Annotated in this window: 110 protein-coding genes and 1 CRISPR repeat array (1 of these 111 running past the window's edge); of the genes, 47 read left to right on the plus strand and 63 right to left on the minus strand. The window is 67.7% G+C overall.

Annotated elements, in window-relative coordinates:
- Positions 1–51: 51 nt before the first annotated feature.
- Together ACOQFL_RS14560 and ACOQFL_RS14565 are read right to left on the minus strand one after the other, a co-directional pair.
- Positions 52–1,155, minus strand: a complete 1,104-nt coding sequence (locus tag ACOQFL_RS14560) for an inositol-3-phosphate synthase (RefSeq protein ID WP_435544701.1) — start codon at positions 1,153–1,155, stop codon at positions 52–54.
- Between the two features lie 21 nt (positions 1,156–1,176).
- Entirely contained in the window at positions 1,177–1,764 is a 588-nt protein-coding gene (locus ACOQFL_RS14565; protein WP_435544702.1) for a PadR family transcriptional regulator, read from the minus strand.
- Positions 1,765–2,085: 321 nt separating this feature from the next.
- Between ACOQFL_RS14565 and ACOQFL_RS14570 the strand changes: the two genes are divergently transcribed.
- Positions 2,086–2,490, plus strand: coding sequence for a DUF5318 family protein (locus tag ACOQFL_RS14570; protein WP_435544703.1), 405 nt, complete (start codon positions 2,086–2,088; stop codon positions 2,488–2,490).
- Between the two features lie 17 nt (positions 2,491–2,507).
- Here ACOQFL_RS14570 and ACOQFL_RS14575 read toward each other — a convergent pair whose 3' ends face one another.
- Together ACOQFL_RS14575 and ACOQFL_RS14580 are read right to left on the minus strand one after the other, a co-directional pair.
- Positions 2,508–2,984, minus strand: coding sequence for a hypothetical protein (locus ACOQFL_RS14575; RefSeq protein WP_435544704.1), 477 nt, complete (start codon positions 2,982–2,984; stop codon positions 2,508–2,510).
- Positions 2,985–3,242, minus strand: coding sequence for a hypothetical protein (locus ACOQFL_RS14580; protein ID WP_435544705.1), 258 nt, complete (start codon positions 3,240–3,242; stop codon positions 2,985–2,987).
- A gap of 6 nt (positions 3,243–3,248) precedes the next feature.
- Between ACOQFL_RS14580 and ACOQFL_RS14585 the strand changes: the two genes are divergently transcribed.
- Together ACOQFL_RS14585 and ACOQFL_RS14590 are read left to right on the plus strand one after the other, a co-directional pair.
- Positions 3,249–6,245, plus strand: a complete 2,997-nt coding sequence (locus tag ACOQFL_RS14585; RefSeq protein WP_435544706.1) for a transglycosylase domain-containing protein — start codon at positions 3,249–3,251, stop codon at positions 6,243–6,245.
- A 97-nt stretch (positions 6,246–6,342) separates the two neighbouring features.
- Positions 6,343–8,049 carry a glycosyltransferase family 87 protein gene (locus ACOQFL_RS14590; protein ID WP_435544707.1) on the plus strand — a complete coding sequence of 569 codons (1,707 nt, stop codon included), beginning with the start codon at positions 6,343–6,345 and terminating at the stop codon, positions 8,047–8,049.
- On the opposite strand, the gene ACOQFL_RS14595 is transcribed toward ACOQFL_RS14590, so the two are convergent.
- Together ACOQFL_RS14595 and ACOQFL_RS14600 are read right to left on the minus strand one after the other, a co-directional pair.
- Positions 7,979–9,319 (minus strand): glycosyltransferase family protein, encoded by a 1,341-nt coding sequence (locus ACOQFL_RS14595; protein WP_435544963.1) that lies wholly within the window; start codon positions 9,317–9,319, stop codon positions 7,979–7,981. The two genes, ACOQFL_RS14590 and ACOQFL_RS14595, sit on opposite strands and share 71 nt — an antisense overlap.
- 191 nt (positions 9,320–9,510) lie before the next feature.
- Entirely contained in the window at positions 9,511–10,269 is a 759-nt protein-coding gene (locus ACOQFL_RS14600; RefSeq protein WP_435544708.1) for a deoxyribonuclease IV, read from the minus strand.
- A 391-nt stretch (positions 10,270–10,660) separates the two neighbouring features.
- On the opposite strand from ACOQFL_RS14600, the gene ACOQFL_RS14605 reads away from it, so the two are divergent.
- The 6 genes from ACOQFL_RS14605 (at position 10,661) to dnaB (ending at position 17,666) form a co-directional block, all read left to right on the plus strand.
- Entirely contained in the window at positions 10,661–11,665 is a 1,005-nt protein-coding gene (locus ACOQFL_RS14605) for a hypothetical protein (protein WP_435544709.1), read from the plus strand.
- A 236-nt stretch (positions 11,666–11,901) separates the two neighbouring features.
- Positions 11,902–12,264, plus strand: coding sequence for a 30S ribosomal protein S6 (gene rpsF, locus ACOQFL_RS14610; RefSeq protein ID WP_435544710.1), 363 nt, complete (start codon positions 11,902–11,904; stop codon positions 12,262–12,264).
- 60 nt (positions 12,265–12,324) lie between these two features.
- Positions 12,325–12,792, plus strand: a complete 468-nt coding sequence (locus ACOQFL_RS14615; protein ID WP_435544711.1) for a single-stranded DNA-binding protein — start codon at positions 12,325–12,327, stop codon at positions 12,790–12,792.
- Between the two features lie 183 nt (positions 12,793–12,975).
- A complete protein-coding gene (rpsR, locus tag ACOQFL_RS14620) occupies positions 12,976–13,215 on the plus strand; it encodes a 30S ribosomal protein S18 (protein WP_092626633.1) in 240 nt (79 codons plus the stop codon).
- Between the two features lie 191 nt (positions 13,216–13,406).
- Positions 13,407–13,859: a 50S ribosomal protein L9 gene (rplI, locus tag ACOQFL_RS14625; protein ID WP_092626635.1), complete on the plus strand. Its 453-nt coding sequence runs from the start codon at positions 13,407–13,409 to the stop codon at positions 13,857–13,859.
- A 543-nt stretch (positions 13,860–14,402) separates the two neighbouring features.
- On the plus strand, positions 14,403–17,666 hold the full coding sequence (gene dnaB, locus ACOQFL_RS14630; RefSeq protein ID WP_435544712.1) for a replicative DNA helicase: 3,264 nt from the start codon (positions 14,403–14,405) through the stop codon (positions 17,664–17,666).
- A gap of 34 nt (positions 17,667–17,700) precedes the next feature.
- Here dnaB and ACOQFL_RS14635 read toward each other — a convergent pair whose 3' ends face one another.
- The 4 genes from ACOQFL_RS14635 to ACOQFL_RS14650 form a co-directional block, all read right to left on the minus strand.
- Positions 17,701–18,849 (minus strand): RNA polymerase sigma factor, encoded by a 1,149-nt coding sequence (locus tag ACOQFL_RS14635; RefSeq protein WP_435544713.1) that lies wholly within the window; start codon positions 18,847–18,849, stop codon positions 17,701–17,703.
- The gene (locus ACOQFL_RS14640) at positions 18,846–19,253 is read right to left on the minus strand and encodes a YciI family protein (RefSeq protein WP_435544714.1); all 408 of its coding nucleotides are present in this window, start codon (positions 19,251–19,253) and stop codon (positions 18,846–18,848) included. The genes ACOQFL_RS14635 and ACOQFL_RS14640 overlap by 4 nt, the downstream gene beginning before the upstream one ends.
- Before the next feature lie 134 nt (positions 19,254–19,387).
- Positions 19,388–19,891 carry a GNAT family N-acetyltransferase gene (locus ACOQFL_RS14645; protein ID WP_435544715.1) on the minus strand — a complete coding sequence of 168 codons (504 nt, stop codon included), beginning with the start codon at positions 19,889–19,891 and terminating at the stop codon, positions 19,388–19,390.
- A 62-nt stretch (positions 19,892–19,953) separates the two neighbouring features.
- Positions 19,954–20,604 carry an HAD family hydrolase gene (locus tag ACOQFL_RS14650; RefSeq protein WP_435544964.1) on the minus strand — a complete coding sequence of 217 codons (651 nt, stop codon included), beginning with the start codon at positions 20,602–20,604 and terminating at the stop codon, positions 19,954–19,956.
- Between the two features lie 153 nt (positions 20,605–20,757).
- On the opposite strand from ACOQFL_RS14650, the gene ACOQFL_RS14655 reads away from it, so the two are divergent.
- The 3 genes from ACOQFL_RS14655 to ACOQFL_RS14665 all read left to right on the plus strand — a co-directional run bounded on the left by ACOQFL_RS14655 (position 20,758) and on the right by ACOQFL_RS14665 (position 25,286).
- Positions 20,758–21,981, plus strand: coding sequence for an MFS transporter (locus tag ACOQFL_RS14655; RefSeq protein ID WP_435544716.1), 1,224 nt, complete (start codon positions 20,758–20,760; stop codon positions 21,979–21,981).
- A 343-nt stretch (positions 21,982–22,324) separates the two neighbouring features.
- On the plus strand, positions 22,325–24,427 hold the full coding sequence (locus ACOQFL_RS14660) for a PhoX family protein (RefSeq protein WP_435544717.1): 2,103 nt from the start codon (positions 22,325–22,327) through the stop codon (positions 24,425–24,427).
- Between the two features lie 172 nt (positions 24,428–24,599).
- Positions 24,600–25,286 carry an SDR family oxidoreductase gene (locus tag ACOQFL_RS14665; protein WP_435544718.1) on the plus strand — a complete coding sequence of 229 codons (687 nt, stop codon included), beginning with the start codon at positions 24,600–24,602 and terminating at the stop codon, positions 25,284–25,286.
- A gap of 136 nt (positions 25,287–25,422) precedes the next feature.
- Here the strand turns inward: ACOQFL_RS14665 and ACOQFL_RS14670 are convergent, their stop codons facing one another.
- The 12 genes from ACOQFL_RS14670 to ACOQFL_RS14725 all read right to left on the minus strand — a co-directional run bounded on the left by ACOQFL_RS14670 (position 25,423) and on the right by ACOQFL_RS14725 (position 39,463).
- Positions 25,423–26,754, minus strand: coding sequence for an amidohydrolase family protein (locus tag ACOQFL_RS14670; protein ID WP_435544719.1), 1,332 nt, complete (start codon positions 26,752–26,754; stop codon positions 25,423–25,425).
- Positions 26,755–26,902: 148 nt separating this feature from the next.
- The gene (locus ACOQFL_RS14675) at positions 26,903–27,277 is read right to left on the minus strand and encodes a hypothetical protein (RefSeq protein WP_435544720.1); all 375 of its coding nucleotides are present in this window, start codon (positions 27,275–27,277) and stop codon (positions 26,903–26,905) included.
- A 195-nt stretch (positions 27,278–27,472) separates the two neighbouring features.
- Entirely contained in the window at positions 27,473–28,132 is a 660-nt protein-coding gene (locus ACOQFL_RS14680; protein ID WP_435544721.1) for a response regulator, read from the minus strand.
- Positions 28,129–29,853 carry a sensor histidine kinase gene (locus tag ACOQFL_RS14685; RefSeq protein ID WP_435544722.1) on the minus strand — a complete coding sequence of 575 codons (1,725 nt, stop codon included), beginning with the start codon at positions 29,851–29,853 and terminating at the stop codon, positions 28,129–28,131. Before ACOQFL_RS14685 ends, ACOQFL_RS14680 begins: the two co-directional genes overlap by 4 nt.
- A 762-nt stretch (positions 29,854–30,615) precedes the next feature.
- On the minus strand, positions 30,616–31,329 hold the full coding sequence (trmB, locus tag ACOQFL_RS14690; RefSeq protein WP_435544723.1) for a tRNA (guanosine(46)-N7)-methyltransferase TrmB: 714 nt from the start codon (positions 31,327–31,329) through the stop codon (positions 30,616–30,618).
- Positions 31,330–31,465: 136 nt separating this feature from the next.
- A complete protein-coding gene (locus tag ACOQFL_RS14695; RefSeq protein ID WP_435544724.1) occupies positions 31,466–32,074 on the minus strand; it encodes a hypothetical protein in 609 nt (202 codons plus the stop codon).
- A 793-nt stretch (positions 32,075–32,867) separates the two neighbouring features.
- Positions 32,868–33,620, minus strand: coding sequence for a hypothetical protein (locus ACOQFL_RS14700; protein WP_435544725.1), 753 nt, complete (start codon positions 33,618–33,620; stop codon positions 32,868–32,870).
- 287 nt (positions 33,621–33,907) lie between these two features.
- On the minus strand, positions 33,908–34,879 hold the full coding sequence (locus tag ACOQFL_RS14705; protein ID WP_435544726.1) for an ABC transporter ATP-binding protein: 972 nt from the start codon (positions 34,877–34,879) through the stop codon (positions 33,908–33,910).
- 239 nt (positions 34,880–35,118) lie between these two features.
- Positions 35,119–35,928 carry an HAD family hydrolase gene (locus ACOQFL_RS14710; protein WP_435544727.1) on the minus strand — a complete coding sequence of 270 codons (810 nt, stop codon included), beginning with the start codon at positions 35,926–35,928 and terminating at the stop codon, positions 35,119–35,121.
- Positions 35,929–36,035: 107 nt separating this feature from the next.
- Positions 36,036–37,286, minus strand: coding sequence for an NAD(P)/FAD-dependent oxidoreductase (locus ACOQFL_RS14715; protein WP_435544728.1), 1,251 nt, complete (start codon positions 37,284–37,286; stop codon positions 36,036–36,038).
- Between the two features lie 155 nt (positions 37,287–37,441).
- Complete coding sequence (locus ACOQFL_RS14720; RefSeq protein ID WP_435544729.1) at positions 37,442–38,098, minus strand: response regulator; 657 nt, start codon at positions 38,096–38,098, stop codon at positions 37,442–37,444.
- A gap of 165 nt (positions 38,099–38,263) precedes the next feature.
- Positions 38,264–39,463: a sensor histidine kinase gene (locus tag ACOQFL_RS14725; RefSeq protein ID WP_435544730.1), complete on the minus strand. Its 1,200-nt coding sequence runs from the start codon at positions 39,461–39,463 to the stop codon at positions 38,264–38,266.
- A 110-nt stretch (positions 39,464–39,573) separates the two neighbouring features.
- On the opposite strand from ACOQFL_RS14725, the gene ACOQFL_RS14730 reads away from it, so the two are divergent.
- The 11 genes from ACOQFL_RS14730 to ACOQFL_RS14780 all read left to right on the plus strand — a co-directional run bounded on the left by ACOQFL_RS14730 (position 39,574) and on the right by ACOQFL_RS14780 (position 53,038).
- Positions 39,574–41,187, plus strand: a complete 1,614-nt coding sequence (locus ACOQFL_RS14730; protein ID WP_435544731.1) for a dynamin family protein — start codon at positions 39,574–39,576, stop codon at positions 41,185–41,187.
- A gap of 247 nt (positions 41,188–41,434) precedes the next feature.
- Complete coding sequence (gene grpE, locus ACOQFL_RS14735; RefSeq protein ID WP_435544732.1) at positions 41,435–41,818, plus strand: nucleotide exchange factor GrpE; 384 nt, start codon at positions 41,435–41,437, stop codon at positions 41,816–41,818.
- The gene (locus ACOQFL_RS14740) at positions 41,815–43,695 is read left to right on the plus strand and encodes a dynamin family protein (RefSeq protein ID WP_435544733.1); all 1,881 of its coding nucleotides are present in this window, start codon (positions 41,815–41,817) and stop codon (positions 43,693–43,695) included. The genes grpE and ACOQFL_RS14740 overlap by 4 nt, the downstream gene beginning before the upstream one ends.
- Before the next feature lie 657 nt (positions 43,696–44,352).
- Positions 44,353–45,918, plus strand: coding sequence for a pyridoxal phosphate-dependent decarboxylase family protein (locus ACOQFL_RS14745; protein WP_435544734.1), 1,566 nt, complete (start codon positions 44,353–44,355; stop codon positions 45,916–45,918).
- Positions 45,919–45,967: 49 nt separating this feature from the next.
- Positions 45,968–47,305 carry a lysine N(6)-hydroxylase/L-ornithine N(5)-oxygenase family protein gene (locus tag ACOQFL_RS14750; RefSeq protein ID WP_435544735.1) on the plus strand — a complete coding sequence of 446 codons (1,338 nt, stop codon included), beginning with the start codon at positions 45,968–45,970 and terminating at the stop codon, positions 47,303–47,305.
- Entirely contained in the window at positions 47,302–47,892 is a 591-nt protein-coding gene (locus ACOQFL_RS14755; protein ID WP_435544736.1) for a GNAT family N-acetyltransferase, read from the plus strand. The genes ACOQFL_RS14750 and ACOQFL_RS14755 overlap by 4 nt, the downstream gene beginning before the upstream one ends.
- Positions 47,889–49,688, plus strand: a complete 1,800-nt coding sequence (locus ACOQFL_RS14760; RefSeq protein WP_435544737.1) for an IucA/IucC family protein — start codon at positions 47,889–47,891, stop codon at positions 49,686–49,688. The genes ACOQFL_RS14755 and ACOQFL_RS14760 overlap by 4 nt, the downstream gene beginning before the upstream one ends.
- A gap of 869 nt (positions 49,689–50,557) precedes the next feature.
- On the plus strand, positions 50,558–51,034 hold the full coding sequence (locus tag ACOQFL_RS14765; protein ID WP_435544738.1) for a hypothetical protein: 477 nt from the start codon (positions 50,558–50,560) through the stop codon (positions 51,032–51,034).
- A gap of 58 nt (positions 51,035–51,092) precedes the next feature.
- Positions 51,093–52,223: a NucA/NucB deoxyribonuclease domain-containing protein gene (locus tag ACOQFL_RS14770; protein ID WP_435544739.1), complete on the plus strand. Its 1,131-nt coding sequence runs from the start codon at positions 51,093–51,095 to the stop codon at positions 52,221–52,223.
- A 66-nt stretch (positions 52,224–52,289) separates the two neighbouring features.
- The gene (locus ACOQFL_RS14775; protein ID WP_435544740.1) at positions 52,290–52,799 is read left to right on the plus strand and encodes a hypothetical protein; all 510 of its coding nucleotides are present in this window, start codon (positions 52,290–52,292) and stop codon (positions 52,797–52,799) included.
- Entirely contained in the window at positions 52,796–53,038 is a 243-nt protein-coding gene (locus ACOQFL_RS14780; protein ID WP_435544741.1) for a hypothetical protein, read from the plus strand. The genes ACOQFL_RS14775 and ACOQFL_RS14780 overlap by 4 nt, the downstream gene beginning before the upstream one ends.
- A gap of 160 nt (positions 53,039–53,198) precedes the next feature.
- On the opposite strand, the gene ACOQFL_RS14785 is transcribed toward ACOQFL_RS14780, so the two are convergent.
- Positions 53,199–54,239 carry a baeRF2 domain-containing protein gene (locus ACOQFL_RS14785; protein ID WP_435544742.1) on the minus strand — a complete coding sequence of 347 codons (1,041 nt, stop codon included), beginning with the start codon at positions 54,237–54,239 and terminating at the stop codon, positions 53,199–53,201.
- Between the two features lie 263 nt (positions 54,240–54,502).
- Here ACOQFL_RS14785 and ACOQFL_RS14790 point away from each other — a divergent pair, with 263 nt between their 5' ends.
- A complete protein-coding gene (locus ACOQFL_RS14790; RefSeq protein ID WP_435544743.1) occupies positions 54,503–54,898 on the plus strand; it encodes a DUF2267 domain-containing protein in 396 nt (131 codons plus the stop codon).
- 213 nt (positions 54,899–55,111) lie between these two features.
- Here ACOQFL_RS14790 and ACOQFL_RS14795 read toward each other — a convergent pair whose 3' ends face one another.
- The 8 genes from ACOQFL_RS14795 to ACOQFL_RS14830 form a co-directional block, all read right to left on the minus strand.
- Positions 55,112–55,702, minus strand: coding sequence for a hypothetical protein (locus tag ACOQFL_RS14795; RefSeq protein WP_435544744.1), 591 nt, complete (start codon positions 55,700–55,702; stop codon positions 55,112–55,114).
- Positions 55,703–55,794: 92 nt separating this feature from the next.
- Positions 55,795–56,466 (minus strand): hypothetical protein, encoded by a 672-nt coding sequence (locus ACOQFL_RS14800; RefSeq protein ID WP_435544745.1) that lies wholly within the window; start codon positions 56,464–56,466, stop codon positions 55,795–55,797.
- On the minus strand, positions 56,463–57,089 hold the full coding sequence (locus ACOQFL_RS14805) for a hypothetical protein (protein ID WP_435544746.1): 627 nt from the start codon (positions 57,087–57,089) through the stop codon (positions 56,463–56,465). The genes ACOQFL_RS14800 and ACOQFL_RS14805 overlap by 4 nt, the downstream gene beginning before the upstream one ends.
- Positions 57,090–57,098: 9 nt before the next feature.
- Positions 57,099–58,421, minus strand: coding sequence for a WXG100 family type VII secretion target (locus tag ACOQFL_RS14810; protein ID WP_435544747.1), 1,323 nt, complete (start codon positions 58,419–58,421; stop codon positions 57,099–57,101).
- An 83-nt stretch (positions 58,422–58,504) separates the two neighbouring features.
- A complete protein-coding gene (locus ACOQFL_RS14815; protein ID WP_435544748.1) occupies positions 58,505–58,891 on the minus strand; it encodes a DUF6317 family protein in 387 nt (128 codons plus the stop codon).
- A 173-nt stretch (positions 58,892–59,064) separates the two neighbouring features.
- On the minus strand, positions 59,065–59,628 hold the full coding sequence (locus ACOQFL_RS14820; RefSeq protein WP_435544749.1) for a VanZ family protein: 564 nt from the start codon (positions 59,626–59,628) through the stop codon (positions 59,065–59,067).
- Positions 59,629–59,906: 278 nt separating this feature from the next.
- On the minus strand, positions 59,907–60,314 hold the full coding sequence (locus ACOQFL_RS14825; protein ID WP_435544750.1) for a hypothetical protein: 408 nt from the start codon (positions 60,312–60,314) through the stop codon (positions 59,907–59,909).
- A complete protein-coding gene (locus tag ACOQFL_RS14830; protein ID WP_435544751.1) occupies positions 60,311–60,559 on the minus strand; it encodes a hypothetical protein in 249 nt (82 codons plus the stop codon). Before ACOQFL_RS14830 ends, ACOQFL_RS14825 begins: the two co-directional genes overlap by 4 nt.
- A gap of 336 nt (positions 60,560–60,895) precedes the next feature.
- On the opposite strand from ACOQFL_RS14830, the gene ACOQFL_RS14835 reads away from it, so the two are divergent.
- Both ACOQFL_RS14835 and ACOQFL_RS14840 read left to right on the plus strand, forming a co-directional pair.
- Complete coding sequence (locus tag ACOQFL_RS14835; RefSeq protein ID WP_435544752.1) at positions 60,896–61,750, plus strand: helix-turn-helix domain-containing protein; 855 nt, start codon at positions 60,896–60,898, stop codon at positions 61,748–61,750.
- The gene (locus tag ACOQFL_RS14840) at positions 61,747–61,935 is read left to right on the plus strand and encodes a DUF397 domain-containing protein (protein ID WP_435544753.1); all 189 of its coding nucleotides are present in this window, start codon (positions 61,747–61,749) and stop codon (positions 61,933–61,935) included. The genes ACOQFL_RS14835 and ACOQFL_RS14840 overlap by 4 nt, the downstream gene beginning before the upstream one ends.
- Before the next feature lie 51 nt (positions 61,936–61,986).
- A CRISPR array of direct repeats spans positions 61,987–62,381; the repeat unit is 28 nt; unit sequence GGTCTATCCCCGCGTGCGCGGGGCCTAC.
- Between the two features lie 89 nt (positions 62,382–62,470).
- Here ACOQFL_RS14840 and ACOQFL_RS14845 read toward each other — a convergent pair.
- Complete coding sequence (locus ACOQFL_RS14845; RefSeq protein WP_143012994.1) at positions 62,471–62,701, minus strand: hypothetical protein; 231 nt, start codon at positions 62,699–62,701, stop codon at positions 62,471–62,473.
- 557 nt (positions 62,702–63,258) lie between these two features.
- Here ACOQFL_RS14845 and ACOQFL_RS14850 point away from each other — a divergent pair.
- Entirely contained in the window at positions 63,259–63,423 is a 165-nt protein-coding gene (locus ACOQFL_RS14850; RefSeq protein WP_435544754.1) for a hypothetical protein, read from the plus strand.
- Between the two features lie 82 nt (positions 63,424–63,505).
- On the plus strand, positions 63,506–63,700 hold the full coding sequence (locus ACOQFL_RS14855; protein ID WP_435544755.1) for a DUF397 domain-containing protein: 195 nt from the start codon (positions 63,506–63,508) through the stop codon (positions 63,698–63,700).
- Positions 63,701–64,266: 566 nt separating this feature from the next.
- On the opposite strand, the gene ACOQFL_RS14860 is transcribed toward ACOQFL_RS14855, so the two are convergent.
- The gene (locus ACOQFL_RS14860; RefSeq protein ID WP_435544756.1) at positions 64,267–65,292 is read right to left on the minus strand and encodes a siderophore-interacting protein; all 1,026 of its coding nucleotides are present in this window, start codon (positions 65,290–65,292) and stop codon (positions 64,267–64,269) included.
- A 283-nt stretch (positions 65,293–65,575) separates the two neighbouring features.
- On the opposite strand from ACOQFL_RS14860, the gene ACOQFL_RS14865 reads away from it, so the two are divergent.
- The 3 genes from ACOQFL_RS14865 to ACOQFL_RS14875 all read left to right on the plus strand — a co-directional run bounded on the left by ACOQFL_RS14865 (position 65,576) and on the right by ACOQFL_RS14875 (position 69,224).
- Positions 65,576–66,274, plus strand: coding sequence for a DUF6802 family protein (locus ACOQFL_RS14865; RefSeq protein ID WP_435544757.1), 699 nt, complete (start codon positions 65,576–65,578; stop codon positions 66,272–66,274).
- A 431-nt stretch (positions 66,275–66,705) separates the two neighbouring features.
- Positions 66,706–68,535, plus strand: a complete 1,830-nt coding sequence (locus ACOQFL_RS14870) for a phosphoenolpyruvate carboxykinase (GTP) (protein ID WP_435544758.1) — start codon at positions 66,706–66,708, stop codon at positions 68,533–68,535.
- A gap of 404 nt (positions 68,536–68,939) precedes the next feature.
- Positions 68,940–69,224 carry a hypothetical protein gene (locus tag ACOQFL_RS14875; protein WP_435544759.1) on the plus strand — a complete coding sequence of 95 codons (285 nt, stop codon included), beginning with the start codon at positions 68,940–68,942 and terminating at the stop codon, positions 69,222–69,224.
- Positions 69,225–69,304: 80 nt separating this feature from the next.
- Here the strand turns inward: ACOQFL_RS14875 and ACOQFL_RS14880 are convergent, their stop codons facing one another.
- The 6 genes from ACOQFL_RS14880 to ACOQFL_RS14905 form a co-directional block, all read right to left on the minus strand.
- A complete protein-coding gene (locus ACOQFL_RS14880) occupies positions 69,305–70,090 on the minus strand; it encodes an amino acid ABC transporter ATP-binding protein (protein WP_435544760.1) in 786 nt (261 codons plus the stop codon).
- A gap of 21 nt (positions 70,091–70,111) precedes the next feature.
- On the minus strand, positions 70,112–70,897 hold the full coding sequence (locus tag ACOQFL_RS14885; RefSeq protein ID WP_435544965.1) for an amino acid ABC transporter permease: 786 nt from the start codon (positions 70,895–70,897) through the stop codon (positions 70,112–70,114).
- 140 nt (positions 70,898–71,037) lie between these two features.
- Positions 71,038–71,844 carry a transporter substrate-binding domain-containing protein gene (locus tag ACOQFL_RS14890; protein ID WP_435544761.1) on the minus strand — a complete coding sequence of 269 codons (807 nt, stop codon included), beginning with the start codon at positions 71,842–71,844 and terminating at the stop codon, positions 71,038–71,040.
- A 391-nt stretch (positions 71,845–72,235) separates the two neighbouring features.
- The gene (locus ACOQFL_RS14895; protein ID WP_435544966.1) at positions 72,236–73,660 is read right to left on the minus strand and encodes a M20/M25/M40 family metallo-hydrolase; all 1,425 of its coding nucleotides are present in this window, start codon (positions 73,658–73,660) and stop codon (positions 72,236–72,238) included.
- A gap of 73 nt (positions 73,661–73,733) precedes the next feature.
- Positions 73,734–74,435 (minus strand): GOLPH3/VPS74 family protein, encoded by a 702-nt coding sequence (locus ACOQFL_RS14900; protein WP_435544762.1) that lies wholly within the window; start codon positions 74,433–74,435, stop codon positions 73,734–73,736.
- Between the two features lie 213 nt (positions 74,436–74,648).
- The gene (locus ACOQFL_RS14905; RefSeq protein WP_435544763.1) at positions 74,649–75,371 is read right to left on the minus strand and encodes a GOLPH3/VPS74 family protein; all 723 of its coding nucleotides are present in this window, start codon (positions 75,369–75,371) and stop codon (positions 74,649–74,651) included.
- A 512-nt stretch (positions 75,372–75,883) separates the two neighbouring features.
- On the opposite strand from ACOQFL_RS14905, the gene pdhA reads away from it, so the two are divergent.
- Genes pdhA through ACOQFL_RS14920 form a run of 3 tightly spaced genes read left to right on the plus strand, consistent with a single transcriptional unit; the run spans position 75,884 to position 79,738 of the window.
- Positions 75,884–77,140 (plus strand): pyruvate dehydrogenase (acetyl-transferring) E1 component subunit alpha, encoded by a 1,257-nt coding sequence (pdhA, locus tag ACOQFL_RS14910; RefSeq protein WP_435544764.1) that lies wholly within the window; start codon positions 75,884–75,886, stop codon positions 77,138–77,140.
- Positions 77,140–78,159 (plus strand): alpha-ketoacid dehydrogenase subunit beta, encoded by a 1,020-nt coding sequence (locus ACOQFL_RS14915; protein WP_435544765.1) that lies wholly within the window; start codon positions 77,140–77,142, stop codon positions 78,157–78,159. Before pdhA ends, ACOQFL_RS14915 begins: the two co-directional genes overlap by 1 nt.
- A gap of 10 nt (positions 78,160–78,169) precedes the next feature.
- A complete protein-coding gene (locus tag ACOQFL_RS14920; RefSeq protein ID WP_435544766.1) occupies positions 78,170–79,738 on the plus strand; it encodes a dihydrolipoamide acetyltransferase family protein in 1,569 nt (522 codons plus the stop codon).
- Positions 79,739–80,247: 509 nt separating this feature from the next.
- Here ACOQFL_RS14920 and ACOQFL_RS14925 read toward each other — a convergent pair.
- The 4 genes from ACOQFL_RS14925 to ACOQFL_RS14940 form a co-directional block, all read right to left on the minus strand.
- Entirely contained in the window at positions 80,248–80,709 is a 462-nt protein-coding gene (locus ACOQFL_RS14925; RefSeq protein WP_435544767.1) for a pyridoxamine 5'-phosphate oxidase family protein, read from the minus strand.
- A gap of 105 nt (positions 80,710–80,814) precedes the next feature.
- Positions 80,815–81,333 (minus strand): hypothetical protein, encoded by a 519-nt coding sequence (locus ACOQFL_RS14930; protein WP_435544768.1) that lies wholly within the window; start codon positions 81,331–81,333, stop codon positions 80,815–80,817.
- 628 nt (positions 81,334–81,961) lie between these two features.
- Entirely contained in the window at positions 81,962–83,170 is a 1,209-nt protein-coding gene (locus ACOQFL_RS14935) for an acyl-CoA dehydrogenase family protein (RefSeq protein ID WP_435544769.1), read from the minus strand.
- Between the two features lie 200 nt (positions 83,171–83,370).
- A complete protein-coding gene (locus ACOQFL_RS14940) occupies positions 83,371–83,949 on the minus strand; it encodes an SCP2 sterol-binding domain-containing protein (RefSeq protein WP_435544770.1) in 579 nt (192 codons plus the stop codon).
- Between the two features lie 95 nt (positions 83,950–84,044).
- Here ACOQFL_RS14940 and ACOQFL_RS14945 point away from each other — a divergent pair, with 95 nt between their 5' ends.
- Positions 84,045–84,719, plus strand: coding sequence for a TetR/AcrR family transcriptional regulator (locus ACOQFL_RS14945; protein ID WP_435544967.1), 675 nt, complete (start codon positions 84,045–84,047; stop codon positions 84,717–84,719).
- Positions 84,720–84,832: 113 nt separating this feature from the next.
- On the plus strand, positions 84,833–85,468 hold the full coding sequence (locus ACOQFL_RS14950; RefSeq protein ID WP_435544771.1) for an MBL fold metallo-hydrolase: 636 nt from the start codon (positions 84,833–84,835) through the stop codon (positions 85,466–85,468).
- 150 nt (positions 85,469–85,618) lie between these two features.
- On the opposite strand, the gene ACOQFL_RS14955 is transcribed toward ACOQFL_RS14950, so the two are convergent.
- The 7 genes from ACOQFL_RS14955 to ACOQFL_RS14985 all read right to left on the minus strand — a co-directional run bounded on the left by ACOQFL_RS14955 (position 85,619) and on the right by ACOQFL_RS14985 (position 91,821).
- Complete coding sequence (locus tag ACOQFL_RS14955; protein WP_435544772.1) at positions 85,619–86,362, minus strand: DUF2334 domain-containing protein; 744 nt, start codon at positions 86,360–86,362, stop codon at positions 85,619–85,621.
- Between the two features lie 396 nt (positions 86,363–86,758).
- Positions 86,759–87,670, minus strand: a complete 912-nt coding sequence (locus tag ACOQFL_RS14960) for a phosphoribosylaminoimidazolesuccinocarboxamide synthase (protein ID WP_435544773.1) — start codon at positions 87,668–87,670, stop codon at positions 86,759–86,761.
- A 129-nt stretch (positions 87,671–87,799) separates the two neighbouring features.
- Positions 87,800–89,233, minus strand: a complete 1,434-nt coding sequence (gene purB, locus ACOQFL_RS14965; protein WP_435544774.1) for an adenylosuccinate lyase — start codon at positions 89,231–89,233, stop codon at positions 87,800–87,802.
- 183 nt (positions 89,234–89,416) lie between these two features.
- Positions 89,417–90,004: a TetR/AcrR family transcriptional regulator gene (locus ACOQFL_RS14970; protein WP_435544775.1), complete on the minus strand. Its 588-nt coding sequence runs from the start codon at positions 90,002–90,004 to the stop codon at positions 89,417–89,419.
- Between the two features lie 145 nt (positions 90,005–90,149).
- The gene (locus ACOQFL_RS14975; protein ID WP_435544776.1) at positions 90,150–90,473 is read right to left on the minus strand and encodes a DMT family transporter; all 324 of its coding nucleotides are present in this window, start codon (positions 90,471–90,473) and stop codon (positions 90,150–90,152) included.
- Positions 90,474–90,605: 132 nt separating this feature from the next.
- The gene (locus ACOQFL_RS14980; protein WP_435544777.1) at positions 90,606–91,289 is read right to left on the minus strand and encodes a hypothetical protein; all 684 of its coding nucleotides are present in this window, start codon (positions 91,287–91,289) and stop codon (positions 90,606–90,608) included.
- A gap of 13 nt (positions 91,290–91,302) precedes the next feature.
- Positions 91,303–91,821 (minus strand): SigE family RNA polymerase sigma factor, encoded by a 519-nt coding sequence (locus tag ACOQFL_RS14985; protein ID WP_435544778.1) that lies wholly within the window; start codon positions 91,819–91,821, stop codon positions 91,303–91,305.
- A 168-nt stretch (positions 91,822–91,989) separates the two neighbouring features.
- Between ACOQFL_RS14985 and ACOQFL_RS14990 the strand changes: the two genes are divergently transcribed.
- Both ACOQFL_RS14990 and ACOQFL_RS14995 read left to right on the plus strand, forming a co-directional pair.
- Positions 91,990–93,009 carry a threonine aldolase family protein gene (locus ACOQFL_RS14990; RefSeq protein WP_435544779.1) on the plus strand — a complete coding sequence of 340 codons (1,020 nt, stop codon included), beginning with the start codon at positions 91,990–91,992 and terminating at the stop codon, positions 93,007–93,009.
- Positions 93,010–93,374: 365 nt separating this feature from the next.
- Positions 93,375–93,677 carry an HAD-IA family hydrolase gene (locus ACOQFL_RS14995; RefSeq protein WP_435544968.1) on the plus strand — a complete coding sequence of 101 codons (303 nt, stop codon included), beginning with the start codon at positions 93,375–93,377 and terminating at the stop codon, positions 93,675–93,677.
- A gap of 84 nt (positions 93,678–93,761) precedes the next feature.
- On the opposite strand, the gene ACOQFL_RS15000 is transcribed toward ACOQFL_RS14995, so the two are convergent.
- Together ACOQFL_RS15000 and purD are read right to left on the minus strand one after the other, a co-directional pair.
- A complete protein-coding gene (locus ACOQFL_RS15000; RefSeq protein WP_435544780.1) occupies positions 93,762–93,965 on the minus strand; it encodes a hypothetical protein in 204 nt (67 codons plus the stop codon).
- 392 nt (positions 93,966–94,357) lie between these two features.
- The gene (gene purD, locus ACOQFL_RS15005; RefSeq protein ID WP_435544781.1) at positions 94,358–95,641 is read right to left on the minus strand and encodes a phosphoribosylamine--glycine ligase; all 1,284 of its coding nucleotides are present in this window, start codon (positions 95,639–95,641) and stop codon (positions 94,358–94,360) included.
- A gap of 197 nt (positions 95,642–95,838) precedes the next feature.
- Here purD and ACOQFL_RS15010 point away from each other — a divergent pair, with 197 nt between their 5' ends.
- A complete protein-coding gene (locus ACOQFL_RS15010; RefSeq protein ID WP_435544969.1) occupies positions 95,839–96,951 on the plus strand; it encodes a glycerophosphodiester phosphodiesterase in 1,113 nt (370 codons plus the stop codon).
- A gap of 375 nt (positions 96,952–97,326) precedes the next feature.
- Here the strand turns inward: ACOQFL_RS15010 and ACOQFL_RS15015 are convergent, their stop codons facing one another.
- Positions 97,327–98,613, minus strand: a complete 1,287-nt coding sequence (locus ACOQFL_RS15015) for an adenylosuccinate synthase (RefSeq protein WP_435544782.1) — start codon at positions 98,611–98,613, stop codon at positions 97,327–97,329.
- A 145-nt stretch (positions 98,614–98,758) separates the two neighbouring features.
- On the opposite strand from ACOQFL_RS15015, the gene ACOQFL_RS15020 reads away from it, so the two are divergent.
- Positions 98,759–99,475, plus strand: coding sequence for a hypothetical protein (locus tag ACOQFL_RS15020; RefSeq protein ID WP_435544783.1), 717 nt, complete (start codon positions 98,759–98,761; stop codon positions 99,473–99,475).
- Positions 99,476–99,623: 148 nt separating this feature from the next.
- On the plus strand, positions 99,624–100,280 hold the full coding sequence (locus ACOQFL_RS15025) for an HNH endonuclease family protein (RefSeq protein ID WP_435544784.1): 657 nt from the start codon (positions 99,624–99,626) through the stop codon (positions 100,278–100,280).
- A 157-nt stretch (positions 100,281–100,437) separates the two neighbouring features.
- Here the strand turns inward: ACOQFL_RS15025 and ACOQFL_RS15030 are convergent, their stop codons facing one another.
- The 3 genes from ACOQFL_RS15030 to ACOQFL_RS15040 all read right to left on the minus strand — a co-directional run bounded on the left by ACOQFL_RS15030 (position 100,438) and on the right by ACOQFL_RS15040 (position 102,612).
- The gene (locus ACOQFL_RS15030) at positions 100,438–101,565 is read right to left on the minus strand and encodes an FUSC family protein (protein ID WP_435544785.1); all 1,128 of its coding nucleotides are present in this window, start codon (positions 101,563–101,565) and stop codon (positions 100,438–100,440) included.
- A 229-nt stretch (positions 101,566–101,794) separates the two neighbouring features.
- Positions 101,795–102,205 (minus strand): DUF3151 domain-containing protein, encoded by a 411-nt coding sequence (locus tag ACOQFL_RS15035; RefSeq protein ID WP_435544970.1) that lies wholly within the window; start codon positions 102,203–102,205, stop codon positions 101,795–101,797.
- Between the two features lie 125 nt (positions 102,206–102,330).
- Positions 102,331–102,612, minus strand: a complete 282-nt coding sequence (locus ACOQFL_RS15040) for a YciI family protein (RefSeq protein WP_435544786.1) — start codon at positions 102,610–102,612, stop codon at positions 102,331–102,333.
- A 96-nt stretch (positions 102,613–102,708) separates the two neighbouring features.
- Here ACOQFL_RS15040 and ACOQFL_RS15045 point away from each other — a divergent pair, with 96 nt between their 5' ends.
- The 3 genes from ACOQFL_RS15045 to ACOQFL_RS15055 all read left to right on the plus strand — a co-directional run bounded on the left by ACOQFL_RS15045 (position 102,709) and on the right by ACOQFL_RS15055 (position 105,234).
- Entirely contained in the window at positions 102,709–103,302 is a 594-nt protein-coding gene (locus ACOQFL_RS15045; protein WP_435544787.1) for a SigE family RNA polymerase sigma factor, read from the plus strand.
- A gap of 479 nt (positions 103,303–103,781) precedes the next feature.
- Complete coding sequence (gene nagA, locus ACOQFL_RS15050; RefSeq protein ID WP_435544788.1) at positions 103,782–104,960, plus strand: N-acetylglucosamine-6-phosphate deacetylase; 1,179 nt, start codon at positions 103,782–103,784, stop codon at positions 104,958–104,960.
- 46 nt (positions 104,961–105,006) lie between these two features.
- Positions 105,007–105,234, plus strand: a complete 228-nt coding sequence (locus ACOQFL_RS15055; RefSeq protein WP_435544789.1) for a hypothetical protein — start codon at positions 105,007–105,009, stop codon at positions 105,232–105,234.
- Positions 105,235–105,460: 226 nt separating this feature from the next.
- On the opposite strand, the gene ACOQFL_RS15060 is transcribed toward ACOQFL_RS15055, so the two are convergent.
- The 3 genes from ACOQFL_RS15060 to pyrE form a co-directional block, all read right to left on the minus strand.
- Positions 105,461–106,426 carry a DUF368 domain-containing protein gene (locus ACOQFL_RS15060; protein ID WP_435544790.1) on the minus strand — a complete coding sequence of 322 codons (966 nt, stop codon included), beginning with the start codon at positions 106,424–106,426 and terminating at the stop codon, positions 105,461–105,463.
- Between the two features lie 174 nt (positions 106,427–106,600).
- Positions 106,601–107,200: a TrmH family RNA methyltransferase gene (locus ACOQFL_RS15065; RefSeq protein WP_435544971.1), complete on the minus strand. Its 600-nt coding sequence runs from the start codon at positions 107,198–107,200 to the stop codon at positions 106,601–106,603.
- A 224-nt stretch (positions 107,201–107,424) separates the two neighbouring features.
- Positions 107,425–108,003, minus strand: a complete 579-nt coding sequence (gene pyrE, locus ACOQFL_RS15070; RefSeq protein ID WP_435544791.1) for an orotate phosphoribosyltransferase — start codon at positions 108,001–108,003, stop codon at positions 107,425–107,427.
- 154 nt (positions 108,004–108,157) lie between these two features.
- Between pyrE and ACOQFL_RS15075 the strand changes: the two genes are divergently transcribed.
- On the plus strand, positions 108,158–108,655 hold the full coding sequence (locus tag ACOQFL_RS15075) for a GNAT family N-acetyltransferase (RefSeq protein WP_435544792.1): 498 nt from the start codon (positions 108,158–108,160) through the stop codon (positions 108,653–108,655).
- 297 nt (positions 108,656–108,952) lie between these two features.
- Here ACOQFL_RS15075 and ACOQFL_RS15080 read toward each other — a convergent pair whose 3' ends face one another.
- The 4 genes from ACOQFL_RS15080 to ACOQFL_RS15095 form a co-directional block, all read right to left on the minus strand.
- Positions 108,953–109,819 (minus strand): SAM-dependent methyltransferase, encoded by an 867-nt coding sequence (locus ACOQFL_RS15080; RefSeq protein WP_435544793.1) that lies wholly within the window; start codon positions 109,817–109,819, stop codon positions 108,953–108,955.
- 316 nt (positions 109,820–110,135) lie between these two features.
- Entirely contained in the window at positions 110,136–110,909 is a 774-nt protein-coding gene (locus tag ACOQFL_RS15085; RefSeq protein WP_435544794.1) for an SDR family NAD(P)-dependent oxidoreductase, read from the minus strand.
- Positions 110,910–111,190: 281 nt separating this feature from the next.
- Positions 111,191–111,913 (minus strand): TtfA family protein, encoded by a 723-nt coding sequence (locus tag ACOQFL_RS15090; RefSeq protein ID WP_435544795.1) that lies wholly within the window; start codon positions 111,911–111,913, stop codon positions 111,191–111,193.
- 120 nt (positions 111,914–112,033) lie between these two features.
- Positions 112,034–112,660, minus strand: coding sequence for a TetR/AcrR family transcriptional regulator (locus tag ACOQFL_RS15095; RefSeq protein ID WP_435544796.1), 627 nt, complete (start codon positions 112,658–112,660; stop codon positions 112,034–112,036).
- 84 nt (positions 112,661–112,744) lie between these two features.
- On the opposite strand from ACOQFL_RS15095, the gene ACOQFL_RS15100 reads away from it, so the two are divergent.
- Positions 112,745–113,974, plus strand: coding sequence for an MFS transporter (locus ACOQFL_RS15100; protein WP_435544797.1), 1,230 nt, complete (start codon positions 112,745–112,747; stop codon positions 113,972–113,974).
- 61 nt (positions 113,975–114,035) lie between these two features.
- Positions 114,036–114,227, plus strand: the 5' portion of a protein-coding gene (locus ACOQFL_RS15105) for an MmcQ/YjbR family DNA-binding protein (RefSeq protein WP_435544798.1). Its footprint extends 153 nt past the window's final position; the window shows 192 of its 345 coding nt (coding positions 1–192); the start codon lies at positions 114,036–114,038; its stop codon lies off the right edge, out of view.

Genomic DNA, 114,227 nt, shown 5'->3' on the forward strand with positions numbered 1-114,227 from the left:
CCCCCCCCCCCCCCCGCGCCCGGGCCGCGGGACCACTCAGGGGCTACGGGATCAGCTCTCCCCCGCGATGAACGACTCCACCGCCTGGTACGCCTCCGAGTCGGAGTACTGCTCCGGCGGTGACTTCATGAAGTAGGAGGAGGCCGACAGCACCGGTCCACCGATCCCGCGGTCCGCGGCGATCTTGGCAGCTCGAATGGCGTCGATGATGATGCCCGCGGAGTTGGGCGAGTCCCAGACCTCCAGTTTGTACTCCAGGTTCACCGGGGCGTCGCCGAAGGCGCGTCCCTCCAACCGGATATAGGCCCACTTTCGGTCGTCCAGCCAGGGGACGTAGTCCGAGGGACCGATGTGCACGTTGCGGTCCCCCATGTCACGCGTCACCTGTGAAGTGACCGAATTGGTCTTGGAGGTCTTCTTGGACTCCAGCCTGCCGAGTTCCTTCATGTTGAGGAAGTCCATGTTGCCGCCGACGTTGAGCTGCATCGTGCGGTCCAGGTGCACGCCACGGTCCTCGAACAGCTTGGTGAGCACCCGGTGGGTGATCGTCGCACCCACCTGGGACTTGATGTCGTCCCCGACGATCGGCACGCCCGCCTCGGTGAACTCGCGTGCCCACTCGGGATCGGAGGCGATGAACACCGGCAGCGCGTTGACGAAAGCCACACCGGCTCGGAGGGCGGCGCGCGCGTAGAACTTGTCGGCTTCCTCCGAGCCCACCGGCAGGTAGGAGACCAGCACATCGGCACGGGACTCGCGCAGCGCCTCGACCATGTCGACCGGCTGTTCCTCGGACTCCTCGATGGTCTCGGAGTAGAACTGCCCCAGCCCGTCCATGGTGTGACCGCGCTGCACCGACACGCCCAGCGGCGGGACGTCGGCGATCTTCATCGTGTTGTTCCGGCTGGCCACCACGGCCTCGGACAGATCGCGGCCGACCTTCTTCGCGTCGACGTCGAACGCCGCGACGAACTCCAGATCACCGACGTGGTAACCACCGAAGTCCACGTGCATCAGGCCCGGGACCCGACCGCTCGGATCCATCTGCCCGTAGTACTGCACACCCTGTACCAGCGACGCGGCGCAGTTGCCCACACCGACGATCGCCACTCGGACCTTGCCGGTCGTCGCCTCGTCGTGACGATCTCCGCCCATGGTCGCCGGCCTCCTTCTCCGTCATGTCCCGTTCGTCGTGTCCCTGTCCAAGCCTCGGTCGAGGCGATCACCCACACCCACGGGCCGCTCGGCTCCCTGCTCGGCCCGCTCGTGCGCGATCAGCTCGTCCAACCAGCGAACTTCCAGTTCGCTATGATCCAGTCCCAGGCGGTGCAGTTGTGCCGTGTAGCGGTCGCACTGCTCGTCGGCTCTGGCCAGGATCGCCCGTTGCCCTTCCCGACGCTGCTCCACGCGCCGACGGCGGCTCTCCAGAATCCGCATCCGGATCGATGGCGGTGTTCGTGCGAAGAAAGCCAGCCGCACGTCGAACGCCTCGTCCTGACACGCTCGTGGCCCGCAGTCCTCGACCAACTCGACGAAGCGCTCCCGCCCCGACTCGGTGAGACGATAGACACGCCGAGCCCGTCGCGACCGCTGCGCCTCCTGCTCTTCCTGGGTTTCCTCGATCAGCCCCGCGCGACTCATCCGGCGCAACGTCGGATAGACCGTTCCGCAGGAGAACGCACGGATCTCCTGGAGCCGCTTGCGCAGCTCGTAACCGTGCATCGGCGCCTCATGCAGCAGTCCGAGCACCGCGAGTTCGAGCACCGGCCCTCCTCTCGCGGACGAAGCCCAGCCGAGCAGCACCCGGCGACGATTATATCGTCCCGATACATCGGAGTACTACAGTCCTCGCCACTGCCGAATCACCGTTCCGGGCAACCGGCGCGGCAGCACCGATCTCGTGACCTTTCTCGCCGCCCGGCATCCCACGGGGCGGGACGAATCGGGGCACGCCCCACCCCGGACCGGTGGTCACGCCTCACTCCGCAGTGGCACGGTCACCGCCGGTGGTTCGGAGCCACCCCACTCCGGGGCTGCCCCGAACGGCCCAATTGAGCCCGGGCACAGGACACGTACGCTGAGGGCGTGCGGACCCAACGGCAAGTGGTGGATTACGCGTTGCGGCGTCGGTCGCTGCTCGCGCGACTCCATGCTGGCCGGGTGGGTGTGAAGGAGGTCTGCGACGCGGGACCGTACCTGCTGCAGGCAGCCAAGTTCCACGGTGAGCCCAGTGACGTGATCTGCCCGGTATGCCGCAAGGAGCGCGTGACCTACGTCTCCTGGGTGTTCGGCGAGCAGCTCAAACACGCCGACAATTCGGCCCGGAGCAACGCGGAACTGGCACGTATGGCCACCATGTTCGAAGAGTTCAATGTGTTCGTCGTCGAGGTTTGCCGTACATGTAACTGGAACCACCTGGTGCAGTCATACGTCCTCGGAACCGGGGGCCATCAAGGCCGCGGTCGGGGACGCAGGACCGTGGCCGAGTGAGCAAGTAGCCTCATCGGTCACGGCCGGTGGCACCCGCCGACGTGAACGCATCGCACGGCGTCCGTGTTGACGCCTGTCCCGGAGGACGACTTCTCGTGAGTGACGAGCGTGACGACCGGTCCGAAGACGGCCGCCGCCACAGGCAGCCAGCTGCCGAGGATCGGGAGCCGGAGCGCGGGCGGCAACCCGGCCGACCGCCCCATACTGATCAACAGGGGGAGCAGGCCGGCCAGCACAACGAGCCCCCGCGGGAGAACCAGCCGCCCCCACCGCCGCCCGAGCGAGGTGGGGGGCAGCCGCCACAGGCACCGCCGCCACCACAAGCACCACAGGCACCACAGGCACACCGTGGACAACAACCACCGCAGCACCGCTGGCCGGGTGGTCAACAGGGCGGACAGCCGGCCGCTCCGCAGGGGGGCCCACCGCCACCGGCACCGCAGCGTCCCGGGCAACAACAGGGCCCCGGCCAGCAGGGCCCCGACGGGGGACACTTACCGCCCGGCTCCGCCTCCGAGCAGCCACCGCCTCCCCCACAGAGCGGACCACCACAAGGTCAGCCACAGCCGCACGCCGGGGGACCCCCGCAGGCCGGCGCCGGACAACAGCCGCCCCAGGGGGGCCACGGGTGGCCCGGCGAGGATGCCACCGCACAGTGGCCAGGCGCGCAACAGCGGGCGGGTGGCCAGCAGCCACCGCCACCGGGTGGTCAACAGCGACCGCCCGCCGACCCGGACGCCACCGTGCAGCATCCGGCCGTGGACAGCTCGGGAACGCCCCGGGACGCCTCGGGCAGGCCGCCCTCCGGCGCACCCGCTCCGCCACCGGGTAACCCCGGCGGGCCCGGCGCGCAGGGCCACGCTCCCGGGCCCCAACAGGGCAGCGCCCCCGGACCCCAGCAGGGCGGCAATCCGGACGAGGTGCCGACCAAGAAGACCGCACCGCCCGGATCTCCGCAGGGCCCGTCCGCTGGGCACCCCGGCCCCGGACAGCATCCGAACGATCCGGGTGAGGCACCGACCCAGCACATAGCTTCCGTGGGTGGGCCGAACTCGGCACCCCGCGGTGGTGAGGAGCCGACCCGGGAGCACCGGACCACCGACGGCAAGGCAGCGGGCGCGGCCGGTGCCGCGGGTGCCGCTGCCGGGGGCATGGCAGGCGCCGCCGCGGGCGCCGCGGCCTCCGCCGGCTCGAACGGACCGGACGGAACCGCCGGAAACTCCCGGGACGCACCGAGGTCCCGCGACACCCCGGGCTCACGCGGGGACTCCGACGCGACGACCTCGGCCCGTTCCGAATCGTCCGAAAACTCCACCGAGTTCGGTGTGACCCGCGCCGAGCAGTCCTCGCCCCCGGACAGCGATCCGGGGCTGATCACGCACCGCGCCTCGCACGGCGGCTACAGCTACTACTCGGACTCGGACCCCTACTCCGACGACGAGTACGACGACTTCGAGGACGGCTTCAACGAGGGGTTCGACGACGAACTCGACTATCCCGACGATCCGGATGACGACGACATGACGGCCCTCGCCCGCAAGAAACGCGGCAGGCGCAGGATCTGGCGCGGCCTCCGGCGTACCTGTTACGTCGCGGCGGCGCTGGGGATCCTGGTGCCCGGCGCGATATTCGCCTGGTGCTACTTCACCTTCGAGGTCACCCCACCGTCGAAGGTCGCCAAGAACTACAGCACCAGCATGGTGGTCAAGTACTCCGACGGCAGCGTGCTGAACAAGTTCTCGCCCGAGAAGGGGCAGGACCGCGTGCTCATCAAGGACCTCAGCGAGGTCTCGCAGGAGATGAGACACGCCACCATGGCCGCCGAGGACGCGGACTTCTACAGCAATCCCGGATTCTCGGTGACCGGCATCGGCCGCGCCGTCTACAACCAGCTCTCCGGTGGGCAGGGCGGCGGCTCGACCATGACGCAGCAGTACATCAAGCTGAGCACGGGTAAGGACGACCACAGCATCACCCGGAAGTTCACCGAGATCGTGCGGGCGTTCAAGCTGACCAACCAGTACGACAAGACCACGATCTTCAAGGCCTACCTCAACACCGCCTACTACGGCAGGGACGCCTACGGCATCGACAACGCGGCCGAGGCCTTCTTCGGCAAGGACCCGAGCGAGCTCAACGCCTCCGAGTCGGCGGTGCTGGCCGGGATGGTGCAGCTGCCCAACGGCAACGATCCCCAGGTGGACGCCGAGCGGGCCAAGGACCGCTGGAAGTACGTCACCCTCCAGATGAAGCAGAACGGCTGGCTCAGCCAGCAGGAATACCAGAACCTGCAGATGCCGCAAACCCGGGAAATGTACGCGTGGCAGCCGGAAACCACCACCGCGCAGATCCACATCCAGCGGCGCATCATCCAGGAGCTGGAGGAGCACGACTACACCAAGGACGAGCTGACCAGCCAGGGCCTGCAGGTGGTCACCACGCTGGACAGCCAGGCCCAGCAGGCCGCCCGCGACGCGGTGCAGCAGGTGATGGCCGACCAGCCCGACGAGATCAATCCGGCCCTGGCGGCCGTGGACCCCAAAACCGGCGCGGTGCGCGCCTACTCACCGGGCAACAAGGGCTACGACTGGGTGAAGGAGCGTCAGCCCGTCGGCTCCTCGTTCAAACCGTTCGTCACCGCGACCGGCCTGAAGGACGGCTACGGGATCGGGGAGACCTACGACGGTTCGGACGACCAGACCATCGCCGGCACCGAGTTCGGCAACGCGGCCGGGGTCACCTGCGGCAGTAATCCGAAACGTTGCGGCGTACGCGAGGCCACCGAGAAGTCGGTCAACACCGCGTTTTTGAACATGGCCAACAAGTTCGGGCCGCAGAGCGTGGCCGAGACGGCCTACCAGGCGGGCATCCCGCGCGAGAAGGTCAACGGGGAAGGCGAGACCGTCCCGGTGCTCGCCGACTCCCGAACCGGGCGTCCGGACCTGGGTATCGCGCTGGGCAGGTTCCCGGTGAGCACGCTGAGCCTGGCCAACGGGTACGGCGGGCTGGCCGACGGAGAACGGGCCGAGCCGTTCCTGGTCAAGAAGCTCGTGACCAACGACGGCGAGGTCAAGGAGGACTTCTCCTCCGAGACCGAGACCGCGTTCTCGGACAGCTCACACAGCAGCGCCAACATCGCCGCCAACGTGACCGAGAGCATGCGGGACGTGGCGAAGGAGTACGGGCTGGACCTGAACGGTGATCGGCCGGTGGCCTCCAAGAGCGGTACCCACCAGCTCCGGAACAGTGGACACAACGCCACCGCCTCGTACGTGGGCTACACCCCGCAGATCTCCACGGCGGTCGTGCTCAACAAGTCCACCACCAAACAGGAACCACTGACCGACGCGTCGGGTGGGGACATCTACGGCGCCGACCAGCCGGGCGAGATCTGGCAGAAGTTCATGAACTCCTACCTGGAGGGCAAGCCGGTCGAGGAGTTCCAGGAGCCGGATCCGATCGGCCAGTTCACCGTGCCTCCGCCGCCGAGTCCGGACCCCCCGGAGGACGAAAAGAACGAGTCGGAGACTCCCCCGAGCGACGAGTCGCCGTCCGACGAAGTCCCCTCCGACGAAACGGGCCCCAGCGATTTCCCGCCGACTGGCGGAGAGAGCTCGGACCGGAACGACGAGTGCCAGGAAAACCCCTGGTTCTCGGACTGCGAGGACGAAAGTGCCACCGGGGGCCCGAGTAGCACCGAGGAAGAGCGGCCGAATCAGCAGGGCAACGAGAACAGCGCCCGGGGCCCTGACTGACCGTCCGACGTGACGTCCCCATGGCCCCGTGGTTCGCGTGAAGAGTGCGGCCGGTTCGGTGAACCGGCCGCACTCTTCATAGTGACGGCTCCGTAACATGCGGACCGTGTCCGAGCCGGAGCAGCCCGAACGAGCGGGAAATGAGCGGGACCCCGGCGAAGGGGTCGGCGAAGAACGCCACGGCACTCCGGACCCGACCGCAGCCGAACCGACCCCAGCCGAACCGGTCGTCACCACCGAGCGGGTGGCGCGGGTGGACAGCGCCTCACTCGACAGGGCGCAACGCGTCGCACCCACCTGGACGGAACCGCTCGCGATCAGGCTGAGCAACCTGTTCGGCGGGCGACTCGGCGTTCATTCCCAGGTGGGCAGGCAGGGGTTCTGGACCCCCCTACGGGTGATCCTGCTGCTGGCGGTGCTGCTGTTGGCGGCGAGCTGGCTCCTCAAGGCACCCTGCGCGCAGACCTACGAAACCACCGACGGCCCTCGGCTGGACTGGCGTGACAACCGGCAGTACGTCGCGCTGTGCTACACCGACCTCATCCCGCGCTACGGAGCCGGGGACCTGGCACCGGACGGGGCGTTCCCCTACAAGACGTCCTGGGTGGACGATCCGGGCACCCCTCGCGAGCAGGTCCGCTACATGATGTACCCGGTGCTCACGGGGCTGTTCCAGTGGGTCAACGCGAAGCTGACCGACGGCTGGATGACGCTGGCGTCCCACGGGGTGCTGCCTGCCACGGCGGAGGGCGCGGTCTACTTCGAGATCAGCGCGTTCTGGCTGGCCGCGGCCTGGCTGGTGACCGTCTGGGCGCTGTACCGGCTGTGCAAATTCCGGGCGTGGGACGCGGCGCTGGCCGCCACCGCCCCGCTGGCGTTCGTGCACGCCTTCACCAACTTCGACGCGCTGGCGACCGCGCTGGCCACCACCGGGCTGCTCGCCTGGGCCCGTAACCGCGTGACGCTCGCGGGGGTGCTGCTGGGGCTGGGGGCGGCGACCAAGCTCTATCCGCTGCTGCTCATCGGCCCGATCCTGGTGCTGTGTTTGCGTTCCGGTCGTATCCGCGAGGGGCTGCGCGCCCTGCTGGCCATGCTGAGCGCGTGGCTGGCGGTGAACCTGCCGATCATGATCATGTTCCCGCGTGGCTGGTGGGAGTTCTTCCGGTTCAACAGCGCCCGACCGGCGGATCCGGACTCGTTGTACAACGTGGTCATGCACTTCGGCGACTGGGCGGGTTTCGACGGTCCGCTGGGGCCGAACGAGACTCCCTCGGTGCTGAACGCGGTGAGCTTCGTGCTGTTGCTGCTGGGTTGCGCGGCGATCGGAGCGCTGGCGCTCTCCGCACCGGTGCGGCCACGGCTGGCGCAGTTGTGCTTCCTCGTGGTGGCGGTGTTCCTGCTGACCAACAAGGTGTGGAGCCCGCAGTACTCGTTGTGGCTGGTGCCGCTGGCCGTGCTCGCCATCCCGCGCTGGCGGCTGCTGGTGACGTGGATGCTGATCGACGCGGCGCTCTGGGCACCGCGGATGTACTACTTCCTCGGCACCTCCAACAAGGGATTGCCCGAGGGGTGGTTCCTGGGCGCGGTCGTGATCCGCGACGCGGTGGTGGTGCTGATCTGTGTGCTGATCGTGCGGGAGATCCTGCGCCCGGAACTGGACAAGGTACGCCGTTTTCCCCGCTCCGATCCGCACGGCGGCTTCCTGGACAACACCCCCGACCGGTTCGTGCTGCCTATTCGGCGAAAGCGGGGCGAGAATCCCGATCGACGGCCGCCCGTGGCGGCGAACTTCCGGGGAACCTGAAGCCGGAGGCCCCGAGAAACGCGACGAACAACCCGACCAGCAGCGCCGCGCGCCCCCACACTCCGATCATCACCGCCTGCGCCGCGAACGACTCGTAGATGGCGAAGGGTTGGTCGGTGTTGATCAGATACATCCAGCGGAAGAACCCGATCCCCATGGCGGCGTCGGCCAGCAGGTAGGCGATCACCCAGCCGGTACGTACCGGCACGAGCACCAGGAACGGCAGCAGCCAGAGCGCGAACTGCGGCGAGTGCACCTTGTGCAGCAGCAGGAATCCGCACAACATCGCCGCCGAGACCGCCACCCACGGGAAGCTCCCGCCACGGGACCAATGGCGCATGCCCAGCGCGCAGGCCAGCGCGAACGACACGAGCACCAGCACCGGGGAAAGCACCCCGACCAGCGCTTCGTACCGGTCCTCCGCCACCAGCGGTCGCAGGCCCCAGTACCAAATCGAGTTGGTGGTCAGGTCCACCGAGCGCTGCAGTTGGAACCGGAAGGAGGCAGCCCATCCCTGGAAACCGATCACCGCGAACGGCAGGTTGATCAGCATGAAAGTTCCCAGTGCGGTGCCGAGCACCCCGAACGCACCACCGATGTCGAACCGGCTGCCGCGCCTGTCGGAATCACCGGCCCCGGCGGAACCACGGGAACCGGCGTCCGCACGGGAACCGGCAGCACCACCGGTGAGCACGTACAGCGCCAACGGCAGCGCGAACATCGCGGGGTAGAGCTTGCAGGCCGCGCCGACCCCCAACAACACCGCCGCCAGCAGGGCGGGACGTCGCAGTCCGGTGGCCCGATGGCGATGGACCGCGTAGATCGCCCCCACCGAGCAGACCACGGCGGCCAGATCCCAGTTGTGGAAGGAGTAGAGCACCAAGGGCGGGCCGAGCGCCCACCACAGTGCCCGCCAGCGACTCAGCCTTCCCAGCCACCAGGCGGTGAGCAGCCCGAACGGGGCGAACAACAGCGCCGAGGCAGCCAGGAAGCCCGCATCGGTCCGCACGAACAGCGACCCCAGCCAGACCAGCACCCCGATCAGCACCGGGTACTCGACGACGCTGCCGTACAGCTCCCCATCGTCGGTGATCCCACCGGTGGCGTAGGGAAAACCCATCTCGTCGAGCTCGCGCGCGTTCCACAGGTACTGCAGGTCCGAGTAGCAGACGTAGCGGGAACCGCGGGACGCGACGTCGGAACGCGAGACGCCGGACTCGTCGAACTCGGGCCCCGTGCAACGGGCCTTGTTGGCGTAGCCCAACAGCATGGTCAACCCGGTCAGCACGCACAGTGCCGCCAGGGCCAGGGCGGAGAGTCCGGTCGTTCGCCGTCCCACCGATCGGTCGCGCACGCTCGCTCCCGGACAAGAATCGAGGTACCGGTCCTCCGGCTGGGGAGACTCGGCCCGCCCGGCGTCAATTTCGCGCGAAATCGCCAGCCTCCCCGGGCCGGGGGGATTCAACCACGGAGGTAGGCGATGTCCTCGGCCTGCCCCTCGGGAGGGGTCTCCACCACGATTGGGGCCCCGGCCGTGGCGCAGACCTCACGCAGCACTTCGGGATCGATGGTGCCGGAACCGACGTTGGCGTGCCGATCACGCCAGGAACCGAACGGATCCCTCGAGTCGTTGAGATGCACCAGATCGAGACGTCCGGTGATGGCGCGGACCCGCTCCACGATGCCGACCAGGTCCTCACCCGCCGCGTACGCGTGGCAGGTGTCCAGGCAGAATCCCGCGCCGAACTCACCGACCGCGTCCCAGAGCCGGGCGAGATCGTCGAACCCGCGCGCCATGGCGTTGGCCCCGCCCGCCGTGTTCTCGATCAGTACCGGCACCTCGAAACCGCCCTCGGCGGCCTGGCGCTCGAAGAGTTTGCGCCAGTTGGCCACTCCCTCGGCCGGATCGTCGTCCTTGGTGACGTGACCGCCGTGCACCACCACTCCCTCTGCCCCGATCCGCGCCGCCGCCGCGGTCTGCGAGAGCACGGACTTGCGGGAGGGGATGCGGATGCGGTTGTTCGGCGAGGCGACGTTGATCACGTAGGGCGAGTGCACGAAAACCCGCAGCTCCGACTCACGGAGTCGCTCCTCCTGCGGATGCGGTTGCGGAGCCTTCCAACCTTGGGGGTCGGAGAGGAAGAACTGCACGACCTCGGCGCCGCGTTCGCTCGCGGCGGTCAGTGGATCGTCGTCACGAACATGGGCACCGATCTGCATACCCCGAGCCTAGGAGTTGCCCACGGAGAAAGTCGCGTGGGTGGTTCCTCGGCGGAACCTCGCCCACGGCTCTCGCCGCGGGTGCCTCGACATCGAGTAACCACTACGCCATGTCGGGACCGTCCTCGCGAGAGCCGCACGCGAGAACCCGCGGCGGTGCCGGTGGTCAGGGTGGTCGGAGTGCGGCCTGCGTCGAAGCGGCGCGGCGATTTCGCGAGAAATTGACGCCGCACGGGAACGGCGGAGGCGATTCGAAACGGTTTCACACTATGGCGTTACCGTGACCGTACTCACGCGTTAACCAGGGTGAGGCTTCGATCTCCGCGAACCGCCCACCCGCGAGCCAACGGCGGGCGTCCCGGAGAGCGCGCACGGAGTGAGGGGTACGTGTATGAGCAGTCAGCGCGATGACCACCCGACCGAGGAATCAACCCTCGACGCTCGGAAACGAGCACCCGCCGCGCTGCGGCGAGCGGCCGCTGCCACGGCGGCGGGCGCCGTGGTCGCGACGAGCGGGTTCCTGGGCGGCGGTGTGGCGGCCGCGGCTGATCCGGTGGTGATCGGCACCTGCACCGAGGACGTGACGAGTGCCGAGTACGGCCAACCGATCGTGGTATCACCCAGTGCGCTGGACTCCCGGGTCAAGGACGCGGCCGGACTGACCTTCCCGCTCGATTTCGACCGGATAGACCGGATCCACCAGCAGTTCCTGCGAACGACGCCGATCCGAATCGGCGAAGTGACAACCGAGAAACAGCACTTCTCCGGTTCAGCACTGGCCGATGCGCTGGCGAATCGCATCGCCGGTCTCGCCGCCGTCGAGGATCGCGGCGAGACGATGAACTTCCACGTGGGCAACCTCGCGGTCACCTGCCTGGGCGGCGTGAACGTGCCGGGCCAGCCGAAACCGGAACCGAGCGAACCGAGCCCCACTCCGGAAGAGCCGACGACCACTCCGCCCACCGAATCCCCCGATCAAGGCTCGTCCGGCGGCGAGAGAACGAATCCCGACACACCCGGTCCCGGCAGCGGCGGTGATCCCACGACGGAACCGACCGACGACCAGCCGCAGCGGCAGGCGGGCGGGCCGGACTCGAACTACTCCCCGGGGTCCGCCGAACAGGTGGCGCCCTCCGAGTACGCTTACGTACCGGGGTCGCTGCCGCCGTGGTCGGACAGCCGGTTCGGCGAGACGGCCGGTGGACAGCCCGCCACGGGTGACCTGCGAACCGGCGATGAGCACAACCAGCAGGACCGGGTACGCGAGGCGGGAAGCGCTCAGGCGTTGCCCACCGGTTCCGGGGAGCGCGTCGCGCTGCCGGTGCTGCTGGCCGCTGTCTCGCTGGCCGGGGTGACCGCCGCGCTCATCAGGACGTGGGTGCTGCGCCGAGCCTGAGACGCCTCGCCTTTCGACCGTTCGGACTCGCACGCGCGGGTGAACGCTCGCGGCGCGGGGTGTGCGCACCACTCGTCACGGACGAAACGGTGCCGGGCAGCCGGGCAGTGCTCGCGATACCCAGGTCACCGGCCGATTCGCCGGATTGCTACGCTGTACCGGATTGCCATGGATATGGCGACCCTCCTGCCGCGGAGAGTCCGCGGCCGTAAGTCCACAGGAGGTGAGTGGTCGTTATGCGTCATTACGAGCTCATGGTCATTCTCGACCCGAGCCTGGACGAGCGGAATGTCGCCTCGTCCCTGGAGAACTACCTCAAGGTCATTCGCAACGACGGCGGCAGCATCGAGAACGTCGATGTCTGGGGTCGCCGCAGGCTGGCCTACGAGATCGACAAGCGCGCCGAGGGCATCTACGTCGTAGTGGATCTGAACTCCGAGTCGGCTTCGGTCAACGAACTCGACCGGCAGCTCAACCTGAGCGAGAACGTGCTGCGCACCAAGATGCTGCGCAAGATCGTGCAGCCGCGCAAGGAGGCCCGTCTGGCCCGCGCCAGCGCCAAGGCCGCCGCCCGCAGCGAGGTCGGCGCTTCGGTCTGATCCCCGCTCTCCCGAGCGGCCCAGCCCCCGACCTCAGCACAGAGACGGAGTCAACAGGCGATGGCCGGTGAAACCGTAACCACAGTGGTCGGCAACCTGACAGCCGATCCGGAACTGCGCTTCACCCCCTCCGGCGCGGCGGTCGCGAACTTCACCGTCGCGTCCACACCGCGGTTCTACGACCGCCAGGCGGGTGAGTGGAAGGACGGCGAAGCCCTCTTCCTGCGTTGCAACATCTGGCGACAGGCAGCCGAGAACGTTGCCGAGACACTCACCCGAGGCATGCGCGTGGTGGTGCAGGGACGGTTGCGCCAACGCTCCTTCGAGACGAAGGAAGGCGAGAAGCGCACCGTGGTCGAGATGGAGGTCGACGAGGTCGGCCCCTCGCTGCGCTACGCCACGGCGAAGGTCAACAAGATCAGCCGCGGCGGCGGTGGCTCCGGTGGCGGCTCCGGCGGAGAGGATCCCTGGAGCTCGGCCCCTCCGGCCGGTTCCGGCGGCGGCTTCAGCGACGAGCCACCTTTCTGATCAGGGCGGGACGAGCACGGTCACCGGGTGACCGGAGCATCCTGTCCCGCTGTGGCCGCGGCGGTTTTCGCGAATGCCCGGGAATCGCCCGGCCGTGGTCGGCGCGCCCCCGTGGTCGTATCCGCCCACGGCCCAACGAAAAGTCCATTACGGAGTTCTCGCTCGCTTCGAAGGAGCAAGCACATGGCCAAGGCGCCCGTGCGCAAGCCGAAGAAGAAGGTCTGCGCCTTCTGTGATGACCAGAACGCACTGAGCATCGATTACAAGGACACCACGCTGCTGCGTAAGTACATCTCGGATCGCGGCAAGATCCGGGCACGGCGTGTGACCGGCAACTGCAGTCAGCACCAGCGGGACGTCGCCATCGCGGTCAAGAACGCCCGCGAGATGGCGCTGCTGCCGTACACCTCGACCGCCCGGTAAAACCGGGATCCTCGCCACCGCCCCGCGCCCCCACGTGTGCACGATTCACGACGGAGGTCCGGATCGTCAGGGCGCGACCCCGCTGCCCGGATTCGGGAACCCGCTCACACCCGGGGAACCGGCTGGCTCGTCGGTGCCGGTCGGCGACGGGGCCGGGGTGACCTCGGTTCGGCTTTGAAAGGAGACACGCCGTGAAGATCATTCTGACCTCGGACGTGAGCGGTCTCGGCGCCTCGGGTGACGTTGTCGAGGTACGTGACGGCTACGCCCGCAACTACCTGCTGCCGCAGAACATGGCCATCCTGGCCACCAAGGGTGCGCAGAAGCAGGTCGAGACCATCCGTCGCTCGCAGGAGAACCGCAGGGTCCGCAACCTGGAGCACGCCAGGGAGCTGCAGGAACAGCTGCAGAACATGGGCATGGTGCGGCTTTCCAAGAAGGTTTCCAAGAAGGGCAAGCTGTTCGGTTCGATCACCGAGTCCGACGTGGTCTCGGCCGTGCGTCAGGCGGGTGGCCCCAGCCTGGACAAGCGTTCGGTGGAACTGAAGGGCAACGTCAAGTCGCTGGGCAAGATGGCCGTCGGTGTGCGGTTGCACCCCGACGTCTACGCCTCGATGCACGTCGAGGTCACCCCGGGCGGCTGAATCATTCACCGCGGTTCCGCGCGGAGGTGGCGAACACCGGCCGCGCGGAACCGGCTCGGTTCCGTTCCCCCACCGTGTTTCCGCACCGGTAGCACACCGGTTGGGGACGGGCATTTCTCATCCGTCACGGACCGGCAAGCTGTCCACAACCTGTCCACAGGGCCTTCGTCACGAAGTGCGCTGCGAAGACAACTACCACGACAGAGTTGTCCCCAGTTTGTCCACAACACGCGCCGTCGAGTGGACACGTGTGTCCCATTCCGTTCGGCACGTTGTCCCCCGACTTGTCCACAGCCCCTTCGCGTCGATCCGGTGCCGAACCGGGTCACGTAAAATGTGGGCACCTTCGAGATCACGGACATGGCAGCACGCACTCGCGACACGCCGGGCCGCGACCAACCGGGCGCTGTCGATGTCTCCGCGATTATTTGCCGCGACGACTCGTGCCCCGGCGACCCCATCGGGTCGGCACGGTGACGCGTGTGTCGGAACTCGGCCCGTGCCTCGGGGCCGGACTCTGCGTCCAGGAGGTGGCAGTAAGCCGTGGCGTTGGCTGACGAGCGCGGAACGGAACCGCCCCCCGACGAGAACGATGGCGAGCACGGAGCGGCCTTCGAACGGCAACCACCGCAGGACGTGGCCGCCGAGCAGTCGGTGCTCGGCGGGATGATGTTGAGCAAGGACGCCATCGCCAACGTCGTCGAGGTACTCCAGCCACAGGACTTCTACCGTCCGGCACACCACGTGATCTACGAGTGCGTGCTCGACCTGTACGGGCGGGGTGAGCCCGCCGACGCGGTCACGGTCTCCGCCGCGCTGGAACGTCGCAACGAGCTCGGCAAGGTCGGCGGTGGGGCGTACATCCACACACTGCTCCGGACGGTCCCCACCGCGGCCAACGCCAACTACTACGCCGAGATCGTCTCGGAGAAGGCGGTACTGCGCAGGCTGGTCGAGGCGGGCACCAGGATCGTGCAGTACGGCTACAACGGCGCCGAGGGTGCCGCGATCGAGGAAGTCGTGGACCGCGCGCAGGCCGCTGTCTACGACGTGACCGAACGGCGCACCAGTGAGGACTACGTCGCGCTCGAAGAGCTGCTGCAGCCGACGATGGACGAGATCGACGCCATCGCCTCGCGCGGCGGCGAGTCCGAGGGGATTCCGACCGGTTTCGTGGATCTGGACGGCGTGACCAACGGGCTACACCCGGGGCAGATGATCATCGTCGCGGCGCGCCCCGGTGTGGGCAAGGCGCTGGCGCTGCACACACCGCTTCCCACGCCCGAGGGCTGGACCACCATGGGGGCGGTTTCCGTCGGCGATCAGCTGCTCGGTGCGGACGGCAGACCGGTCCGGGTGACCGCGGCCACCGAGGTGATGCACGGTCACGTCTGCTACGAGATCGAATTCTCGGACGGCACGCTGGTGGTCGCCGACGAGCAGCACCAGTGGAGCCTGCGGGACGGTACCGTGTGCACCACGGCCGGACTCCGCGACAGGCTCGGTAACCGGATGGACGTGGAGCTGCCCGACCACGGGCCGTTCTCGCTGGCACAGCGGGATCTGCCGATCGCGCCCTACCTGCTGGGAGTGTGGCTGGCTGCGGGCGACAAGGCCGGTGAACTGTCCGGTGTGGCCGAGGACGTACTGGCCAACCTGGAACCGGACGGCCTGGCACACGTGAACGACGGGGTCGTGCTCGACGAGGAAACCGCCGCCGAGTTGGCAGAGCTGGGAATCCGGCACGAGGCCGAAGTACCGGCCGAGTACCTGCGCGGAAGCCAGCAACAGCGGCGTTCGCTGCTGGCCGGACTCGCGGACGCGGCGGGCAGCGTGGGCCAGGACGGCCGTGTGCTGCTGCGAGTGCGTGAATCCCTTTCGGTGCGGGTTCGCGAGCTCGTCCTCACTCTGGGATACCCGTGCACCGCCACCGTGGACCCGGACTCGGGCGACGAGATCACCACTCTCGTGGTCTTCGACAGCGGCGAGGACCAGATCTTCCGACGCACCGAACTCGACGACCAGCACAAGCGAAAGCGCGGCGGCAACCGGCGCGCACGGGGGGTCAGGGCCGTGCGGCGCACCGCCAGCGTCCCGGTGCGGTGCGTGGAGGTCGACTCGCCCGACCGGCTCTACCTCGCGAGCCGATCGATGATCCCGACCCACAACTCCACGCTCGGGCTGGATTTCGCCCGTGCCGCCTCGATCAGGAACGGGCTCGGCAGCGTCATCTTCTCGCTGGAGATGGGCCGCACCGAGATCGTGATGCGCATGCTCTCCGCCGAGGCGCGGATCCGGCTCGGCGACATGCGCGGTGGCCGGATGACCGACGAGGACTGGACCCGCCTCGCACGCCGGATGAGCGAGATCAACGAGGCACCGCTGTTCATCGACGACTCGCCCAACCTGACGATGATGGAGATCCGCGCGAAGGCGCGGCGCCTGAAGCAGCGCAACGACATCGGTCTGATCGTGGTCGACTACATGCAGCTGATGACCTCGGGCAAGCGGGTCGAGTCCCGACAGCAGGAGGTCTCGGAGTTCTCCCGGAGCCTCAAGCTGCTCGCCAAGGAACTGGAGATCCCGGTGGTGGCGATCTCGCAGCTCAACCGTGGTCCGGAGCAGCGCAACGACCGCAAGCCGCAACTGTCCGACCTTCGCGAGTCGGGGTGTCTGACCGGGGGCACGCGGCTGCTGCGGGCCGACGACGGTTCGGAGATCACCTTCGACGAGCTGATGGCCGGTGGGCAGCGCCCGCTGGTGTGGTCGGTGGACGAGCAGCGGCGGATGGTCCCGCGACCGATCACGAACGTGTTCAGCAGCGGCGTCAAGGAGGCGTTCCGCGTCGTGCTGGCCTCCGGCCGCGAGGTCGAGGCCACCGCCAACCACCCGATGCTGACCCCGTGGGGTTGGACCCCGCTCGGCGAGCTGACCGTGGGAGCGCACGTGGCGGTGCCGGGACGGGTTCCGGAGCCGCTCGGCGCCGCACCGGTGGCGGAGTCCGAAGTGGTCTCGCTGGCCCGGTCGGCGCTCGACGGTGGCGAGGTGCCGCACCGGGTTTTCTCGTTGCCGCGCGAGCAGCTGGCCGTCTTCCTGCGCCACGTCTGGGGGATAACCGGTACGGAGCCGCCGGACGGCGACGGCGTCCCGGTCGGGCACGGTGGATGCGTGGTGAACGGCCGCGCGCTGGCCGACGGGCTCCAACTGCTGCTGTCGCGGTTCACCGTCCACTCCCGACTCCGGCGTCCCTCCCCCGAGGCGGAACCGGACCGCTGGGAGGTGCTGCTCGACGGTCTCGACAGTCGGCTGCGCTTCGCACGTGAGATCGCCCTCGCCCAGGGCTCGACCCCGGTGCCGGAAGCGGTGGGGGCACGATCGATCGCGAACTCCGGGGCGGGCATCACCGTCACCGGTGCCATGGCGGTAGCTCCGGTACAGCTCGATCCACCGGAGCGGATGGGTAACACCGGCGACGACGTGCGCGGGTCCGACGACGTGCGCTGGGACGACGACGTGTTCTGGGACGAGATCGTCGAGATCACCTCGATCGGTGAGCGGCCGGTCTACGACGCGACAGTGGCCGACACGCACAACTTCGTGTCCAACTCGGTGGTCATGCACAACAGCCTGGAGCAGGACGCCGACATGGTGATCCTGATCCACCGGCCGGACGCGTTCGAACGGGACGACCCCCGGATGGGCGAGGCCGATCTGATCCTCGCCAAGCACCGCGCCGGTCCCACCGAGACGGTGACCGTGGCGCACCAGTTGCACTACAGCCGGTTCGTGGACATGGCCCAGGAGTAGGTAGTCATCCCTCGCACCCGGGCGTCGCACCCGGTCACGTGTTCCGCCCCTGGTTCCGCACGCGTGCCGCTTCCCGGGTGAGGTGCTCGCGTTCGGCCAGGTTGGTGGCGGCGCGGGCGGCTTCGGCGTACAGCTCGGCGGCGTGGCTGAGAGCGTTCGCCTTTTCGTGGAGGTATGCCGCCACAGCGGTGTACCGGGGCAGGGTGGGATCGAGGTCGGCGAGCGCGGCGAGGCCCGCCCGTGGCCCGTCGGCTTCGCCGACCGCCACGGCACGGTTCAGCCGCACGATCGGGCTGCCGGTGAGGCGCAGCAGTTCGTCGTACCACTCCACGATCTGCACCCAGTCCGTCTCGGACGCGGTGCGGGCGTCGGCGTGCAGTGCGGCGATCGCGGCTTGGGCCTGGTATTCGCCGAGCCGGTCGCGGGCCAACGCGTTCCGCAGCACCGTCACTCCTTCGGCGATCATCTCGGAGTCCCAGAGCGAACGGTCCTGACGAGCCAGCGGTACCAGGCGACCACCGGGATCGGTGCGGGAATCCCGGCGCGCGTGGTGCAGCAGCATGAGCGCGAACAACCCGGCCGCTTCGGGTTCCTCGGAGAGGGCGGCGAGTTGGCGTGCGAGCCTGATCGCCTCGGCGGCCAGGTCGACTTCCCCGCTGTATCCCTCGTTGAACACCAGGTAGAGCACTCGCAACACCGTCGCCTGCTCGCCGGGCTCCTCGAACCCGACACCGGCGATGCGTCGTTTGGCCCGGCTGATCCGCTGGGCCATCGTCGCTTCCGGAACCAGGTACGCCCTCGCGATCTGCCTGGTCGTCAGGCCGCCGACCGCGCGCAGGGTCAGCGCGACAGCCGAACTCGGAGTCAGGTCGGGATGCGCGCACAGGAAGTACAGGCGCAGCGTGTCGTCCGTGCCGGACACCGGGCCGCCGGTCGGTTCGGCATCGACCGCCAACTCCCGCTCGCGCCGGGCCTTCTCGGCCCGGGCGGAGTCGAGGAACTTGCGCCACGCGACCGAGATCAGCCAGGCCTTCGGGTCGCGCGGTTGCTCCTCCGCCGGGGCTTCGAGTGCCCGGACCAGGGCCTCCTGCACGGCGTCCTCGGCCGAGGCGAAGTCAGCTCCGCGCCGGACGAGAACGCCGATCACGGCGGGGACGAGTTCCCGCAGCGGTGTTCCGTTCACTCGGTCACCGCGGGCGACTCGGTGAGGAAGGGCCGTACTTCGAGCCATTCGTGGATCGGCTCGCCGCCGATCCCGGGGGCCGCCGACAGCTCCCCGGCCAGCTCGACCGCGCGATGCCAGGACTCCACGTCGATGACCATCCAGCCCGCGATGAGGTCCTTCGTCTCGGCGAACGGGCCGTCGGTCACCGGCGGTTGTCCGGCCCCGTCGTATCGCACGAAGGTGCCCTCGGGGGCCAGGGCCTGCGAATCCACGAACTCGCCGGTCTCCTCCAGGCGGGCGGCGAACTCGTGCATGTACTTGATGTGCGCGTCGATCTCCTCCGGCTTCCACTGATCCATCGGCGGGTGGCCAGTAACCGATTCCGGGCCACCTCGGTAGTGCTTGAGCAGTAGATACTTCACGATGAGCTCCTTCTCCGTCGGACGACCGGCTGCTCCGATCGTGCCCCGGGGACGGAGCCGACGCGCTGTTCTCGACACCGCCGGGCGTCAATTTCTCGCGAAATCGTCGCGCCCGGAAACCGAGCGAAACCCCGCTAGAGCGCGCGGTGCATGATGTGCAGTCCCACGAACCCCTTCTCGGGGTGTTCGAAGGCCTCCGGCACCGTGGTCAGGATCTCGAACCCCAGGGAGCGCCACAGCGCCACCGCACCGGTGTTGGTCTCCACCACCGCGTTGAACTGCATCGCCGAGTAGCCGTCGGCGCGGGCTTGCTCGACCACGTGCTCTCCCAGCGCACGGCCGTAACCGCGTCCGGCTTGGGCCGGGTCGACCATGAAGCCCGCGTTGGCCACGTGCGCGCCCGGACCGGCGTGGTTGGGGTGGGTCTCGGCGGTTCCGACCACGGTGCCCTCGTCGTCGATGGCCACCACGGTCCGCCCCGGTGGCAGTCGCATCCAGCCCGCGCGAGCGCTCGGTTCGGTGGTGTCCCGTTCCCAGCAGAAGGTCTCGCCCGCCGAGACGATGTCGCGCATGAAACGCCAGATCGCGGGCCAGTCGTCGGTCGTCGCCTCCCTGATACGCACGTCACCAGCATCCATCAACGATCGTCCGGGAGGCAATCGAGGGGCCCGCGGGACGCCGCCGGATCACACGGAAAGGCTCAGCCGGACAGCTCGGCGAGCACGCGGGGCAGCTCGTCGATGCGTTCCAGGCGTCGTTCGGCCAGTCGCAACGCGTCCGCGGCGGGTGGGAAGTGCGGATTCGGCACGGCTACGACGGTCGCACCGGCGGCAGCGGCCGAACGCAGCCCGTTGGAGGAGTCCTCCACGGCCACGCACTCGTGCGCGGCCACCCCCAGCTCCTCGGCCGCACGCAGGTAGACGTCCGGCGCCGGTTTGCCGACTCCCACCTGTTCACTGGAGACGGTGTGGCGCACCAGATCCGTGAGACCACCGGTTTCCAGAAACGCCCCGATGATGCGCGGCGGGGCGGAACTGGCGATGGCGACCGGGTACCGCTCGGCCACGGTCCGAACCGTCTCGACGGCTCCCGGCAGCGTCGGGGGTTCCGCGATGTAGTGCTCGGCCATCCGGTCGATGACCGTCTCGGCCACCTCGTCGGGCGAAAGTCGAACCCCCAGTCCGGTGACGAGGTACTCGGCCCATTCCGGAGTACTCATCCCCATCATGCGTTCACTCGCACCCTCGGCCCACTCACCGCCGTGCTGTTCGGTGACCTCGCGCCGTATGCGATCCCAGAGGTGCTCGGAGTCGACCAGCACACCGTCGAGATCGAACAACACCGCGGTCACGCCATCGTTTCCGTCGCGCACGTCGTCGATGGTATGGCCCGCACCCGCTTCCCGGCTCGCGCGGTGAGCTTGCTCATCCGGGATGGGCAGCCACCCGGAGTGAAAGTTAGTGTTTCTAACGAAATAATTCGTCCACAGGAGGAGCGCGCGCCCATGAGCGGGTCCGAAACCACCCGATTGCGCGAGGTGTTCAAGGGGCAACCCAAGGCCGTCTGGATCACCGCCTTCGCCGCCGTGATCGCCTTCATGGGCATCGGTCTCGTCGATCCGATCCTGCGCTCCATAGCCGAAGCGCTCGACGCCGGCCCGGAACAGGTGACATTGCTGTTCTCGTCCTACCTGGGGGTCCAGGTGGTGGCCATGCTGATCACCGGGGCATTCAGCGCGCGGTTCGGCGCCAAACGAACCGTGGTCACCGGCCTGGTGTTGATCGTGCTCGCCACGCTGGCCTGCGCACTGGCCGGTACGGTCGTACAGCTGGTGGCGCTGCGAGCGGTATGGGGCCTGGGAAACGCCCTGTTCATCGCCACGGCACTCTCGGTGATCGTCGGCGCGGCCAGTGGCGGGCAGCAGGCCGCGATTCTGCTCTACGAGGCCGCGCTCGGTATCGGCCTGTCCACCGGTCCACTGCTCGGCGCGCTGCTCGGGAACATCTCCTGGCGCGGGCCGTTCGCCGGAACCGCCGTGCTGATGGCCATCGCGCTGATCCTGGCCGTGGGCTTCCTGCCCTCCGACACCGGCAAGCGCGGTGAGCCGGTCCGGCTGCTCGACCCGCTGCGCGCCCTGCGGCACGGTGCGCTGCTGCGCACCTCGGTGGGCTCGGCGCTGTACACCGCGGCCTTCTTCACCGTGCTGGCGTGGTCCCCGTTCGTGCTGGAGTACGGCGCGATCGCCGTGGGGCTGGTGTTCTTCGGCTGGGGTGTGTGCGTGGCGTTCGCCGGTGTCACGCTGGCTCCAAAACTCGCCAACAGGTTCGGCGAACTGGGCGGCACGGTGCTGGCCGTGCTGCTGTACGCGGCACTGCTGCTGATCATGACCATCGACAGCAAGGCCGTGCTGATCGCGGGAATCGTGGTCAGCGGTCTGGTGTCGGGGCTGCTCAACACGCTGTTCACGGGTAGCGCCATGAGCGTCAGCAAGGCGCCCCGCCCGGTGGCCAGCGCGGGATACAACTTCTGCCGGTGGCTCGGCGGGGCGCTCGCCGCGACCCTGGTCAGCCACATCGCCACCTGGCTGGAATGGCCCAGGGCACCGTTCGCGGCGGGCACGGTGGCCTGCCTGCTCGCTGCCGGGCTGCTCGCGGTGGGACTGCGCTCGCGCGGTACGGATCCGCGCCGTGTGCCGGAGGAGGCAGCTGTGGTCGGCGAGGAGTTTTGATCAGCCCCGACGGAGCACGCCCCGGCAACGCTCCAATAGGGAACAACGAACGAGAACCGCGAGTCCACAACGGATCTCGGCGCGCCCGAGCGCGGGACGGATCGACAAATCGGCGGTGCCATAAATCACATCGAGCGGTAAAAGTGACGAAAGTGGAAACGCTCGGTCGTGATCGCGCTGTCCGACATCCGATCGTGGGACGACGCTTTCACCGTTGTGCAGCAGCCGGATTCGACTCACTGTCACGAATTTCCCTGCCGTTCACGTTCAGTCAGCTGGGACCTCGCCTGCCGCGCATAGTGTTCGGCACGTCCCACTGACAAAAGCTGTGGAAAGGCAGGAAATGTCCGCCAACTCAGCCGAATCACGCGTGCTCTCGCTACCGCTGCTGGACCACCACACCGCCAGCCGCTCCGCGGTTACCTGCGAGTACCGCTGCGGGAACGCCTGCGCGCACGACGCGCCGAACGAATCGGACAACAGCTACTTCGGCGACCTGGTGCGACGGGTCGTGAACAGACGGGGCGCGCTGCGCGCGGGCGCGGTGCTGTCCGTGGCGGCGGGGGCAACCGCCACGGCCGTCGGCACGGCAACGGCGAACCCGGGCAGGGGTCACGGCCACGGTCATGGCCACGGGAACGACTCGGGCTCCGCTGCCGTCGGCACCGACTTCGACCCGGTGCCGCCGAACACCCAGGACAGGGTGGTCATCCCCGACGGCTACGAGCAGCAGGTCGTCATCCGGTGGGGAGACCCGGTACTGCACTCGGCTCCGGAATTCGACTTCTGGAATCAGACGCCCGAGGCCCAACAGGCCCAGTTCGGTTACAACAACGACTTCGCCGGGCTGATTCCACTGGACCGCGCGGGAATTCACAACCTGCTGGTGGTCAACCACGAGTACACCACCGAAACCCACATGTTCGCCGACTACGACCCGGACAACCCCACCGAGCAGCAGGTGCGGACCGCCTGGGCCGCGCACGGGATGTCCGTGCTGCTGGTCCGGCGCGACCCGGCACGCGGCGGCCTCAGCCCGCTGCCGAGCAGGTACAACAGGCGGATCACACTGCGGACGGAGTTCGAGCTGCGCGGCCCCGCCGCCGGGAGCGAGCTGCTCAAGACCTCCGAGGACCCGAGCGGCACCCGGGTGCTGGGGACCCAGAACAACTGCGCCGGGGGCGTCACCCCGTGGGGAACGGTGCTCTCCGGCGAGGAGAACTTCCACCAGTACTTCGCCAACGCCGACAAGGTGAGCGACCCGGAGACCAGGGAGCGGATGCGCCGCTACGGAGTCGGCACGGGCAGCAGCACCCGCAAGTGGGAGCGTTTCGAGAAGCGCTGGGACGCGAGCAAGGAGCCGAACGAGTCCAACCGGTTCGGCTGGGTGGTCGAGGTCGACCCGCACGATCCGAACTCGACACCGGTCAAGCACACCGCGCTGGGCCGCTTCAAGCACGAGGGTGCCACGATCCGCGCCACGGACGACAGGCGAGTGGTCGCCTACATGGGTGACGACGAGCGGTTCGACTACATTTACAAGTTCGTCTCCAGCGGCAGGATGAAGAACGGCCGCAGCGCCCACGCGCGCAGGCACAACATGTCGCTGCTGGACCACGGAACCCTGTACGTGGCGCGGTTCTCCGGCGACAGCCCCGCCTCGGAGATCGACGGCAGTGGTGAGCTGCCCTCCGACGGCGAGTTCGACGGCTCCGGCGAGTGGCTGCCACTGGCCACGGGTGACACCTCGCACGTTCCCGGCTTCACGGCCGAGGAGGTCTACGTGTTCACCCGCCTCGCCGCCGACAAGGTGGGGGCGACCAAGATGGACCGCCCCGAGGACATCGAGCCGAACCCCTCCAACGGGCGGGTCTACTGCGCGCTGACCAACAACTCCAACCGCGGTGCGGCGGGGCACGCAGCGGTCGACGAGATCAACCCCCGGATCGGCAACAAGCACGGCCACGTGCTGGAGATCCGCGAGAACCATGACGACCCGACCTCGACCGGCATGTCCTGGGGACTGCTGCTGGTCTGCGGCAACCCCGAGGACTCGGGCACCTACTTCGGCGGTTTCGACAAGAACCAGGTGAGCCCGATCTCCTGCCCGGACAACGTGGCGTTCGACCGGCACGGCAACCTGTGGATCTCCACGGACGGCAACGAGCTCGGCTCGCACGACGGGTTGTTCGCCGTGCCGGTGAGCGGATCGGAGCGGGGCCACGTCAAGCAGTTCCTGACGGTGCCCAACGGCGCCGAGACCTGCGGTCCGATCATCACCGACGACGTCGTGACCGTGTGCGTCCAGCACCCGGGCGACAACGGTTCCGGCCCGTCCGACCCCGGCTCGCACTGGCCGGACGGCGGTGATTCCCAGCCGCGTCCCTCGCTGGTCGCCGTGTGGCGCGACCACGGTCACCGCGTGGGCGAGATCGGGCGGCGCTGAACCACGACGTTGATCGCGCCGCCGCTTTTCGGGTCGTGCCGACGCGCTCTCCCATGAGGCGCGAGTCCGGGGACGGAGCGTGGCAAGCGACCGGTCGTGTCGGGGACGAGAAGTCCCCGGCACGGCCGGGGCACGCGGCGTTCACCGTGGTGGCGGCGCTACCGTAATCGGGATGACTTCACGACCGACCGCACTGGTCACGGGCGCTTCACGGGGTGTGGGAGCGGCGGTGGCCCACCGGCTTTCCGAAACCCACGACGTCCTGCTCGGGGGGCGCGACGAGGAAACCCTGCGAAAGCTCGCGGCGGACCTGCCCGGAGCCAGCCCCTGGCCCGCCGAACTCACCGACTACGAGGGGATAGCAGCGGCGGCGGCCGGGATCGAAAACCTCGACGTGCTGGTGCACAGTGCTGGCATGATCGAGCTCGGCTCGGTCTCCGAAACCGGAGTCGACTCGTGGCGCCGCACCTTCGAACTCAACCTGTTCGCCGTCACCGAGCTGACCAGGACACTGCTGCCCGCACTCCGAGCCTCCTCCGGGCACGTGGTGCTGATCAACTCCGGCGCGGGCTTGGCCGCCAAACCGAACTGGGGCTCCTACGCCGCCAGCAAGTTCGCGCTGCGCGCCTACGCGGACGTGCTACGCGGCGAGGAGGCAGCCAACGGAATCCGGGTGACCTCGGTGTTTCCCGGACGGGTAGCCACCGACATGCAGCGCGAGGTACGCGATTCCGAGGGTGGGGCCTTCGAGCCGGAGCGCTATCTGCGGCCGGAGTCGGTCGCCGACACGGTGGTCTCCAGCGTTCGGGCCGGGGAGGACGCGCACATGACGGAGATAGTGCTGCGGCCGGACGGCTGACCGGTTCGAGTTCTCGGGGATTCGGCCGGTGGCAAGCACCGGGACCAGGGAACCGAGGATCACCACCGAGGAGCGCCGTATCCGGGCGGGAGTCCACCGGGTGAAGCTCAACTGGGTGAAGGTCAACCGGGTGGGCTCAACTCTCGATTCGGCGTGCCGCCGCGCGTGCGGACTTCAGTACCGAGCCCCGCTCCACCCGAGTGGGCTCCCCCTCCCGCAGTACATGTTCACCGGCCACCCAGACATCGCGCACGCAGTCGGCACCGGCCGCCCACACCAGGTTGGACAGGATGCGTTCGTCCGTGGTGTCGGCACCGCGCACGAAAGCCGGAGTGTCCAGGTCCAGCTGGACAACATCGGCCCAGCGGCCGCGTTCCAGCACCCCGATGTCGGTGCGGTGCAGGGCCTGCGCACCTCCCCTGGTGGCGGCGAGCAGCAGTTCCGCCGCGCCGACCGCATTGGCATCGCCCTCCCGCAACCGGGCGAACATACCTGCGAGCTGGATCTCCTCCCGGAGGTCGACGTCGTCGTTGCTGGACGGGCCGTCGGTGCCGAGTCCGAGCGGGACCCCCGCCCGCAGCAGATCGACGAATCGGGCCGTGCCGGAGGCGAGCTTCGCGTTGGAACCGGGGCAGTGGGCCACGCTCGCGCCGTGCTCGGCGAGGGTGGCGATGTCGGTGTCGTCGAGGTGCACCCCGTGAGCGGCCAGGAAACGCCCATCCAGCACACCGAGTTCGGCCAACATGCGCGGCACCGAGCCGTACGAACGTCGCTGCTCGGCGTCCTCGTCGGCGGTTTCGGCAACATGGGTGTGCACCAGCGCGCCGCGTTCGCGTGCCTGCTCACCGATCAGTCGCAGTGCCTCCGGCGGGAGGGTGTAGGCGGAGTGCGGCCCGTAGGCGAGTTCCACGCGCTCGCCCGGCCCGAAGTGCAACCCGTCACTGTCGATCCAGCGGCTGATCCGGTCCACCATGCCCTGCCAACCACCCAGGTCACCGAGATCGGGAGTGTCGATCACGGCGGAGGCGATCACCGCACGCGAGCCCACTTCCAGTACCGCCTCGGCGACGGCTTCCGGCGCGAAGTACATCTCCGCGCTGGTGGTCACTCCCGTGCTGAGCATCTCCAGGCTGCCGAGCCGCATGCCGTCCCGGATGTCCGAGGCTCGCAGCCGGGACTCGGCGGGCCAGACCGCTTCCCGCAACCAGCGGAGCAGCGGCAGGTCGCCACCGATGCCCCGCAACAGCGTCATGGGAGTGTGCGCGTGGGAGTTGACCATTCCAGGCAGCAACAGCCCGGGGCAATCCCGCACAACGGTGTTCGGGTCCGGTTCGGGAGCAGAGACACGCGGACCGCAATAGCCCAACCTGCCCTGCTCGTCGATGTCCACGACAGCGTCGCGCGTGACCGAACAGGTCTCGTCGCAGGGAAGCATCAGCGGGGCACGCAGACGTCGAGCGATCGGCATGACCGCATTGTCCAACCGGCGCCCGGCGGGCCGGAAGCTGCCCGGCACGCATTCGGACGGGGCGCCGCGAACACCGAAACGCTATTCGCGGGCACCGAGCGGTACCTCAATTCCTCGCGGTACAGCGGGAGACCGTAGTAGCGCTCCTTCACGGTCCCAGCGAGTTCATGATGTGAAACATCACCAACCCGGCGGCGAGCATGCCGCACGACAGTGCCGCACAGATCAGTCCCTCACGGAGTCTTCGCGCCGTGGCAGAGAACTCACGGACCCGCGCTCCCGGAACGGCATCCTGGTGCCGGGAACGTCCCGACAGGCGGGGGTGTGCGCCTTCGCGGGACGGATCGCGCGATCGCGGTGGGAGCAGTGGGAGCAGCGGTCGCAGCAGAGCTCGGGACCGCAGCAGGGCTCGGGACCGCAGCAGGGCGCGGGACCGCAGCAGGGCGCGGGGTGGCAGCAGGGCGCGGGGTGGCAGCAGGGCTTTGGGCTGTAGCAGGGCTCTGGGTTGCATGTGTCGCGTCATGTCTCCAGCATGCGCACGGCTCGGGGGCGTTCACCTCGGCAGTTCGGCCAGATCGGGTCCCCCGAACGGTCGGTGTTCGGGGGCCGCCCGTACGATTCCGCTTCCACTCCTTCGGTGGAGCGAACCGGCAGCCCCCGCTCCCCGACCACGTTCCCCGACCACGTTCCCCGGCCCCGTTCCCCGGCCACGGCCGGATCAGGCGTTCATCAACCCGGTGCGCCACGCCCAGGCCGCGATCTCCACCCGGTTGCGCGCCCCGATCTTGCCCTGCACCGAGGCCAGATGGGACTTCACGGTGGAAAGCGACATGTAGAGTTCGCCGCTCACCTCGGTGTTGGTCAGCCCGCGCGCCACCGCGCGGACCACGTCGTGTTCCCTGCCGGTCAGCTGCTCCCCGGGCACGTCCTCCGCACGGTTACGGTGCGCGCCGGACTCGTGGAAGTGCCGGAGCAACCGCACGGTGATCTGCGGCGACACCAGGGCATCACCGCGTGTGGCGGCGTGCACCGCTTCCACCAGCAGAGCCGGTCCCGCGTCCTTGAGCAGGAAGCCGCTGGCACCGTTGTTGAGCGCGGTGGCGACGTACTCGTCGAGGTCGAAGGTGGTCACCACGACGACCTTGATGGGGTCGGTGGCCTCCTCTCCCGCGAGCAGCCCGGTAGCCTCCAGACCGTCGATGCCCGGCATTCGGATGTCCATGAGGCAGACGTCCGGACGCAGTTCGCGTGCGAGCCGCACGGCCTCGTGACCATTGCCCGCGTCGCCGACCACCTGGATGTCGTCCTCGCTGTCCAGGATCATCCGGAATCCGGCTCGGACCATTTCCTGGTCGTCGGCGATCAGTACCCGGATCATGCCCGCTTCTCCTCCGTTTCCGCCAGCGGAAGCCGCGCCTCGACTCGCCAGCCACATCCTCGACCCGGTCCCGCGCTCAACCGACCGCCGAGCAGTTCGATTCGCTCCCGCATTCCGACCAAACCGTATCCACCGGAACCACCCGGCGGCTGCCCGCTGGGAGCTGTTCCGTCATCGGTGATCTCCACCAGTAGCTGCTCGTTCTCGGTGTTGACCGAAATCGTGACGAGGTCGGCGTCCAGCGCGTGCTTCTCGGCGTTGGTGAGCGCCTCCTGGACGAGTCGCAGTGCCGAACGCCCCACCTCCTGCGGCACGTCCTTCGTCAACCGCACGTCCAGCTCGATTCGCTTCCCCGAAGCCTCGCGCGTGCTGTGCTCGACCAGCTTCCGCAGGTCGGCCTCCAGGTCGACGGTGGGCTCCGTCTCCAGCGCGGAGAACGAGTCGTTCTCGGGGTCGCGCATGCTGCCGACGAGCCGTCGCATGGCCGTGAGTGCCTCGGTGCCACTGGACGAGATCCGCTCCAACGCCTCTCCCGCGGCTCTCGGGTTCTTCTCGGCGACCTTGAGCGCGGCCTGTGCCTGCACCACGATCCCGGTGACGTGATGCGCGACCACGTCGTGCAGTTCACGGGCCAACGCCATCCGCTCGTCCTGCTGCGCCCCCTTGACCGCCGCACGAACCGCCCGGGCCCGGTCCTCATCGCGGGCACGGAAGTACATCCCGGTGCCGACCGCCAGCACCAGGAGGACAGCTCCCAGGAAGAGCACGCCGAGGAGCTGGGACAGCGACTCGCTGTACCTCGTCTGCGGAATGAGAACCGCGCCGAACACGGCCGAGGCCACGAGGGCACCGGTGGCCGCGGTGGCCTCCCGCGAGGACGCCAGCCGGACCGCGAAGGCCACGAGCAGCATTCCTGCCACGACGATCGGCGCCGGGAGCGCACCCATGCCCGGGATGCCGGTTATGACGACCTCTCCTCCCATCGCGTCGAACAGCCAACCCAACACCGTGGTGAACACGACGGTGACGGCGCCGAACAGCGCGGCCTGCACCGGACGGAGTGGGGCGAACACCGCGAGCACCGACATGAGCACGCAACTGACCAGCAGCAGCATGCCGCCCCACGGCATCCGGAGGAAGTCGATGTTGATCGCCTGCACGAACAGCAGTACGGACAACACGGCGGTGATCGGCCACTGTTCGCGCAACAGCTCGACGATCGGAGTCCGGGCGACCCGTTGTTCACGGGTGTCCCGCAGATACATGCCGGTGCCCACCGCGAGCACCAGCTGCAGGAATCCGAGTTCCAGACTTCGATTCCTCGAGACGAACACCGGGGAGAAGTCCCGCAGGAACACGGCTGCCAGGCAGGAGACCACCAGGACGGCCGTGACCGCGGCGGCCCTGCTCCGGGGCAGCCCGCGGAACGCGTAAACCACCAACAGCAGGCCCGCGACGTTCTCGGTGATCGAGACGTGCGCGAGCACTCCGGGGCCCGGTTCAAACCCCGGCGCGTGGGAGAGCACCACCCCGAGCAGCAGCGTGCCAGCGCCGAGCAGGCCGCAACCGACCGGGTACCACCGCGCGGCCAGCGCGAGCAGCACCATCACCGTGATCAGCGGGATTCGCCCCAGTTCCGGAAAACCGGCATCCAACGTGTGGGCCAGTTCGCCGAGCCAGGTCAGCAGCAACAGGGCCGCGAAGATCCACTGTTCCCGCAACGCACTCACCGTGCGCTGTAACAGCGTCCGGCCGGACCCCCCTCCCGGTTGCTCGGGACTGGGCCTAGTGATGGATGAGCGACCGGACCGAGGCAACACATCCGAACCCTAACCGGCACGAGCGCCCGCGCCCCTTGGCCGATCGGTCGGCACGAAATAACCACATGGCCGATACAACACGTGACGAACAACGATCACGCTCGGTGACGCAATGCAGTAACCGGCGGCCTCCCGCCCCGAATCGCGTGCCGTTACCGGCACGAGCACGCCACTACCGGCTCGAATTCGGCACGGGACACGACCGGCGGTACGAAAGGAGCGACACCGTGCTCACCACGTTATCCGTCATCGGGACGGTACTGGCACTGGCCGTACTGGTGCTGATGGCACTCAGCGCGACGCTGCCCGATCTCTGGGAGGTGTTCCACCACGGACGCTGACCGGTGATCCGTTGTGACCGCCGAACGACAGGTCAAATTCTCATCCGGCGCGGTCGAAGACGACGAGGGACGCAGGTGTGAAAGGCACGCGTCCGGGCTCATACGCCCGGGCTCGGGTGAATCGCCCACCGTCGCCACGACTGTCGAAACGGGATCGCGCCGGACAACCTCGAACACCGCTCAACCTCGAACACCGTGCCGACGTCGTGCGGGTAACTACCCCGTTTTCTCCGCGCCCGGGGCATGCATCCGCCTCCGCAGCCAGGCCCGGCGGGAGCTTCCGCCGAGTGAGCAACCCGGTAACCCGACCGGAAAACTTCGATCAGACACGCTCGAAGATCAGATCGTGCACTTCACGCCCCTCGGAATGAGCCCGGTTCTCGAACTTGGTCACCGGCCGCCACTCCGGACGAGGCGCCCATCCTCCGGGAAAGTCCCCCCAGCGGTTCCGCAGGCTCGGTTCCGCGGTACAGACCTCCATCATCTGCTCGGCGTAGCTCTCCCAGTCGGTAGCCAGGTGCAACACCCCACCGGGACGTAACCGCGAGGCGACCAGCGACACGAAACCGGGTTGGACCAACCGTCGTTTGTGGTGCCGCTTCTTGGGCCACGGGTCCGGAAAGAAGACCCGCACCTCGCTCAACGTGTCCACCGAGAAGTGTTCCCGCAGCAGTACCGTCGCATCGCCGCGCAGCAACCGGAGATTGTCGATGTCGAGAGTCTCAGCACGTGCCAGCAACTGGGCCAGCCCGGGCTTGTAGACCTCGACGGCCAAGTGGTCGTGCTCCGGCTCGGCCGCGGCGAGCTGTGCCGTCGTCTCCCCCATACCGGAACCGACCTCCAGCATCAGTGGGGCGGTTCGACCGAACCAACCAGTGGTGTCGAGCGGGCCCTCGGGCAGTTCGGAGATGTCGTGGCCGAACTCGTGCCAGTACCGATCCCACGCGCGCTGCTGCCCGGTCGTCATGCGCTCACCGCGCTGCACGTAACTGACGACCGTGCGGTGATGGGGAATCTGCTGGTCGGAAGCACTCACGTCGAGCCAGTATCGCAAACCCGGTTCCGGGGTCGAGGTGGACCACCGATTACCCGGGTCATCCGAACGGGGCGGGGTATCTAGGCGCCATACCCGGTGGCCGGAGAGCTGATCCGGTCACCGGGCGGCGCATGTGTTACCAGGCCTCGATTCGAGGCAGGATCGCGGCCAGCTCGCTGACGCCCGGTGCGGGCACCCGGGGCGTCGGCGAACCGTCCGTCTGAGCGGGCACGATGTTGATCCACCCCGGATGCTGGTCGGTCAGCGTCACCGTGGTCGGTACCGACATCGGTGGGCGATCGGAAGGACCGTACTCCCAGTAACCGATCTCACCCGCGGTGGACCAGGGCACGAAGACCCAGCCGGTCCGAGCGATCAGCAGCGCGTGGAGGTCGTCCTCGAACCGGAACGCCTCGGCGCGAGTGCCGACCTCTCCCCGGTGCAACGCGTGCAACCACCAGGGAGCGGGCAGGCGCCCCTCGGGGCCGCCGAGTCTGCGGAACAGATCCAGCACCTGATCCTGCGGAGCGGTGTGCACCCATCCGGTACGCATCGACTCGGGCGAACCCGCCTCTCCCTCGGGCTGGTTCGACTCGGTTGCCAGGGACCACTCCAACCTGGGAGTGGGAATCAGTCGTACGTCCTCGGCTTCTTCCGTGACTTCCGCGTCCTCTGCTACTTCGGTTTCCTCGATGGCCTTGGCGGATTTTTGATTGAGCGACGAAAACTCACTCGACAGAACCACAGCTTCACCCTCCTCCGCGTGAGCCGCGAGGGGATTCGGGTAGGCGACTCGCGGCCTTACCCCCAGGGATGCGCCCCGGAGAAATCGATCCCCGGAGCTACATCTCTTACCTTACGGGTTACCACAGCCACGGTGGGTGTATGCAACATTGCGAAGAATGTGCGCCCCCTCACACTGTCCAGCGAGAAAGCACGCAGCACAGCGCAATCAGACGTTCAACCGAGCGAAACAACACGAACGGATTATGTGATCATGGTCACCTGATCGGCCACTGTGGGCCGTCAGCGGTCGGATCCGTCGCGATGGGATACCACCCCGATCGCACGGGTTCTTCCGCGTCGCGCTCTCGCGAGGGCCGCCTGACGCCGTGTAGTGCCTGCCCGATGTCGCAGCCACCCGGAGCGAGAGCCATCGGGAGGTTCCGTCGAGCGAGCAGCTCGCCAACCCGACCGGAAAACGTCAATGACGAGCGAAAATACAGGGCCGGGGAAAGTAGAGAACCGGGAAAAATACAGGGCCAGGGCCGTCCCCCGAATGACAGCCCTGGCCCTCCCCCGTCCCGACCACAGGCACCCCCGAGCGCCCGTTCAGTCGGTTTCCGGCTGTGCGCGACCGGTCCGGGATTGCCACAACGGACACCCGGCGGCCCGCTCGATCTCACAACCAGCGGTAAGTTCGATTTCTCTTGATCTTATCGGTAGGGGTGAGCAGTATCTCCCACGGGCTCGATAACGCCGTGCGGCACCGCACAGCCGTTATCGAGCGAACACGGCCTCCCGCTCGACCGCCTGCCTCAGGCGTCGCGCTTGCGAACCGTGATCAGCGCGACGACCAGCAGCGCCACCCCGACGGCGAAGAAGTAGACCAACGAGGCCCACGGTCCGATCGGTGGTTCGGGCATCTGGGGAGCCATCGGCGTCTGGGGGCCACCGCCCTGCAGGAACCGGTTGGCGGCGGCGAAGGGCATCCAGTCGAAGATGTCGTCGCCGACCCTCGGCAGCAGCTGGACCAGCGACTCGACCAGCAGTGCCCACACGATCACCAGCGAGATCGCTCCGGCGCTCTGCCGCACCAGCATGCCAACCGCGAGGGCGTACAGCGCGGCACCGGCGTAGACCAGGCCGAGTCCGGCCACGTTGCGCCACTCGTGCCCCGCGTCCAGTGCGAGCGCCTCGCCACCCGTGATCAGATAGCTCACTCCCCAGGCCAGGAAGGCCGAGATCTCACCGATCACGAAGGCCAGTGCCGCCACCACGCCGCTCTTGGCCAGCATGACCGCCGTCCGGTTCGGCACGGCCTGGAAAGTCGCCTTGATGGTGCCGAAGCGGTACTCGGTGGTCACGGCCAGCGCGGCCAGCACCATGACCACCATCATGCCCAGCTGGCCACCCGACTGGGTGGCGCCGACGTTGACCGTGATCTCTTCCGGAGCGGTGGCCGCGAACAGCGCACCGAACCCCACGGTCAGCATCAGGGCGGCGAACATGCACCACCACGGGGAACGGGTGGTGAACAGCTTCATGCGTTCGATTGCCAGCAATGTCATTTCGAATATCCCGATGCTCGTGACCGGCGACGCCGCTCCGCGCGGCGTCGCCGAATGCTCGTGGCTGTCTGTCGTCTCGAACGGGGCGCTAGAACACGACTCCGCCGGATGTCCGGGAGATTTCGGACGGCCCGGGAAGCCGGGCCGGATCGAGGTCCCACGCTGCGGGACCGCGTGCTCCCCCAGTACCGGGACTCCCACGGGGCAGCGTTCTCGACACCCACCGAGGGGCTGCCGGAAACGACTGCCGTGTCGCTTCCCGTTCGATGCCTACTGGTCGTGCGGGGTCACTTCTCCGTCGCCGCGACCGGTGCCTCTTCCGGCGAGCCGGAAGCCCTCTCGCCGGACTGCCCGGTGCTGAACTCCACTTCCTGCCCGGTGATCTGTATGAACGCCTCTTCGAGCGAGGCACGCTGCACGGTGAGTTCGTGCAGTACGCACTCGTACTTGGCGGCGAGCTCACCGATCTGCTCAGTCTCGCCGTCGGGCACCAGCAGGGTGTCCCGCTCCTGCTGGTTCTCGCGGGTGACGGAGAACCCGTTCGAGGTGAGGACCTCGCCGAGCTGATCGGCCTGCGGGCTGCGGACTTTCACCGAGGTGCTGCTGGAGCTCTCCACGAACTCCTGGGTGCTGCACTGCGCGATGAGCTTGCCGCGTCCCACGACGACCAGCTCCTCGGCGGTTTGGGCCATCTCGGAAAGCAGGTGGCTGGAGACCAGCACAGTGCGCCCCTCGGCGGCCAGTCGCTGCATGAACCGCCTGATCCAGTGGATGCCCTCCGGGTCGAGCCCGTTGACCGGCTCGTCGAACATCAGGATCTTGGGATCGCCGAGCAGCGCGGTGGCGATACCCAGCCGCTGGGACATGCCGAGCGAGAAACCGCCCGCCCTGCGTCGAGCCACCTCCGAGAGCCCGACGATGTCGAGCACCTCGTCCACCCGCTTGGTGGGGATGCCGTTGGACCTGGCCATCCACTTGAGGTGCGCGTAGGCGGAACGGTTCGGGTGAACCCACTTGGCGTCGACCAGCGCCCCCAGCGTGCGCAGCGGGTTCTTGAGTTCGGTGTAGTGCTTGCCGTCGATGAGGACCTTGCCAGCGGTGGGGCGGTCCAGGCCGAGCATCATGCGCATCGTGGTGGACTTGCCCGCCCCGTTCGGCCCGAGAAACCCAGTGACCTTGCCGGGCTTGACGGTGAACGAGAGATCGTCGACCGCCAGTTTGGAGCCGTAGCGTTTGGTGAGGCCCACAGCCTCGATCATCGTCACTCCTGTGGATTCCGGTGACCGGCCGGAAATGTGATCCGGCCTCATGTCACCCACCAGCCTGCCCGACGAGCGGTCCTTGCCGCGTCCACCCGGGGTATAGAACCGAATCCGCTTCAGGTCGTAGTGTTCCCGGATCCCCCTGAGACCCTCAGCCCGGAGCTCGTCCTCCGGGGTGGGATCGCTCACTCGACCGGGAGGACGACGGTACGAACCCGCCCCTGCCACGGAGGCGCTCAGCCGGGGAAGAACCAGCGTTCGAGAGCGGGAACCAGCCCGTTCTCGGTAACCGGACTCGTCACCTCGGCGGCGGTGAGCCGCACGGTGGCGGGCGCCTGCCCCATCGCCACCGAGTGGTGGGCCCATTCGAGCATCTGGAGATCGTTGTCACCGTCCCCGGCCGCGAAGGTCCCCTCCTGGGAAACCCCGAGTTCCAACCGGAGTTTCTCCAGTGCCGCCGCCTTGCTGACCCCTGCGGGGACCACCGTCACCCACGGGTCGTAGTGGTCGATCGTGAAGGTGCACCCCGGCAGCTCGACACCTTCGAGGCGTCCCCAGACCTCCGCGGGATCGCGGTTCGCCCAGTTCACGATGAAGCGGGGCACCGGCTGCCCGAGTAGTTCGGCCAGCCCGGTGTGCCACTGCGGCCCGTGCAGCTCCTCCGGCGTGAACGGGGCGGTCACCATGCTGCCGACACCGACCCGTTCGGCGGCGAACAGCGACCCGGGCAGCAGCGGGGAGAGCCGAGTGTGCACGGGCTGCGGATCGAAGGTCTCCACCGAGACGGCCTCCCTGGTGGCCACATCGACCCGGACGGCTCCGTTGGAGCACAGCGCCACCCCGTCGGTGACGCCGAGCTCGTCGAGCACCGGCAACGTACCGAGCATGCTCCGACCGGTGGCGATGACCAGGTGGCTTCCCGAGGAGGCGACATGCCGCACCGCCCGGCGCACCGGCTCGGACAGCGACTGCGTCTCGGGATCCACCATCGTCCCGTCCACGTCGAGGGCGACAAGACTCGGTTTCCAGCTGGATCTCGTGGTCACAACAGCAGCCTATCCGTTCGGCCCGGTGACGGGGGTCGGTCGCGAGTCGAATAACACTACGGGAGGGCTACTCGGGGCGAAACCCCTGTTCCGCACTGCCGACGCTGTCACGCACTGCCGACCGGACGTTTTCGCAGCGCTTCGACATCGTCCAACGAGTAGGCGGTGTCGGCCAACCGCTCGGGAACCACCGAGGCACCGGAGTGGATCAGGCCGCGGATCGATTCGGCCATCCCGAAAACATTGACGTTCATGGCGGCGAGTACCCGGTCCGAGCTGTCGAGCCAACAGGCGACGAACCGCCGGTCCTCCGTCGAGCCACGCACCACCACTCGCTCCTCGACTCCGGCGGGTACGAATCCGTGGTACTCCATCCCGAGGTCGTACTGGTCGGTGAAGAAGTAGGGCAGCTCGGTGTAGGAAGCCGAGTGCCCCAGCATGGTCGCCGCCGCCACGGCGGGTTGTTTCAGCGCGTTGGCCCAGTGCTCCACCCGGAGCCCGCCGAGGGAAGGATGCCGCACCTCGGCGATGTCACCCACCGCGAGGATGTCCGGATCGCTGGTGGTCAGCCCGGTGTCGACCAGCACTCCGTTGTCGATGTCCAGCCCCGCGCCCTCGGCCAGGGTGAGTTCCGGTCGGGCCCCCACCGCGAGCAGCACGGCATCCGCGGGGAGTTCGGATCCGTCGGTGAGCCGCACTCCGGTGACCCCGGAAGGGGTCATGATCTCGGAGACGTGTGCGGAAAGGTGCAGCGTGACCCCGTGCTCGCGGTGCAGGCCGGCGAAGAACTCGCCCATCCGCGGCCCGAGCGAGACCAGCAGGGGCTGCGGCGCCGCTTCGACGAGGTGAACCTCCACCCCGTAGCCCCGGGCCACGGCGGCCACCTCCAGACCGATCCAGCCCGCACCCACGATCACCAGCCGCTCCACGCGTCGCAGCGTGGCGGCAAGCCGATCGGCGTCGCCCAGTCTGCGCAGGTAGTGCACCCCACGGGAATCCGCTCCGGGCAGCGGCAATCGGCGGGGTCGGGAGCCGGTGGCGAGCACGAGCTTGTCGTACCCCAGCCGGGTGGAGTCGGCCAGTTCGATCTCGTGGCTGCCCGGATGCAGCCCGGTCGCCCGGGTACCCAGCCGCAGCTCCACGTCGTTCCGGGCGTACCACTCCCTGGGATGAACGGTGAAGTCGGCCACCTCGGTCCTGCCCGCCAGGTAGTCCTTGGACAGTGGCGGACGCTCGTAGGGCGGCGCCTCCTCTTCACAGACCAACTCGATACGACCGGGGAACTCCCGTTCCCGCAACGCCTCCACGGTCTTCGCGCCCGCGAGGCCGCCACCGACCACGACGAATGTCTCGGACATGAGAACTCCCTCCCACCAGGGCGGTTAGGGGGAGGGTAGGCACTGGAAGTCGAGCTCGCTCACCGAAGAACCGGTACGGCACGGATCCGGTGTGTACGGATGGTGAACAGCGAGCGGCGTCACCCCGGACGTCCTCGGTGCGGAGACGAGACGCCTCACTCCGCACCGGGGCGGATCAGTCCCGTCTCGTAGGCGAGCACCACGGCTTGCACCCGGTCGCGCAGTTCGAGTTTGGCCAGGATACGACCGATGTGGGTCTTGACGGTGGCCTCGGACAGGTAGAGGCTTTCGGCGATCTCACCGTTGGACAGGCCCCGTGCCATGTTGATCAGTACTTCGCGCTCGCGCCCGGTCAGCGATTCCAGTACGGAGTCGTCACGCAGCTTCGTCTCGCTCGTTCCGATGAAACGATCGAGCAGCCTGCGCGTCACGCTCGGCGAGACGACCGCGTCACCCTCGTCGACCGAGTGCACCGCGGAGATCAGATCCGCCGGAGGCGTGTCCTTGAGCAGGAACCCGCTGGCTCCGGCCCGGAGCGCGGACAGCGCGTAGTCGTCCAGGTCGAAGGTGGTCATCACGAGCACCTTGGCGAGCTCCTCGCCCACGATGAGCTCGGTGGCGCGCACCCCGTCCATGCCGGGCATACGGACGTCCATCAGCACCACGTCGGGAGCGAGTTCCCGTGCTCGTTCGAGCGCCGCGGCACCGTCGTCGGCCTCGCCCACCACCTCCACGTCGTCCTGGGCGTCCAGCACCATGCGCAGCCCCACCCGCATGAGTTCCTGGTCGTCGACGAGCACCACCCGAACCATGCGGATCAGCCTATAGCAGAATTCTCCGGCTCGGTTCCCGTAGGACCGGATCGGCGGCCCCCGCCACGGTGCCCGAGCGCGGGAGTGGTCGTTCGTCACTCGCCGCTACGGGGCCCGCGATTTCGCGAGAAATTGACGCCGCCAGCGCGGAAGCGGCACCCCGAGTCAGCTCGCGGTCGCGGCCTCCCCAGCCAGCGAGAGCTCCGCGCGCACCCGCCAACCGCCCTCCTCCGCCGGTCCCGCCTCCAGGCTCCCGCCGTAGATGGCCGCGCGTTCGCGCATCCCGATGACACCGTTGCCGCCCGGCACCGCCTCCGGCGCGAGCACTCCCCTGGCCCCGTTGTCGGTCACCTCGATCCGCACCCGCTCGCCGTCGTTGCGCAGCAGCACGGCGGCCGTGGCATGCCATCCCGCGTGCTTGAGCACGTTGGTCAGCGACTCCTGCACGATGCGATAGATCCCCAGCCCCTGTCCGGTGGGAATCCGATCGAGATCACCCTCGACCCGGAAGGTCACCGGCAGTCCCAGCCCACGCACCCGCTCCACCAGTTCGTACACTCCGCCGACGCCGGGCTGCGGGTCGCGTCGGGCGCTGTCGTCGGCCTCGGTCCGGTTCCGCAGCACGTGCAGCAGGCTGCGCAACTCGACGAGTGCCTCCCTACCGGTGTCCCCGATCGTGTGCAGCGCCCGCACCGCGTTGTCCGGGGCGTCGCGGACGATGTACGCCGCGCCGTCGGCATGGGTGACCATCACGTTCACCGAGTGGGCCAGCACGTCGTGCAGCTCCCTGGCGATGCGGTTGCGTTCCTCGGCCACCGCGATCCTGGCCTGCTGGTCGCGCTCGAACTCCAGACCGCGCAGCCGGCTCTCCATCGCCTCCTGGTAGGCCCGTCGCGCCCCGAAGTACTCGCCGAGCACCCAGCAGAATCCGAGCACGAGCACCAGTTGCACGGCGAACAGCGCCCACGGGGGCGTGACACCTGGCGTCGGATAGCTCGACAGCAACCAGACCGCGAGCACCGCGCCCACGTAACCGCCTCCCGCCCTCCTGCCGACATAGGCGACGAGGGTATAGACCATGATCAGCACTGCCAGGAAACCCGGCCGCAAGAGGGGTGGGTGCGGACCGAACAGCTGGAAGAGCAGACCGAGCAGCACGGCACAGGCCGTCACGCCGGGCAGGTTCCGCCGGAACGCGAGCGGGAGCACCAGCAGCGCGCCCGCCAGGACGCTCCAGAACCCGATCAGATGCTCGGCACCCCCGGTTATCACCAAACCGGCGACCTCGGCCAACAGCAGCAATACCATGATCGAGACATCGCCCACGCTCGGATGCGCACGCATCCACAGACTGAGTCGCCGCACGTCCGCCGATGCTATGCCAGGTGAGTCGGCGATCGCCTCATTCCGAGGTCGAAATCGAGGTCATACTTGAGAGGCAGACAGCCGACCACGCGCCGCACGGAAGGAGTCCGTTGACTACGCAACGAACCCGCGGGCCGTTGTCGGACGCGGTGGCGCGGCTGTGCGCCGACCTGCGCGGCAGGGTCGGGGCGGAGACCGCGAACGGGTTGCACGAGGTGCTGCTCCGGCTGGGGGAACCGTTGCAGCTGGCGGTGGTGGGCAGGATCAAGTCCGGCAAGTCCACGCTGGTCAACGCCCTGATCGGACGTAACGTGGCCCCGACCGACGTCGGCGAGTGCACGCGGGTGGTGACCCGCTTCCGGTACGGCACGGTGGACCGGGTCGAGGTGATCCTGCGCGACGGTGGCAAACGGTCCCTGCCGTTCACCTCCGACGGGGCGATCCCTGCTGATCTGGGAGTGGAGCGGGAGCGCGTCTCGCATCTGGAGGCCTACCTGACCAACGAGGTGCTGCGCGATCTGACGGTGATCGACACCCCCGGACTGGGCTCGACTGACGACTCCTCGGTCGCCCGCACCGAGGCTGTGCTGGGCAACGCGGCAGTGCCGGGCGAATCCGGGGTGACGGGGTCCGGAGTGACGGGGTCCGGAGTGACGGGCACCGAGGCGGCGGAACCGGACGAACGTGCCGAGGGACTGGACCCGGTGTCGCGGAGCGCGGTGGCGGGGGCGGAGGCCGTGCTCTACGTCGTCACGCAGTCGGTGCGGGCCGACGACCGGCGGGCGCTGAGCTCGTTCGGCGCCGCGACCGGCAATCGCCCCGCGGGTCCGGCGAACGCGCTGGCCGTGCTGAACAAGGCGGACACGGTGGAGCCGGAATCGGTGCGCGAGAGCGACGGCAGCGTGTGGCACGCGGCGAGTCTGCTGGCCGGCGGGCAGGCCCGGCAGCTCGGACCGCGGGTGACCGACGTGCTCCCGGTGGTCGGGTTGCTCGCGGAGACCGCCGAGACCGGGGTGTTCACCGCTTCCGATGCCGAGGCGCTGCACCGGCTGGCCGGGCTGGACGAGGCCACCAGGGAAACCCTGCTGCTCTCCGCGGATCTGTTCACCGGTTGGGAGTGCGAGGTCGCGGCGGGTACCCGAGCCCGCCTGCTGGAACTGCTCGATCTGTACGGCATCAGATGCGCCCTGGAGGCCATAGCCGCCGACCCCGACATCACGGCGGGCGGGCTGCGCCGGGTGCTGCACGAGTCCTCCGGCCTGTCCGAGGTCTCACGCGGGTTGAACTCGGTCTTCCGCGCCCGGGCCGACGGGATCAAGGCGGCGGCGGGGCTGGCGTCGATGACGGCGGTGGCGCAGCGGAGTCGGGACCCGGCGGAACGCGGACGGATACAGGACGGGATCGAAGCCCTGCTGGCACGGCCCGACGCGCACCAGCTGCGGCTGTTGGAGGTGTTGACGCTGATCTCCTCGGGGGAGATCACGCTGCCGAGCGATTTGCTCGACGAGGTGCTGCGGCTGGGAGCATCGAACAATCCGTCCGAGCGGCTGGGGATGCTCGGGGGGAACCCGGATCGGATGATCGAGTACGCGATGGAACGCGCCAACTGGTGGCGCTCGTTCGCATCGCTGGGCTCCACCCCGGCGCAGAGCAGGGTGGCCCACGTGGTGCACCGTGCCTACTTCCTGCTGTGGCAGCAGCTGCGCAGCGGAAAACGCGGGTGAACGACCCCTTCGCAGGGACTGACACTGCTCGGTTACCCGTCCTGCTCCGCCCGGGCCGCCACCCCTTCCCCAGCCCGACGGGACAGCGTTGCCCCAGCCCTGCCGGAGAGCCGAGGCGAAATTACTCGCGAAAATGGAACCGAAAGCCTCGCCGCCGCGTCCAATGCGGCGGCAGCAGGGGCCTCGTATCGCGCCCCTCGGCCGAGACCTGGGGTTGGGCAAGCCACGACGGAGTTCGGAAACGCTGATGGCCATTTTGAGCAACGAATCGCTCGTCGACCCGCTGGACCAGGCGCTGGCGGAACGGGAAAAGCTGATCGAACTGTGCATGTACGCCTTCGATCGGACGCGCAGCACGGGCATCACCGAACGGCTGACGGAGGGAATGAGCACTGTCGGGGTAACCGCGTTACGTCCCGACGGTGAACGGTTCGATCCGACCAGGCACGAGGCCGGGGGCACGATCGCCACCGGCGATCACTCGCTGGACGGGGTCATCGCGGAGACCGAGGTGGTCGGGTTCGCCGATCGGGGACGGATGCTGCGGGCTCCCGTCGTGGTGGTCTACCGGCTGAACACCGAGAAGTCCGGCGCGGAGTCGATGTCCTCCGGTGAGTCCACCGCGTCATGAGCACGAACTCTCCGCTCTCGAACCTGCCGGGTGCCGACGCGGCGGCGGCCTCGCAACTGCCCACCCAGGTGAAGCAGACCCGGGAGAATCTGACCGCGCTGGTGCGGGAGGTCGACGCCGAGGCGGCCGAGTGGATCGAGCGCATCAGGAACTCGCGCACCGCCGTTCCGGGTGTGGTGGCGGTCGGTGAGACGAATCGCGGAAAGAGTTCACTGGTCAACGCCCTGCTGGGCAGCCACGACCTGTCCCCTGTGGATGCCGACGTGGCCACATCCACCTATCTGTGGTTCCAGCACGGCCCGGAGTGGGCCGGTTACGCGTGCTACCCCGGCGAGCAGGAACCGGTACGGTTCGACATCGACGAGCTGGGCGCCTGGTCCTCGGGAGCGGGCGAGCTCCCCGCGGGTGAGCTGCCACCGAGATACATCCGGGTCGATGCCCCGCTGGAACCGCTGCGAGAACTCACGCTGGTGGACACGCCGGGAGTGGGCGGGCTGCAGGCGGTGCACGGCGAGCTCGCTGCCGAAGCCGCCGCTTCCGCGACCGCGCTGCTGTTCGTGGCGGACGCCTCGGCTCCGTTCGGTCGCGGCGAGCTGGACTTCCTGCACAGCGTGAGCAACCGCGTGGAAACCGTGCTGTTCGTGCTGACCAAGACGGACCGGCATCGGGGTTGGCGCAGGGTGCTGGAGGAGAACCGGCAGCTGCTGGCCACGCACGCACCGCGATTCGCCGAGGTGCCGATATACCCGGTCTCGGCGCGGATGGCCGAACTCGCCGCACGTTCCTCCGATCAGGCGAGCGCGGCGATGCTGCGAGAACGCTCCGGTGTGGACGAGCTGCGTTCCGCATTGGGGCAACTTGTCGCGGGCCACTCCGCGATGCTCGGCGAGGCCAACACCATGCGTGGCATGTCCACGGTGCTCACCGAACTCATCACCGGGCTGGAGAACGAGAAACGGGCGCTCACCGCCGGGGAGAAGGAAGTGGAGTCGCTGCGCGCCCGGCGGGAGGAGCTGGCCACGGCACGCCGGTCCTCCACCCGGGGTTGGCAGGTCAAACTGCGCGGACGGATCCAGCGCACCCGCGTGGAAACCAGTCACGAGGTAACCGACCGGGTGCGTGAGGTGCAGAACTGGTTCCGCCGCGAGATCGATACCGCCGACCGGGACAAGCTGGCCCTGCTGCCCGGCCAGGTCGACTCGGCGCTGCAGCTGGTCTCCACGCGAGTGGCCAACCTGCTGTCGGGTCGGCTGGACGAGGTGGCCCGCGACTCGCTGGCCGAACTGTTCGGCGAGGCGGAGCTGAACGTGATCCGTGCCCAGTTCGCGCGCGGCAACCGCTCCCCGGTAGCGCTGCGCCCGCCGGAGAGCAGGCCACCCACCGCCGAGGACAAACTGCTGGTCTTCATGGGCGTTTCCGGTGGGCTCGGAGTCGGTCGCGCCGCGGCGATGCCGCTGTCGGGGATCGGGGTCGGAGCGCTCAATCCCGTGGTGCTGCCGGTGACGATCGTGCTGGGGCTCGGTGCGGGCTGGTGGATGGCCCGCACCCGCAAGCACGCGGCCGACAAGCAGCACATGAAGCAGTGGCTCAGCGACGCGATCTCGGAAGCGCGCTCGGCGCTGGACCAACTTGTCTCCGAACAGCTCATCGAGGCGGAACAGCAGTTGTCGCTCGCACTCGACGAAGCGCTGAGCAAGCGGATGGAGTCGATCGAGAGCGAACTCCGCGAGATCGACCAGGCGCTGAAGCTGGACTCCGCGGAACGCAACCGGCAGTTGCAGCTGGTCAACCGCAGGTTGGAGGAGGCGGTTTCCGGCAGGGACAACGTGGAGCGGCTGTTGGAACGGATACGCGGATTGCGCGACCGCTCCGGGTGAAGGATCGGGGCTGCCCGGCCGGGTTATGGGGTGGTCGCTTGGCGGAACCTCTGGCACGGCTCTCGCTCCGGGAGGCCCGACCTCGGGTAGCCACCTACACAACGTCGGGCCTTCCTCGCGAGAGCCGCACCGGAGAACCCGCGGCGGTGCCGACCGCGTGAGTGGTCGGGGTTCGGCCTGTGTAGGTGGTGGGAGTTCGGCCTGCGTCGAAGTGGCCCGACGATTTCTTGGGAAATTGACGCCCAACCAGCCGCGCCACCCCCGACTGCGCGGCGATTTCTTGGGAAATTGACGCTGCCGGGACGGCGGTTCGAGGACGGCCGAACGGCCACAGGGGACCCGGCGCACGGCTCCTCTTCCCACTCTCCGAGAGTGCGACCGGCCGTCTCGGGTATTCCTTCCGGTCATTCACTGCCGCCCCGCGTCGCGACGACGACACCGCCACTCGACCGAGCGTCCGACGTGAACGGACTCACGCCACAGCGAGCGCGATATAGGTTAGCCTAAGTTCAAGGAAAATTAGGCTAACCTAATTCCACACGGTCGCGACGCGCCGAACACGGTGGCTGACCTCGCAACGAGGAACTCGAAGCCGCGATGCGGCGCACGACCCCAAGCCATCCGGCAGCGCACACCCAGCACCGAGGAGGACGGTTCGTGAGTTTCCTCGTACCACCGGCCGAGCAGACCGCTTCCGCATCGGCACAGTCCGTCGACCCCAAGTCGTACCTGCTGGACGAACACAACACCGAGCAGTACCGCGATTCGGTGACCGAAGGGGTACAGCGGGTGATCGGCGAACTCCTGGACCCGGATCACCAGCCCACCACCGGAGTGACCCCGGAACAGCTCGGACCGGTCATCGGCGGAATCGACCTGGACGAACCGTTGCCGGACACCAAGAGCGCGCTCGACGAGCTGGAACGGGTCTACCTGCACGATGCCGTCTACTTCCAGCACCCGCGCTACCTGGCCCACCTCAACTGCCCGATCGTCATCCCGGCCCTGCTGGGCGAAGCCATCGGATCGGCGATCAACTCCTCACTGGACACCTGGGACCAGAGCGCGGGCGGCACGCTCATCGAGCGTCGGCTGATCGACTGGACCACGGCCCGCATCGGCTTCGGAGCGACCGCCGACGGGATATTCACCAGCGGTGGCACCCAGTCCAACCTGCAGGGACTCTTCGTCGCCCGGGAACAGGCGCTGCAACGGCACGCGGCGGAGCACGGAACCGGCGATCCGGAGGCCGACCGCCCCGAACAGCTCTCGCGGCTGCGTGTCATCGCCTCGTCCGACAGCCACTTCAGCGTCGTTAAAGCGGCGAAACTACTGGGCATGGGCGCTGATTCGGTGCTGACCGTACCCACCGACGAGCACCGGCGCATGCGGAGCGACGAGCTGCACGAGCTGCTGCGGAGCTGCCACGAGGCCGGGCTGACCACGATGGCCGTGGTGGCCACCGCGGGCACCACCGACTTCGGCAGCATCGACCCGCTCTCCGAGATCGCCGCGTTGTGCGAACGGTTCGGGGTGTGGCTGCACGTGGACGCGGCCTACGGCTGTGGCCTGCTGGTCTCCCGGGAGAGCGCCCGACTGGACGGGATCGAGCGCGCCGACTCGGTGATCGTGGACTACCACAAGTCGTTCTTCCAGCCGGTGAGTTCCAGCGCGGTGCTCGTGCGGGACGGCTCCGTGCTGCGGCACGCCACGTACCACGCGGACTACCTGAACCCGGAGCGCCACGTGGCCGAGCGGGTTCCGAACCAGGTGGACAAGAGCATCCAGACCACCAGGCGGTTCGACGCGCTCAAACTGTGGCTGACGCTGCGGATCATGGGCCCGGACGCGCTCGGACGGCTCTTCGACGACGTGCTGGACCTGGCCGAACGCACTTGGGAGATGCTGCGGGCCGATCCGCGCTTCGAAGTGGTCAACCGCCCCGAGCTGAGCGCCCTGGTCTTCCGCTACGTACCCACCGACGTCGCGGACGGACAACTCTGCGACCGGGTCAACCTGCACGCGCGCGACGCGCTGTACCGCTCGGGTGCCGCGATGGTGGCCGAGACGGTCGTCGACGGGGACACCTACCTGAAGTTCACCCTGCTCAACCCACGCACCACGCTGCGGGACATCGCGGAGGTGTGCGAACTCATCGTCGAACACGGCAACCGTTACCTGACCGGTGCGCCCGAGGCGGAGTCCGAACGCCGTGCGAGCTGACCGACCACACGACCACCGCCATGGATTCCGTGCCCCCGAAAGGAAGACTGTGCCCCACACGTACGACTTCGTAGCCGTCGGGGTCGGTCCGTTCAACCTCGGCCTGGCCTGCCTGACCGAACCCATCGACGAACTCGACGGGCTGTTCCTGGACGAGAAGCCGGACTTCGAATGGCACGGCGGGATGATGCTGCAGGACACGACCCTGCAGACCCCGTTCCTCGCCGACCTGGTGAGCCTGGCCGATCCGACCTCGCCGCTGTCCTTCCTGAACTACCTCAAGGAAGTCGGCAGGCTCTACTCGTTCTACATCCGGGCGGACTGGTTCCCGCCACGTTTGGAGTACAACGAGTACTGCCGCTGGGCGGCGCGCAAGCTCGACAGCGTCCGGTTCGGCCACCGGGTCGACCGCATCGACCACGACCCGAGCGAGGACGTCTACCTGGTGCACGCTACCGAGGTCGCCACCGGGCGGACCGAGACGCACCGGGCGCGCAGGCTGGTGCTGGGCACCGGAACCCCGCCACACCTCCCCGAACCGTGCCGCGACCTGGGCGGCGACGCGATTCACGCCTCGCGGTACCTGCACAACCGCGACTCGCTGGTCCGCAAGCCGAGCATCACGATCGTCGGGAGCGGACAGAGCGCCGCCGAGATATACCGGGATCTGCTGAGCGAGATCGACGTACACGGCTACACCCTCAATTGGGTGACGCGCTCGGCCAGGTTCTTCCCGCTGGAGTACAGCAAGCTGACCCTGGAGATGACCTCGCCGGAGTACGTGGACTACTTCTACTCGCTGCCCGGTGAAACCCGGGAGTCGCTGCTGGCCCAGCAGCACGGCCTCTACAAGGGCATCAGCGCGGAACTGGTCGACGAGATCTTCGACCTGCTCTACCTGAAGCGGGTGGTGGGACCGTGTCCGACCAGGCTGCTGACCAACACCGAGGTGACCTCGGCCGAACACCACCCTGTCGAGGGCGGCTACACGCTGGGACTGCGGCAGTGGGAGCAGCGGGAGGACTTCACCCTCCGCACCGACGGGCTCGTGCTCGCCACCGGCTACCGGTACCGCACGCCCGAGTTCCTCCAGCCGATCACCCATCGGATCAGCTGGGACGAGTCGGGCAGGTTCGACGTCGGCCGTGGCTACACCGTGGACCCGACCGGCGAGGAGATCTACGTGCAGAACGCCGAGCTGCACACGCACGGCTTCGTCACCCCCGACCTCGGGATGGCCGCTTACCGGAACTCGAACATCATCCGGGGAATGCTCGGCAAGGAGTACTACCCCGTCGAACGTTCGATCGCCTTCCAGGACTTCGGCGCTCCTGACGACCTCGGGCCGGCGCGGACCGAACCGCCACGAGAGGAGTCGGTGGCATGACCGAGATCGTGTTCCGGCGCACGGACGAGCGGCTGGGCGAGTTCGCGGTGCGCCCGGTGTCGGCCGACGAGGACACCCAGCTGCTGCACGGCTGGCTCACCCACCCGAAGTCGGCGTTCTGGCTGATGCTCGACGCCCAACCGGCCGAGGTGCGCGAGCAGTTCAGCACCATCGAGGCGACCCCGGGCAACGACGCGTTCGTCGGCCTGCACAACGGGGTTCCCTCCTTCCTGATCGAGCGGTACGACCCGGCCCGTTCCGAACTGGCGGGGCTGTATCCCGTGCGGCCGGGCGACGTGGGGATGCACTTCCTGGCCGCACCCACCGGCATGCCGGTGCACGGCTTCACCCGGGCCGTGCTGACCACGGTGATGGACATGCTGTTCACCGACCCCGCCACCGGGCGGGTGGTCGTGGAACCGGACGTGAACAACACCTCGGTGCACGCGCTGAACGCGGAGGTCGGCTTCGAAGTGATCGACACCGTCTCGCTGCCCGAGAAGAAGGCACTGCTGAGCATCTGCACCCGCGACGACTACCTGGCGAGCAGGAACGCGGGTTCGACCGACGGGGAGGTATCACGGTGAGTTCCGGCAACCCCGGCACGCACGAGCCCGCGGGTCATCTGACTCCGGAGCACTGGCGGCTGGTGAATCGACGGCTGGTGCGCAAGGCGCTGGCCGAGCTCTCGCACGAACGGCTGCTCCACCCCACCCCGACGGGGGAGGGGCGCTACGTGGTCGGCAGTGACGACGGCAGGGTGCGCTACCACTTCCGGGCGAGGATCGGGATCCTGCGGCACTGGTCGATCGACACCGAAAGCATCACCCGACACCGCGACGGCACCGAGCTGCCGCTCGACGCGCTGGAGCTCTTCCTGGAGCTGCGCGACACGCTGGGGCTGCACGACGGGCTGCTGCCGGTCTACCTGGAGGAGATCAGCAGCACGCTGGAAAGCGACGCGTTCAAACTCGCCAAACCCCGGGCGAGCTCGGCAGAGTTGCTGGACGCCGGGTTCCAGGCCATCGAGTCGGGCATGACCGAGGGACATCCGTGCTTTCTGGCCAACAGCGGCCGGATCGGATTCGACGTCGCCGAGTCCGCCAAGTACGCGCCGGAAGCGGGAGTCCCGCTCAAGCTGGTGTGGCTGGCCGCGCACCGCGACCGAGTCGGCTTCAGCGCCTCGGCGGGGCTGGACTACGAGGAACTCGTGCGGTCCGAACTGGACGAATCGACCCGCGACCGCTTCGAGAAGCGGATCCGCGAGTTCGGGCTGCACCCGAAGGACTACCTGTTCGTGCCGGTGCACCCCTGGCAGTGGGACAACAAGCTGCCGGTCACCTTCGCGGCGGAGTTCGCCACCCGCAACCTGATCCACCTCGGCGAGGGGGACGACGACCACCTGCCGCAGCAGTCCATCCGCACCTTCTTCAACTCCGACTCGCCGGAGCGGCACTACGTCAAGACGGCGATCTCGGTGCTGAACATGGGTTTCCTGCGGGGGCTCTCGCCCGAGTACATGCGCGCCACCCCGGCCATCAACGACTGGGTGGGCGAGCTGCTCGCCGGTGACGAGCTGCTGCGCGAGTCCGGTTTCGACATCCTGCGGGAACGCGCGGCGGTGGGATACCACAACGAGTACTACACGGCCGCCGCGAAGGACTCGCCGTACCGCAAGATGCTGGCCGCGCTCTGGCGCGAGAGCCCGGTTCCGAAGCTGCGGGACGGGCAGCGCCTGGCCACCATGGCCGCGCTGCTGCACGTGGACGAGTCCGGCGACTCGCTGGTCGGCACGCTGATCGAGCGTTCGGGGCTGGCACCGGCCGACTGGCTGCGACGCTACCTGGACGCCTACCTGCGCCCGCTGTTGCACTGCTTCTACGCCTACGGCGTGGTGTTCATGCCGCACGGCGAGAACATCATCCTGGTGCTGGAGGACGGCGTGCCCGTGCGGGTGCTGCTCAAGGACATCGGCGAGGAGGTCGCCGTGATCGAGCCGGAGACCGAACTTCCGGCCGAGATCGAGCGGATCCGCTCCGAGGTGCCGGAGAACCTGCGGGCGCTGTCGCTGTTCACCGACGTCTTCGACTGCTTCTTCCGGTTCCTGGGCTCGATCACGCACGAGCACGGACTGCTGGACGAGCGGGAGTTCTGGCGGACGGTGGCCGAGTGCGTGGCGGACTACGAGGCGGCGGCGCCGGAGCTGCGGGACCGGTTCCGCAAGTACGACCTGTTCGCCGAGCGGTACGAGCTGTCCTGCCTCAACCGGCTGCAGCTGGGCAACAACCAGCAGATGGTGAACCTGCAGGACCCGGCTAGCGCGCTGAAGATCGCGGGAACGCTGGACAACCCCATCGCGCCCCACGCTCCCGCGCGAGACTGATCGGAGTTTCCCCGGCGGGTCGGCGGGTCGCTACTCGCCGGGGAACCTCCCGCCCGCACCGGAAGGCCACCCGGACAAGTGGCACCTCGCGACATCGCGGGGCCGCTCGATCGGAACCGCGTCGCGTGTCCCGCGACCTCGCGAGACTCCCGAGACTCACCCCGCCCTCGCGATTTTCCACGGTCGCCGAGAACGTTCGAACCAGAAATGCACCGGGAGCTACCTTCCCGGATTCCCGCTCCACGAGGGCTCCACGAGAAGCTCCCCTTTCTCGGTCAATAATACAAACGCAGTAATTTGTTGACCCGATCACCACGGGTCGGATGAGTCGGCATGCGTAACTTACCCGCACCGCCTGTGGCGAGGACAATAAAACACTTTTGCTTGAAAATTTCCCGTGAAATATTCACATGCACCGAAGCGAAAATTAATCGACAAGGTGTGCGAAAGTGCCCAAGAATAACCTGAAAAGATTCATAGCAGTACTCGCCGTTTGCGGAGCGCTCACAAGCATTAATGCGGGTTCCGCGGCAGCCGTCCCCGCCAGTGTGTGTGATCAGCAGGCACGTTTCGCCACGGCACAGCTCTGCGGTGACCGTAGCGCCGACACGTATGGGTTCTTCGTCACATTCAAATATCCGAATGTTTCCTACGGAGGACCACCACCGTACGGATCTGCCACGTTCAACAACGAAACCGAATTCTTCACGAAAAACGACCTCAGCAAGTCGTTCGCACTCGGGCTCGAAATATCTTACGACGGCACGAATACCCAGTATTAGCCGTACTGGATAGACTACGCCGCCGGCTATGAAAAACATTACATCGGCCAGCCCTCCGGAACCGCCGACGGTGTGAACCACACGTTCATGGCCATCCCATCCTGCGACGGCTGCAAAAAGTGGGACCTTTACTACGATTTCGAGAAGATCGCGACCACAGTCGCTCACCCCAATCCGGATTCTCGGCACCTCACTACCGGATGGACTCTTGTCGACATGTACGGAAAAGTCGCGATCGACGAAACCAGCAACCGTCTGATGTACCTGAACGGGAACAATACTTTTTCCCGGTACAGGATGAGTGAAGTGTCGACCCGCGTCCCGGAGGGGAACTGTGCGCCGGGGGCGGATCCGAACTACTGTTTCCGCTTCGAGAGCAGCATAACCAAGAAATCTGGGTCAGAATACGAATACGCGGTTGCGTGGAAAACCAGCAAGAATATCGTGAGCCCTGGTTCCGCCATGAAAGCGGCACCGTACTCAGCGTCCTCGCGAACCTCCGAAGACGAGTTCCAACGCCTGGTCGCACGAGCGCAAAAAATCGTTGACCAGCAACTGGGTTGAGCATATCGACCATTTGCGAGAGGCCTAACGAGCACTCCTCCCCGAAAGAAAGAGAACCGTGAAAAACACCAAGGCTCGCATGATCTTGTCCACGCTACTGGCCGCGGGGATGAGCTGCACCCTGTTTACACCTGTCGCGGTGGCCGAGAAACCGAAGATTCGCCAGACAGCGGAGCGAACAAGCACGTTCCAGGAACGCGCCGAACAGCTTCTTCAGGAATGCAAGGAACACCCAGAGGCGGCCAAAAGCGATAAGGGGTGGATCAAAAATAGGTTCGAAAGCTGTCACCACAAAAGGTATGATCTCGTTGTCACCACCAAGAAACCCGTGGTGAAAATGGGTACGCTGGATTTCGACAGATGGGTCGTAGGTATCGCTCGAAACGGTTCTCGCCGAATCGATTACCAATCGAGCATAGAGAACATCGAAACCACTACGGCGCCTGGCTACGATTCCAGCAAATGGTCGATAGAACTGAACTTCTCCAGCGTCACCTACGGCAGCGGTAATTTGGTCGCGCCCGAGCGGGAGACTCGTAAGGACCTCCTGACTGAATGGCGGAAAAATCCACGGTGGCATATCACCTACACCTCCCCGGAAGAAGGAGCGACAGAACCGTACAAAACCGTGGAAGCCGGGGTTTTCATCGACATGACCATCGACGCTCCCGAGGCGGAGTCCTGGCAGCCACCGGAGAATTGGCGATCCAAGTTTCGCTTCGACAGCGCCGGTAAGACCCTGGGGAAACCCAAGGGAACCGTCCTCACCGAAGCCCGAGTGGAAATTCCTTTCAGTCTGAGCAGTTCCAAGTTCCCCGAAAGCGCCCGACATTATAGCGATGCGATCAAAAAACCAGTTACCACGTTTCCGTCGATAGTGGGCAAAAACATCCCGGGAATCGAAGAGCCATTGCACCGAACGATGGACAAAGAACAGAAAGAAGCCAACAACAGGGCGGCGATAAGGACTTGCAAGGATGTATGGGGTTCGTACGACGGCCAACTGATGAACTGCGATGAGTATCCTTTCGCGTCAACCGAGGAAGGGGCGGCCAACAGCAACGGAAACTATTCGGCCAGGCTCATCGACGCTGCCGACAATCAAGCGGCCGGACGTTGGCTGAACAAGCACTACCAGCAGAACAGGATCATCGACGGCGACCCATTCTACATAACCATAGTTCCTTAACGTGGTGATCCACACCGCCTCGCGTGGTCCCGTGCCCCACGTGAGGCGGTGTGACACAATATACTCATGGAGACACTGCCGGAAAGCATCGAGGTTTCACCCGATCGGGGAGTTATCGGCTTCTACGGCGACCATATCGATGATTTCGACCTCGATCTTCCCCATGAGCCCAGAAGCGGAGTGCTGGAAAGCAACGGTAACGAGTGTTATCTACACACGAAACAAACCTCAGCCCCGATCACGTTGCTTTTCACTCCATCCGTTCCCGAAGTCGCGAACCACGAACTCCTGGGAGAGACCGTGCTCGACATCCCCACCGGAGGGGTTGTCGTCAGCGAAGTCACGATGGGGGATCACGGGCCGTTCGAGCTGCCCGACGGGCCGGGCAGCTATCGCGTCAGGATTTACGGAGACCCATCACGGGCGCTGCGAGCCGCGGAAGTCGTGGATCGACTGCTCGACGACGACACCGAAGGACCGTTGCGAGCTCGCGAGAACGGCGAGAACCTTGAGCGGTACTACGTACGGCTCGGGCGTCTCGGCGAGGCATCCGAACCGGGAAAGCATCTGGAGTGAGTGGACAAGATCCCCAGGTCACAGGATCACTTCACGTCGAGTGGTCCTGGGACAGACGTGCCAACGCCGCGGTTTTCAAGTTCGGCGAGGAATTTTCGGGCAACTCTGCCGAGACACTGAAGGTGCGCGACAAAAACGGTGAAACGGTCGCGCTTCTCGATTTCTCGCAAAACGGCGAACTGTTGAAACTTGAGCTGCTGAACGCGGAAAAGCACATGCCGCGTTCATGTCGGGATTGAGATCCGGTTCTGCGCGGTAACGGCTCGTCGGGCATGGTGCGCAGCGCCGATCGGGATCGCATCGTGGCGGACACGCGGAGACCCCGGCCTGTTCCGAAGCCAGGGTCGTCCGTGATCATCCGAAGGAGTGCCGCGACCGGCCGGAGGGAAGGCCCACCGCTCAGTTGTCGATCGGGAACCGCAGCAGCGCTCCGACGCCGTCGGCCAGACCGGTGCCGGACTCCACCAGATCGGCGCGGGCGCTGGTCTCGGCACACGTCTTGAGCAGGAACGCCTCGCGCTCGGTTCCGGTGCCGTACTCCAGCAGCAGGGTGTCCACCGCGCCCATCTCGGCGGCCCGGGCCACCGGGTGGTCACCGTGCACGGCCTGCCCGTGCGCCAGTCCGGTGTTGAGCTGCTCGGCGCGCTCCTGCGCGTTGCGGGAGCTCTCCTTCTCGGCCAGCTCGCGCACCTGTTCGGCCAGGGCCTGCTCCGCGGCCTCGTCCTGGTTACCGCCTCGGTCGGCATCCACGCGCAGCTCGGCCAGCCGCTCGGTCAGCTTGTCGCGGATCATGGTGCGGGCCTGCGTCTCACCCGCCAGCACCAGCAGTTGCGGCCGGAATTCGGCCTCGATGGTGCGCAGCCGCGCGACGATGTCCTCGGCGTTGTGCTCGACGGCCTGCTCGGCACGGCGCTGCAAGTGCTTGTGCGCCAGGGCCGCGCCACGCGGTTTGTGCGTGTCGGTCTCGGCACCGCCCTCGACGGTCTCGCTGCCCAGCTCCCGGGGATGGTGCTGCTGCGCCAGGACCTCCTGCCGAGCCACCGCCCCCTGCTCGTCGGCGATGACCACCAGCATGCGCACCGAGCGGCACTCCTCGCGCACGTAGGCGCCCAGTTCCGGCAGTCGCGTCCAGTACTGCGTGTCACCGGCTCCCAGGGCGGCGTCCCACGGCTCGGCGAGCAGCACTCCGTCGTTCTCGGTGGCCACCAGCACCCGCCCGTTGGCCTGTTCCTCGCCGTACTCGACGTCGAGGACGTACGCTTCGAGCGCGTCCAGCACCTCGTCACCGGCGCCCGCGCCGGCCAATTGTTCGCGCAGGCCACGCCACCGCAGTCGCAGCTGATCGGCCGACTCCTCACTCGGGGAGCGTCCCTCCAGGTACACCGTGGCGAACGGTCCCTCGCTCTCGTAGACCGACCGCAGCCGCGTCAAGTCCATCATCGTTCCCCTCTCTCAACTCCAAGGACCGTCCTGCCGATCGACGGGTCGAGCACTCGCGAGGAGCGCTCACTCGTCGATCACAGCCACTGGCATGTGCATGCCCCGCACACATCGCGGCAAACCCACAGAGTGCCACAAAGTGACGTAGATCACGTTTACCGACCACGGCGGCGCGGGCACTGCGATAAGAGCCACACCGAAGAGAACTCAGCGGGCCGGGCCAGGGGTCCGGTGCGCGAGAGGGAACGAGCCGAAGGAGTTCGATGGCAGAGATCTGGCAGAGCGAGCCCATGCGCGACTTCGCCGAGCAGGTACGGCAGCGCGCCGAAATGTCCTCGCTCGACGAGGCGTCCCGTGTCGCTCGCGCCACCCTGACCACGCTGGCCGAGGCCGTCAGCGCCGGACAGGTCGACGAGCTGGCCGAAGGGCTGCCGGACGAGATGCGAAACGAACTCTCCCAGCGCAGCGGGCAGGCCCGTTCGCTGAACAAGCTCGAGTTCCTGGACCGTGTCAGCGGCGAGATCGCCACCACCGACCTGGAGACGACCGAGGACCAGGTCAGGGCGGTACTGACCACCCTGCGCGAGTGGGCGCCCGCCGGCGAGACCTCCGACACCGTCGAGCAGCTGCCCGGCCCCATCGCCGGGCTCTTCCAGTAGCGCCCAGCGAGGCCCCGGGGCTCCCGGGCGAATCTCGGGCTCCTGGGGCTCCCCGGCGAATCTCGAGAGTTCCCAATGATCGCACTCGGCAGCCAGTGACCGCACCCGGTGCCCGAGCGAAGCCGTACCGGCACTCCTGCGCGGCGATTTCGCGAGAAATTGACGCGGGGTTCGGTGGTGCCGTTCGTACATTTCGCGAGAAATTGACGCGCTTCAGGGGGTTCCCTGCTGCTGCCTGACCCGGTCGAGTTCCGCTTGGGCGAGCACGAACTCCACGCGGGACTTGTCCGGCCAGCGCAGTTTCTCCTTGGCGAACTCCAGCTCGGGACGCTGCGCCTCGGAGATCCAGAGCAGTTCGGGAGGTTGCTCACCGCTCGTTCCCAGCAGCGCAACCAAGGAGCGCGACCACGCCAACCACATCTCCCGCTCGGACTCCTTGGCGGCGTCAGCGAAGGAGAGGGCGGCGCAGGACCGCTTGCCGTGAACCGTGAGCTTTCCCAACGGACCTCGCCCGGAAGGACCGGCATCGTTGAAGATCTCGTCCAGCCCACCGAGAACCGCGGCGATCGGCAACGACAGAATCATCAACGAGATCCACATCGTGCCACGAAGTATCCGCATCGTCCTGCTGGATCCGTGTGGCTTACCGTTCTTTCGCCGCTCGGGCACTGCGTACTCCAAGGAACGAACGTGGAATCGGATCACCGAAGTGCGCTCAAATCCGAGCTGGTCGGCGACAATACGCACCTCCTCGCGCCGCCGCTCGGAAACCGGAGTTTCGTCGAACTCCGTTGACTCGACCATTCGAATCCCCCATAGGAAACATCATCGGGTAACCGAAATCAGCAATCGGATTCTCGATTCCCTGCGAACGTCCCGTTCGTCGTGACGTGCTTTCAGGCGGTGTCGTCCTCGTCCGGCAGCCATTCGACCGTTTCGAATATCCCCCGGGCCAGGTCGGCGATGTCGGTCCAGTCCTCGGTGTTGTTGCTCGTGACCGAAACCCCCAGGATGTCCGACACGGCAGGACTGGGGATCCACGCCGTGATCGCGTGATTGGTTATCTCGACGGTCTCCTCGCCAACTTCGAGAGCGCTGGGGGTGGCCGTACGGGTCACGACCGCTTCGCCCACCGGAAGCTCGACCACTTCGACTTCCGTGTCCGCCTGATTGCCGTAGTACTGTTCCAGCGCGGCGACGGCGGTGTGCCGTGAGGTCCGCTCGGTGCCGAACACGAAGCAGCTGACCACCAGCATCAATGGTCGTTGCGCGTCCTGGGCCGACCGGAAAACGGCGGCGGCGTTGTAGTGCGCTCCGCCCGCCTCGGCGGAGGCGCCGAGCGTCATCAGCATCGCCGCGATACCGGCCAGCCCCTGGTCTATCTCGGTGTCCTCGGGCAGGCCGAACCGGACCGCTACGGCCGAAGCGAGCGCGTGCAGCTTCTCCTCGGTCGGCTCTCCGTCGGGAAGTTCGATGAAGCCTTCGGGAAGCACCAGCGAGTAGCGGGGTACTTCCCGAGCAGTGTCCGTTGTATCGGTGGTATCGGTGGTCTCGGTGGTGTCGGTCATCGTGGTTCGTTGTTCCAGGTGGCGTTGACGAAGCGGGTGACGAGCTTGCGTTCCTCGATCGTGGGGCAGAAGAAGGCCCGGCAACCGTCCGGCCAGGCGACCTCGATGCTCCGCTGCGAGGCGTGGTGGAACCGGACCGAGGCGGACTCGTCGCTCTGCCACACCACACGCGGCTGCTTGTCCGGCTTGTTCAGCACCACCACCGCCACCCGCGAGTGGGAAACCACCAACCACAACCGGCGCTGCGTGCGTTTCACCTTGTCGATCAGCGAGGTCGGTCCGGGATTGCTCTTCGAACCGGATACGGAGATGACGCCCGTTTTCTTTTCCTTTTTGGGTTTTTCCTTAACTACTCCGAACACTTCGAGCCACTCACGAATAACTCCGAAAGCAACAATTATCGGACTCAGGACAACAAAGGAAACAGGAGCGAAAACCCTAAACCAGGCGGGCTTTGTGCCAAATTCCTGACGGCCAGAAAAATTTTTCAGATCAAATTTTTCCCATTTGAAGTAGATAGCCTGACAGTGCTCACCCCAAGAGCTTAACCCCCACTCGTCGATAAACTTTCGCACTTGCTCGTGACCAGTAGTTTCGTGGTCAGCATTATTCGCAACCGTCATCGGACAACCTCACCCAAGTTTCCGCTGCACGTAGGACTCAGCCTGACTCGAAGCATGCTGCAATCCTTCGTTGATACCCACTTTCTTGACCGACTCCACACCACTCCCCGCAAGAATCCCCACAGCCGAGAACGGATCTTTTATCTCAACCCCGGGGAACTTGTTCAGCAAATCAACCGACTTAGCATGCGTGAACGTAGCCGCATTTTGGATCGCCTCAGTGGGCTTCGCCATGAGCTCCGCGTTAGTCACAGGAGTTATATCGACTTTCCCTTCGACACCTGTAGCATTCTTAATCACTCTTGAATCTACGGTGACTTTTCCTGCCCCAGTTACGATATCGCCCATTTTACCGAGCTTGCTCGGTATTTTGGACGCCGAGGCGACTCTTCCTGCCTGTGACGCCGCGTTCTTCGCACCGGCGACGAGGCGCCCACCGGGAATGACTCCGATGGCGTCCATACCGATCTTCCCCCAGGAGACATCGGCACCACCGGCCTTGGCCAGCGCGTTGGTTCCCAGCGCGGCGGCGCTGACGGTTATGGCGGCGGCCGAGGTGACCGCGTTGACTCCTGGGATCCAGGAGGTCGCGATCGCGACGACGCCGAGCACGGTGCTCACGGTGCTGAGCACGTCGCCGATCTGTTTCAGGAGTTCGGCGTGGTCCTCGACCCACTGCCACGCCTGGTCCGCGACCTCGCTGATGCTCTCGCCGAGTTCTTCGAGCGCGTCGCCGAGGCGTTCCAGCAGGCCGGGTTTCTCCGGCGCCTCGTCGGTGGCGCGGCGTAACGCGTTCTCCACCTGCTTGGCCAGCTCGTCGTGCTGCCGCAACAGGCGTTCGGCCTGGTCCAGGATCGCTTGCAGCTCGTTGTCAGCCTCACGCAGCGCCGCCTGCGCCGTGTCGAGTCGGCGCTGCGCCTGCTGCAAGGATTCCTGGTCCGGGAATCGCTGGTTGGCCAGGTTCAGATCCGGGTTCGACTCCGCCTCGCGGAGACGTTTCCGCGCGGCAGCGGCCTTGGCCTCGTAGTCCCGCGCCCGCTGCTGGAACGAGCTCAGATCGTGCGACCACTGCGTGAGCGTCCGTGAGGCGTCACCCAGCGAACGGTGCGCCTGCCGCAGGTACTCGGGTAATTCGCCCACGGTGTCCTGGAACGCCTCGGCGGCCTTGCCATGCCACAGACCTTCCTGACTGCTGATCTTCGACAGCGCCTCGTGGGCGCTTCCCATCCTGGTGGCCACCTTGCCGAGGTCGGTGGCCACCGACTCGACCGTGGCGACGGCGCCGGGGGCGGGATCGAAGCCCAGTGCCGGGTATTCGGAGTTTCCGCTCATCGTCGTCCTCGTAAGCACTCGTCCGGGTTGTCGATCACTCACCGATCAACCGAGTGGTGTGTCCACTGTGGCTTCAGCGGTCGTCACTGCCCCGCCATGCGTTGCTCGATGGCCGACATCTCACCCTGCGACTCCTGCGATCCCCCTCCGCCGGAGCCGTCCGAGGAGGACTGCTGCGAGACAGCGGAGGCGAGCAGCGAAACGACCTCCTGTTCGAGCTTGGCGTAGGTCTCGCGTGCGGAGCCCAACGCGTCGCTGGTGGCCTTCGCCCCTTCGGCGATCTTCTCGATGCCGTGCGACCAGCGTTCCCGGAATCCCTCGCTGGCATCGTCGATGCCGGGGCTGCCCAGGTCACGACCTCTGGCATCGCTGAGCGCCCTGTTCGCCGCTGTGATGTCGTCGGCGGCGTGGTCCAGATCGCTGATCAGCCGTGTCAGTTTCTCGATGTCGACGCGATAACCGTCACCCACGAAACCTCCCCGAACGAACGATCGTCGCTTCGGCAACGTAGCAATCACGAGGATCTTTCGGGGGCGGAACGAGATATCCGTATCCGGGAGGAGTCCAGCACCTCCTCGCCGCTTCCCGGTACTGCTCGGCCGCAGCGCGGTCACGAATAGGTACGGGCATCTCGCCCGAAGAATCACGTGGAAGATTGTTCGCCGGAGTAGAGGCTCCTCGGGCGCTCCGATGTGGAACCCCGCTTCCACCATCCTCGCGCGGCCCACGCCCCGAGCAGTGCGCCCGCCGTGTTGAGGATGACGTCATCGGTGCTGCTCACTCTCCCCACTGCCAGGACGTACTGGGTGATCTCCACGGCGAGTGAGGCCGTCAGGGCCACCAAACCGATCCGCGCGAGTGAGCGCGCCCACCGGAATCGCAACGGCAGGACCGCACCGAGCGGCAGCAGTAGCACCGTGTTCGCCACCAACTGCACCACCGCAGCGGTCTCCCCTAGCCGCACACCGTCGAAAGCGGATGCCAGTTCCGCCCCGGGCCGCAAGCTCAGCTGACTCGGTGCGCCATAGGCCGGGCTGAACACCAAATACGCCACTGGTAAGCACGACAGGACCACGGCCACCTCCCCGGCGGCTTGCCACCGATCACGCCGAAATTTGGCCCACGCCCACCAGAGCAACATCGCTACCGGCATCCCGATCAGTGCCACCACGAGAAGATCGCCGAAGGAACGAAGTAGCTGTGTCACACGCTTCATGATCCCGTGGGGTCCCCGCCCGGCCGGGTGGGAGCGGGGAGGGAGGCCCGGCCGGGCGGGGTTTTTGGTGGTGGCGGTTTGTACATTTCGCGCGAAATTGACACCGCTGCGTGGGATGTGCGCGGCGATTTCGTGGGAAATTGACGCCCCGCCACCGGGGCCCGGGGTGTCTCGGCAGTGTCGGGGTTGGCCGAGTACACGGTTCCGGGCCGGTCTTCACGGGGGTGTGGACTGCGGAGGGGCGGGAGAGCGGGAAGGCGCTGGGGTGTCTACAGGCGGTGTAGCCCGTGGAGGACGCGGCGCATCAAGGCCAGCTCGGGATGCTCTGCCACCGACGCGGGATCAGGGGAGACAGCTGAAGCGGCGGGCTGGTTAGTCGGATGCGGCGTTGCCGGTGCAGGTTCCAACGACGGAGCCACCGGGGCCGGTGGGCTGACACCGAACAGGTGCGGATGCTCGTCCGGGTCGCACAGCGGCCAGCCGATCAACTCGGTGGTGGGATGCTCGTCCCGGAAGTACGCTTCCAGCCGCAGTGCGGCCAACCGTCGGGCGGCCGGGCCGCTGCCGCCCGCGTGCCGGTGCCGATAACTCACCCGGTTGCCCCAGCCACCCAGCACGATCGCGGTTGCGGCCAGCACCACGGCGGTGGTCAGCAGCATCGCCGGATGGGTACTCATTCCGCCTCACCCCGCCTACGGAACTCGTCCGGGTCGATCGACCCGGATTCCGGCGGTTGGCCGCCGCCGAAGGCCAGCCCGGCGGCGTAGTCACGGAGTTCATCGGAGAGCCGCTGCAATATTCCGGCCAGTTCGGCGCACTGTCTGGGGGTGGCCTGCCGGGCCGGAATGTCGTAGGAGGCCTGTTCCAGCTTCCACTGCTCATGGGCCAGCCACATGCCCAACCTGCCCGCATAACTGGTCACCGCGACCCACCCCCAGCACGCACCGCAGCGTGCAGCACATCCCGCAACTCAATGGCCTGCTCGACCGTCCACACCGTCCGGTTGAACACCGTGGGCGTCTCGATCCGAATCAACCCCGGCGTCCACCGCGAGATCCACACCCGCAACGACGACGACCAGCCCGACTCATTGCCACACCACACCCGCACCCCCCGGATGACGGACCTCGTAGCTCTCCGACATGGCACAACCACCTTTCTTTCGGTTCCGGAGACATGATCAGTCTCCGGAGACATATGTGGCAATCCCTCGATCAGGTGGCAATGAACGAGATGTTGCGGCAGCTAGGCTTGGTGCATGCCCGGAGACGTGGAGCATCACTCACCGCAGGCTCGATTGCTCGGCGCGGAACTTCGTGAACTGCGCAAAGAAGCCGGTATCCCCGTTCGAGAACTGGCGAAGCGCGTCCAGCTGGGACATGCCGCTGTCTCCCGCTATGAGACAGGAGTTCGTTCGCCCTCCCGCGATCTTCTGGCGCGACTACTGGTGGAGCTTGGCGCTTCCGGCGAGCGCTACGACGAACTCATGGAGCTACAGCGGCGTGCTTCCGAACCGAACTTGATCGGCGACAGTCGTTCGGGCCTGCACAAGCATCTGCTGAACCTGGCGGAGTTCGAACGCACAGCCACTCGGATCGTGCACATCGCACCGCTGGTTATCCCCGGGCCGTTGCAGACACGCTCCTATGCCGAAGAGATCATGGCGAGCTTGTCCGGCGAAGAACGTCACCTCCGAGTCGAACTCCGGATGGCACGCAGTAGCGAGGTGCTCAGCACCCGCAAACTCGACGCGATCATCTGCGAACGCGTGCTGCGCGATGACATCGGCGGACAGGGAGTGCTCGCCGAACAACTACGCCATCTGGCCACCACGGCATCGAACTCGAACGCCACCATCCGGATACTTCCCGAACGGCTACAACGCTGGACACTGGCCCACAACGGTTCGTTCGTGCTGTTCGAGTTCCCGAAGGCATCACCGATCATCCACTTGGAACACTACCGTGGCCCCGCCTTCATCTATGACCAGAAAGACGTTGAGGCATACCGCAAAGCGCTGGATAACCTCACGGACGCCGCCATGAGCCCCAATGAATCACTCCAGCTCATGGACACACTCGCGGAACAAACGGAAGGAAACACCCCAGCATGACGGCACCGACGAACTGGCGGAAATCCAGCCGTTCCAACCCCAACGACTCCTGCGTCGAGGTCGGCCGCACCCATGACGGCGCCGCCGTCCGCGACACCAAGAACCGCGCCGCCGGACACTTCACCACCACCGGCCAGCAGTGGACCACGTTCATCAACGCGGTGAAGAACAACCACTTCGACTGAACCCCAGCGCACAACACAGCGCCTCCGGAGCGTTCCGGAGGCGCTGTTGCTGTCCCATCCCCGCGTGCGCGGGGCCTACGCGACGAGTACGACCCGTGTGACCCTCCGGACAGGTCTATCCCCGCGTGCGCGGGGCCTACCGACGAGACACCGCAGGCGCGTGTCCAGCTCAAGGTCTATCCCCGCGTGCGCGGGGCCTACCGACGAGACACCGCAGGCGCGTGTCCAGCTCAAGGTCTATCCCCGCGTGCGCGGGGCCTACCTGCCAGACTCTACGGACGTTGTGTGCGGCACGTGGTCTATCCCCGCGTGCGCGGGGCCTACAAGGACGGGGCCGGCGTTGGTGCGGTGTCAGGGGGTCTATCCCCGCGTGCGCGGGGCCTACGCCACCAGCGGCGTGGTGTTCAGCGACAACCAGGGTCTATCCCCGCGTGCGCGGGGCCTACACTCACTGCGCTGGGACTCTAGCGCGGCGAAGGCGCTGTGAACACCACTCCGTCACACCTCATCGGACAGATGCCAACTCGCTCTCGGGCTACAAGTCCGGGATATCGTTCAAGTCGGCGCTCACCAGTACCTTCCCGTCCGGCGTTTCGAGCTCATGCGGAGCGAGCTTGGAGACACCGACGCCCTGAAGCAAACCGAAGTTCACCAGGTAGGTATCGCCATCGGAGTCCATAGCGGGCACAACGGCTTTCGACTGCATGAGCTTAAGTACCTTCTCGGTGACTTGCTCCGGAGTTCCCCCGAAGAACTCGATGGTCACCTGAAGTCCCGGGGCACGTACGTAAACGGGCTGGAGTTGTTCCGCTGCCACTGAGTTACGACCTCTCAACTCGGTTCGGTGACCGTAAGCTCCGCCAGCGGTTCCACCAACCGATCGCCACAGCTCAGCGACGAGATACCGCCGGCACGTCTCGGCATACCCTCGGGGGAGCGTCCGCTATGGGACGACACTTGGAGGTCAGCCGAAAGCCATCGACTGGCCCCGGCACGAGACACGTGAACTCCCGGCACGATCATGACGCGGACATCATGCCACGGAAACGAGCCTGTACGGGACGAGCGCGGGCAAAGAAACACGCCAATTCACAACGAAGAAGGGGAGACCACCAAGCGGTACGAGTGGTGTACGGTCCCGGCAACTCGTCACATCGTCACGGATATCGGTAACGAGCCTCGGAGCCCGCACATCCAACCGAGATCGACTCTGGAAGCATTCTCGTCGGCCAGCCAATAAAACGAGACGAGGCTCCTTGCTCGGAGCCTGGCCCGCGAAGGGCCGCGCACGCATTCACTACGAGCATTTCAGGGGCGGCAACCGTGCACGAAACGGGCGATGTCCCGACGGATCAACGCTGGTTCTGGACGCCGGAGTGGCAATCTGGCGAAGCCGAAGCCACTCAACAGATCGCCGATGGCGAGTGCTCCGAAGCCTTCACCAGCGCGGCAGAGCTGTTCGCCGCCATCGACGACGAGTCGACGTGAGACAGCGCGGACAGATCACCGGGACCAACCACCACGAGCGTGGAATTCGTAGCGACATCGCCGAGGAACTGGAGAGAAAATAATGCCACCGCAGCACCCCCAGGGCTGGCGCAAATCGAGCTACAGCGGACAAGACACCAACTGCGTCGAGGTCGGCCGCACCCACGACGGCGCCGCCGTCCGCGATACCAAGGACCGCGCCGCCGGACACTTCACCACCACCGAGCAGCAGTGGGCCACGTTCATCAACGCGGTGAAGAACAACCACTTCGACTGAACCCCAGCGAACAAACACAGCGCCTCCGGAACAGCACTCCGGAGGCGCTTTTGCTGTCCCAGCCCCCGCGTGCGCGGGGCCTACGAGATCGACCGGCTCGGGATCGAACCGCACGAGGGTCCATCCCCGCGTGCGCGGGGCCTACCTATCGGGGCGACGGATCATTGTTCAACACCGAGGTCTATCCCCGCGTGCGCGGGGCCTACGACGGCTGGACGATCGAACTACTGTCCATCGGCGGTCTATCCCCGCGTGCGCGGGGCCTACCACCGGCCGGTGCCCCCACAGCACCAGCCCGTGGGTCTCTCCCCGCGTGCGCGGGGCCTACACTCACTGCGCTGGGATTCTAGCGCGGCGAAGGTGCCGTGAACACCACTCCGGCACACCTCATTGGACTGCCCACCGGGGGTCGTCAATTTCTCGCGAAATCGCCGCGCCGCAGCGCGGAACCCCGGGCACGAAGCCGTGCTTAGGGCGTTCAGCCGGGGCATGGGGTGCCCGGCCGGGCGTCAATTTCCCAAGAAATCGCCGCGCGGGGAGAAGAGAGCGGCGAGTCGGCAACGACCTCAGCAGCGGCCCTGGCGCCAGTAGCCCATGAACGCCACGGAACCGCGCGGCACGCCGTAGCCCTGCACGGTCATCCGGCGCAGCCGCTTGATGACACCGGCCTCACCGGCGAGCCAGCCGTAGAGCTCACCGTTCGCGACGTCGAGACTCTCGTCGTAGGCCGGATCCTGGTGCTTGCTCCCCGGGATCTCCCAGAGCAGGTAGTTGTCGACGTCCACGTCCTCCAGCGCGGCCCTCGCCTCGTTCGCGGCGGGGCAACCGTCCACCTTCGGCCCGGCGCACAGCTCTCCCAACGCGGTTTCGAGTGCCTGCTCCAGCAGCTCACCGTGCTCACTACCGGCGATGTCACGCGGCAGCCACCGGATCTCGACCCCACTCGGAACGTGGTCCCACGCCTGAACATCGGCCTCGCTGGGCACCTCCAGGCAGGCGATCCCACGTGAGTCCTCGGGCAGCGACTCCAGGATGGCCGCCACCGCCGGGATCGCGGTCTCGTCGCCCGCCAGCAACAACCGCCGCGCGGTGGCGGGTGGGCACCACTCGCAGCCCCACATCCTGCCGGATCCAGGACGGTCGGGCCCGAGGATCGCCACCCGGTCACCGATGCGGGCACCACTCGCCCAGGCGGAGGCCGGTCCGCTGGCCTCCTCGCCGGAACCGTGCAGCACGAAGTCGATGTCCATCTCCGCGAGCTCGGGGCGGAACGACCGAACGGTGTAGGTCCGCATGGTCGGCCGGATCTCCTCCGGCATGGCCTGCCAGGTTGGGTACCAGTCATGGCCGTCCGGCACGTCGGCCACCGTTCGGCCGGGCCTGGGCAGCATCAGCTTGATGCGCTGGTCGACACCACCGGCACCGAAGGAGCGCAGCCCCTCGCCCGAGAAGGTGAGCCGCACGAAACTGGGACTCAGCTGCTGCCTACCGGCCACCTCGACGGTGTAGACCCGGGATTCGGGCCTGGCGGTCGCTTCGGATCGCGTGCTCGCGGATGCCGCGGCACGTACCGTCCCGGTAGCAGTGGCCATACCGTTCCTCCCAATCACGAGATACGGTGCTTCGGTGAGGCTAGCCTTCGCTTCTGCAGTAAGGTTAGCCTACGCTCAGCCAATTGACGACAGGTGATCGGGCGTGTCGCACGACACATCTCGAAGGCACCCCCGGAAGCGGAGCGCCCCGAACCAGGTCCGCCCCCGGAAGCGAGCGGAACGCTCCGGAATCGGACAGGGCACCCCGGAACCGGGACGGCACCGGCCGCGTCCCAACCGTCGAAGCCCCACCGACCAGAACCGACCGCACGGGAGCGCCCTGATGTACGTGGAGGACACCGGTTCGGGAGACGGCGACATCCGGATCGACATCGCCGATTCCGAGTACACCGCCGAGGCCAACTACGACCTGAACGACGATGGCGTGGACGAGACCGTCGCCGTGCTGACCGACGACGGCTTCCTCGCCTACACCGACTCGGACTCCGACGGCGAGGCCGACGTGATGCGCGGCATCGACGAGCGGGGCAACGTCGTCGAGCAGGCACGCTACGACGAGTCGACCGGCGAGTGGACCAGCGAGAAACCCGACGAATCCCCGGTCGGGGAACCGAACGGCGGGGACGAGGGCCGATCGATGGTCGTGGACACCCCGCAGGGGGACCGCGAGGTCGGCCCACCCACCGAGGACACCAACAACGACGGCAAAGCCGACACCGCGATCGTCGACACCGAGCACGGCCAGATGATGGTCACCGACGCCGACGGGGACGGCTCCGCCGACCAGATGGTCGAGATCAGCGACTCCGGAGAGGTGACCGTCGCCAAGCACACCGGCGACGGGGAGTGGACCGTGGTCGAGCAGGGCCGGGTCGACGGCCAGGGACAGTACGCGGCGCAGCAACGTTCCTTCGAGGTCAACGGCACCGAGGACTGGCTGTGGAACGGCGAGGAACGGGACGGAACCGACCGCGGTGACGCGGCGGGCACCGATCCGGCCGACGACTCGTTCTGGACCTGAGGCGCACGCCGCGCGGAATACCCCGGATTCCCCGCGCCGAAGCCCGAAGCCGCTAACACGAATAGCGGAAATTCGGATCAAAATGTGCTCCGTAACACATCGGATTTCCGCGGATCCGCTCGTGAATAATCATCCGAACGAGCGGGTCCGCGAGGCTCGACGACGGAAAACATCGGTCCAGCACTCCTCGGAACAGTCGGATTTCCGCGACACCCCGCTATCTGAATCGATTCCCTTATCGTTCTTGTGAGGGAAGTGACAGGACTGATCTCCGCCAACCCCGGCACCTCCGGTTAGCCTCGGTACATCCCCAAATGCAGCTCCGTCCGGATTTCCGGGCGGAGCGAAGCATTTTTGAAAGCTCCGCCGGCCCACGCGTCGGCGAGAGGAGAGAATCCGGGCTGTGGCGCCCAGTCAGGAGACACGACGCGATGACCGCTTTGACCATCCCCGGTCTCGACCAGGCACCCGTGAATCACGAACGCCTGTTGTCCTGGGTACGTGAAGTGGCGGAGCTGACCACGCCCGAGCAAGTCGTATGGTGCGACGGATCGCAGCAGGAATGGGAACGCCTGACCAACCGACTGGTCGAGGCCGGTACCTTCAAGCGTCTGGACGAGTCGAAGAAGCCCGAGTCGTTCTGGACGGCCTCAGATCCCACCGACGTCGCCCGGGTCGAGGAACGAACCTTCATCTGCTCCCGCGAGAAGAAGGACGCCGGGGTCACCAACAACTGGATGGACCCCGACCAGATGAAGGCCACCATGACCGAGCTCTACCGGGGCTGCATGCGTGGCCGCACGATGTACGTGGTGCCCTTCTGCATGGGGCCGGTGGAGGCCGAGCCGCCCAGGCTCGGCGTGGAGATCACCGACTCCGAGTACGTCGTGGTCTCCATGCACATCATGACCCGCATGGGTGACCGCGTGCTGGAGCGGTTCTCCGAGAGCGAGGACGTCGAGTTCGTGCCCGCGCTGCACTCGGTGGGTGCGCCGCTCGAATCCGGCCAGGAGGACTCCGCTTGGCCGTGCAACGAGATCAAGTACATCACGCACTTCCCCGAGGAGCGGCTGATCTGGAGCTTCGGCTCCGGCTACGGCGGCAACGCGCTGCTGGGCAAGAAGTGCTACTCGCTGCGCATCGCCTCCGCGATGGCCCGTGACGAGGGCTGGCTCGCCGAGCACATGCTGATCCTGAAGCTGATCTCGCCCGAGAACAAGGTCTACTACGTGGCGGCCGCGTTCCCCTCGGCGTGCGGCAAGACCAACCTGGCGATGCTGGAGCCCACCATCCCGGGCTGGCGCGTGGAGACCCTCGGCGACGACATCGCCTGGATGCGGTTCGGCGAGGACGGCAGGCTCTACGCGGTCAACCCGGAGGCGGGCTTCTTCGGTGTCGCGCCGGGCACCAACTGGAAGACCAACCCGAACGCGATGCGCACCATCGAGCGGGGCAACTCCATCTTCACCAACGTCGCGCTGACCGACGACGACGACGTGTGGTGGGAGGAGATGGAGGGGCAGCCGCGGCACCTGACCGACTGGAAGCGGCAGGACTGGACGCCCGACTCGGACGAGAAGGCCGCCCACCCGAACTCCCGCTACTGCACACCGATGTCGCAGTGCCCGATCCTGGCTCCCGAGTGGGACGACCCGCAGGGTGTGCCGATCTCGGCGATCCTGTTCGGCGGCAGGCGCAAGACCACGATCCCGCTGGTCAACGAGGCCTTCGACTGGCAGCACGGTGTCTTCATGGGTGCCACGCTGTCCTCGGAGAAGACGGCCGCCGCCGCGGGCAAGGTCGGCGAGGTGCGCCGCGACCCGATGGCGATGCTGCCGTTCATCGGCTACAACGTCGGCGACTACTTCCAGCACTGGGTGAACATGGGCAAGGAGGCCGACGCCTCCAAGATGCCCAGCATCTACTACGTCAACTGGTTCCGCAGGGACCCCTCGGGCAAGAAGATCGTCTGGCCCGGGTTCGGCGAGAACTGCCGGGTGCTGAAGTGGATCGTGGACCGGCTGGAGGGCAACGCCGCAGCCGAGGAGACCGCGATCGGCCGCGTGCCCACCGCGGAGGAGCTCGATCTCAGCGGACTGGAAGCCACTCACGAGGAGATCGAGCAGTCCCTCGAGGTGAGCCTGCCGGAGTGGCGCGAGGAGCTGCCGCTGATCGAGGAGTGGTTCGACACGATCGGCGAGGACCTGCCCACCTCGATGCGCGACGAGCTGGAGGCGCTCAAGCAGCGCATCGGTGAGTGACGCTTCGACGACGTTTCGCGAATCCGAGGGGTGTCGACATTCCGTCTTCCGGAATGTCGGCACCCCTCGGGTTACGCAGCTTGGGTTACGCAGTGCATTGCGCGAATCGAATTCACCCGAAAAGAACCCCCGAAAGGGTGGTTCGACACGCGCCGGTAAATGCACCGAAAACCCACGATCGGGGGTAATCACGGATATTTTCGCGAAATCGCGGCCGCCCGAACGGGCCGGGACCGCCACGAGCGGCACAAACGAGGGCGAGGGATTCCTCGACCCGTTCGCACTGCGTAGGAACACTCAGGGTCACTTGCGTAGGAATTGATTGGCCGGAACCGGACAAACCGGTGCACACTCGGAAACGTCCGAGAAAAACCGGAAAGCCTGCACACCCCGGGAGGTGTGTCATGGTAGATCTGGCGATGATCGCACTGGTCCTGGTCGCGCTGCTGGCCGTTTGGCTGTTCCTGCGGGGGGCCGACAACGCGGGCAGCCGCCGAAGCGCCGGGTTCGCCCGTTACCACCGTCGCGTCGTTCCCCCGACCCCGAGTCACCAGAGCACCACCGAGGGGGGACGCTCCGAGGACCCGCACGGCACCGCCACACGCGACAGCGTCCCGCACGGCCCGGAAGCGTATCGCTCGATGCTGTCACTACGCAGGAAGCGGGCCGAGAAGCCCGACAACGACTGATCGAAAAGGCCGACCCCGCCGTGCTATCCGTCCTGGGCCGCGCTAGCCGTCCTGGGCCGCGCTAGCCGTCCTGGGCCGCGCTAGCCCTCGTCGGGCCCCTCCGAGTCGACGGCCGAGGCCGCGTGCGTGGGGTTGAGCACGCGCGCCAGGAAGTTGCGAGTGCGCTCCCGCCGCGGGTTGCCGATCACGTCGGCGGGCCTGCCCTGTTCGACGATGGCGCCGCCGTCCATGAACAGCACCCGGTCGGCGACCTCGCGGGCGAACTGCATCTCGTGGGTGACCACCAGCATGGTCATGCCCTCGTCGGCCAGCCCGCGCATCACGTCCAGCACGTCACCGACCAGCTCCGGGTCCAGCGCGGAGGTGGGCTCGTCGAACAGCATCACGTCCGGGTCCATCGACAGCGAGCGGGCGATGCCGACCCGCTGCTGCTGGCCGCCGGACAGCTGGGCGGGAGTGGCGTTTTCCTTGCCTTCGAGACCGACCCTGCGCAGATTCTCGCGGGCGGTCTCCTCGGCCTTGGCCCGGTCGCGGCCGAGCACCTTGCGCTGCGCGACGGTGAGGTTGCGCAGCACCGACAGGTGCGAGAACAGGTTGAACTGCTGAAAGACCATGCCGATGCGTGTACGCGCCGCGTCGATGTCGGCGTCCGGGTCGGTGAGCTCGACCCCGTCGACCACGATCCTGCCCGAGGTGGGTTGTTCGAGCAGGTTCACGCAGCGCAGGAAGGTGGACTTACCGGACCCGGAGGGACCGATGACGCAGACCACCTCGCCCGCCTCGATCCGCTGATCCACCCCGCTGAGGACCTCCAGCTCGCCGAAGGACTTGCGCAGTTCGGAGATCTCGATCTTTACGTCACTCATGTGAAACTCCCTCGGCTGCCGTTACCGACCGTCGGGTCCGAACCTGCGTTCCAACCGCTGCTGCAGCACCGACAGCGGGATGGTGATCACCAGATAGCACAGCCCGACCACCAGGATCGGGGTCATGCCCGGGTAGGTGGTCATCGCGGCGCGGCCGAACTGGGTGAGCTCCTGCTGGGCGAGCGTGGCGCCGAGCACGAACGTCAGGGAGGAGTCCTTGGTCAGCAGGATCAGCTCGTTGGTCAGCGGCGGCAGGATGATGCGGAACGCCTGCGGGATGACGACGGTGATTGTCGCTCGACCGTGCGACATCCCCAGCGAGCGGGCCGCTTCCAGCTGGCCGTTGGGCACCGCCTTGATCCCCGCGCGGATCGTTTCGGCCATGTAGGCCGAACCGACGATCCCCAGCGCGATCATGACGGTGACGTTGCGGCTGAAGCTGACGTTGTTGAAGGCGGTCGGGATGCCGATACCGACCGACAGGAACACCAGCAGCGCGGGCAGGCCGCGGAAGAACTCGATATAAGCGCCGGAGATCCAGCGGTAGGGCGCCACCGAGGACATCCGCATCAGCGCGAGCACCAGCGCCAGCCCCAGGCCGAGCGCGAACCCCGAGGCGGTGTAGAGGACGGTGTTGAGCAGCGCGGTGCTCAACACGGTGGGGAACAGCGCCCCGGCGACTTCGAGGTTGAAGAGCTGGTCCTGGAGACGCCCCCAGTCGGCGAGCAGCGCGGCCACGATCACGACCGCGAGCAGTACCGCGTACTGCACACCGCGCCCGATCTTGGCGCGTTGGCGTTTACTCATCCCGCTGGTGGCGGGTCGGGTTTGCACTGCCATCGAGGCTCCAGGGCAGTCGGAACGGGACGGACGCGGTCGGCGCCCGTCCCGCCACGTGCGAGATCGTCGGGGAGGACCGGTGTGGTCGGTTCACCCGCCGGTGCGGGTCACTTCTCGGACGGCGCGTGGCCGAACCACTTCTCGTACAACCGGTCGTAGGTGCCGTCCTGCTTGGCCTTGGCCAGCACCTCGTTGATCTTTTTCTTCAGCTTGTCGTTGCCGGTCTTGACACCGAAGCCGTACTGCTCGCTGGTCTCGAGCTTCTTGGTGACCTCGAACTTCTGGTTCTGGTCCGCGAAGTCGATCAGCGCGAAGTCGTCGTTGATCGCGGCGTCGATCTTGCCGGTGCGCATGTTCTGCAGCAGCAGGCCGAGATCGGCGAACTGCTTGAGCGTGACGCCGTTCTTTTCGGCGCGCTCCTTGGCGTACTTCGCGCCGGTGGTGCCCTTCTGGTAACCCAGCGTCTTGCCGTCGAGCGCGGCGAAGCTGTCGAGGCCGGAGCCCTTGGGGGCGAGCAGCGCCTGGGTGGCGTCGAAGTAGGGGTCGGAGAAGTCGAAGTTCTTCTTCCGGACGTCGGTGATCGTCATCGCCGCGGCGGCCACGTCGCAGTTGCCCACGTTGAGGGCCTGGCCGGACTGGATGGTGGTGAACGGCGCGTTGGTGACCTGCTGTTCGACGCCGAGGTCCTTGGCGACCAGCTCGACCAGGTCGATGTCGAAACCGACGACCTCGCCGTCCTTGCGCGATTCGAACGGTTCGTAGGGCAGGTTGGTGCAGGTGGTCAGCTGTCCCTTTTTCACCAGCGGGACGCCCTTGGCCTCACCGCCACCACCACTGCCGCAGCCCGCTACCGCAGCGACCAGCGCGAGCGCGGGTAACAGGGCCGCGGCCCGCAATGTTGTTCGAAGCGCCACAGTGTCACTCCTCCTCGACGGGAATCCGGATGCTGGGATCCTGCCATCCTCCGGGACCGTTACAAACAGCTTCGCGTGTTTCGATCACGTCAAATCCACTCGGAAGTGGGACAGCCGCACCGCGATCGATCACGCAATGCACACCCGCCGTGGCCCCGATCTATCCGGTAACCGGACGAGTTCGAGCGCAACGGCCGCGTAAGCGGAACACACGATACCGTTACTCTGATCGGGTGAAGCATTGCGGGTCGGCGAGCATCACCAAGAGTGACCGGAAAAATTTCCCGTCGAACCGGTCGAGCAGCCACTCACCGACCCACCGATCCCAAGACCGCCGGTTACCGGCAGGCGGCCAGCCGGACGCGCCGTGGACGAGCTCCTCGGCGAGGGGTCAGCGCCGGGCGTGCGCCTCCAGCACGTAGGCGACGGCGCTGGTGACCTTGGCGGCGTAGTCCAGGTGCAGCGACTCGTCCGGGACGTGGGCGTTGCTGCCCGGCCCCAGCGCCCCGGTCACCACGAACTGGGCATCGGGATAGTTCTCGTGCAGCAACCCCATGAACGGGATCGAACCGCCCAGCCCCATGCTGCGCCAGTCGTTGCCGAACACCTCGGTGCCCGCCGCGTTCAGGGCGTCGTTCAACCACTCGGCGGTCTCAGGAGCGTTGAAGCCCTGCCCCGCCTCGGCGTGGCCGAACTCGACGCTCGCACCGTAGGGGACATCGGTTTCCAGCGCGGTCCGCACCGCCTCCAGCGCCCGCTGCGGATCGGCGGTGGGCGGCAGCCGGAAGCTGAGGTCCAGTGTGGTGTGGGGGCGCAGCACGTTGCCCGCTTCCGAGGGGTGCGGCAACCCGTCGGCACCGATCACCGAGAGCGTGGGCCGCCACCAGTTGTTCAGCGCCAGTTCGGCCTCGTCGTCGCTGATCATCCGCATGCCCTCGGGCAGCTCGATGGACTCGCGCACCAGCCCCGGCGCGGCCTCGACGCCCGCCCGGGCCTCGGCCACCCGGTTCTCCGGGATGCGCACGTTCAGCTCGGGCAACCTGATCTCGCCGGTGGCGGAGTCCTCCAGCCGGTCCAGCAGCTGCCGGGCCACCCGGAACGAGTCGGGCACCAGCCCGCTGGCCGCACCGGAGTGCTGGCCCGCGTGCAACACCCGGACCGTGACGTTGAGCTGCACCATCCCCCGCAGTGAGGTGGTCAGCCACAACCGGTCGTAGTCCCCGCCGCCGGAATCCAGGCACACCACCAGGCCGACGCGGCCCAGCCGCTCACCGAGGTGCTCCAGGTAGGCGGGCAGATCGGGGCTACCGGACTCCTCACCGGTCTCCAACAGCAGCACACAGCGCGGATGCGCACCGCCGTGCGAACGCAGCGCCTCGATGGCGGTGATCGCGGCGTAGCCCGAGTACCCGTCATCCACGGCACCGCGGCCGTACAACCTGCCGTCGCGCACCACCGGCGTCCACGGCCCCAGCCCCTCGGACCAGCCCCCGACCGGCGGCTGCTTGTCCAGGTGTCCGTAGAGCAGCGCGGTCTCCTCGGAGGCGCCGTCGGTCGCGGGCACATCGACCAGCAGCAGCGGGCTCCGCCCGGGAAGCCGCAACACCTCGATCTCGGCACCCGTGATCCCACGGGCGGCGATCCAGCCGCGCACGTGCTCGACGATCGCGTCCAGGTGGCCGTTGGCCTCCCAGTCCGCGTCGAAAGCCGGGGAGACGGCCGGGATGCCGACCAGCTCGGAGAGGCTGGGAAGTATCGAGGACTCCCATTGCTGCTGCACGAAGGTGTTCACTGCTGTGCGATCCACACTCGCGATCGTATTCCCAGTCCGCGGGAAAGCTCACCCGGCCTGATGAAGACCGGCTTTGGGAAGTCCGACCTGGTGAAGGTCAGCTGCCACCACCATCACCACCGCCGCCGTCACCACCGCCGCTGTCACCGCCACCGACCGCGGCGCCGATGGCGGCCCCCGTCGCTGCCACCGCGGCCGAAACCGCCCCTTCGAGTTCCTGTCCCTTGGCGATGTGTTTGAGCCTGCTCGACTGGGACCAGCTGGTCACGAACTGCCGGTGCAGACTGCTCGGATAGGCGATGGCTACCAGCAGGGCAAGCCGATCGTCCGGCGATCGTTCGCCTCTTGAGAGCTGGACGATCTCGTCGACCAGGGCCTGCCGCGTGGCGTCGTGCGGCCGATAGCGGTCGTAAGGCAGGAAACCGAGCACCTTGTCCGACTCGTGTCGGAGGTAACCCCGTTGCTGCAGCGACGAGCGGTGTTCCTGGAACGCCCAAGTGCGCTCGCTCAGCCAGGAGCGGAACGAGAACGGTTTGGCAGCGCGTCCTGCACGGTTCACCAGAGCCGACAGTGGCCGGTCCAACGCTTCGACACCGATGGGGGTCGGCTCGACCGGACCGACTTTGACATTGCCGAACGCGGTGCGGGTCAGTTCCGCACGGCCGTGCATCACGAGCTCGGCGATCTCGGCCGCCGGAGTCACGACATCGCGGTTGACACTGGTGAAGGGCCTGCCCCTCGGAGGGTGCAGCAGCAACACGATCTGGTCCGGCAGCGACAGCGACAGATGTGCTTCCACGACGGTGATGCTAGATCACACGCACCGTCTCCGATGCCGTTTCGGACGAATCCGGACGCCGTCACCACGAGTGGAGACCTCACGTCCCGGGACCGCGCCTTCCCGGCAGGGCGCTCAGCGGCGGGAACGCGCCGCGAGCCAAGAATGACCGAGCCCGCACCGTGCGTACTCACATCGATTCAGTCCGTCCCGCCGAAATCCTCCCCGTTCGGCTCAGCCGCCGCCACCACCGTCACCACCACCGCCGTCACCGCCACCGCCACCAACACCGCCGCCCCCACCACCCGCGACCACGGCGCCGATGGTGGACCCCGCGGCGGCCACGGCAGCCGAGACCGTCCCTTCGAGCTCCTGGCCCTTGGCGATGTGCTTGAGCCTGCGGGCCTGCGACCGGTCGACGCCGAGAATGTTCCGATGCAGCCCGGAGGGATAAACGATCGCGACCAGCAGGGCCAGCCGATCGTCCGGTGAACGCTCGCCACGGGCGAGTTGGCCCAGCACGCCGATCAACTCCTGCTGGAGGGCCCCGTGCGGCCGGTAACGGTCACGCGGGATGAAACCGAGCAGCTTTCCCGCCTCGTACTCCAGATATCCCCGCTGCCGCAGAGACCAGCGCTGTTCCTGGAAAGCACCGCGCCGCTCGGCCAGCCAGGTGTGAAACGGGATCGGCTCGCCCTTCCCCGCGATTCGTCCCGCCAGCGCCGACAGCGGGCGTTCCAACGGCTCGAAACCCACCGGGGTGGAGTCGAGCAGCCCGACTTTGATGCCGCCGAACGATGTGCGGGTCAGTGCCGCACGGCCGTACATCACGAGCTCGGCGAGCTCGGCGGCCGCAGTGAGAACGTCGTGGTTGACCCCACCGTGTTGCCTGCCGTCCGAGCCGTGCAGCAGCAACACGATCTGGTCCGACAGCGACAGCGAAAGATGTGCTTCCACGGCGGCGATGCTAGATCACGCGAAACGCACTGGGGCCCGTTTCGAACGAATCAAGCCCCCGAACCGAAGCCGGTCCGGCATCGAAAGCGCGTCCCGTGGGACCCCCGAGAAGCACGCAAGAGCCCGCGATCCGAGAGTGAACGAATCTTCACCGAACGTACTCACCATCGATTCAGCATGATCCACAACAACGCTGACCAGTGCCGGAACCAGCCGGGAAAAAATCGGTTATACAACTGTCACAACGCCATCCATCGGAGATCCACCCCTCTGATGACCTGGGAATTCACCTGATCCGTCCGCGAGCTACGGTGCGCCGGACAAGGTTTGCAGGCGGCATCGATCTCTGTGTCAGGGCTCACGGAAGTGGCCGTTGTCATGCCAGGATGGCGAGGAGCGATCCAACGACCCCGATCGGATGACCCGAGACCCACCTGGTCGACGGCGCCGGTCGGGGTAACCGGTCCAAGCCGCCACAAGCGGACGGGCCGGGGTGAGACGAGGAGATCCACATGTCCCCCGAACACTGGACGCGACCGAGCCGACCCGACGATCGCGATCGACTCGCGGACACCGCGGTGCCTGCCGCAACCTCAGCAACACCAACGAGGGAGCAGGTGATCGCCGGTTTGCGTGCGACCAGCGAAGGCGGAGCTGACCTGGTTCAGCTCTTGACGCCGGAGGGTCAGCGGGTATCGCACCCGGACTTCGACATCGACATCACCGACGAGCAACTACGCGGCATGTACCGCGACATGGTGCTGGTGCGGCGCGCCGACCGCGAGGGCAACGCCCTCCAACGCCAGGGCCAGCTCGGAATCTGGGTTCCGCTGCTGGGCCAGGAGGCCGCGCAGATAGGCGCTGGCCGCGCCATGCGACCGCAGGACATGGCGTTCCCGAGCTACCGCGAGCACGGCGTCGCCTGGTGCCGGGGCATCGACCCCACCGAGCTGCTGGGCATCTTCCGCGGCACGGACCACGGCAGCTGGGACCCGAACGAAACCGGCATGAGCCTGTACACCATCGTCATCGGCAACCAGTGCGTGAACGCCACCGGCTACGCGATGGGACAGAAGTTCGACGGCAAGGTCGGCAACTCGGGTGACGACCCCGCCTCGAACGAGGCCACCATGGTCTTCTTCGGCGACGGCGCCACCAGCCAGGGCGACGTGCACGAGGGCATGGTCTGGGCCTCGGTCTACGACGCGCCGGTGGTCTTCTTCTGCCAGAACAACCAGTGGGCGATCTCCGAGCCGACCGAACGGCAGAGTCGGGTACCGCTCTACGAACGTGCCAAGGGCTACGGCTTCCCCGGTATCCGGGTCGACGGCAACGACGTGCTCGCCAGTCTCGCCGTCTCGCAGTGGGCCATGAACGAGGCCAGGCAAGGCAACGGGCCGCTGCTCATCGAGGCGTTCACCTACCGCATGGACGCGCACACCACCTCCGACGACGCCACGCGCTACCGGCTGGACGACGAGCTGGAGGCGTGGAAGCTCAAGGACCCGATCGAACGGTTGCGGGCGCACCTGCTCCGGGAGGAGATCGCCGACCAGGAGTTCTTCGACAGGGTGGATTCCGAGGCCGACGAGCTGGCGGCCAGGTTCCGCGAGTTCTGCGTGAACATGCCGGAACCACCGCCGGAACGGATGTTCTCCGCCGTCTACGCGGAGGAGAGCCCCGTGGTGGCGGCACAGCGGGAGGACTACCTGAACTACCTCGCAGGCTTCGCCGACTCCGGCCACGACACCGAGGGGAGTGTTCGCTGATGGCCGCGCCCACGATGGAATCGACCGGTTCGAGCACGACACCGACCCAGACGATCACGATCGCCAAGGGCCTGAACCAGGCACTGCGCAGCGCGATGGAGCGCGACCCGAAGGTCCTGGTCATGGGCGAGGACGTCGGCAAGCTCGGCGGCGTTTTCCGCGTCACCGACGGGCTGCAGAAGGACTTCGGCGAACACCGGGTGCTCGACACACCGCTGGCCGAGTCCGGAATCATCGGTACGGCCATCGGCCTGGCGATGCGCGGATTCCGCCCGGTCTGCGAGATCCAGTTCGACGGGTTCATCTTCCCCGGTTTCGACCAGATCGTCTCGCAGCTGTCCAAGATGCACTACCGCAGTCAGGGCAAGGTGAAGGTTCCCCTGGTCATCCGGGTCCCCTTCGGCGGCGGTATCGGGGCGGTGGAGCACCACTCCGAGTCCCCGGAGTCGCTGTTCGCCCACGTGGCGGGCCTGAAGGTGGTCTCCTGCTCCAACCCGGTGGACGCCTACTGGATGCTGCAGCAGGCCATCGACTCCGACGACCCGGTGCTGTTCTTCGAACCGAAGCGCCGGTACTGGGAGAAGGCCGAGCTCGACCCCACGGCCGAGCACCTGCCGCTGGTTAGCTCCGCCGTGCTGCGCACCGGATCCGACGTCACGGTCGCCACCTACGGGCCGATGGTCAAGACCTGCATGGACGCCGCGACCGCTGCCGAGGAGGACGGCAACGCCGTCGAGGTCGTGGACCTGCGTTCGCTCTCACCGCTGGACCTGGGCCCGGTGGCCGAGTCGGTCCGGCGCACCGGACGGCTGGTCGTGGTCAGCGAGTCACCGTCGGAGTCCTCGGTCACCTCCGAGGTGGCCACCCGGATCCAGCAGGAGTGCTTCTACTCGCTGGAGGCCCCCGTGCTGCGGGTGAACGGATTCGACACGCCGTACCCACCGAGCAAGCTGGAGGAGGGCTACCTGCCCGACCTCGACCGGGTACTCGATGCCGTCGACCGTTCACTGACCTACTGAGGGGGCAGGCATGGCGCAACTCAAGAACTTCCCGCTCCCCGACGTCGGTGAGGGGCTGACCGAGGCGGAGATCCTGAACTGGCGGATCGGGCCCGGCGACGCGGTCGAGCTGAACCAGATCATCGTGGAGATCGAGACCGCGAAGGCATCGGTCGAGCTGCCGTGCCCCTATGCGGGGACGATCAGCGAGCTGCTCGCCGAACCAGGCCAGACCGTGGAGGTCGGGACCCCGATCCTGACGATCGAACCAGCCGGCGCGGCAGGCGAGGAGCCGGAAGCGGACAAGCCCGACGAGCAGGGCGAGCAATCCGAGCAGGGCGGCAAGATCGGCGAGGAAGGAGCCGACGGCCGGATCGCCACCCTGGTGGGATACGGCCCGCGCTCGACCAGCGCGAAACGCCGCCCTCGCAAGAAGGACGCCACGGCCGGGCAAGGCAGCTCCGGCAGCGGAGGGTCCGGCAGTGCTGGTTCCGGCAGTGTTGGCTCGGGCAGCGGCGGTACCAACGGCTCGGCGGGACAACGGCCCGCCGCCAACGGTACGCCGGTGACGACCGGCGCTGGTAGCAACAGCGCTGGTACCAACGGCACCGCGATGAACGGCTCCGCCCCGGCAGTGAGCACGCCAGCCACCTCCCGGCAGGCCGAGTCGGCCGCCGTCGGCGACACGAGCGCCGCAACGGGTGGCGGGGTGCCGCTCGCGAAGCCGCCGGTGCGCAAACTGGCCAAGGACCTCGGCGTGGAACTGCGGTCGCTGCACGGTTCCGGCTCGGGTGGCGTGATCACCAGGCAGGACGTGGAACGCGCGGCCGTGGGCGACCTCACGGCCGCGACCTCCCCGGACTCCGCTCTCGGAACCCGGCCCGCTCGGGACAGCGCCGAGCGGGAACAGCGGGTCCCGATCAAGGGGGTCCGGAAGGCGACGGCACAGGCCATGGTGGACAGTGCGTTCACCGCCCCGCACGTGACCGAGTTCCTGACGGTCGATGTCACCCCGATGATGGAGTTCCGGGAGCGGCTCAAGAAGCACCCCGACTTCCGGGACGTCAAGGTCACGCCGCTGGCGATCGCGTCCAAGGCGATGTGCCTGGCCGCGAAGCGGACACCGGACGTCAACGCCGCCTGGGACGGCGAGGCGGGCGAAATCGTCTACAAGGACTACGTGCATCTGGGCGTGGCCGCGGCCACCGAGCGCGGCCTGGTCGTCCCCAAGGTGCGCGACGCGGACGGGATGTCGCTGCGGGAACTGGCCGTGGCGCTGGAGGAACTGACCAGCACCGCACGTGAGGGCAGGACCTCGCCGGAGGCGATGACCAACGGCACGATCACGATCACGAACGTGGGTGTGTTCGGGGTGGACACCGGAACGCCGATCCTCAACCCGGGCGAATCGGCGATTCTGGCGTTCGGCGCGATCCGTGAGATGCCCTGGGTGGTCGACGGCCAGGTGGTGCCGCGTCAGGTCTGCCAGCTGGCGCTGAGCTTCGACCACCGCGTGGTGGACGGCCAGCAGGGCTCGCGATTCCTCGCCGACGTCGGAGCGCTGCTCTCCGATCCGGGGATGGCCCTGACGTTTGGGTAGAACTCAGGCGACTCGGTTTCCGTAGCTGGTTACGCGGCCCGACTCACGTGTCGGGTGGACTCCCGGCAAGTGAGTCGGCGCCCCGCCGCGTTGGGCCGCTTTTGAGTAGCGGCCTACGCACGAGCCCCGGTGCCTCGCGATGCATCCGACTCACGCACCGGGGACGAGCCCGCTGCGTCGCTCGTGGTCACTTCTTGACGGCGGTCTCGGGGGCGTCGATTTCGCGAGAAATTGACACCCCCGAGCAGCGGGAGGACCCCAATTCCGTCAATTTCCCACGAAATCGTCGGGCCCCCAGCGCCGAGGAGCAGCCGCACTCCGGCCACCCCCGCAGGCCACACTCCGACCACCCCCGCGGTCGGCACCGCCGCGGGTTCTCCGGTGCGGCTCTCGCGAGGACGCCGGAGACGTTGTGTAGGTCGCTACCCGAGGTCACCGGACCCGCAGCGAGAGCCGTGCGGGAGGTTCCGCCACCCGCACCGCCGCGCAACCCGAACCGGAACTCGGAATCAGGAGCGGTGGTGGTCGGTAATACCCGCTCCGGGCCGCCAGGTGCGGATCAGCAGCCGGTCATCGATCACGCTGGTTCGCGTGACCTCGTGGATCTCCCAGCGGAACATGTGGAAGGTTCCGGGTTCGTGCTGGATCTCGCCGGCGTAGGCGCGCAGCTCCTCGCCGTCGGAGACCTCGATCGCTCGGCCGGAAAGCTTCACGTCCCCCTCGGTCATCTCAGCCGGGTGGGCGTGCAGCGCGGCGCGTGGGTCCCGCCGCAGGTCGAGCACCTTGAGCGCGCCCGGCATCGATCCCATGGTCAGGTTCCCGGCGTGGAACTGGACCTCGGTGCCGCTGACCCGGGGTGATCCGTCGCTGCGGAGTGTCGCCAGGACGTGGTGCCGGTGTGCCTCGAAACACCGCCGTACGGCCGTCGCGAGCTCCGGTGCTTCGGTTTCGAACTGTTTCCAATCGGTCACGGAACCAACATCGCACGCACCCCCGACAACACGGTTTCGCCGCCGGACTCGACGGTCCGGCGGCGTCCCGGCTCGTTCAACGAGGTTCCTGGTGCTCGGAGCCGCTCACTCCTCCTTGCGCCTGCGGCCACCGCGCTGCTGTGCCGCGGCCCCGGCCCCAGCCACGGCCTGCGCGGCCGCACTGGTGTTCTGCCCGGAAGTGTGCTGGCCGGAACCGTGCGCGCCGGAGTCGGCGCCGTCGCCGGTCTCGGACGTCTTGGCCGATTGCGCAGAGCCCTCGGACTGCTGCCCCCCAGACTGCGGGGCGCCGTTCGCCGAGGCCGAGGCGGACTGCTGCTGGGCGGCCCGCTGCGCACTGGCTCGGCGGGAACCGCCGGAGTCACTCTCGGACTGCTCGGCCTGCCCGCTCGCCTGCTGCTGCTCGGAGCCCTGCTCTGCGCTCGCGGCGGCGGCCCGCGCCTGCTCGGTGGCCGGCTCGGCTTCCGGTGGCTGGGTGGCCGATGGGCCCTCCGGAAAGCCGAACTCGTGCGACTCGAAGTCGTGCACGTCGATCTCCGGCAGCTCGAGCTCACTGTTGAGCTCACCGAAGATCGGAGTTCCAGGGTCGGATGTCGCCTTGCTCACCGCTTCGCCCTCCCAATCACTCTCGAAGCGAGCCGGGATACTGCCGGTGTCTCGCGTACGACGGAGATCCCGGCGTGGTGTACCCAAGCGTCGGCACCACGAATCCCCGGCGGTGATTCGTGGCCCGCGGCCGGCCCGACGGCCGCCCGCGCCGATCAAACACAGGGGCAACGGTCGTCGCAGGCGAAGCCGAACAATCTCACCTCTTCAGGTGAGGTATGTGCCGACTTCACCCGACCGCAACCCGCCAGCATTCCAGAGAAACAAAGCGGAAACGGGCGACAATTCCGAACCGTGGCAAAGGCCACGCACAGCTTGCGATCTTGCTCACAGGGTCGCTCCGGAACCCCAAGGCACGGGACACCCAGCCGGAAAGTGACACAGAATACGTAACGGGTACTCCTCCGGATGCCGGGAAGTTCACGCGGGACGACGAACGACGAGCAACCCACGCGAGACCATCTCGCCCGGAGCCGACGACGCGGCGCACCCACGACGCCCCCGAGCGCCCGAGAGCTCGTGGCTGCCCGGCACGACGCGAGTCCGTGCCTGTACCGGGCGGAGGCTCGGGACGGGTCCAGGGGACTTCTTCGGTTCCGGTGCGGGCCACCGACAAGGCCCCTCGGCGTCAGGGAATGTGCCGCCCGGATACCGCCCTGGCCACCACCAGCTGCTGGATCTGCTCGGTGCCCTCGAAGATGTCGTAGATCTTGGCGTCGCGGTGCATCCGCTCCACCGGGTACTCCCTGGTGTAGCCGCTGCCGCCGAGAATCTGGATGGCCCGCTCGGTGGCCCAGGTCGCGACCCGACCGGCCTTGAGCTTGGACATCGATCCCTCACCGGCGGTGAACGGGATCTCGTTGCGCCCCATCCAGGCGGCCCGCCAGACCAGCATCCGGGCCGCGTCGATCTCGGTGCGCATGTCGGCGAGGGTGAACGCGATCCCCTGGTTGTCGATGATCGGGCGCCCGAAGGTCTCCCGCTGCGTCGCGTACTCCAGGGCGTGCTCGTAGGCGGCCCGGGCGATGCCGATGGCCTGCGAGCCGACGGTGGGGCGCGAGAGCTCGAAGGTGCGCATCGCCTGCGAGCTGGATTTGCCGCCCTCCCTGGCCCGCGCGAGCCGCTCGTCCAGCTTCTCCTTTCCGCCCAGCAGGCAGCGCCCCGGCACCCGCACGTCGTCCAGGAAGACATCGGCGGTGTGCGAGGCACGCAGCCCGTGCTTGCGGATCTTGCTCGGCGCGGACAGCCCGGGCGTGCCGGGCGGGATCACGAAGGCGGCCTGCCCACGCGGACCGAGCTCGGGGTCCACCACGGCCTGCACCACGTGCACGTTGGCGATCCCGCCGTTGGTCGCCCACGCCTTGTGCCCGTTGAGCACCCACTCGTCGGTGGCCTCGTCGTAGACCGCGCGGGTGCGCATCGCGGCCACATCCGAACCCGCTTCGGGTTCGGAGGAGCAGAACGCGGCCACCTGGGGCTCGTCGACGTCGCCGTAGCACTGCGGAACCCACTCGGCGAGCTGGTCCGGGGTTCCGGCGGAGAAGATTCCCGCCACCGCGAGCGTGGTACCGAAGATCGCCATCCCGATCCCGCCGTCGCCCCAGAACAGTTCCTCGTTGGCGATGGGCAGCGACAGGCCGGTCTCGTCGGCCCAAAACGTCGCCAGTGTCTCGAAACCGTAGAGGCCGACCTTGGCGGCCTCGGAGATGATCGGCCAGGGAGTCTCCTCCCGCTCGTCCCACTCCGCGGCGGCGGGCCGGATCTCCTTCTTGGCGAAGCCGTGCAACCAGTCGCGCAGTTCCTGGTGCTCTTCGGTGAGTTCCAGTGAGAAGCTCATGGGGTTCCTCGAATGTCGTTGCTGGTGGTTCGCGGACGAATCGGACCGTCGATCGCCCCTCGGGGAAAACACGGCGCCCGGCTCCCTCCGGAGGAGGGGCGAGACCCCCTCGGCGGGCAGGTGAACCGGGGAGCTCCCGAACCGCTCTGGCTGCCGGGGCGGTCGAGCCTGTCGGGCCACCGGGGGCGGACTCGTCGGGGTCAGGCCTTCGGGATCTGGAAGAGCTTGGTCAGACCGGCGGCGAAGCCGACGTCACCGGCCACCTTGAGCTTGCCCGTCATGAACAGCATGGGCGCCGATGCGTTGCTCGAGGCGAGCTTGAGCAGCTCCACCGGGCCGAGCATCACGGTGGCCCTGGGTTCGTGTTCCGGGGTTTTGCTCACGGTGCACGTGCCACCGGAGAGCACGCACTCGTAACGCAGCACTCCGGACTCGTCGTCCGAGTCCTGCGAGGTGGAGCCGTCGAGGTTGATGCGCCAACGCACCACGGCCTCGGTGCTTTTGGCCTTGTCGGAGCGGTAGTGCTCGCCCATGCGGCGGAACAGTTCGTCGAGGATCCGTTCGGCCAGCTCCGGGCGGTCCATGACGTCCCGCAGCTGCTCGTCCGAGGCGCGGGAGATCAGCCGCGCGAACTGTTCCGGCTCCAGCGAACTGAGATCGACTTCGGTCTCGGACGCGGCCACTTCGGAGGCGGCCTCCAGCAGGCTGACGAACTCCTCCCTGCTGACCTTCTTGGGATCGGTGGCCGCCAACGCGGCGATGGGGTCGGATTCCGACATGTTGTCCTCCATTACCTACTCGCGAGTAAGACTACTCCCGGGTAGATAGACCGGCAATACAACCCCCTGATCGATACTGTTCTACCGTGCCAAGAGTGCAGGACGCGAGACATGATCGGACGGACCCGTCCGGAACCTCCGAAAAACCCCGCTCCAGACGCCTGCCCAGGCAGGTGCGCGAGCGTCAGATCCTCGACGCCGCCGTGACCGTGTTCGCCAAGTACGGCTACCACGAAGCGGCGATGGACGAGATCTCCGACGTGGCCGGGATCTCGAAACCCATGATCTACGCCTACCTCGGTGCCAAGGACGAACTCTTCGTGGCCTGCATCCGGCGAGAGGCGAACCGGCTGATCGAGTCGATCAGCCAGGCGGTGGACGCGGATCTGAAACCGGACGAACAGCTCTGGCGCGGGTTGCACGCGTTCTTCGAGTACGTCAACGACAACCGCGACAGCTGGACCGTCCTGCACCGTCAGGCGAGTGTGCAGGGGCAGCCCTTCACCTCCGAGCTCTCCGAGTGGCGCGACCGCGCGCTGGACATGGTCGCCGAGCTGCTGGCCCGCGCGGGAGGCAGCAGCGAACAACCGGTGCAGCTGGAGCAGATGCAACCGTTCGCCGCCGCGCTGGTGGGGGCGGGCGAGTCGATGCTCGACTGGTGGGTAGACCATCCGGAGTACACCGCCGACGCACTGTCGATGCGCCTGATGAACCTGGTGTGGATGGGCTTCGGCGACATGGTCCAGGGACGCCGCTGGAAACCCTCCTGACACCGCCACGGGAACCCTGAGACCACACGGGCACACGGCGCGCCGGCACGGTCGGCACGCGACCACTCGATCATCGCGATACCCACAACCGACACGAACTCACGGAGGCAATCTTGCGCTTGACCCACTACGGCCACGCCTGCGTCCTCGTCGAGACCTCGACGGCGAGGCTGCTGATCGACCCGGGGGCTTTCTCCCACGACTTCGAGGCGCTGCGTGACCTCGACGCGGTGCTGCTCACCCACCAGCACCACGACCACCTGGACCTGGAACGGCTGCCGGACGTGCTGCGCAACAACCCGAACGCGCGGCTGGTGGCCGACACCGAGTCCGCGGCCAAGCTCTCCGAGAACGGAATCGAGGCCGAGACGGCCCGCCCCGGTGACGCGTTCGAGCTCGCCGGGGTGGCGATCAACGTCGTCGGCGGCCAGCACGCGGTGATCCACCCGGACATCCCGCGCATCGCCAACATCGGCTACCTGGTGGAGCACGGCGCCTTCTACCACCCCGGCGACTCCTTCCACGTTCCGGCGCAGCACGTCGACGTGCTCGGACTGCCCACCGGGGCGCCCTGGCTGAAGCTCTCCGAGGCGGTGGACTTCCTGCGGGCGATGAAACCCCGGGTGGCGGTGCCGATCCACGAGGCGGTGCTGTCGATGCCGCAGATGCACTACGGCATGTTCGAGCGGCTCGGTCCGGAGGGGACCACCCTCACCGTGCTCAACCGGGGTGAACCGACCGGCGTTTGAGCGCACAGCCCTTCGGGCTCGTGCCGGTGCCTCGCCTCGCGAGCGAGGCACCCGTTCCCCGGAGCCGTTTCCGAGGAGTCCGTCCCACGGCTGCCCCAGGGGCTCGGCGGGCACGGAGCAGCGGCATCCCGATACCACCGGTTCCGCGAATCAGCTGGTCAGCGGGTCCGGATTCGGGGTGCCGCGCACCATCGGAGCCGAATGCGGCGGCGCGGGCGGTGGTGCGACCAACTCGGGATAGGTCGCCGGGACGGCCCCGTGCAGCAGCGCCAGGTCGATGGCGTCGTGAATCGCCGAGCGACGGGTGGGCTGCCCCAGGTCCTCGGCGGAGATCGCGAGTCTGACCAGTCCCGGCCAGTCACGGACGCCCCGTTCGGCCACCGAACGCAGCCCCCGGCAGCGGGCCGAGTCGCTCCGGAAGCCCGCCAGAGTCCGCACCCTGCTGCGCCGCAGCCGCCCGGTGCGCAGGTCCCGCAACACCTCCGGTTCGACACACGCACCGAAACCGGCCGCCCGCAGCGCCGCCAGTGTGCCCGTCGAGGCACGGCCACCCAGTGGAGCGAACGTCTCCGAGTCGAGCCCGGCCGCGTCGAGAACCGCGTTCACCGCGGTCAGTCGCAGCCCGGCCTCGTGCCGGGGGCGCCGCCGATCGTCGTGGAGACCGCGAATCCGGTTCGCACGTGGCGGTTCGAGACCGTGCAGCACCAAGGCGTCGCCCGAGGCGGCGCGCTCCCGCAACCAGTCGGTCACGCCCGAGCCGGTCAGCAACGACGCGGGGACGAATACCGACAAACCGACACGCAGCCGGTCCAGCCGCGCGGCGAAGCGCGCACAGCGTGCGAGATCCCAATCGCCGCCGATGCCGTACAACGAGACCACGAGTCGCGTACTCACGGTGTTTCATGGCGCCAGACCGGAATGTCGTGCCGGTGAGCGGCGAATTAAACGGACGTGACCTCTCGCGGAAGACCCGTCCTGCGGGGCCGCGCAGCCAAACGTCCGGATGCGCCCCGGTTCGGCTATGGCTGTCCGGGCATGGCCGTCCGAGCCAGCCGCCCGGTGGTGGCCCAGCCGGGGCGGCGTCAATTTCCCACGAAATCGCCGGGCCCTCGCCGCGGGGCCGAACTCCGACCACTCCCGCGGGCCGCACTCCGACCACCCTCGCGATCGGCACCGCCGCGGGTTCTCGCGTGCGGCTCTCGCGAGGAAGGCCCGACGTTGTGTAGGTCGCTACCCGATGTCGGGTCTCCCGGAGCGAGCGCCGTGCGAGAGGTTCCGCCACGGCACCAGCTACGCGAACCGAGCCGAGGACCCCTCAACCGCGGGCCAGGCGGTGAGATCACGTCCGGTGATCCGCTCGTACGCCTCTACGTAGCGCGCCCTGGTCGCCGCGACCACCTCGTCGGGAAGCGGGGGCGGCGGCACGTCGGAGGCGCGGTCCCAGCCGGATTCCGGCGAGGTCAGCCAGTCCCGCACGTACTGCTTGTCGAAGGAGGGCTGCGACCTGCCGGGCGTGTACTCGTCGGCGGGCCAGTACCGCGAGGAGTCCGGGGTCAGCACCTCGTCACCGAGCACCAGGGTGCCGTCGGCGGTGGTGCCGAACTCGAACTTGGTGTCGGCCAGGATGACTCCGCGCGTCCGAGCGTGCTCGGCGGCGCGCTCGTAGATCCGCAGCGTGGTGTCCCGTAGCTGCTCGGCACGCTCGCGGCCGACGGTGGCGGCCACGGCTTCCAGGCTCACGTTCTCGTCGTGCTCGCCGAGCTCCGCCTTGGTGGCGGGCGTGAAGATCGGTTCCGGTAGTCGTGCGGCCTCGGTCAGACCGTCGGGCAGTGCTACACCACAGACCCTGCCGGTCTCGCGGTACTCGGCCAGTCCGGAGCCGCTCAGGTAGCCGCGCGCGACGCACTCCACGGGCAGCATCCCCAGCTTGCGCACCAGCAACGCCCTGCCGCGCACCTCCTCGGGGATGCGGGGATCCTCGGCGGCGACGAGGTGGGAGTCGATCAGATCGCCGAGCAGTTCGAACCAGAACACGCTCATCGCGGTCAGTACCCGGCCCTTGTCCGGGATCGGCGTCTCCAGCACGTGATCATAGGCGGAAACACGATCGGAGGCGACCATCAGCAGATGCTCGTCGTCGACCTCGTAGAGCTCGCGGACCTTGCCCGCTGCCACCGGACGGTATTCGGAAAGCGCGACCACGGTTCGGAATTCTGCCTCACCCGAACGACCGGCGGGCCGACGGGCCGCCGTCGCGGCACAGCACGGGCGGCACCGAGTGGACGCGCGGCGATTTCGCGCGAAATTGACACCGCCCCAGGGAACGGCGCCTCAAAGGATCGGGGCGGGTGCGTAGGCCGCGGCCTCCGGGTGGCGGCCGGTGATCTCGCCGATCTCCTCGGTCACCTCGCGCACCTGGTTCGCGGCGGCGCCGGTGAACTCCAGCGGATCGGAGAGCAGTTGCCCGAGCCGTTCGCGGTCCAGCGGCAGCCGCTCGTCGGCCGCCAGCCGGTCCAGCAGGTCGTTGCGTTCCTGCCCCCGCTCACGCATGTCCAGCGCGACGGCGACGGCGTTCTCCTTGATCGCCTCGTGGGCGGTCTCCCTGCCCACTCCTTCCCGCACCGCGGCCATGAGCACCTTGGTGGTGGCCAGGAACGGCAGGTAGCGGTCCAGCTCCCGCGCGATCACGGCCGGGAAGGCGCCGAACTCGTCGAGCACGGTCAGCAGCGTCTCCAACAGCCCGTCGAACGCGAAGAACGCGTCCGGCAGCGCCACGCGCCGCACCACCGAGCAGGAGACGTCTCCCTCGTTCCACTGGTCCCCTGCCAGCTCGCCGGACATCGAGACGTAGCCCCGCAGCACCACGGCGAGTCCGTTGACGCGCTCGCAGGAGCGGGTGTTCATCTTGTGCGGCATCGCGCTGGAACCGACTTGCCCCGGCTTGAAGCCCTCGGTGACCAGCTCCTGCCCCGCCATCAGCCGGATCGTCTTGGCCAGGCTGGCGGGCGCGGCAGCCAGCTGGGAGAGGGTGCTCAGCACCTCGAAGTCCAGCGAACGCGGATAGACCTGCCCCACGCTGCCCAGCACCTTGCCGAAGCCGAGATGCCCGGCGACCCTGCGTTCCAGCTGGGCGAGCTTCTCCTGGTCGCCGTCGAGCAGATCCAGCGCGTCCTGGGATGTGCCGACGGGCCCCTTGATGCCGCGCAGCGGGTACCGCGCCAGCAGGTCCTCCAGCCGCCGAAAGGCCACGATCATCTCGTCGGCGGCGGTGGCGAACCGTTTGCCGAGGGTGGTGGCCTGGGCCGCCACGTTGTGCGAACGCCCCGCCATGACCAGCTCGCCGTTCTCGGTGGCGAGCTGCCCGAGCCGGGCCAGGACCGCCACGGTGCGGTCGCGCACGTGCTCCAGGCTGCGGCGGATCTGGAGCTGCTCGACGTTCTCGGTCAGATCGCGCGAGGTCATGCCCTTGTGGATGTGTTCGTGCCCGGCGAGCGCGTTGAACTCCTCGATCCGCGCCTTGACGTCGTGTCGGGTGACGCGCTCCCGCTCCGCGATGGAGTCGAGGTCGACCCGTTCCAGCACCCGCTCGTAGTCCTCGACGACGCCCTCCGGGACCTCGACGCCGAGCTCGGCCTGCGCCCGCAGCACCGCCAGCCACAGCTTGCGTTCCAGCACGATCTTGTGCTCCGGCGACCAGAGCCGAACCAGTTCCGGCGAGGCGTAGCGGGAGGCGAGCGGGTCGGGAATGCTGGGCTTGTCCGTCACGAGTGGTGAGGATACTTCCACCAACGGATGAACGCGCCGGGCGGCCCCGGTGCGGGACAGGCGTCAATTTCTCGCGAAATCGCCGCGCCGCTTGGAAGGAAGCGGCAGGGCACGGGGCTGCGACCCTCGGGCGGTGTCAATTTCTCGCGAAATCGCCGCGCGAGAGGCCGTGGTGGGGAAGGCTTACCGGAGCAGCTGGGCGCGCAGCATCCGCCGGGCGGCGCCCCTGGGGTCGGGGTCGCTCTCGATGAGGGCGTTGACCACCGCGCCGTCGACCAGCGCGATCAGTTCCAGCATCCGTTCGTGGCCGACGTCCGCGTCGGAGCGGCGGAAGATCTCGGCGAGCAGCTCGTGCAGCCGCGAGTGCAGATCGCGCATCGACTCGGCGAGGTAGGGCCTTCTCGGTGAACCCACCAGCCGTTCGTATCGCAACAGCACGGACTCGGTCCCGCCGTCGCGCGAGTCGGTGCCCAGCAGCAGATCCAGCACCAGCTCGACGACCTCCTCGGTGCCGAGCGGCCGCTCGGAGAGCTCCTCCAGCCTGCGTCTGCCCGTGGCGAGTTCCTCCTCGGCCTCGTGGCGCACCGCCGCGGTGATCAGCTCCTCCAGTGAGTCGAAGTAGTAGGTGGTGGCGGCGAGCGGCAACCGGGCGCGCTCGGCCACCGCGCGGTGTCGGATCGCCGCGAAACCGCCCTCGGAGAGCAGTTCCGCCGCCGCGACCACGAGCAGCTGCCGCCGCCGTTCGCCTTTCGGGGTACTCGCCGCCGTCATCGCGTCGATCCTAGCCACCCTGCCCACTCGACTGGGGGATGTGAGGGGAGGCTCTCGCGGTGTCCGTCCCCGCCCACGACCGGGAGGTCCACCTCGCCTCGAAGGTCCGCTTCCGGAAGCCATCCGCCGGCTCGTTCCGGCGGGCTCAGTGCCCCACTCCCGCCAGGTTGAGGCCGAGCACCCCGGCGATGATCAGCACGATCGAGACGATCTTGATCACCGAGACGGCGTCGCCGAGCCAGATCATGCCGATCACGGCGGTCAGCGCCGCGCCGACGCCTGTCCACACCGCGTAGGCGGGTCCGACCGGCAGCAGGCGCATCGCCCACGCCAGCCCCGCGAAACTGCCCGCGGCGAGCACCAGGAAGGCAAGGGTGGGGACCAACCTGCTGAAACCCTCCGAGAGCTTGAGCGAGATCGCCCAACCGGCTTCGAGCACTCCGGAGAACAGCAACACCAGCCAAGCCATGACGAGCACACCCTCCCGCGATCGGCGATACGAACCACGCTCACCACAGGAAGACTACCCACGGAGTGGTACGGACGTACCACTCTGGTGTGCGACGCCACCGCCACTCGATGGAGTCGGGAGCGGCTCGGGTCAGAGTTCCCCCGCGAGTCGCTGGGCCATCCCGGCCAGCTCGCCCCGGTAGGGCGGCGGACCGCCGGAGTCGGAGCTGCTGCGCAGGATCAGCTCGCGTCCGCTGCCGGTGTGCACGAGCACCTGCACCCCGTTCTCACCTCGGCGCAGCGGTTCGACCTCCCCTTCGGGGGGTGCCGAGGACGTCGAGCCCAGGATCGCGGTCACGTTGCCGTTGCTCCGTTCGGTGCGCAGCTGGAACGAAGCGGTGCGCGCACCCGCGGGACACTGCTGGGCCGCCACGGGCGCACTGGTGTCGCTCACGGCGGGTAACTGCTCGGAAAGGGCGTCGGCCAGCTCCGGATCGGGCGGGCCGCAGTCCGCGGAACGATCGCCCGGCGCGGTGAGCACCGAGGGTTCCTGCTGCCCGGTGCCCACCCGAGGGGCGGGCTCACTCGCCTGTTCCGAGACACCGGACGAGGCGGTATCGGCCAGCTCGGACGATTCCGGTTCGATCCAGCCCGTCCCGAAACCGACGCCACCCGCCACCACGGCCAGCGCCACCAGCGAGCCTCCCGCGACGCCGACTCTGCGCCGCGCCGTCACACGCCGCGACGCCTTGGCGATGTCCCCGGCGTCGAAGGTCGCTTCGGGGGCGGAATCGGCCGCGTCACGGAACAGTTCCGCGAGTTCGTGCTCTCGCACTGCCTACACCTCCTCACGACATCGAGCGCAGGTCACCGAGCGAATCACCGAGGGCGGCACGCAGCGCCTCCAACCCCCGGGCCGTCTGGCTCTTCACGTTGCCCTCGCTGCACTTCATGACCTCGGCGACACCGGCGACGTCGAGTCCCTCCAGATAACGCAGCACCAGCACCGCCCGCTGTTTCGGCGGCACCAGCCGCAGCCCCGCGAGCAGCGTCCGGCGGGTGACCACCGAGTCGTCCATGTCGACACGGTCCGCCGAGTGCTCGGGCAGCTCGTCCACGGCCCGCTCCCGACGCCAGGGGCGCCGCGAGTCGTCGATCACCGCGCGGGTGAGGGTGCGGCGGACGTAAGCGTCCAGCGCCTCCTTGTCGCGGATCTTGTGCCACCTGCGGTGCACCGCTATGAACGCGTTCTGCGTCAGGTCGTCCGCTCGGTGCCAGTCCCCGCACATCATGTACGCCATCCGACGCACCGCCTCTCGCCGAGCCGCGAAGTACTCCGCGAACTCCTGCTCCTCGCGTTGTTCCACGCGGAAGCCTCCGCTCGTTGCGTGCCGACACGTACCAGGACGGAACGTCCAACGTTCAAGGTTGCACGCCGGTGACGCGCGATCACCACACCCCCGGCGGAAATCGGTGAGCCCGCAGGTCCGCTTACCCGATACCGCTCACCGGGCCGAATATGGTGTGATCCTTTCGTGACCCAAACAGCCACGATCGACCTCCGTTCCGACACGGTGACGCGTCCCGACGAGCGGATGACCGCGGCGATGGCCGCCGCGGAAGTCGGCGACGACGTGCTGGACCGGGATCCCACCATGCGAAAACTGGAACGCCGTGTCGCGGAATTACTGGGCACCGAGGACGCCCTTTGGGTTCCCAGCGGCACCATGGGGAATCTGATCGCGCTCTCGCTGCACCTGCGGCGCGGCGACCGGTTCCTGGCGCCGCGCGGAGCGCACGTGCTGACCCACGAGCTGGGCTCCGCGGCATGGCTGGCGGGCGGGATGCCCGAGCCGCTGGACTGGGACGCGGGCCCGGGCAGACCCAGCGCCGCGCTGGTGCGCTCCGTGTGCGGGGGAAGCGCGGGATACGACTCGCTGCGCGACAGCCTGCTGTGCCTGGAGAACACCCACAACGAGGCGGGCGGAGCCGCGATCCCGCCGGAGGAGCACGCGCAGCTGGTGGCCGCGGCGCGCGACAACGGCCTCTCGATTCACCTGGACGGGGCGCGGCTGTTCAACGCCGCTGTCGCGCTGGGAGTGCAGCCCGCGGCTCTGACGGTCGGCGTGGACACGGTGCAGACGTGCCTGAGCAAGGGGCTCGGGGCTCCGGTCGGTTCGGCGGTCGCCGGTACCACCGAGTTCGTCACCGAGGCCCGCCGGATGCGCAAGATGCTCGGCGGCGGAGTACGACAGGGCGGCGTGGTGGCCGCCGCCGGTCTGGTGGCGCTGGAGGGCATCGAACGGCTGCGCACCGACCACGACAACGCCGCCCGACTCGCGGAAGGAATGAACGGGCTGGGCTGGCACGTCAACACGCCGCGGACGAACATGGTGCTGGCCACCGTTCCCGACGTCGGTCACAGTCTGGAACGGCTGCGGAAGGCCGGCGTGCTCGCGGTGCCGATGGCCGGGCGGGTGCGTTTCGTGACGCACCGCGACGTGGACTCGGACGACGTCGACGAGGTGCTGCGCCGGATCGGGAAAGCTGACTGAGCGGCGGAAGGGAAAATGGTGGGAACGAGCGGGAGCGGAGCGGAGCAGCCGTACTGGGTCGTGTTCGACTACGGCGAGGTGATCAGCAGACCCACCAGGGCGCTGCCGCGGATCACGGCCGAGTTGAGCATGGACGGCGCGGCACTGGACAGCGTGAGCGCGGCCTACTTCGCCGAGCGAGAGGCGTACGACCGCGGCTGCGACGACCACGAGTACTGGAGCGCGGTGGCCGCGCGGCTGGGTACGAGTGTGGACGAGCGGCTGTCTCGAGAACTGACCCGGCTCGACGTGACGGGCTGGTCCGAGACCGATCCGGAAACGCTGTTGCTGTTGCGGGAGCTGACCGCCACCGGCACCCCCTGGCGCTGCTCTCCAACGCGCCGGGTTCGTTCGCGCGGGAAGCCGAACGCACACGGTGGGCGGAGCACTTCCACCACGTGGTGTTCTCCGCCGATCTGGGGATGGCCAAGCCCGACGAGGAGATCTGGCGCGTGCTGCTGGACCGGCTCGACGCCTCACCCGAGCACTGCCTGTTCTTCGACGACCGCGAGCCCAACGTCGCGGCGGCCCGCGCGGCCGGGCTGCACGCTCGGCGTTGGCAGGGGCCCGAGCACGCGCGGAAGGAACTCCGCTCGCACGGAGTACTGCCCGCCACCAGTGATGACTGAGCCGGGAGCGCGCAGGAACCCGAACGCCACCGGAATCCGTCACCGGTTCCGACACCGCCGCACACCCGGCGGCAAGTGGTGATCTCAGCGGAGCTGTCGGCTGCGCTCGCTGCCGCCGACCTGGCGGCTGTCCCGCTTGGCCCAGCCGACGGCCGCTGTGATCAGGAACAACGCGCCACCGATCACGGCGAGCCAGAACAGCCCCTTGACCACGAAACCGATCACGGCTCCGGCCACCGAGAGCACCAGCCACAGCGCCAGCAGTCCGAGAACTACCTTCCACCACATCGCTGCTCACCTCACCACGAGTTCACGGCCCCGCGGCTGAGCGGAAGCCGATCGTGTGACGACTACCGCGGATCCGGAGCCACCGCCCCCAGCTTCCCACAGTTCGGTGGCCATGCCCCACTACTCGGGGACAACTCGGGGAAAATCTCGGGGTGGCGTCAATTTCCCGCGAAATCGCCGCGACCGGGACCGCCGTTGGAAAGTGGCCGTGCGGGTCGCAGCGCGGGGGTCCCAGGTGCGTGAGTCGGATGCGTTGCGAGGCCGGGCACCGGCTTCCCGGTGTTCTTTCGGCGCGCCAGCGTCGAAACACCGCTAACGCCACTCGCACCACGCTTCGATGCGGAAGGTTCCGCCACAGCACCATCCGAGCACAACGCACCGAAAAACAGTTCCTAATGCCGGGCGAAGTCACCGTTCTCAGGGACGGCGACCTCCCCGCGCGCGGCCCGGGCCGCGATGTCGGTGCGGTAGTGCGCACCGGGCAGGTGCACACCGTCCACGCGCCGGTAGACCTCCGCACGCGCGGACTCCAGGTCCTCGCCGGTGGCCACCACCGAGAGCACCCGTCCTCCCGCGGCGAGCACGGCGCCGTCCTCTTCTCTCCTGCGGGTGCCGGAGTGCAGCACACCGGGGCCGTCGCTGCCGCCGATCACGTCGTCGAGGCGTGGCCTGCCGGGGTACCCCTCGGCTGCCAGGATGACGGTCACAGCCGCACCGGGCTCCCACTCGGGCTCGGGTGCCTCGGCCAGTTCCCCGTTGGCGACGGCGGCGAGCAGAGTCGACAGCGGGGTGCGGAGCATCGCCAGGATCGCCTGCGTCTCCGGGTCGCCGAAGCGGCAGTTGAACTCGATGACCTGCGGCCCGTTCGAGGTCAGCGCCAGCCCGGCGTAGAGCAGGCCGGAGTAGGGAGTACCGCGCCGTGCCAGCTCCTCCGCCGTGGGGCGTACGACGGTGTCGACGACCTCCTCGACCATTCCCTCCGGAGCCCAGGGCAGCGGTGCGTAAGCCCCCATCCCACCGGTGTTGGGGCCCGCGTCGCCGTCACCGACCCGCTTGAAGTCCTGTGCGGGCAGCAACGGACGCACCGTGGTGCCGTCGACCAGGCACAGCAGCGACGCCTCCGGACCGTCCAGGAACGACTCCAGCAGCACCGGATGGCCGTCATCCAGCAGCTTGAGAGCGTGAGCCCGTGCGGCGTCGAAATCGCTGGTGACGAGTACTCCCTTGCCGCCTGCCAGGCCGTCGTCCTTGACCACCCAGGTGGGACCGAAGTTGACCAGCGCGGCGTCCAGCTTCGCCGGGTTGTCCACGGTCTCGCTGTGCGCGGTCGGCACACCGGCCGAGAGCATCACGTCCTTGGCGAAGGCCTTCGAGCCCTCGATGCGTGCCGCGGCCTTGGACGGCCCGAAGCAGGGGACGCCCGCCGCTCGAACCGCGTCGGCCGCGCCCACGACCAGCGGGGTCTCGGGACCGAACACCACCAGGTCGGCCCGCCACTTCACCGCGAGTTCGGCGATCTCATCGGGGGCAGCGACATCCACCGAGTACGACTCGGCGATCGTCGCGGTGCCCGCGTTGCCGGGGGCACACGCCAGGGCCGTCACCTCCGGGTCGCGGGAGAGCGCCCGCAGGATCGCGTGTTCCCTGCCGCCTGCACCAATCACGAGGATGCGCACGCCCCGCAGCGTAAAGCTTGGCCGGAGAGCGCACGCCTCACCCCCCGCCGAGAAGTGGCCGAGACGACGCCGACCGTTCACCCCGAGTTCGCCACGAGGTGCGAGACCGTGATCGACGATCGCTCCGAACGGATAAGCGAGCAGGAGAGGTGCACGTGCCACGGAAACGGATACGCGAGATCGCGGTACTTTGTACGATGGCCTTCGCGGCGCTGCCGGTACTGGGGGTTTCCTCGGCTGCCGAAACGGAGACCGCCGCCCCGAAGCATTCGGACGCGAAACGACACCCGAAGGGGGACGAGACCATCCGGGTCTTCGGTCACCGGGGAGCACCGGGTTACCGGCCGGAACACACCCTCGCCTCCTACGAGCTGGCGGCGCGGATGGGCGCCGACTACATCGAGCCGGACCTCGTACCCACCAAGGACGGGGTACTCGTCGCCAGGCACGAGAACGAGATCAGCGGCACCACCGACGTGGCCGAGCACCCCGAGTTCGCGGACCGCAGGACCACCAAGGTCATCGACGGGGAGCGGGTGACCGGCTGGTTCACCGAGGACTTCACCCTGGCCGAACTCAAGACGCTGCGGGCGACCGAACGCCTTCCCGAGCTCAGACAGCGAAACACCGTCTTCGACGGTCGATTCGAGATCCCGACCTTCCAGGAGATCATCGATCTCAAGGGGGAACTGTCCCGCGAGCTGGGCAGGCGAATCGGAATCGCACCGGAGATCAAGCACCCGAGCTACTTCCACTCGGTGGGGCTGGGCATGGAACCCGATGTGGTGCGGGCCCTTGACCGCAACGGGCTCAACCACCCGCACGCGAAGGTGGCGGTGCAGTCCTTCGAGGTGGGCAATCTACGATGGCTGGACCGCCGGCTGCGTGTCGATCTGGTGCAGCTGGTGTGGAGCAGCGGCGCGCCGCGCGACTTCGTCGAGAGCGGCGACCCGCGCGAGTACGCCGACATGGTGACCCCGGCCGGGCTACGCGAGATGGCCGAGTACGCCGACTGGGTGGCGCCGGTCACGACCATGATCCTGCCCCGGGACGAGAACGGTCGCCTCACCGAACCGACGAGTCTGGTGGGCCACGCTCACGAGGCCGGGCTGCGGGTGGTCACCTACACGGTGCGGGCGGAGAACGCCTTCCTGCCCGCGGAGTTCCGGAGCTCGGACGTGGACGCCGCCTACGGCGACGTGTTCGGCTTCCTCCGGGAGTTGTTCGCCACCGGTGTGGATGCCGTGTTCGCCGATCAGCCCGATCTCGCCCACCACGCACGAGAAAGGTGGGGAACTCACCCGGCGTAGCCGGTCGCTCGGCGGAACCTCCGGGGGCGCCTCGCTACCTCGCCCACGGTCACTTCCCGAGGAGGGTTCCGGGACGGCGCGATTTCGCGAGAAATTGACGTCGCCGCACGGCGTTGTGGCCCCGGTTCCGTCAATTTCCCAAGAAATCGCGGAGCCACCGGCACCGGCGAATAGCCGCACTCCCACCACTCCCGCAAGCCGAACCCCCACCACTCTCGCGGTCGGCACCGCCGCGGGTTCTCGCGTGCGGCTCTCGCGAGGAAGGCCCGACGTTGTGTAGGTCGCTACCCGATGTCGGGCCTCCCCGGAGCGAGAGCCGCACGAGAGGTTCCGCCACTTCAACCAGCTACGCAGCCCGGCAGGCCGCAAACGTAATCACGCCATCTGGTGGCGAACGATGGTCTGATCCCTCCCGGGCCCGACCCCGATCGCCGAGATCCGCGCCTGGGCGAGCTCCTCCAGCCGCTCGATGTAGGCACGCGCGTTGGCGGGCAGGTCCTCGAAGGTGCGCGCTCCGCTGATGTCCTCGCGCCAGCCGGGCATCTCCTCGTAGACCGGCACGGCGTGGTGCACGCCGGTCTGGGTCATCGGCATCTCGGAGGTGCGCATCCCGTCCACGTCGTAGGCCACGCAGACCGGCACCGTCTCGAGCCCGGAGAGCACGTCCAGCTTGGTCAGGAAGTAGTCGGTGATGCCGTTGACCCTGGTCGCGTAGCGCGCGATCACCGCGTCGAACCAGCCGGTGCGGCGGTCCCTGCCGGTGTTCACCCCGACCTCACCGCCGACCTTGCGCAGGTTCTCGCCCGCCTCGTCGGTGAGCTCGGTGGGGAACGGCCCCGCGCCGACACGGGTGGTGTAGGCCTTGATGATGCCGATCACCGAGTCGATCCGGCTCGGGCCGATCCCCGCCCCGGCACAGGCACCGCCGGCCGTGGGGTTGGAGGACGTGACGAACGGGTAGGTGCCGTGATCCACGTCGAGCAGCGTGCCCTGCGACCCCTCCAGCAGCACCGTCTCGTTCCGGCCGAGCGCCTGGTCCAGCATCAGCTTCGTCTCCGCGACCCGGCCCGCGAACCGTTCGGCCTGCGCCAGCACCGTGTCGACGACCTCCTCCGGGTCCATCGCACGCCTGTTGTAGACCTTGACCAGCACCTGGTTCTTGTACTCCAGGGCTGCCTCCACCTTCTGGCGGAGAATCTTCTCGTCCAGCACGTCCTGCGCCCGAACCCCGACCCGGGCGACCTTGTCCTGGTAGCAGGGACCGATTCCCCGACCGGTGGTTCCGATGCGCTTCTTGCCGAGGTAACGCTCCGTAACCCGGTCCATCGCCACGTGGTAGGGCATCACCAGGTGCGCGTCCGCCGACAGCGAGAGCTTGGAGGTGTCCACGCCGCGGGACTCCAGCCCGTCCAGCTCCTCGAGCAGGGCCTCCGGGCTGACCACCACACCGTTGCCGATGACGTTGTGCACCTCGGGGCTGAGGATTCCCGAGGGGATCAGCTTCAGCGCGAAGTCCTGCCCGTCCGGCAAAACCACCGTGTGACCCGCGTTGTTGCCACCCTGATAACGAACGACCCACTGCGCCTGCTCACCGAGCAGGTCGGTCGCCTTACCCTTTCCCTCGTCACCCCACTGGGCGCCGATCAACACGATTGCCGGCATGTGAAACTCCAACCTGTCACTGGAGACGGTCTGTGCAACTGGTAACGGCGGGTCATCGCTGTCGGTGGCCACGGGTGCGTCGCCACACCGAGGAAGGCCCGGCACCTGCGAATGCCGACCGATCAGGGTAAACCAGGAGCGTAACGTGACTACCACCGCACTATCCTGCGGAAACATCGAACGCGAAGCACGCCCGGAACGAGCCGACGTGCGGTGGTTCGACCTGCCGCCCCAACCGTCACGCACCGACGTGGACCCGATACTGCTCGAGGCCGAGGGCCGTGTGGTGGTGCACGGTACGGATGCGGATCTGGCCGCCGTGGTGCTGCGGCTGCTGCGTAAGAAGCTACTAGCGGAGTTGTCCGTGGGCTACGTCCCGGTCACCCGTTCCCCCGCGAGCTCGGTGTGGTCCCTCCCGGTCGGGGAGTTCGACACGGCGCTGGCGGCACCGGCGAGGGCCACTCCACTGATCAGGGACGACTCCGGCGGTGTGCTGCTGGGGCGCGGCGCGATAGCACCGATGACCGGGCAGGTGTACTGCGACGACCAGCGCATGCTGCACGGTTCGGCACGCTCGGTCGAGGTCTTCCCGGATCCGCAGGCACCCCCGCTGAGCGAGCCCACCGACGACCCGCTGACCACCCAGCCCGCGCCGGTCACGACCGGCCTGCTGACCGTGGTGACCACCCGGAAAGCGCTGCGAAAGCGGCGCGAATCGGCACGGGGCCGCGCGATGCAGGCCTCCTTCGAGGAGACCACGGTCCACCGGGACGGGGTGGCGCACCCCCGGCCGCTGCACCGCTGTGCCTGGTACCGGCACACCCGGGACCTGCTGCTCGCCCGCCCGGGACTCCCCCGATAACACCCCGCGCCGGTGACGATCACCGGACAGCGGATTGCGTGGTCCGGCTCCCCACCCGTATGCCGAGATCAGATATCTTCCGCACCTCACCGGTACGCCACGCACCACCACGGCCACCCCTCGGCCGGAGTCGTCCCCGGAGGCAGTCATGCCCGTAGAAAGAGCGCTGCGTACGGCGACAGCCGTACTACCCGTCCTCGTCGTGTTGGGATGCGCCACCCTCACCCCGACGGAGGAGACCGACTCCACCGCCGGCCCCCCGGGCGCACCGGACACCGCCCGGGCGGAGGAAATGCTCGCCGACCTCCGGACGGCCCCGGAGGGCTCGATGGACGGGTACGACCGCGACGAGTTCCCGCACTGGGACGAGGCCGAGGGCGAGAACTGCAACGTCCGGGAGCGGGTGCTCATTCGCGACGGTGAGAACGTACGGACCGGCTCGGACTGCTATCCCACCTCGGGAACCTGGGACAGCCCCTACGACGAGGGCAGCTGGAGCGATCCCGCGGAGCTGGACATAGATCACATGGTTCCGCTGGCAGCGGCCTGGCGCTCCGGGGCCTCCGACTGGACACGAAAGAAACGCGAACGGTTCGCCAACGATCTGTCCGGGCCGCAGTTGCTCGCCGTCACGGACAACGTCAACCAGTCCAAGGGTGACGAAACCCCGGACGAGTGGCTACCACCGGACGAGAGTTTCCACTGCGAGTACGCGAGGTCCTGGATCGGCACCAAGCACAACTGGGGCCTGACCGTCACCGGAGCCGAGCGGAGCGCGCTGCGCGGTGTGTTGGACGGCTGCTGAGCGGAGTTCTCCGCCGGGGTGGCGACCTGCTCGTCGGCGGAACCTCCGGCCTTCTCCCGTTCCGGTAGCGGAGCCTTCGAGGAGCTACGGGCGGCCGTGGCGCGGGCCGATCTCCCAAGCGGCCGTCACTCCGGGGACTGCCCACTCCGGGGGCCGGTCACTCCGGAGGCTGGTCGGAGGAGGACTCGGCGGAATCCTCCCCGGATTCCGGGTGCAGCGGGGGCAAACTGGCGAGCGCCTCGGAACGGCTCAATCCAGTGGCCTGCAACAGGTCCACCGTGATGGAACGGATCTGCAGCACCACCACCTGCATGGAGAAGTCCGTTTCGGACACCAGCCGAACCGTGGTGCGGCGCGCGACCGAACGGGCCGCTTCCCTGGTGCGCAGCGGTTCCGAGCCGTCGGCGAGCTCGTCCCGCAGCAACACCACCACCCCGGCCAGTTCCTCCAGCATCCCCGGTACCGGATCAGGGACCGGCTCCTCGTCGCGCAACGCCGCCAGCGCGCGCCGGGCGAGCACCCGGGTGTTCCGCAACGCGCGATCGACCGGGGTGGCGGCGGTCTGGTAGTGCTCCAGCTCCCCGCGGTTGCGCCAACGGATCGGGGCGTACCTGGCTATCTCGTCACCGGTGGTCAGCGCGGAACGCAGTTCCTCGACCGAGCGATGGCTCTTGCGCGCGGCGACGAGCACGTCGGAGGCCGCGGCACTGTCCTCGCCCGCCATGGCGGCGGAGATACCGCGCAGCGCGTCAGCCAACGAGCCGAGCACCGTCCTGCCGTAGCGATGGGCCACGGCGAGCGGGTTCTGCGGCAGCAACGCCGCCACGATCAAACCGACCACACCGCCGATCGCGGCGTCGACCATGCGGTTGAGCCCGCCCATCGTGGCAGGCGGCAGCAGGGTGGCTACGAGCACCGAGGACGAAGCGGCCTGCATGACGATCACGCCACCAGCGTCCAGCAACACGGCCGTGCTCATGGCCAGCGCCACCACCAGCGCGATCTGCCACGGCCCTGTCCCGATGACGGAGATCAGCACGTCGCCGACGCCCACACCGACACTGACCCCCACCACGAGCTCGGCGGCGCGGCGCAACCGCTGTCCCAGCGAGATGCCGAGCGCGATCACGCCCGCTATCGGCGCGAAGAAGGGTTCGGGATGGCCGACCACGTGTCGGGCGATCAACCAGGCGATCCCGGCCGAGATCGCACACTGCACGATCGGGATACCGGTCCGCAGTAGACGCTGCGTTCGTCGGAGGAGTTCCTGGCGAAATCGCTGCACGCTGTCATTCTGCGGCAATCACGGATCGTGATCCGGCCAGCCCGGGCACGTCCCCGACAGCGCCCGTGGCGGAACTCGCTCCGGGGAGGAGTGACCCCGGGCGCCGCGAGTGGGTAGCCCGCAACGGCTGCCCGACTGATGAGCAGCGACGACCGGACGGAACCGCTTTCCCCGACGAGTACCGATGCGACCGGCGGCCGGACCGCTCGGGCGGTCCGGCCCGATCGGCTCAGAGCCCGTTGGCCTCCAGGGAAGCCGGATCACTGTCGGCGAGCAGTTGGCTGCAACGCTGGTACTCCTCGTCCTCACCGATGTCCCGGGCCGCCTTCGCCAACATCGCCACGGAACGCAGCACACCCTGGTTCGGGCGGTGGTGCCACGGAACGGGCCCGAAGCCCTTCCAGCCCGCCTTGCGTAGCGCGTCCAGGCCACGGTGGTAGCCGGTGCGCGCGTACGCGTAGGCGGCCACGGGGCTCTCGGACTCCAGGGCGAGCTCGGCCAGCCGGGCCCAGGCGGCGCTGAAGGTGGGGTGCCGGGCCGCGACGTCGGCGGGGTCGTCCCCTCGGTCCAGCTCCGCCTGCGCATCGCTGTCCTCGGGCAGCATTGTCTCCGGTGGTTCCAGCAGGTTTCCTCGCGTCATCATGACCTCATCCTGCCAGCCGGGCCGGCTCGGGTGGCCGGTCGCGGGCGCCGGTGCGCCGAACCGGACACGCCCGACGGAAGCTCGCTGCCGGGACGCTCGACCGAAATCTGTCCGGGTCTCGATCAGCCGAGCCAGCTGCCGGTGACCGCCTTCCACTCCCGAACCGTGGTCTCACCGAGTACGCCCTCCCTGGCGTAGGGGTCCTCGGCCAGGATGCGGTCGAGTTCGGCACGGTCGGGGACCTCGTAGACCAGCATCGCGCCGTCACCGTCGACGAACGGGCCACCGGCCAGCAGCACTCCCCGGTTCGCGAGGTCCTTGGCGTAGTCCCGGTGTTCCGGGCGGACCCGTTCGAGCAGTTCACGGTCCTCGCCGTATCGGATGTGCACGACAAAAGTGGCCATTTCCACCCTTTCGGACGATGTTTTTGTCACAAGTTTCTTGCGGAGGTTACCGGGTAAGCAGACGAATCGGGGGCCGAGCCGGTACCTTGCTGAATCGTGATCGGGGACGGAACCAGCGGAGTGGAACGCTCGGTCGAGCGCACGCTCGGCCACCTACGTGCTCTGGACGGATCGGACGATCAGGAGGATCAGGACGATCAGCCCCAGGCACCGCTGACACTGGAGGACCTCTACCGCAACCAGCAGATGCGGATGGTGCGGCTCGCCATCCTGCTCGTCGACGACCCGGCGACCGCCGAGGACGTGGTGCAGGAGGCGTTCACCGGGCTGTATCGCAACTGGGCGCAGCTGCGGGACTCCAAGGCTGCCGTGGGATACCTGCGCACGGCAGTGGTCAACGGCAGCCGCTCGGTGCTGCGACGACGCAAGACCGCACGCGAGTACCAGCCGCCGCACCAGCCCGATGCGCGTTCCGCCGAGTCGCTGGCGATGCTCTCCAGCGAGCATCAGGCGATCGTGGCCGCGCTGGGACACCTGCCCCGGCGGCAGCGCGAGGTGCTGGTACTGCGCTACTACGGAAACATGTCGGAGGGTGAGATCGCCGAGGCGACCGGTGTGTCCAAGGGAACGGTGAAGTCCACGGCCAGCCGGGCCCTGGAGGCGCTGCAGAAGCAGCTCGGCAACGCCTGAGCGGTAGTTCCGCACCCCGGCTCGCCCGGCGATGCGAGTGGCGGAATCTCCCGCCGGACTCCCTCGCGGGCCCCGCCCGTGGGCGGGGCCGTCGTGTTGGGGCACATGGGTAACTCCCGTGGCCCCCTGGTCGCACACGTGGTTCCGATACCACCCATCCGGGAGGAACGAGTCGGGAAACGTGGCTCTTCGCGGTGCGTCCGCCCGGCGAGGTCGAGCAGCTGTCCCGAGAACCGCTCGTAGGCGGCACGGACGCCGCCGGGTCGTCACGGTACGCACTGGAACACTCACGTACTGAATCGATTCATTTCACCGATTGCCCCGAAAGAGCGGCACACACCACGTCTCCGACAGGTGGTGTAGACCAAAATGGGGTCGATGCCGCAGGATCGGACTAGCAACCCGAAACATTCGCCCGGCAACACGGGGCGACTCCAGCGGCACCGACCGCAGCCGCTCCTGGAAGGAACGCCGAGACTGTGAGCAACGAAGCAACCGAGCCGTCGCTGATCGGTGGGCGGATCGTCACCGACGAGGGAGCGCCGCGGGACGGCTGGATCCGCCTCGAGAGGGGACGGATCGCCGAGATCGGTGAAGGCCCCGCCCCCGGCGGACTGCGGCCGGAGCTCAGCGGCCACTGGATCGTCCCCGGATTCGTCGACATCCACTGCCACGGCGGAGGTGGTGGATCACTGACCAGCCGGGATCGGGGACAGATCAGCGCCGCCGTGGCGGCGCACCGTGCACACGGCACCACGACGATGCTGGCCAGCCTGGTCACGGCCTCCGTGCCACAACTCCGAGAACAGATCACCTCCCTGCTCGAACCGGTGCGCGAGGGGCTGCTCGCCGGAATCCACCTGGAGGGCCCGTTCCTCTCGGCGGTGCGTTGCGGCGCCCACGACACCGACATGCTGCGCGCCCCCGACCCGGAAACCGTCGCCGAACTGCTCGAAGCGGGCGAGGGCGCGGTCCGGATGGTCACACTGGCGCCGGAGCTCGACGGGGCCGTCGAGGCGGTCAAGCAACTCGCCGGGGCCGGGGTGCTCGCCGCCGTCGGTCACACCGACGCGGTTGCCGAACAGGTGCGCCCGGCGATCGACGCCGGAGCCACCGTGGCGACCCACCTGTTCAACGGAATGCGGCCACTGCACCACCGCGAGCCGGGACCGGTGGGCACCCTGCTGGACGACGAGCGGATCACCATCGAGATGATCTGCGACATGGTCCACCTGCACCCGACGGTGGCGCGGTTGGTCGCACGGCACGCGGGCCTCGCACGCACCGTCGCGGTCACCGACGCGATCAGCGCCACGGAGGCGGGGGACGGGCACTACGAACTGGGCAGCCTGCCGCTGACCGTCACCAACGGTGAACCCAGACTGGCGGACGGCTCACTGGCGGGCAGCACGCTGACGATGGACACCGCGCTGCGCAACCTGGTCGAACGCTGCGGGCTGAGCCTACCGGAGGCGGTGGCTGCCTGTGCCACCAAACCGGCCGAGCTGCTGGGGCTGTCCGACCGGCTGGGCTCGATCCGCACCGGCCTGGCCGCGGACCTGGTGGTGCTGGACGAAGGGCTGCGTCCCCGCTACGTGCTCAAGGACGGTTCGCCGGTCCCCGCGGTCCCGGACAACGCCGCCAGGTTGGCCGGATGAGCACCACTCCCACACGACAACCGTGCGGATACCTACGCTGAAGGGCATGAGTACGTCCTCGACGGGTGGCGAACCGGATGCGGAGCGGGTGCTCTCCGCCGCGTTGCGCGCGCAGGCGACCGGCAACGGGAACGCGGAACCCGAGTCCGCGCCGAACCGGCGACCGCCGCGGCAACCGAAACCGCGGCGGTTGCCGGTGTCGCGTGTGCTGCTCTACGCGCTGCTGCTGGGAATTCTCGTCGGCGGCGTCGCGGGTGTGATCTCGATGCTTTGAGCTCCATGTGGGGAGCTCAGCGGCACGGCCGAGCTCCTGTCCCGGGGACGCCGCGGCGGCGACTGGCGAGGGGGCTCGTCGATTTCTCGCGAAATCGCCGCGCCACTTCGACGCGGCCGAGCTCCCACCACTCCCGCAAATCGGTCCCCGACCACCCTCACGATCGGCACCGCCGCGGGAGGTTCCGCCAAGCGAGCAGCTCGACAACCCGAGCGGAAAACTTCGATCAACCGACCCTGGAGATCTGCTCGGTGGGCTCGTCGTCGTTCGGCCTGTGCCGCAACGCGAGGTGCTCGATCACCAGGACCGTCGCCACCAGGGCCACACCCAACAGGAAGAACAGCACCGTCACACCCACGTTGCCCGAGGGGGCGAGCAGCTCGCGGTGCTCCTCGGTCTGCCAGGGCCACAGGGCGCGCAGGCAACCGGCCATGATCCCGGTCATCACGACCAGCGTGATCCGCCTGCGGTGCTCCAGCAGCCACTGCAGCAGTTTGACGAACAGGGAGAGGCCGATGATCGCGCCCACCGCGAAGGTCGCGATGTAGCCGACGTCCCGCTCGTTGAGCGCGGAGAGCGTCGTCTCGTAGAGCCCGAAGGAGAGCAGGAAAAAGGAACCGGAGACCCCGGGCAGCACCAGGGCGCAGACCGCCACTGCCGCTGCCAGCGCCACGATCAGCGGGTTCGGCGAGACAGCGGCGGGAGGGAGACTGGTGAGCCCGAACGCGAGCAGTGCGGCCAGCACGGCCGTGATGACGTCGGCAGCCCGCCAGGCCCGACCGATCATGGATATGGGAACCCACAGCGAGGCCAGCACCAGTCCGAAGAACACCGCGCGGGAGGAGATCGGATGCTCCTCGATCACCGGTTCCAGCAGTTTGGCGGCGATCAACGCGGCGCACACCAGTCCGATGAGCGCGGGCAGTACCACGTCCCAGCGCACCTTGCGAAACTCGATCCCCGCGCGGCTGAAACCGGCGCCACGCGGCACGTCGGCCACAGCCAGCCGCAACGCGCTGAGCAGATGTCCGGCGGAACCGATCAGTGCTTCGTATATCCCGGTGACCAGGGCGATCGTTCCACCGCTCACACCGGGAACGATCTCGGCGGTACCGATCAGGGCACCGCGAACCAGGTTCGCTAGATACGCACGCAATGAGTTGACCATGACCTGCTTTTCATTGTCGGACACTGCAGAAACCGACCGGAGGCGCCACCGGGCCCGCCCGTGCCGAACGCTCCGGCGGGAGTGATTCGCCGGTTCGAGTGAGTACGACACTACCGATCGCCCTCATGGTGCCACCCGGCAGTGCTCCAAGGCTCGCCGGAGATCGGAAAACAGCCCCGACTCCCCGAAAGGGTGAGGTCACCAGGCGTTCTCCAGCCGGGCGTGCTGCCTGATCCAGGTGTGCATGACGATCCCGGAAGCCACCCCGGCGTTGATCGACCTGGTGGAACCGAACTGCGCTATGGAAACCACCAGATCGGCTATGCGACGGGAGTCGTCCCCGAGACCGGGTCCCTCCTGTCCGAACAGCAGCACGCAGTCGGCGGGTAGCTCCACCCGCTCTATCGGGGTGGCTCCGGGGGTGTTGTCCACGGCCACCACGTGCAGCGAGTGCTCCTCGGCATAGGCACGCAGCTCGTCCAGCCCCGGATGGTGGCGCACGTGCTGGTAGCGGTCGGTGACCATGGCGCCGCGCCGGTTCCAGCGTCTGCGGCCGACGATGTGGACCTCCTGCGCCGCGAAGGCGTTGGCGGTGCGTACGACCGTTCCGATGTTGTGGTCGTGCTGGAAGTTCTCGATGGCCACGTGGAAGCCGTGCCGCCTACGGTCCAGCTCGGCCACGATGGCCTCCCGGCTCCAGTAGCGGTACTGGTCGACCACGTTGCGACGATCACCGTGTTCCAGGAGTTCGGGATCGTAGTGCTCGCCCGCCGGCCATTCCCCTTCCCACGGGCCCACCCCGACCTGGGCACCCCACTCGGTCGGCCCGGCCTCGGGCTGCTCCCGCTCGGTTGCTTCCTGGCCGGACGGTCCGTGTCCGGGAGTTCCCGAACCGTCCCGCTGTCGGTCGGCGTCCCGGGAGTTGTCGACCGGACGCTCCTCCTCGGACACGCTGCGGTGCGCTCCGGCGCTGTCGTTGGAACTCACCAGGGCTCCTGCTGCTAGTGCGTTGTCGGGTTCCTTCAGTCCAGCCCCAGATCCGCGAGCCCCAGCAACGAGCGGTACGGCAGCCCCGCGGCCTCGATGGCTTCACGGGCTCCGGTGTCGCGGTCGACCACGGTGGCCACTCCGAGCACCTCGGCATCGGCCTCTCGTAGGGCCTCGACGGCGGTGAGCACGCTCTCCCCGGTGGTCGAGGTGTCCTCCACGGCCAGCACCCGACGTCCGGAGACGTTCGGTCCCTCGATCCGACGCTGCATGCCGTGTTGTTTGGCGTTCTTGCGCACCACGAACGCGTCCAGCGGAGCCCCTGCGGAGTGCAGCACCGCGGTTGCCACCGGATCCGCGCCCAGCGTGAGCCCGCCCACGGCCGTGTAATCCCAGTCCGATGTGAGCTGCCGCAGCAGCGTTCCGATCAGCGGTGCCGCCTCGTGATGCAACGTGGCCCTGCGGAGGTCCACGTAGTAGTCGGCACGCCGTCCCGAGGACAGCGTGACCGGCTCGTGTACCACCGTGAGGTCCCGGACGAGCCGGGCGAGCTGGTCACGACGTTGCTGGTCAACCGTAGTGTGCGCGGTTCGTTCCTCCACGACCGGCAGCATACCGCTCCGACTGATGATCATTTTCGCCTGGCACGAAATTCGGGTATATTACCCGAAACCGAAGTCAATTTTAGCCAGAACGAAAAATCTCACCTAATCGTGTGATCAAATAGGGATGCACCCCGAAAAGGAACCAGCGGTTACTATTTCCGCCATGACATCAATCGCCGAAGTACGCCCGGTCGAGAACAGGGACGTCCCGGAAATACTTGAACTCGGCAACGAGATTTTCGACGTTTCGGTATTTCCCTACAGCGTGTGGTCGCTGGGAGCCATAGCCAAACATCTCGACCAACAGCCGGAAGCCTGCCACGTGGCGGAGGTGGGGTCGCGGAAAGTGGGATTCGTGTTGGCCTCGATGCCGTTCTTCGACCAGAAGTACTGGGGCCACGTCGAATGGATAGGACTACGAAAAGATTTCCGGGGCAAGGCGCTGGCGACCAAACTGGCCGACGCGACCATCCGGGCGCTCTACCACGCAGGCGCCACCCGGGTGGTGGGTGACATCTCGACGTCCAACAGGGAATCCAGGCTGCTCGCCCGTTCGATGGGATTCACCGAACTGACCACGATGACCTTGTTCGCCGCCCCCAGCCTGGACTGGATCAAGTCCGTGGCACCGGAGGAGGAGTTCGCCACCAGCGACGCCTGAGCGAAGTTTTCCGGTCGAGTTGTCGAGCTGCTCGCCCGGCGGAACCTCCCGGCGGTTCTCGCCCCGGGACGCGGGCACCTGGTAGCGACGATCCGGGATCGCGATTCGTGATTTCCGGCAGGACGGAAGTCACGAATCGCGCAGGCTCAGCTGCACCACCGGTGAGTGAGCAGGTGACTCCACGGGAACGACACCATCCCCGCGATGGTTGTCGTTCCCGAGCGGTGGGGTGGTCCGCGACACGGAAACACGGGCCGGGCTCGGCGGCCACGAATCCCGTGCGGCAGGCTCACCCCGTCACTGCCCTCGGACAGCGGACAGCTCGTCCTCCCGCCGCAGTGTCAGGATCATGGTCCCCAGTTCGGGAAGCTCACACCACGCGCTTACGGCGGCCACCGCACGTTCCGGAAGTTCGGATCCGAGCGAACGCTCGATCTCGTCCCAGTCTTCCCGCAACCGCCGTAGCGCCGTCGGCCAGGTGGGGGCGGTGTTCTCGGTGATGTCGAGGAACTCCACCGGTGCCAGCCCGGCTGCGTGGGCGAGTTCGAAGTATCGTGGCAACGTGTCCAGCGAGACGGCCTGGATCAGTTCGTAGTACTCGGCGGTGCGGGAGCGCAGCCGCTCGGTCATTCGAACTCGTACGTAGGGCGTTTCCAGCACCAGAAGTCCGCCGGGGCGCAGCAAACGGGCCATGCTGGACAGCAGTTCGCCCGTTTCGAAGTGCGGCGAGGACTCGACGGACATCACCGCGTCGAAACTCTCGGGGCGGAAGGGTGGGTTGAGCGCGTCGGCGTAATCGAAGGAAACATAGTGCGACACACCGTTCGAGCTGGCGTGGGTCGCGGCCTCTCGCAGCGCACGACGGTTTACGTCGATACCCGTGATGTCGGCACCGGTGCGGAGTCCCGCCGCCACGGTGGGACGGCCGTTACCGCACCCCACGTCCAGCACCCGATCTCCGGGCGACACGCGCAGCTTGTCGATCACGAGTTCCGCCAGCCTGGCGGTGGCCTCCTCCAGGGAACTCTCGTCCGTACCGTCGAACCAGTACCCGTTGTGCAAATCGGGACCCCAGTACTTCTCGGCCAACGGCGCGAACCGTTCGTAGGCATTCTCGATGCCGGTCGCCGGTAGGGCGGATCCCAATGCCGCTCGGTTTGACATGTCGTGTCTCCGGTTCTCGGTGAACTCGTTTCCGAATGACTTGCTGGCAGGACTGCCACTTTCCGGAAAACCGTGTTCGTTCTCGGCGCTCGACGACATCTCACGGGACGCTCATCCGAAACCGAACACCGCGCCTTCCGGACAGGGTGTCGCCGCGAAGAAAGTAGCAGCACTTCCGACCCGTTGTGTTACCCCGTCCGAGCGAGAGCGACATGACGTATTTTCATTTTTACTCGCCGGTATTTCCGAACACGTACGGCTCGGCGTGGATTCGGCGGAACCACACCGAGCCGTAATCGTCGGTCCGGTTTCCCCGTCAGGTCCGCCCCGGCGCGGCGTGACTTACGACGAACCGCTGCAACCGGTTCGGTATCAGCTTGCCGAGGGCCACCACGGCCTTGTACTGCGCGCCGGGAATCGACACGGTCCGACCGCGACGCAGATCGCGCAGCGCCTCGTGCACGAGCGTGTCGGCATCCAGCCAGAACGCCTTCGGCAGCGAACTCATCTCCAGCTGGGCACGCTGATGGAACTCGGTGCGGGTGAAACCGGGGCAAAGCGCCATGACTCGCACCCCGGTGTCCGCCAGTGCGGCGGACAAGCCCTCGGAGAACGTGGTCACATAGGCCTTCGTCGCCGAGTAGGTGGAGCCGGACATGGCGAAAAAACCGGCCACACTGGACAGATTGATCACGTCGCCCCGGCCGAAGTCACGCATCACCGGAACAACGGCGCGGGTCAGCCGCAACACGGCCGTGACGTTGAGATCCACCTGTTGCCGCAGCGTCTCGGGGTCGGTGTCCCAGAAAGCACCGGAGGTGCCGAAACCCGCGTTGTTGACCAGCAGGTCGATCGGCCTCGTCGCGTCACCGAGGCGACGTTCGACCTCCGCGAGTTCCTCGTCCCGGGTGAGATCCGCGGGCAACCGCTCGGCGACGGTACCGTAGCGATCACCCAGGTACTCGGCCAGCGAAGCCAGCCGTTCGGAATCACGGGCGACGAGCACCAGATCGTAGCCCTCTGCTGCGAGCCTGCGGGCGAAAGCCCGTCCGATACCGGCGGTGGCACCGGTTACGAGAGCGGTAGACATGTTTCGGACCCTACCCGCGAGTTTCCCCGGTGGTATCCTCCCTCGAAGCTCCGCTCGGTCCGCGGAAGGCTCGGTGGGGGCGGAAGGCTCGGCGGCATCAATTTCTCGCGAAATCACCAAGCCGCGGGGCTGGACACGTGGCGGTGCCCAACCGAGGTGTATCCGCACCCTGGTGCACCGCGTGCTGCCCGAGGCGTCCCGTCATCCCCGAGCCACCGCAGCACCCCGCCCAACCGCAGCACCCTGTGGAGGGAATACCCCGCGAGGTAACGGGATACCGCTCAAGCGGTGTCGTCCTCGGTGGTGGGGCTCGGGATTATCTCGTCGTCGGGACGCTCCGCGCTCGGGGTCTCGCCGTTGGGGTCCACTTCGAACGGATCGAGCAGGTCGGCGAACCGGCCCAATGCGCGCAGCGTGCCCTCCAGCTGTTCGGGTTCGGCCGCGGCGGGTTCCAGCGCCGCGAGTACCCAGTCGTTCTCCGCCCAGGCCACGGTCACGTCGTCGCCGAACTCCTCGACAGCGTCGACCACGTCCGGAGTGACCAGCGGCCGAGCCGTGGCGACGTCACCCACGAACGCGTAGCGCGAGCCGACCGGACCGAGCAGGTCGAGTTCGGACTCCGGTGGAACCGGCACCTCCGGCAACCACAGTTCGAGCGTGGTGGCCGTCGACCGGCGGCAACGTAGCCCGAGCAGCACCGCCACCGTCCTGCCCCCCACCACGAGGTCGAGCACCGAGACCTGGCGCCTTCCGTCGGCGGTGAAAGTGGATCCGGCCACGATGTCGGTGGCCACCGCCCCGTTGTACTGCGGCAGCAGCCCACGTTGCCACTTGGTCGGCAGCACCTGGTCGAACTCGGCGAACTGCCAGCCACGTAGCGCCGCCCAACGTCTTCTTTCCCGGTTCTTCGCCGTTCGCCGCGCGTGGTCGGTGATCAGCAGCGTGACGCCCGCCGCTGTCGCGACCGCCGCCACGGCGAACCAGGCCCAAGCAGGTATGCCCACACTCGCAGGGTAGTCGGCCACCGGAGCAGTGCGAAGATCACCTGCTCTCGAAATCGCGGTACCGGCCGGAAGAACACCCGAAAAGACTTGAACCGGACCACCCGGCTCGATCCGATGGGATCACTGTCCACTCGGAACGCACATCCGGAAGAGCTCGTCCCAGTCGGGCGCGTCGCCGGGCAGCCGGTCCGCCCGCTCACGGAGGCCGGGAAGCAGCAGTTCGAGGTAGCGCTGCCGCAGTTCGGCACGGCGGGCCTCGTCGGTGGCAAGGGGCGGATTGAGGTGCTTGAACAGCAGGAACACATCGGCCGAGCGCAAATCACCGCGCAGCTGCCCCGCACGCTGGGCCGTGCTCACCAGCTCCTCGATGAGTTCGATCATGCGTTGCCGCGGCCTGGTCAGCTCCTCGGAGACGTCCTCGGATTCCTCGTAGGGCGGCAGCACCACGCCGATTCCGGCATGCGCGCGCAGACATCCCCGCATGAACCGCACGAACGCGACCCAGGGGTCGGGTTCGGCCTCCCTCGCCGACTCCGCCTCGGCGATGACACGGCTCATGGCGGCGATCCGAACGTGCTCGGCCAGTCGTCGCTTGTTCGGGTAACGCCGGTAGATGCTGGCCACGCCGACTCCGGCGAGCTCGGCTATCTCGGAGACCGGAGCGGCGAATCCCTGCTGCGCGAACACCTCGCGAGCCGCGCTGATCACGCGTTCGTCGTAGTCCACGGCGTGCTGGGTTGTGGGCATGGCCACAGCATATCTCGGAACGGAATGATCCGATCCGGGGTAATGTTGCTCCGCGCGGAATAACTCGTTCCGGTGAGGAGAATCATGTCGCCCGAGCCGACCCCCACCACTTCCCCACCAATCACGGAGACCCCCCACCCGCGCCTCTTCTCGTCCGGTGGGGCGTTCGCACTCGCGGGACTCGTGCTCGCGGTGTTTCTGATGGCCTCCACGGCACCCTCCCCCATGTACGCCGTCTACCAGCGGGAGTGGGAGTTCTCCAGCACCGTGCTGACGGTGGTCTTCGCCGTCTACATGATCGGCATCCTGGCAGCGCTGCTGCTGTTCGGCTCGTTGTCGGACCATCTGGGGCGGCGCCCGGTGCTGCTCGGATCACTGGTGCTGGAGATCGGCTCGCTGCTGGTGCTGGCGTTCGCACCCGGGGTGGGCTGGCTGTGCGCGGGCAGGATCCTGCAGGGTCTGGCCACCGGAGCGGTCACCAGCGCGGTGAGCGCCACGCTGCTGGACTTCCAACCGCCGCGCAGCGGACGCGGCCCGCTGGTGAACGGGATCGCCGCCTCTGCGGGCATGGCGGTGGGATCGGCGATGGCGGGGGCGCTGGTGCAGTTCGCGCCCGCCCCGACCGAGTTGAGCTATCTGGTACTGATCGCCGCGCTGGTCGTGCTGTTCCTCGGGGTGCTGGCGATGCCCGAACCCGTGGCGCGGGGCCGGGTCGAGTTGAAACGGCTGCTGCGTCCGCAGCGGCCGATCGTGCCCGAAGGACGGGGGCGCACATTCACGTTGCTGGCCACCACGATGCTGGCCGCCTGGACGGTCGGCGGGATGTTCATGTCCCTGGGGCCCTCGGTGGCCAGTGGACTGGTCGAGAGCAACCAGCACTTCGTGGGTGGTCTGACCGTGACGGTGCTGGCCGGGGTCGGCAGCATCGGCCAGGTGCTGGCCTCGGGATGGCACGGCACCCGCGCGGTACGGCTGGCGGTCCCGTTGCTGCTGCTCGGCCTGGCCGCCGTGGCGACGGCGGTGATCCTCGGAAGCGCCGTGCTGCTGTTCGGCGGTTCGATCGTGCTGGGCGCGGGATGGGGGCTGATGTTCATGGGGGGTTTCCGGATGCTCAGCGCACTGGCGAAACCCGAACAGCGGGCGGGCACCTCGGCGATGATCTACGTGATCGCCTATCTCTCCGCCGGAGGTTCCAGCATCCTGCTCGGCTACCTGACCACGCTGTTCGGGCTGCACAACGCCACGATCGTGTTCGCCGTCGCGGCGGGGGTCTTCGCCGTGCTGGCCTGGATCGGCAGCGGCAGGGCCCGTTGAGCACGCGCCGATCCCGGACGACCGCGAGACACGGACGGGAGCGGTAGGGCAGGCTGCGCTCATGATCACCGTCGACGAGATCCGCGAAATCGCCCGTGGCCTGCCGGGCGCTTACGAACAGCCCTCCTACGGCGGGCAACCGTCGTGGCGGACGAAGCCACGAGGGTTCGGCTGGTTTCGCGAGGATCCGGAAGCACTGGTGGTGTGGGTCGGTTCGGTCGAGGAGAAAGAAGCACTGCTCGAAGCCGAACCC

The sequence above is a fragment of the Actinopolyspora sabaoui genome, assembly GCF_051225635.1.
Lineage (GTDB): Bacteria > Actinomycetota > Actinomycetes > Mycobacteriales > Pseudonocardiaceae > Actinopolyspora.

Excerpts from the sequence above, each read along its gene's own strand:
- ACOQFL_RS14645 (WP_435544715.1), bottom strand. The coding sequence starts at position 19,891 with ATGGATGCTGGTGACGTGCGTATCAGGGAGGCGACGACCGACGACTGG.
- ACOQFL_RS14835 (WP_435544752.1), top strand. The coding sequence starts at position 60,896 with ATGCCCGGAGACGTGGAGCATCACTCACCGCAGGCTCGATTGCTCGGC.
- ACOQFL_RS14675 (WP_435544720.1), bottom strand. The coding sequence starts at position 27,277 with ATGACGCGACACATGCAACCCAGAGCCCTGCTACAGCCCAAAGCCCTG.
- ACOQFL_RS14805 (WP_435544746.1), bottom strand. The coding sequence starts at position 57,089 with ATGACGGTTGCGAATAATGCTGACCACGAAACTACTGGTCACGAGCAA.
- ACOQFL_RS14615 (WP_435544711.1), top strand. The coding sequence starts at position 12,325 with ATGGCCGGTGAAACCGTAACCACAGTGGTCGGCAACCTGACAGCCGAT.
- ACOQFL_RS14605 (WP_435544709.1), top strand. The coding sequence starts at position 10,661 with ATGAGCAGTCAGCGCGATGACCACCCGACCGAGGAATCAACCCTCGAC.
- ACOQFL_RS14915 (WP_435544765.1), top strand. The coding sequence starts at position 77,140 with ATGGCCGCGCCCACGATGGAATCGACCGGTTCGAGCACGACACCGACC.
- pyrE (WP_435544791.1), bottom strand. The coding sequence starts at position 108,003 with ATGCTGCCGGTCGTGGAGGAACGAACCGCGCACACTACGGTTGACCAG.
- ACOQFL_RS15000 (WP_435544780.1), bottom strand. The coding sequence starts at position 93,965 with ATGTGGTGGAAGGTAGTTCTCGGACTGCTGGCGCTGTGGCTGGTGCTC.
- ACOQFL_RS15035 (WP_435544970.1), bottom strand. The coding sequence starts at position 102,205 with ATGACGCGAGGAAACCTGCTGGAACCACCGGAGACAATGCTGCCCGAG.
- ACOQFL_RS14810 (WP_435544747.1), bottom strand. The coding sequence starts at position 58,421 with ATGAGCGGAAACTCCGAATACCCGGCACTGGGCTTCGATCCCGCCCCC.
- ACOQFL_RS14855 (WP_435544755.1), top strand. The coding sequence starts at position 63,506 with ATGCCACCGCAGCACCCCCAGGGCTGGCGCAAATCGAGCTACAGCGGA.
- ACOQFL_RS14560 (WP_435544701.1), bottom strand. The coding sequence starts at position 1,155 with ATGGGCGGAGATCGTCACGACGAGGCGACGACCGGCAAGGTCCGAGTG.
- ACOQFL_RS14595 (WP_435544963.1), bottom strand. The coding sequence starts at position 9,319 with ATGCTGTTGGGCTACGCCAACAAGGCCCGTTGCACGGGGCCCGAGTTC.
- ACOQFL_RS14880 (WP_435544760.1), bottom strand. The coding sequence starts at position 70,090 with ATGAGTGACGTAAAGATCGAGATCTCCGAACTGCGCAAGTCCTTCGGC.
- ACOQFL_RS15100 (WP_435544797.1), top strand. The coding sequence starts at position 112,745 with ATGTCGCCCGAGCCGACCCCCACCACTTCCCCACCAATCACGGAGACC.
- ACOQFL_RS14940 (WP_435544770.1), bottom strand. The coding sequence starts at position 83,949 with ATGTCGGAATCCGACCCCATCGCCGCGTTGGCGGCCACCGATCCCAAG.
- ACOQFL_RS14865 (WP_435544757.1), top strand. The coding sequence starts at position 65,576 with ATGTACGTGGAGGACACCGGTTCGGGAGACGGCGACATCCGGATCGAC.
- ACOQFL_RS14785 (WP_435544742.1), bottom strand. The coding sequence starts at position 54,239 with ATGATGGACTTGACGCGGCTGCGGTCGGTCTACGAGAGCGAGGGACCG.
- ACOQFL_RS14715 (WP_435544728.1), bottom strand. The coding sequence starts at position 37,286 with ATGTCCGAGACATTCGTCGTGGTCGGTGGCGGCCTCGCGGGCGCGAAG.
- ACOQFL_RS15015 (WP_435544782.1), bottom strand. The coding sequence starts at position 98,613 with ATGCCGGCAATCGTGTTGATCGGCGCCCAGTGGGGTGACGAGGGAAAG.
- ACOQFL_RS14670 (WP_435544719.1), bottom strand. The coding sequence starts at position 26,754 with ATGCCGATCGCTCGACGTCTGCGTGCCCCGCTGATGCTTCCCTGCGAC.
- ACOQFL_RS14680 (WP_435544721.1), bottom strand. The coding sequence starts at position 28,132 with ATGATCCGGGTACTGATCGCCGACGACCAGGAAATGGTCCGAGCCGGA.
- ACOQFL_RS14840 (WP_435544753.1), top strand. The coding sequence starts at position 61,747 with ATGACGGCACCGACGAACTGGCGGAAATCCAGCCGTTCCAACCCCAAC.
- ACOQFL_RS14660 (WP_435544717.1), top strand. The coding sequence starts at position 22,325 with ATGTCCGCCAACTCAGCCGAATCACGCGTGCTCTCGCTACCGCTGCTG.
- rpsF (WP_435544710.1), top strand. The coding sequence starts at position 11,902 with ATGCGTCATTACGAGCTCATGGTCATTCTCGACCCGAGCCTGGACGAG.
- ACOQFL_RS14920 (WP_435544766.1), top strand. The coding sequence starts at position 78,170 with ATGGCGCAACTCAAGAACTTCCCGCTCCCCGACGTCGGTGAGGGGCTG.
- ACOQFL_RS14875 (WP_435544759.1), top strand. The coding sequence starts at position 68,940 with ATGGTAGATCTGGCGATGATCGCACTGGTCCTGGTCGCGCTGCTGGCC.
- ACOQFL_RS14885 (WP_435544965.1), bottom strand. The coding sequence starts at position 70,897 with ATGAGTAAACGCCAACGCGCCAAGATCGGGCGCGGTGTGCAGTACGCG.
- ACOQFL_RS15055 (WP_435544789.1), top strand. The coding sequence starts at position 105,007 with ATGAGTACGTCCTCGACGGGTGGCGAACCGGATGCGGAGCGGGTGCTC.
- ACOQFL_RS14765 (WP_435544738.1), top strand. The coding sequence starts at position 50,558 with ATGGCCATCCCATCCTGCGACGGCTGCAAAAAGTGGGACCTTTACTAC.
- pdhA (WP_435544764.1), top strand. The coding sequence starts at position 75,884 with ATGTCCCCCGAACACTGGACGCGACCGAGCCGACCCGACGATCGCGAT.
- ACOQFL_RS14975 (WP_435544776.1), bottom strand. The coding sequence starts at position 90,473 with ATGGCTTGGCTGGTGTTGCTGTTCTCCGGAGTGCTCGAAGCCGGTTGG.
- ACOQFL_RS14825 (WP_435544750.1), bottom strand. The coding sequence starts at position 60,314 with ATGAGTACCCATCCGGCGATGCTGCTGACCACCGCCGTGGTGCTGGCC.
- ACOQFL_RS14740 (WP_435544733.1), top strand. The coding sequence starts at position 41,815 with ATGAGCACGAACTCTCCGCTCTCGAACCTGCCGGGTGCCGACGCGGCG.
- ACOQFL_RS14705 (WP_435544726.1), bottom strand. The coding sequence starts at position 34,879 with ATGATCGAGGCTGTGGGCCTCACCAAACGCTACGGCTCCAAACTGGCG.
- ACOQFL_RS14665 (WP_435544718.1), top strand. The coding sequence starts at position 24,600 with ATGACTTCACGACCGACCGCACTGGTCACGGGCGCTTCACGGGGTGTG.
- ACOQFL_RS15025 (WP_435544784.1), top strand. The coding sequence starts at position 99,624 with ATGCCCGTAGAAAGAGCGCTGCGTACGGCGACAGCCGTACTACCCGTC.
- ACOQFL_RS15085 (WP_435544794.1), bottom strand. The coding sequence starts at position 110,909 with ATGTCTACCGCTCTCGTAACCGGTGCCACCGCCGGTATCGGACGGGCT.
- ACOQFL_RS15080 (WP_435544793.1), bottom strand. The coding sequence starts at position 109,819 with ATGTCAAACCGAGCGGCATTGGGATCCGCCCTACCGGCGACCGGCATC.
- ACOQFL_RS14600 (WP_435544708.1), bottom strand. The coding sequence starts at position 10,269 with ATGCAGATCGGTGCCCATGTTCGTGACGACGATCCACTGACCGCCGCG.
- ACOQFL_RS14720 (WP_435544729.1), bottom strand. The coding sequence starts at position 38,098 with ATGGTTCGGGTGGTGCTCGTCGACGACCAGGAACTCATGCGGGTGGGG.
- ACOQFL_RS14935 (WP_435544769.1), bottom strand. The coding sequence starts at position 83,170 with ATGAGCTTCTCACTGGAACTCACCGAAGAGCACCAGGAACTGCGCGAC.
- ACOQFL_RS15095 (WP_435544796.1), bottom strand. The coding sequence starts at position 112,660 with ATGCCCACAACCCAGCACGCCGTGGACTACGACGAACGCGTGATCAGC.
- ACOQFL_RS14790 (WP_435544743.1), top strand. The coding sequence starts at position 54,503 with ATGGCAGAGATCTGGCAGAGCGAGCCCATGCGCGACTTCGCCGAGCAG.
- ACOQFL_RS14860 (WP_435544756.1), bottom strand. The coding sequence starts at position 65,292 with ATGGCCACTGCTACCGGGACGGTACGTGCCGCGGCATCCGCGAGCACG.
- ACOQFL_RS14970 (WP_435544775.1), bottom strand. The coding sequence starts at position 90,004 with ATGACGGCGGCGAGTACCCCGAAAGGCGAACGGCGGCGGCAGCTGCTC.
- ACOQFL_RS14655 (WP_435544716.1), top strand. The coding sequence starts at position 20,758 with ATGAGCGGGTCCGAAACCACCCGATTGCGCGAGGTGTTCAAGGGGCAA.
- ACOQFL_RS15040 (WP_435544786.1), bottom strand. The coding sequence starts at position 102,612 with ATGGCCACTTTTGTCGTGCACATCCGATACGGCGAGGACCGTGAACTG.
- ACOQFL_RS14700 (WP_435544725.1), bottom strand. The coding sequence starts at position 33,620 with ATGACATTGCTGGCAATCGAACGCATGAAGCTGTTCACCACCCGTTCC.
- ACOQFL_RS14590 (WP_435544707.1), top strand. The coding sequence starts at position 6,343 with ATGCGGACCGTGTCCGAGCCGGAGCAGCCCGAACGAGCGGGAAATGAG.
- ACOQFL_RS15075 (WP_435544792.1), top strand. The coding sequence starts at position 108,158 with ATGACATCAATCGCCGAAGTACGCCCGGTCGAGAACAGGGACGTCCCG.
- rpsR (WP_092626633.1), top strand. The coding sequence starts at position 12,976 with ATGGCCAAGGCGCCCGTGCGCAAGCCGAAGAAGAAGGTCTGCGCCTTC.
- ACOQFL_RS15010 (WP_435544969.1), top strand. The coding sequence starts at position 95,839 with ATGGCCTTCGCGGCGCTGCCGGTACTGGGGGTTTCCTCGGCTGCCGAA.
- ACOQFL_RS14800 (WP_435544745.1), bottom strand. The coding sequence starts at position 56,466 with ATGACCGACACCACCGAGACCACCGATACCACCGATACAACGGACACT.
- ACOQFL_RS14755 (WP_435544736.1), top strand. The coding sequence starts at position 47,302 with ATGACCGAGATCGTGTTCCGGCGCACGGACGAGCGGCTGGGCGAGTTC.
- grpE (WP_435544732.1), top strand. The coding sequence starts at position 41,435 with ATGGCCATTTTGAGCAACGAATCGCTCGTCGACCCGCTGGACCAGGCG.
- ACOQFL_RS14775 (WP_435544740.1), top strand. The coding sequence starts at position 52,290 with ATGGAGACACTGCCGGAAAGCATCGAGGTTTCACCCGATCGGGGAGTT.
- ACOQFL_RS14795 (WP_435544744.1), bottom strand. The coding sequence starts at position 55,702 with ATGGTCGAGTCAACGGAGTTCGACGAAACTCCGGTTTCCGAGCGGCGG.
- ACOQFL_RS14870 (WP_435544758.1), top strand. The coding sequence starts at position 66,706 with ATGACCGCTTTGACCATCCCCGGTCTCGACCAGGCACCCGTGAATCAC.
- ACOQFL_RS14580 (WP_435544705.1), bottom strand. The coding sequence starts at position 3,242 with ATGCTGCACGGTGGCGTCCGGGTCGGCGGGCGGTCGCTGTTGACCACC.